This window comes from Streptomyces sp. NPDC050287, assembly GCF_044459385.1.
GTDB lineage: Bacteria > Actinomycetota > Actinomycetes > Streptomycetales > Streptomycetaceae > Streptomyces.
On sequence record NZ_JBITIY010000004.1, the window covers coordinates 57,672 to 147,380 of the forward strand.

At 70.0% G+C, this 89,709-nt stretch carries 66 protein-coding genes and 5 pseudogenes (1 of these 71 cut by a window edge); 29 read left to right on the forward strand and 42 right to left on the reverse strand.

Annotated features, from left to right (window positions below):
* From ACIBK3_RS15260 to ACIBK3_RS15275, 4 genes are all read right to left on the reverse strand, one after another.
* Positions 1–966, reverse strand: partial view of a glycoside hydrolase family 97 catalytic domain-containing protein gene (locus tag ACIBK3_RS15260; protein WP_399365691.1) — the beginning only. 1,008 nt of this gene lie to the left of the window's left edge; only the first 966 of its 1,974 coding nucleotides appear in the window; the start codon lies at positions 964–966; its stop codon lies off the left edge, out of view.
* A gap of 134 nt (positions 967–1,100) precedes the next feature.
* Positions 1,101–1,808, reverse strand: coding sequence for an ROK family protein (locus ACIBK3_RS15265; RefSeq protein ID WP_399366805.1), 708 nt, complete (start codon positions 1,806–1,808; stop codon positions 1,101–1,103).
* A 277-nt stretch (positions 1,809–2,085) separates the two neighbouring features.
* The gene (locus ACIBK3_RS15270; RefSeq protein WP_399365692.1) at positions 2,086–4,572 is read right to left on the reverse strand and encodes a ricin-type beta-trefoil lectin domain protein; all 2,487 of its coding nucleotides are present in this window, start codon (positions 4,570–4,572) and stop codon (positions 2,086–2,088) included.
* Positions 4,573–5,173: 601 nt separating this feature from the next.
* Complete coding sequence (locus ACIBK3_RS15275; protein ID WP_399365694.1) at positions 5,174–5,335, reverse strand: hypothetical protein; 162 nt, start codon at positions 5,333–5,335, stop codon at positions 5,174–5,176.
* Positions 5,336–5,405: 70 nt separating this feature from the next.
* Here ACIBK3_RS15275 and ACIBK3_RS15280 point away from each other — a divergent pair.
* From ACIBK3_RS15280 to ACIBK3_RS15290, 3 genes and pseudogenes are all read left to right on the forward strand, one after another.
* Positions 5,406–5,900 (forward strand): annotated as a pseudogene (locus tag ACIBK3_RS15280) (MBL fold metallo-hydrolase); the annotation flags it as partial.
* Positions 5,901–6,279: 379 nt separating this feature from the next.
* Entirely contained in the window at positions 6,280–6,474 is a 195-nt protein-coding gene (locus ACIBK3_RS15285) for a hypothetical protein (protein ID WP_399365696.1), read from the forward strand.
* 145 nt (positions 6,475–6,619) lie between these two features.
* Complete coding sequence (locus ACIBK3_RS15290) at positions 6,620–6,916, forward strand: hypothetical protein (RefSeq protein WP_399365698.1); 297 nt, start codon at positions 6,620–6,622, stop codon at positions 6,914–6,916.
* A 200-nt stretch (positions 6,917–7,116) separates the two neighbouring features.
* Here the strand turns inward: ACIBK3_RS15290 and ACIBK3_RS15295 are convergent, their stop codons facing one another.
* Together ACIBK3_RS15295 and ACIBK3_RS15300 are read right to left on the reverse strand one after the other, a co-directional pair.
* Positions 7,117–8,751 carry a GDSL-type esterase/lipase family protein gene (locus ACIBK3_RS15295; RefSeq protein ID WP_399365699.1) on the reverse strand — a complete coding sequence of 545 codons (1,635 nt, stop codon included), beginning with the start codon at positions 8,749–8,751 and terminating at the stop codon, positions 7,117–7,119.
* A 176-nt stretch (positions 8,752–8,927) separates the two neighbouring features.
* Positions 8,928–10,991, reverse strand: coding sequence for an alpha-L-fucosidase (locus tag ACIBK3_RS15300; protein ID WP_399365701.1), 2,064 nt, complete (start codon positions 10,989–10,991; stop codon positions 8,928–8,930).
* A gap of 213 nt (positions 10,992–11,204) precedes the next feature.
* Here ACIBK3_RS15300 and ACIBK3_RS15305 point away from each other — a divergent pair.
* Positions 11,205–11,748, forward strand: a pseudogene (locus ACIBK3_RS15305) (sugar ABC transporter ATP-binding protein); the annotation flags it as partial.
* A gap of 52 nt (positions 11,749–11,800) precedes the next feature.
* On the opposite strand, the gene ACIBK3_RS15310 reads toward ACIBK3_RS15305, so the two are convergent.
* Positions 11,801–12,058, reverse strand: a complete 258-nt coding sequence (locus tag ACIBK3_RS15310) for a hypothetical protein (RefSeq protein WP_399365704.1) — start codon at positions 12,056–12,058, stop codon at positions 11,801–11,803.
* 299 nt (positions 12,059–12,357) lie between these two features.
* On the opposite strand from ACIBK3_RS15310, the gene ACIBK3_RS15315 reads away from it, so the two are divergent.
* Positions 12,358–14,277 carry an alpha-L-fucosidase gene (locus ACIBK3_RS15315; protein WP_399365706.1) on the forward strand — a complete coding sequence of 640 codons (1,920 nt, stop codon included), beginning with the start codon at positions 12,358–12,360 and terminating at the stop codon, positions 14,275–14,277.
* Between the two features lie 207 nt (positions 14,278–14,484).
* Here ACIBK3_RS15315 and ACIBK3_RS15320 read toward each other — a convergent pair whose 3' ends face one another.
* The 17 genes and pseudogenes from ACIBK3_RS15320 to ACIBK3_RS15400 form a co-directional block, all read right to left on the reverse strand.
* Positions 14,485–15,510, reverse strand: a complete 1,026-nt coding sequence (locus tag ACIBK3_RS15320) for a LacI family DNA-binding transcriptional regulator (protein ID WP_399365708.1) — start codon at positions 15,508–15,510, stop codon at positions 14,485–14,487.
* Between the two features lie 480 nt (positions 15,511–15,990).
* Positions 15,991–16,554, reverse strand: a complete 564-nt coding sequence (locus ACIBK3_RS15325) for an MBL fold metallo-hydrolase (protein ID WP_399365710.1) — start codon at positions 16,552–16,554, stop codon at positions 15,991–15,993.
* Positions 16,555–17,015: 461 nt separating this feature from the next.
* Positions 17,016–18,275, reverse strand: coding sequence for a ferric reductase-like transmembrane domain-containing protein (locus ACIBK3_RS15330; RefSeq protein WP_399365712.1), 1,260 nt, complete (start codon positions 18,273–18,275; stop codon positions 17,016–17,018).
* A 369-nt stretch (positions 18,276–18,644) separates the two neighbouring features.
* Positions 18,645–18,953 (reverse strand): annotated as a pseudogene (locus ACIBK3_RS15335) (hypothetical protein); the annotation flags it as partial.
* A 162-nt stretch (positions 18,954–19,115) separates the two neighbouring features.
* Entirely contained in the window at positions 19,116–20,396 is a 1,281-nt protein-coding gene (larA, locus tag ACIBK3_RS15340) for a nickel-dependent lactate racemase (protein ID WP_399365713.1), read from the reverse strand.
* Positions 20,393–21,286, reverse strand: a complete 894-nt coding sequence (locus ACIBK3_RS15345; RefSeq protein ID WP_399365715.1) for an amidohydrolase family protein — start codon at positions 21,284–21,286, stop codon at positions 20,393–20,395. Before ACIBK3_RS15345 ends, larA begins: the two co-directional genes overlap by 4 nt.
* A 234-nt stretch (positions 21,287–21,520) precedes the next feature.
* Positions 21,521–22,243, reverse strand: coding sequence for a FadR/GntR family transcriptional regulator (locus tag ACIBK3_RS15350; RefSeq protein ID WP_399365717.1), 723 nt, complete (start codon positions 22,241–22,243; stop codon positions 21,521–21,523).
* Positions 22,234–22,542 (reverse strand): annotated as a pseudogene (locus ACIBK3_RS15355) (aldo/keto reductase); the annotation flags it as partial. The pseudogene ACIBK3_RS15355 and the gene ACIBK3_RS15350, both read right to left, overlap by 10 nt.
* Positions 22,543–22,675: 133 nt before the next feature.
* Positions 22,676–23,713, reverse strand: coding sequence for a sugar kinase (locus ACIBK3_RS15360; RefSeq protein ID WP_399365719.1), 1,038 nt, complete (start codon positions 23,711–23,713; stop codon positions 22,676–22,678).
* Entirely contained in the window at positions 23,710–23,850 is a 141-nt protein-coding gene (locus ACIBK3_RS15365) for a hypothetical protein (RefSeq protein WP_399365721.1), read from the reverse strand. Before ACIBK3_RS15365 ends, ACIBK3_RS15360 begins: the two co-directional genes overlap by 4 nt.
* Complete coding sequence (locus tag ACIBK3_RS15370; RefSeq protein WP_399365723.1) at positions 23,847–24,608, reverse strand: SDR family oxidoreductase; 762 nt, start codon at positions 24,606–24,608, stop codon at positions 23,847–23,849. Before ACIBK3_RS15370 ends, ACIBK3_RS15365 begins: the two co-directional genes overlap by 4 nt.
* Positions 24,605–25,666 (reverse strand): zinc-binding dehydrogenase, encoded by a 1,062-nt coding sequence (locus ACIBK3_RS15375; RefSeq protein WP_399365724.1) that lies wholly within the window; start codon positions 25,664–25,666, stop codon positions 24,605–24,607. The genes ACIBK3_RS15370 and ACIBK3_RS15375 overlap by 4 nt, the downstream gene beginning before the upstream one ends.
* Positions 25,663–26,100: an RbsD/FucU domain-containing protein gene (locus tag ACIBK3_RS15380; protein ID WP_399365726.1), complete on the reverse strand. Its 438-nt coding sequence runs from the start codon at positions 26,098–26,100 to the stop codon at positions 25,663–25,665. The genes ACIBK3_RS15375 and ACIBK3_RS15380 overlap by 4 nt, the downstream gene beginning before the upstream one ends.
* A 127-nt stretch (positions 26,101–26,227) precedes the next feature.
* The gene (locus ACIBK3_RS15385) at positions 26,228–27,562 is read right to left on the reverse strand and encodes an enolase C-terminal domain-like protein (protein ID WP_399365728.1); all 1,335 of its coding nucleotides are present in this window, start codon (positions 27,560–27,562) and stop codon (positions 26,228–26,230) included.
* Between the two features lie 93 nt (positions 27,563–27,655).
* Positions 27,656–28,696 (reverse strand): ABC transporter permease, encoded by a 1,041-nt coding sequence (locus tag ACIBK3_RS15390; protein ID WP_399366807.1) that lies wholly within the window; start codon positions 28,694–28,696, stop codon positions 27,656–27,658.
* 4 nt (positions 28,697–28,700) lie between these two features.
* A complete protein-coding gene (locus ACIBK3_RS15395; protein ID WP_399365730.1) occupies positions 28,701–30,263 on the reverse strand; it encodes a sugar ABC transporter ATP-binding protein in 1,563 nt (520 codons plus the stop codon).
* Positions 30,264–30,308: 45 nt separating this feature from the next.
* Positions 30,309–31,373, reverse strand: coding sequence for a sugar ABC transporter substrate-binding protein (locus tag ACIBK3_RS15400; RefSeq protein WP_399365732.1), 1,065 nt, complete (start codon positions 31,371–31,373; stop codon positions 30,309–30,311).
* 421 nt (positions 31,374–31,794) lie between these two features.
* Between ACIBK3_RS15400 and ACIBK3_RS15405 the strand changes: the two genes are divergently transcribed.
* Entirely contained in the window at positions 31,795–34,026 is a 2,232-nt protein-coding gene (locus tag ACIBK3_RS15405) for an alpha-L-fucosidase (protein WP_399365733.1), read from the forward strand.
* A 162-nt stretch (positions 34,027–34,188) separates the two neighbouring features.
* On the opposite strand, the gene ACIBK3_RS15410 is transcribed toward ACIBK3_RS15405, so the two are convergent.
* Genes ACIBK3_RS15410 through ACIBK3_RS15420 form a run of 3 tightly spaced genes read right to left on the reverse strand, consistent with a single transcriptional unit; the run spans position 34,189 to position 39,784 of the window.
* Positions 34,189–35,628 (reverse strand): NAD-dependent succinate-semialdehyde dehydrogenase, encoded by a 1,440-nt coding sequence (locus tag ACIBK3_RS15410; RefSeq protein WP_399365735.1) that lies wholly within the window; start codon positions 35,626–35,628, stop codon positions 34,189–34,191.
* Complete coding sequence (locus ACIBK3_RS15415) at positions 35,625–38,519, reverse strand: FAD-binding and (Fe-S)-binding domain-containing protein (protein ID WP_399365737.1); 2,895 nt, start codon at positions 38,517–38,519, stop codon at positions 35,625–35,627. Before ACIBK3_RS15415 ends, ACIBK3_RS15410 begins: the two co-directional genes overlap by 4 nt.
* On the reverse strand, positions 38,516–39,784 hold the full coding sequence (locus tag ACIBK3_RS15420) for an aspartate aminotransferase family protein (RefSeq protein WP_399365739.1): 1,269 nt from the start codon (positions 39,782–39,784) through the stop codon (positions 38,516–38,518). Before ACIBK3_RS15420 ends, ACIBK3_RS15415 begins: the two co-directional genes overlap by 4 nt.
* A 248-nt stretch (positions 39,785–40,032) precedes the next feature.
* On the opposite strand from ACIBK3_RS15420, the gene ACIBK3_RS15425 reads away from it, so the two are divergent.
* From ACIBK3_RS15425 to ACIBK3_RS15450, 6 genes are all read left to right on the forward strand, one after another.
* Positions 40,033–41,658, forward strand: a complete 1,626-nt coding sequence (locus ACIBK3_RS15425; RefSeq protein WP_399365741.1) for a PucR family transcriptional regulator — start codon at positions 40,033–40,035, stop codon at positions 41,656–41,658.
* A 454-nt stretch (positions 41,659–42,112) separates the two neighbouring features.
* The gene (locus ACIBK3_RS15430) at positions 42,113–43,219 is read left to right on the forward strand and encodes a ricin-type beta-trefoil lectin domain protein (protein WP_399365743.1); all 1,107 of its coding nucleotides are present in this window, start codon (positions 42,113–42,115) and stop codon (positions 43,217–43,219) included.
* A 532-nt stretch (positions 43,220–43,751) separates the two neighbouring features.
* Positions 43,752–45,737 carry a beta-galactosidase gene (locus tag ACIBK3_RS15435; RefSeq protein WP_399365745.1) on the forward strand — a complete coding sequence of 662 codons (1,986 nt, stop codon included), beginning with the start codon at positions 43,752–43,754 and terminating at the stop codon, positions 45,735–45,737.
* Between the two features lie 42 nt (positions 45,738–45,779).
* Entirely contained in the window at positions 45,780–47,921 is a 2,142-nt protein-coding gene (locus ACIBK3_RS15440) for an alpha-galactosidase (protein ID WP_399365746.1), read from the forward strand.
* A gap of 42 nt (positions 47,922–47,963) precedes the next feature.
* Positions 47,964–49,478: a glycoside hydrolase family 43 protein gene (locus ACIBK3_RS15445; RefSeq protein ID WP_399365748.1), complete on the forward strand. Its 1,515-nt coding sequence runs from the start codon at positions 47,964–47,966 to the stop codon at positions 49,476–49,478.
* A 240-nt stretch (positions 49,479–49,718) separates the two neighbouring features.
* On the forward strand, positions 49,719–51,485 hold the full coding sequence (locus ACIBK3_RS15450) for a cellulase family glycosylhydrolase (protein WP_399365750.1): 1,767 nt from the start codon (positions 49,719–49,721) through the stop codon (positions 51,483–51,485).
* Between the two features lie 111 nt (positions 51,486–51,596).
* Here ACIBK3_RS15450 and ACIBK3_RS15455 read toward each other — a convergent pair whose 3' ends face one another.
* Entirely contained in the window at positions 51,597–53,243 is a 1,647-nt protein-coding gene (locus ACIBK3_RS15455; protein ID WP_399365752.1) for a glycoside hydrolase family 27 protein, read from the reverse strand.
* A gap of 403 nt (positions 53,244–53,646) precedes the next feature.
* Between ACIBK3_RS15455 and ACIBK3_RS15460 the strand changes: the two genes are divergently transcribed.
* A complete protein-coding gene (locus ACIBK3_RS15460; RefSeq protein WP_399365754.1) occupies positions 53,647–54,591 on the forward strand; it encodes an expansin EXLX1 family cellulose-binding protein in 945 nt (314 codons plus the stop codon).
* A 69-nt stretch (positions 54,592–54,660) separates the two neighbouring features.
* On the opposite strand, the gene ACIBK3_RS15465 is transcribed toward ACIBK3_RS15460, so the two are convergent.
* The 3 genes and pseudogenes from ACIBK3_RS15465 to ACIBK3_RS15475 all read right to left on the reverse strand — a co-directional run bounded on the left by ACIBK3_RS15465 (position 54,661) and on the right by ACIBK3_RS15475 (position 57,609).
* Entirely contained in the window at positions 54,661–55,377 is a 717-nt protein-coding gene (locus ACIBK3_RS15465) for a hypothetical protein (RefSeq protein WP_399365756.1), read from the reverse strand.
* A gap of 87 nt (positions 55,378–55,464) precedes the next feature.
* Positions 55,465–55,668, reverse strand: a pseudogene (locus tag ACIBK3_RS15470) (Tat pathway signal sequence domain protein); the annotation flags it as partial.
* Positions 55,669–56,364: 696 nt separating this feature from the next.
* Entirely contained in the window at positions 56,365–57,609 is a 1,245-nt protein-coding gene (locus tag ACIBK3_RS15475; protein ID WP_399365758.1) for an MFS transporter, read from the reverse strand.
* 217 nt (positions 57,610–57,826) lie between these two features.
* Between ACIBK3_RS15475 and ACIBK3_RS15480 the strand changes: the two genes are divergently transcribed.
* A complete protein-coding gene (locus ACIBK3_RS15480) occupies positions 57,827–58,912 on the forward strand; it encodes an AraC family transcriptional regulator (RefSeq protein ID WP_399365760.1) in 1,086 nt (361 codons plus the stop codon).
* Between the two features lie 19 nt (positions 58,913–58,931).
* On the opposite strand, the gene ACIBK3_RS15485 is transcribed toward ACIBK3_RS15480, so the two are convergent.
* From ACIBK3_RS15485 to ACIBK3_RS15500, 4 genes are all read right to left on the reverse strand, one after another.
* Entirely contained in the window at positions 58,932–60,344 is a 1,413-nt protein-coding gene (locus tag ACIBK3_RS15485; protein ID WP_399365762.1) for an aldehyde dehydrogenase family protein, read from the reverse strand.
* Entirely contained in the window at positions 60,341–61,219 is an 879-nt protein-coding gene (locus ACIBK3_RS15490; RefSeq protein WP_399365764.1) for an SDR family NAD(P)-dependent oxidoreductase, read from the reverse strand. The genes ACIBK3_RS15485 and ACIBK3_RS15490 overlap by 4 nt, the downstream gene beginning before the upstream one ends.
* Complete coding sequence (locus tag ACIBK3_RS15495; RefSeq protein WP_399365766.1) at positions 61,216–62,562, reverse strand: flavin-containing monooxygenase; 1,347 nt, start codon at positions 62,560–62,562, stop codon at positions 61,216–61,218. The genes ACIBK3_RS15490 and ACIBK3_RS15495 overlap by 4 nt, the downstream gene beginning before the upstream one ends.
* 342 nt (positions 62,563–62,904) lie before the next feature.
* Positions 62,905–63,408, reverse strand: coding sequence for a CGNR zinc finger domain-containing protein (locus ACIBK3_RS15500; RefSeq protein WP_399365768.1), 504 nt, complete (start codon positions 63,406–63,408; stop codon positions 62,905–62,907).
* 107 nt (positions 63,409–63,515) lie between these two features.
* Here ACIBK3_RS15500 and ACIBK3_RS15505 point away from each other — a divergent pair, with 107 nt between their 5' ends.
* Together ACIBK3_RS15505 and ACIBK3_RS15510 are read left to right on the forward strand one after the other, a co-directional pair.
* Complete coding sequence (locus ACIBK3_RS15505; protein ID WP_399365770.1) at positions 63,516–64,397, forward strand: alpha/beta fold hydrolase; 882 nt, start codon at positions 63,516–63,518, stop codon at positions 64,395–64,397.
* A gap of 507 nt (positions 64,398–64,904) precedes the next feature.
* Positions 64,905–65,216, forward strand: coding sequence for a hypothetical protein (locus ACIBK3_RS15510; RefSeq protein WP_399365772.1), 312 nt, complete (start codon positions 64,905–64,907; stop codon positions 65,214–65,216).
* 10 nt (positions 65,217–65,226) lie between these two features.
* Here ACIBK3_RS15510 and ACIBK3_RS15515 read toward each other — a convergent pair whose 3' ends face one another.
* A complete protein-coding gene (locus ACIBK3_RS15515) occupies positions 65,227–65,706 on the reverse strand; it encodes an SRPBCC domain-containing protein (protein WP_399365774.1) in 480 nt (159 codons plus the stop codon).
* A 104-nt stretch (positions 65,707–65,810) separates the two neighbouring features.
* On the opposite strand from ACIBK3_RS15515, the gene ACIBK3_RS15520 reads away from it, so the two are divergent.
* On the forward strand, positions 65,811–66,569 hold the full coding sequence (locus tag ACIBK3_RS15520; RefSeq protein ID WP_399365775.1) for a TetR family transcriptional regulator: 759 nt from the start codon (positions 65,811–65,813) through the stop codon (positions 66,567–66,569).
* 138 nt (positions 66,570–66,707) lie between these two features.
* Here the strand turns inward: ACIBK3_RS15520 and ACIBK3_RS15525 are convergent, their stop codons facing one another.
* Positions 66,708–67,181, reverse strand: coding sequence for a winged helix-turn-helix transcriptional regulator (locus ACIBK3_RS15525; RefSeq protein ID WP_399366809.1), 474 nt, complete (start codon positions 67,179–67,181; stop codon positions 66,708–66,710).
* Between the two features lie 198 nt (positions 67,182–67,379).
* Between ACIBK3_RS15525 and ACIBK3_RS15530 the strand changes: the two genes are divergently transcribed.
* Together ACIBK3_RS15530 and ACIBK3_RS15535 are read left to right on the forward strand one after the other, a co-directional pair.
* The gene (locus ACIBK3_RS15530; RefSeq protein ID WP_399365777.1) at positions 67,380–68,393 is read left to right on the forward strand and encodes an NADP-dependent oxidoreductase; all 1,014 of its coding nucleotides are present in this window, start codon (positions 67,380–67,382) and stop codon (positions 68,391–68,393) included.
* 304 nt (positions 68,394–68,697) lie between these two features.
* Positions 68,698–70,587, forward strand: coding sequence for a propionyl-CoA synthetase (locus ACIBK3_RS15535; RefSeq protein WP_399365779.1), 1,890 nt, complete (start codon positions 68,698–68,700; stop codon positions 70,585–70,587).
* Between the two features lie 250 nt (positions 70,588–70,837).
* Here the strand turns inward: ACIBK3_RS15535 and ACIBK3_RS15540 are convergent, their stop codons facing one another.
* A complete protein-coding gene (locus tag ACIBK3_RS15540) occupies positions 70,838–71,338 on the reverse strand; it encodes a PaaI family thioesterase (RefSeq protein WP_399365781.1) in 501 nt (166 codons plus the stop codon).
* Between the two features lie 93 nt (positions 71,339–71,431).
* On the opposite strand from ACIBK3_RS15540, the gene ACIBK3_RS15545 reads away from it, so the two are divergent.
* A complete protein-coding gene (locus ACIBK3_RS15545) occupies positions 71,432–71,899 on the forward strand; it encodes a winged helix-turn-helix transcriptional regulator (protein ID WP_399365783.1) in 468 nt (155 codons plus the stop codon).
* A gap of 146 nt (positions 71,900–72,045) precedes the next feature.
* On the opposite strand, the gene ACIBK3_RS15550 is transcribed toward ACIBK3_RS15545, so the two are convergent.
* The gene (locus tag ACIBK3_RS15550; protein ID WP_399365785.1) at positions 72,046–72,912 is read right to left on the reverse strand and encodes an alpha/beta fold hydrolase; all 867 of its coding nucleotides are present in this window, start codon (positions 72,910–72,912) and stop codon (positions 72,046–72,048) included.
* 465 nt (positions 72,913–73,377) lie between these two features.
* Here ACIBK3_RS15550 and ACIBK3_RS15555 point away from each other — a divergent pair, with 465 nt between their 5' ends.
* Together ACIBK3_RS15555 and ACIBK3_RS15560 are read left to right on the forward strand one after the other, a co-directional pair.
* Positions 73,378–74,394 carry a hypothetical protein gene (locus ACIBK3_RS15555; protein ID WP_399365787.1) on the forward strand — a complete coding sequence of 339 codons (1,017 nt, stop codon included), beginning with the start codon at positions 73,378–73,380 and terminating at the stop codon, positions 74,392–74,394.
* A gap of 2 nt (positions 74,395–74,396) precedes the next feature.
* The gene (locus ACIBK3_RS15560) at positions 74,397–75,506 is read left to right on the forward strand and encodes a hypothetical protein (protein WP_399365789.1); all 1,110 of its coding nucleotides are present in this window, start codon (positions 74,397–74,399) and stop codon (positions 75,504–75,506) included.
* A 256-nt stretch (positions 75,507–75,762) separates the two neighbouring features.
* Here the strand turns inward: ACIBK3_RS15560 and ACIBK3_RS15565 are convergent, their stop codons facing one another.
* Genes ACIBK3_RS15565 through ACIBK3_RS15575 form a run of 3 tightly spaced genes read right to left on the reverse strand, consistent with a single transcriptional unit; the run spans position 75,763 to position 79,084 of the window.
* The gene (locus tag ACIBK3_RS15565; protein WP_399365791.1) at positions 75,763–76,785 is read right to left on the reverse strand and encodes a TolB-like translocation protein; all 1,023 of its coding nucleotides are present in this window, start codon (positions 76,783–76,785) and stop codon (positions 75,763–75,765) included.
* A 23-nt stretch (positions 76,786–76,808) separates the two neighbouring features.
* On the reverse strand, positions 76,809–78,209 hold the full coding sequence (locus ACIBK3_RS15570; RefSeq protein WP_399365793.1) for an MFS transporter: 1,401 nt from the start codon (positions 78,207–78,209) through the stop codon (positions 76,809–76,811).
* 26 nt (positions 78,210–78,235) lie between these two features.
* Positions 78,236–79,084 carry a glycosyltransferase gene (locus ACIBK3_RS15575; protein WP_399365795.1) on the reverse strand — a complete coding sequence of 283 codons (849 nt, stop codon included), beginning with the start codon at positions 79,082–79,084 and terminating at the stop codon, positions 78,236–78,238.
* Between the two features lie 342 nt (positions 79,085–79,426).
* Between ACIBK3_RS15575 and ACIBK3_RS15580 the strand changes: the two genes are divergently transcribed.
* The 7 genes from ACIBK3_RS15580 (at position 79,427) to ACIBK3_RS15610 (ending at position 89,576) form a co-directional block, all read left to right on the forward strand.
* The gene (locus tag ACIBK3_RS15580) at positions 79,427–80,866 is read left to right on the forward strand and encodes a sugar transferase (protein WP_399365797.1); all 1,440 of its coding nucleotides are present in this window, start codon (positions 79,427–79,429) and stop codon (positions 80,864–80,866) included.
* Positions 80,867–80,889: 23 nt separating this feature from the next.
* Positions 80,890–81,945 carry a Gfo/Idh/MocA family protein gene (locus tag ACIBK3_RS15585; protein WP_399365799.1) on the forward strand — a complete coding sequence of 352 codons (1,056 nt, stop codon included), beginning with the start codon at positions 80,890–80,892 and terminating at the stop codon, positions 81,943–81,945.
* A gap of 23 nt (positions 81,946–81,968) precedes the next feature.
* On the forward strand, positions 81,969–82,961 hold the full coding sequence (locus tag ACIBK3_RS15590; RefSeq protein ID WP_399365801.1) for an NAD-dependent epimerase/dehydratase family protein: 993 nt from the start codon (positions 81,969–81,971) through the stop codon (positions 82,959–82,961).
* Positions 82,958–84,097 (forward strand): DegT/DnrJ/EryC1/StrS family aminotransferase, encoded by a 1,140-nt coding sequence (locus ACIBK3_RS15595; RefSeq protein WP_399365803.1) that lies wholly within the window; start codon positions 82,958–82,960, stop codon positions 84,095–84,097. The genes ACIBK3_RS15590 and ACIBK3_RS15595 overlap by 4 nt, the downstream gene beginning before the upstream one ends.
* The gene (locus tag ACIBK3_RS15600; protein ID WP_399365805.1) at positions 84,094–84,783 is read left to right on the forward strand and encodes an acetyltransferase; all 690 of its coding nucleotides are present in this window, start codon (positions 84,094–84,096) and stop codon (positions 84,781–84,783) included. The genes ACIBK3_RS15595 and ACIBK3_RS15600 overlap by 4 nt, the downstream gene beginning before the upstream one ends.
* Complete coding sequence (locus ACIBK3_RS15605) at positions 84,780–85,898, forward strand: DegT/DnrJ/EryC1/StrS family aminotransferase (RefSeq protein WP_399365807.1); 1,119 nt, start codon at positions 84,780–84,782, stop codon at positions 85,896–85,898. The genes ACIBK3_RS15600 and ACIBK3_RS15605 overlap by 4 nt, the downstream gene beginning before the upstream one ends.
* 72 nt (positions 85,899–85,970) lie before the next feature.
* Positions 85,971–89,576: a DUF4082 domain-containing protein gene (locus tag ACIBK3_RS15610; RefSeq protein WP_399365809.1), complete on the forward strand. Its 3,606-nt coding sequence runs from the start codon at positions 85,971–85,973 to the stop codon at positions 89,574–89,576.
* Positions 89,577–89,709: the final 133 nt, after the last annotated feature.

The following is an 89,709-nucleotide window of genomic DNA, read 5'->3' on the forward strand; positions in this document are numbered from 1 at the left end:
CGAGGTGTCGGCCAACGCGTTCGCGGGGGCCAGGTTGAGCACCAGCTCGGCGTTGTCGACCAGTTCGGCGTGGGTGGAGCCGGTCACTATCGCCCGCCAGGGCGTGGCGAACGGCGTGGTGACCGTCGAGGTCGTCTGGACCGTGTCCGAACCGCGGGCGGTGTGCTCCATCAGGTAGGCGGCGAGGGTGCCCGGCTGCCCGGAGACGGAGCTGAGCATCAGCCGCGGGAAGTTGAGACGGGAGGATTCGCAGATGCAGGCGATCAGGCTGCCGCCGGCATAGGTGGCGGTCAGCGGCAGGTCGGTCAGCGGGCCGTTGTCCGTGGTCGAGGTGCCCGTGGAGGGGATCGAGCCGGGCGCGACCGGGTTGTAGGGGTCCTCGTCACGCGCGCTGTAGACCAGGGTGCTGTCGGGGAAGACGAACGTGCTCAGCTCGTCGGCGATGGTGGCGGTCCCCTTGTCGAGCAGCACGTACCGGAAGGCGACGCCCGTCGGGTAGGCGCGGATCTGGACGCTGAAGTTGATCAGCGAAGCGGTGTCCTGGAGGTTCCAGCGCATCTCCTGGTACCGGTCGCGGACGCTCGCGTTGCGGCCGTACACCGGAGTCCAGGTGTTGTCGATGGTCCAGTGCTGGTAGTTGGTGATCACAGTGCCGGCGGCGCCGAGCACCGTCCCGTCGCTCAGCTTGAGGCCGAGAGCCGAAGTGCCGGCCACCGGCGCGCCTCTTCGCTTCGCCGACCAGCTGAGCGCGCCCGAAGTCAGCGACATCGTGATGGTGTTGCTGCCGTCGGGGGCCGTCGCGGTGATCGAGCTGTCGGCCGCCGCGGCCGTCCCGGCGGCGCCGGCACCCAGCGCCGCGGCTCCCATGGTGACGGCGGCGCCCTTGAGGAGTCCACGCCGCGAGAGCCGTCCCGGGGCGCCGGTCGACGGCTGTTCAGGTGTGGCCTGGTTCGCTGGATCTGCCATGACTCGTACACCTCTCCATTGCATGCATTTCGATGGGAACTCAAACAAACAAGGCCCGACGTCCCTGGTCGCAGGCGCAGTTGGGCGGGCCCGGGGGTTCGGTCCTCAAGCTGGAGCCGCTCGCGGCAGGAGTGTCAGGACAGGAATCCCTCCAGGACGAGGGTCGCCGCGCCGAGGCTGACCGGGTTGCGGTCGATGGGGCAGAGACTGATCTCGGTGCCTTCCCAGGGTTCGGCGAGCGCGTAGCGGGCGGCGGTGGCGCGTACGTGCGGCAGCATGGCGTTTCCCAGACTGTCGGCGACCCAGCCGGTGAGCACGATGATCTGCGGGTTGCACAGGTTGATCAGGTTGGCGATGGCGATGCCGAGGTAGCGGCCGGTCGTGGCGATCACCTGTTGTGCGGCGGGGTCGCCGGCCGCGTGGGCGCTGTCGCGCCCGACGGCGGGCGCCAGGCGATGAGATGCTGCATCACTGCGAAACGGTTGGTCCGGCGAATGTCCTGGTACGTCCGGTTCAACGACGCCGTCCTGTACTCGATGCGGTTGGGGCGCCTGATCGTATCCACGGGGTGTGCGCCGTTGGAACTGCCGTGCACAGACTTTTTCTGGCTTGTTGACGAAGGGGTGTAGCGCGCATAACCTGCGTCTCGCTCTGCTCGCCGCTACCCCGTGGAAGACGGGACGCTCACCGTCTTCGCCGTCAACCGGGACACCGCGCGGCCGCTCGAACTCACCGCCGGCCTGCGGGCGTTCAGCCCGGTGGCCGGGCAGGTGACGCGTAGTGCTCTGGCCGACCCCAATTCGCGCCGCCTGGCAGCAGCAGACCGGGCAGGCCGGGCACAGTGCCTGCCGAGCACGTCGGCACCGTCATCGGCGGCGACCAGGCCGCCGCGCAGGCCGCCGTGCCGCGCCCGGAACTGACCGCAGCACAAGCGCGCCATCGCCGGTCCCGGCAGGCGACACGCCGTCCGCGGTATCGATCAGTGATCAGCCGTCACACGCAACAGGTTCACTCCCTCGGGGAGATCCACACCTGATTCATGACACACCCAGCTCACCGTTGTCTCAGGGACTGGGCGCGCGGCGCTGCGGCCCAGTCCCTGAGACCGGCGCTGCTCGGCTACGGCAGGGTCCATTTCTGGTTGGTGCCGTTGTTGCAGCTCCAGATGGTCAGCTGGGTGAGGTTGGCGGTGGTGCCGCCGGGGACGTCCAGGCAGCGTCCGGACTGCATGCTGCGCAGGCTGCCGTCAGCCTGCTGAGTCCACTTCTGGTTGTCTCCTCCGTTGCAGGTCCAGACGTCGACGAGGGCGCCGTTGGTCACGCCCTGCTTTACGACATCCAGGCATTTTCCGCCGATGGTCAGGGTGCCGTCGGTGTTGTAGGTCCAGGTCTGTGACCCTGGCTTCTGGTTGCAGTCGTAGAGCTGCACCGCGGTGCCGTTGGTGGTGTTGCCTGCGTTGAGGTCGAGGCACTTGCCGGAGATGCCGGAGGGAACGGCGCCGGAACGGGTGGGGGTCGGGTTGCTCCCCGGGGTGACGGAGAAGTTGTCGAACTGCTGCGTCTGGTATCCGCCCCCGTTCACGCTACCGGTGGAGTCCACGGTGCCCAGTCCGGCGCGGCCGTGGGTGTAGCTGTTGTCCGTGACACTGCCCAGAGCCGTGCCGTCGAGTGTGGCACTGATGGTCGGCCCTTGCATCGTCAGTGAGACGGTGTGCCACCGGTTGGTGCCCAGTGCCGTCGTTGAGCCGCTGGCGAGGGTCGTGAACGCCCATGTGTTGTTGCTGCTGACATCAGACTTGACGATCGACCACGCGCCGGTGCTGCTCACCCGCAGGTGGTACGCCTGCAGTCCGTTGTCGTTCCGACCTTGCATGCCGACGCGGCCCAGCAACTCCACAGCTCCGGACTGCTCCAGCATCGTGTCCGCCGTGACGGTGTAGTTGCCCCATGAGTCGTCGCCCATGAAGGTGTACGGGGCGTAGTAGTTCTCGTTGGTCCAGCGGACGGGAGCCGCTGGTGCCATCTGGCGGAGGCAGGTGCCGGTGCGCCCCGCGCCGCAGGCCACAGTCGTGAAGGCGCCGTTCATGTCGGTGAAGTACCGCGGGGACGTGGTGGTCGCCGGGGTCTCGAAGTTGTTGGAGTACGGCAGGCTCAGCGGGGCTGCCGAGGGCGAGGTGGCGGTTCCCTTGCCCTGCCCGGTCGTTGTGGTGACCGAGTACACGTAGCCGGGCTGCAGGGTCAGCGTGTAGCTGCCACCGGAGGGGGTGACGTCGGTGGTGTGCACGAAGTGGTCGCTGTCGTTGGGCGACTTGAGATTGGTGCCCCAGATGTGGACCTGTCCGGTGGACAGGCCGCCCGTGACGTGAACGGTCAGGGTCTGCGCGGCCGTGGCGTCCACCGTCTCGACGACGGTGCTGTAGTCACTGTGGTTCGGCGACTTCAGTGTCACGTAGCTGCCGTTGGCCTGAGCGCCGCCCAGGTAACCACTGGCCGAGTCCTGGTACTGCCAGCCGATCTGCGCGAACTGGGACGTGTGTGCGAGGACCCAGGCCGTCTGGGCGATGCTGTAGTGGCCCGACCAGGGCTGGTTGGCGACGGCCAGCCCGTTGAAGGCGAAGTAGGTGTTGGGATAGAGGGCGGCGACGAGCGGCCAGTTGTAGTAGGCCGTCATGCGGCCGTCGATGTAGTCCCGGTTGATGGCCCTTGCGACCGACGTCGCACCGGCCTCGGCGTCCTCTGACCCGTTCTCGCTCGCCCACAGCGGTTTGCCGAGGTTCTGCGCGGTGCTGTTGCTCGGGCAGTTCTTGAAGTCGGCCTTGTTGCCGATGGCCCCGCCGTTGCTGTAGCCGCAGGGGTAGTGGACGCCCACGATGTCCACCGCGTTCTTGAACGTTAGGTCGCCGGCCATCGCGTCGGCCACCGACCAGTTGTCGTCGGCCGCGACCAGCTTGGTGGCACCGTAGCCTTTGGAGACCAGGGCGGACTTGAGGTTCTCGTACCAAGTCGTGTTGTAGCCGCGCTCGTTCCAGCCGCCCAGGTAGTCGATGTTCAGCTTGTGCTGGGCTGCGCAGCCCAGCCAGTCCGTCAGGTAGTTGATCGCGTTGGGGCTGGTGAAGAAGGTGTTGCTGCCGCCGCCGACCCAGCCGGGCGCGCCCCAGGCGAGCCCGTAGAGTTTGATGTCGGGGTTGCGGGTCTTGGCCTGCTCCGCGAGCCACCACTCGTAGCCCTGGTTGCAGTCGACCACGCCCTGGGTGTGTTCGTGGCTGGCCTCGGCGCCGTCAGTGGTGTTGGTGTCGCCGCCAATTTCGATCTTGAGGGACTGGAGCGAGGCGCCGTAGCCGGGCTTGAACAGGTAGTCGAGGATCTGGCTGCGCTGCGGCTCTGGATAGTCGATCAGCAGCCGGGTGTTGCCGCCGCCGCCGGAGATCGCGCCCACACCGTCGAAGGTCCGGCCCGTGCCGGAGCCGTCGACGGTGATCGAGGTCGCGGTGGCCGCCTGTGCCGCCGGCGCCGACCAGTTCACCAGCGCGGCGGCGACGAGGAAGAGGACGGCCGGGAGTGATGTCCGTCTTGGAAGTCTCCGGGTGATCGGGGATCTGAGGTTCATGTCGCCTCCGAGGACGCTGGGTCATCAACTGAGAAAAGGTACGAACGGATCCAGCCGCGGAAGCCCGAACACCTCCTACGGACAGCGGCGTACGCCATTACGGCGCGAGTGCAGTACGCAGACTCCAGGCACTCCCGGTCGTGGGGCCATCACTCAGGCTGAGCCTTCGTAGGGCCTGCGACTTTTTGTTCGGCCTCGTTTAGTCGTGTTATTTCGCGTTGCAGAGTGTGTAGCCACTGGCGATTGCCGTCAAGGGTTTCGGGTGAGACTGCGCTCCCGGCCCGCGGCTGCCCCACGCGAGTGACCGCTCTCGCTGAGCAGGTGGCGGCCGTGATGAGCAAATGACGAAAGCTGACGCGCACTCAAGCACGTCACCCTCAGCCCCGGACGGCAGGGCAAGCCGATCAGCTCGGCGGCTGGTTGGACCGGGGTTCGCCGACTCTGCATGGGGCATGGGGCATCGACGCCGACCTCGTCGACTTCTGGTCCGTTCTGGTGCCGTTGAGGGTCTTCTGGACGGTCGGCCTGCAGCCCGGCCCTTGTCTTGCCGTCACGGCTTCAGCGCGGCGACGGTGTGCGGGCCCCGTGGCCGGTGACTCGGTCAGCGCACGTGGACGGTCCTGGCCGGCGTGGTGATATCCGCGTAGGGATGGCCGCCGTGCGGTCCGTCGACGCCGTAGAGGACGCCGCGGAACTGCAGGACGCCGCAGTGGCGGGCCTTGATCTTCACGTCCAGCGTGGCCTCATCGGCCGCGCCTTCCACGATCCGGCCGCAGGCGACGGTGTGCCACGCGCCGTGCGTCCCCGCGCGTTCTTGAGCGCAGAACTGTGGGCAGGGGTACACCCTCCAGCGCGGCGACGTGCAGGTCCGTGTCACCGCGCTGCCGGGCCGGCACGCCGGACACCCCGCGCTGCGCGGCCTGCTGCCCCCGGTGATGGGCAGCATGCTGGAGTTCGGTCCCGTGTCAGGACCGCCTCGTCTGCGGCTGTACGTCTCGGGCGACACGCTGGTGTACGACGGCCTGGACGAGATCGCCCGGCGTTTCCCGGCCGCCGATCTGGCCGTGCTGCACCTGGGCGGCACACGCCTGCCCGGCGGCTTCGTCGTGACCATGGACGGCGCCCAGGGGGCGGAACTCGCCCGGCGCCTCGACCCCCGGCTGATCCTCCCCGTCCACTACCACGATTACACGGTGATGCGCTCCCCGCTCGCCGCGTTCGTCGCCGAGATCGACGCCGCCGGGCTCGGCGAGCGCCTCGTCCACTGCCGTCATGGGCAGCGCGCGCGGATAGCCGCAGCGCCGGGTGCCGCTCCGAGGGTCTACTGAGCGGCGTCGTCCCCGCCCTACTGCGTGCCACGACGCGCAGACTGAGATCTCACAGGAGACCGGCGGGCCCTGATGGGGCTGATGACGCCGGTGCCCTGGCGCACGATGAAGGCAGGGACCTCGGCCGTTTCGCCCGGGTCGACCCTCCGGTGCGGTCGGTTCCACACCGACCAAGCACTGCCTGGTACGCGTCACCACCACGGTGGCGGTGGCTCGGAGTCCGGCGGCCGATCGGCTGACCCCTGGGAACCAGCCCGGCCGGACAGCGCCGCCCGCGCCCACCCTGCGCCACCGCATGACATGCGCACTACGCCATCCGGCCCCATCCTGAGAAGCGGCGCCATCGGCTCCACAGGCCGACCATCCCCCGGGAGGTCCTGTGACCCTGCTTGCTCTGCTCGTGCCCGCCCTGATGATGGCATTCCTCCTTGCCATGGACGCGCTGGAGGACCTCCTCTTCCCCCGCCCGAAAGCGGCAGACGACGAGAGAACTCAAGCCGACGGCGGGCAGCACGCACGTTCTCCTGACAGCGGCACGGCAGACCGGCTGAAGAACCGGGCTGGTGGTGCCTGACAGAGATCGAGGCCGCGGCCCAGCCAGGAGTGCCCGCGGACGGGCGCGTCGTTGTGACCGGCACGATGGGTACACGTGCCGGTCCGGGGTCGCGTCGGCGACGACGACGCCGGCCTCGTCGCCGGTCCACGGAAGGGAGCGGTTCATGCCGAGGACCATCACCATCGCGGAACAGACGGTCGAGGAACTGGGCGGCCGGCAGAGCATCCTGGCCAGGCAGCGCCGCGACCATGTCGCCATGGACCGGCTCATGGACGAGTACCGGGCCCTTGGCGACGGGAAGGACCGTGAGCGGGTTTTGAAGGAGATCGTCCTTCATCGGACCGTAGGCGCCGAGATGGATCAAGGGACGCCACCGCATCCCGACGGCGTTGGCCGGCGCGTCGACTTGGGTGGCCGTGGCGATGCGCCGCTCAGCCGCCCTTTCCTACCGGCACCTTGATGCGGCAAGGATTTGCGTGTGATCAGCTCGTCGTCCACGGCGGTCTCCATGACGGCCTTGAGGAGCCGGTATGCCGTGGCCGTCATCGTCGGCAGCAGCTGCCCGCAGGCGCACGGATGACACGGGCCGTTCCGTCCGGTGCCCCGTACGCGGAGAGGGGGCACCGAACGGAACTACGCCGTCCGTGAGGCGGGCACCGCTCAGGAGGTGAGCAGCGCGAGGTTCACCGTGTTGGCCATGGCCTGCATGCCCGCGCTGTTGGGGTGCAGATGGTCGCCGCTGTCGTAGGCGGGGAGCAGCTGCGCAGGGTTGGCCGGGTCCCGGAGCGCCGCGTCGAAGTCGATCACCGCGTCGAACGCGCCGCTGGTGCGGATCCAGTCGTTTACCTGGGCTCGGATGGCGGCCTTGGCTGCGGTCTGCGTGGAGTTCGGCAGGATCGTCCCACCGATGATTCGGACACCGGCCTGGTGGGCCTGGTTGATCATGGTCTGGTAGCCGGCGATGATCTGGTCGGCGGTGACGGTGGTGGTGTTGATGTCGTTGATGCCCTCCAGCAGGATGACGTCCTTCACGCCCGGCTGGGTCAGGACGTCGTGGGAGAACCGGGTCTTGGCCGCGATGCCCTGCGGCGCGGACGGGCTGTCGGTGACCACGCGGTTGCCGCCGATGCCCGCATCGGCCACGCCGAGGCGCTGACCGCCGGACTCGGCCTGCAGCCTTCGGGCGAGGTAGTCGGGCCAGCGCTGGTTGGCGTTGTCGGTGGCGCTGGAGCCGTCGGTGATGGAGTCGCCGATGGCCACGACGGTTCCCTTGGCCGTGGGTGACACGACGTCGAGTCCGGCGACGTAGAACCAGCGGGCCGTGGTGGTGGCGAAGTTCGTCGCGGCCTCCTCGGCGGCGTGGTTGCCGGTGCCCGCGGCGGACAGGTAGGAGGTCTGGTGGGCGTCGTTGTGGTAGGTGGAGGCGCCGGTGGTGCCCGGGAGGTAGACGCTCACCAGCAGGTTCTGCTCCGCGACGACCGGCATCGGGATGACGTCGCTGGTCAGTTCCTGCCCGGCGGGGATGGTCGGCGTGGCCGAACGGCCGAAGGTGACGGTACGCGTGGTGCCGGCGACCGCGGTGGCGCCGCTGGACTGGACCGCCACCGTGACGGCGCCGACCGAGAGGGCGGTCGTGCTGCGCAGGTTGGACAGCCGGATGCGCAGCCCCGCGCCGGATGTGTTGTTGTGGATGACCATCCGGATGGTCTGCGCGTTGAAGGTCTGGCCGCCGCTGACCATGCTCGGGCCCCAGGTCGCCGAGCGCGGGCGCTCGGTCAGGCTCCACTGCTGGTTGGTCGTGTTCTTGCAGGTCCACTGGATGATCGCGTGGTCCTCCGCGGTGGAGTTGTCGGAGACGTCCAGGCACAGGCCGCTGCGGGCGGAGACGATCGCCGAACCGTTGAAGGTCCAGTTCTGGTTGCTGGCGCCGGTGCAGGGCCACTGGATGATCGGGGCACCCGCGTTCACGGAGCCGCTCTGGACGTCCATGCACTTGCCGCTGTTGATGTTGACCAGCGAGAAGGTGCCGTCGCCGTGGTCGACCGCCTCCCACAGCTGGCCGGGGCCGCCGGAGGCGGTCTTCTGCACGACCGCCGCCGCGTTGGCCAGGGAGTCCGACAGCACGGCGGCGTTCTTGCCGCTGTGCGCCGCCGTCAGCGCGTAGACGTGGCCGCCCTGCGGCGCGCCCGCGGCCGAGGCGTCTCCCGCCGGGACGAGGGCGAGTCCGACGGCGGCCAGACAGGTGGCGGATGCCGTGGCCGTGAGTTTGGCGGCGAGTCTTCGGGAGGTGTGCATGTGCGGCCCTTCGTTGCTGGGTGGGGACGTGCGGCTCTTCCGCGTGGGGACGTGCGCGTCTTCTTCGTGGAGACGTGCGGGTCGGAGGGACCCCGGCCCACAGCGGCCACGCCGGGAGGCGCGTCGTGGCGCAGTGGCCCGAGAAGAGGTACGGGTGGCGCGGCCGTGACGGATGGTCAGGAGGTGGGCTGGAACGTCCACAGCAGGTTGTTGCTGGTCACCCAGGTCCACTGCTTGGTCACGGATCCGGACGGGACCTGTCCGCCGCCGTCGAGGACGAGTCCGGTGGTGCGGTTGGCGATCGAGTACTGGCCGTTGCCGCGGTCGGTTATCTTCCACTGCTGGTGGGGGCCGCCGTTCCAGGCCGCTTGCTGGGCTGGAGCGCCGTTGCTGGTCGAGCCCCAGCCGTCGGCGACCATGCCGTTGGCGCGGTTGACCAGCCTGTAGTAGCCGTCGCCAAGGTCTACGGCCTGCCACTGGAGGTTGGGGCTGTCGACCGGCGTCCACTGCTTGAGGTTCGAGCCGCTGGCGACGTTGCCGCCGCTGTCCAGGGCCAGACCGTCCGTGACGTTGATCAGACGGAAGTACGAGGCCGGATTGAAGGTGACCTTGAGCGAGACGATGGCGTCGTTGTTGCCGGTCACCCGCAGGTCGGGATTGTCCGCAGTGAACGTCCAGGCCGTGCCGGTGAAGTTGTCGCCGGAGTAGCCCGTCACCCGGTAGCCCTGGGGCACCCTCAGCGAGGAGATGGTCGCGGACCCCACCCCCGCGGCCGACAGCTGGGAGGAGGTGTAGCTGCCCAGCGTCAGGACGGCGCTCGCCGAGGAGTAACTGACGTCCTGGAACACGGTCACCCGGGCTCCGCCGGCGGCGGTGGGGACGCCGCTGACCTCGACGCAGACCACGGAGTCATTGGCGTCCGGGGCGGTAGCCGGCACGGTGACGCTGATCTGGCCGCCGCTGACGGTGTAGGTGAGCGAGGCCGAGGGGTTGTTCATCAGGTAGACGCGGCTGATGGTGTTGGTGATCGCCGGGATCTGCAGCACGCCGCCCGTGGGCCAGGTGAAGACGTGGGCGAACAGCTTGCCGTCCTTCTTGGTGGCCCTCCCCCAGGTGGGGTCGGTGGTGAAGGGACTTGCCGTGGCTCCGTGCACGCTGTCGCCGTACGTCGCCATCCAGGAGGCCAGGCCGCGCAGGATGGTCACGGATCCGGCGGTGACCGAGCCGTCGCCCTTGGGGCCGATGTTCAGCAGGAAGTTGCCGTCCCGCGAGACGCAGGTGACGAGCTCCTGAACGAAATCCCTGACGGGGCGGTAGGAGTTCTCTCGGCCCGCGTTGTAACCCCAGGCACCGTTCATGGTGTCGCATCTCTCCCACTGGCGGTCCAGCGGCGCGTCGGGGACACCGAACTCCGCGACCGCGTAGTCGCCCAGACCGAGGTCCCGCTTGACCCGTTCGTTGACGACGAGTCCGGGCTTGCGGGAGATCAACCAGTTGTAGAGGTCGACACCGTCCGACCGGAGCCACCAGTCCTGGAGGGTGGGGCTGGAGGGTTCGCCGAACCAGTCGCCGTCGAACCACAGGAGCGCCGGGTCGTAGCGGTCCAGCAGCTCCTGCAGTTGGGCTTTCATGTCCGCGATATAACCCGTGCGGGCGGCCTGCGATGCCATCGTGGTGACACCGCCGCTTCGGATGGTCTGGGAGGGGTGGTTCCAGTCCAGGATCGAGTAGTAGAGCCCGAACTTGACGCCTCGTGCCTCGCACTCCGTCTTGAGCGCCGCCAGCAGATCACCCTGGACACCGGCGTAGTCGTGCAGGTTGTACAGCTTCGTGCCGGTGGTGTCGGTGAAGCTGGGGACGTTGGAGTCCCACATGGCGAAGCCTTCATGGTGTTTGGCAGTGATGACCAGGTACTTCATGCCGGCGTCCGCCGCCAGTTGAGCGATGGTTGCCGCGTTGAACGCGGTGGGGTTGAAGTGCGCGGACACCTGGGTCTGGTAGTTGGCCTTGGACCAGCTCTCGGAGCTGAAGGCCCACTCGCCGTGGCCGAGGTAGGAGTAGGACCCGAAGTGGATGAACATCCCGAACCGGGCCTGGTACCACCAGTCCATCTTCGAGGGGACCGAGTACGCCTCGGCGGCGGTGGGCCACAGGGCCTGCGGCAGTCCGAAGGCCACGGTGCCGCCGGCGAGGGCGGCGGCCTTGATGAGGGAGCGCCTGCTGAGGGGAGCGGAGGTCATGTGCGACTCCAGAAGGGGTGAAGGACTCGGGGCGTGTCGACAGTGGTCTGTCCGTGACTCAGCCCGGACGGCGGGGAACGGCGGCTCGTCTCCGCTCAGGCCACATCTTCTCGGTCATCGGATGTATTAAGGGGCCCGCACTCACGTCTTGTCTAGAGCTAAGGACAGAAATGAGAAAGCTCCTCGTCACTGCCCCACGATCAGGTCAACAACGCAAAAATAGATAGGATCTATCAATGTCGATGCATGCTCCGCGACCTCCAAGGGCAGGGCGTGGCCTTCCTCTTCATCTCGCACCATCTCCAAGAGGTGTACGGCCTCTGCACCACCGTCACCGTCTACCGCGACGCGGCCCACATCCTGACCGCGCCCGTCACCGAACTCGGCCACCAGGCGCTGGTGGAGGCCATGACCGGCGAGTCGGCCCCCACGGTCACCGTCGAGCGTCCTTCGGCCTCGCTCTCCTCTTCCACGGAACTGCTGGCCATCGATGATCTGACACTGCCCGGCGTCTGTGAGGACATCTCCCTCTCGGTCAGATCCGGCGAGGTCGTCGGGCTCGCCGGCGTCACCGCCAGCGGCAGTGTGCAGATGGGTGAGACGATCGCCGGTCTCCACCGCACGAAGGACGGCCGGATCACCGGCGGCGGCAAGAGTGGGCGCACCGGCAGTGTGCCGTCCGCGCTCGCCACCGGAGTCGGTCTGATCCCCGAGGACCCGCCACCTTCAGGGGCTGGTGAACAACCGCAGCGTGGCGATGGTGAATCTGTGACGAAAGACCAGCCCGCCGAGGGCGCTCAGCATGCTGTCTACCAGGTTCGGCTTCCGGTGTCGAAGCGGACCTCGATATCGTCGGTGGCCTGATACGCCAGGAACGCAACCGACTGAACACCCGCTGGCGCAAGGTCAGTTCCGGCACCGAGGCCGTCATCGTGCTCGCCGCGCTCCGCCACGACCAGCGTCTTTCTGACATGGCCGGCGGCAACGCAGGTGTACGGCTGCAGCGCGGTCCCCCTCCAGTGGCTGGAGGCGTTGATGTCGAGGGCCTTGCCGCTGTTCCTGTTCACGACCTTGTGAGCTGCCCACTGACCTGGACGATGTTCCACTGCTGGTGACACCATCGGCCAAGGCAAAATACATCCTATGACCAATACTGGGGTGATCGAGACATGACTCCCATAGCCCGTGTCACTTAGAGATTCGCGTCCCACCTATGGACAGCGCCCCTCTCTGTCCCCACTAATACATCCCATGTTCTTGATGGTGTGACGACATGCGACTCACCGAAGCGGCGCCCTCCCTCTGCCTGCTCCCGCCCAGGCCGCAACACCGTCCGTGCTGTTCTGCGAACAGTCAGGAGACAACCTTGTCCGAACCACCCAGTCGCCGCACAGTGCTGACCGGCATAGCCGCCATGACGGTTGCCGCAGCCACCTCGCCGGCGCTGGCGACGACGGCGCACGCCGCGTCCTCCCCCCAGCCGCTGCCCCTTCTCCCGCTGCGGATCCCGAAGTTAAACCTGGGCATCGAGCAGCAGTCCGACGAGAAGATCCAGTGGCTGCAGGACGCAAAGCTCGGCATGTTCATCCACTGGGGCGTCTACTCCGGCCCGGCCAAGGGCGAGTGGTACATGGAGAACGCCGCCATCACGCCGGAGAACTACAGGAAGTACGTCACTGACGGCAGCAGCGAGCAGTTCACCGCCAGTGCGTACCGCCCTGCCGACTGGGCGCAGCTGGCCAAGGACATGGGAGCCAAGTACACGGTACTTACGGCCCGCCACCACGACGGGTTCGCGCTGTGGCCGTCCACGCACCCGAACGCCTGGCATGCCGGACAGGCACCCCTGCAGCGCGACTTCGTCAGCCAGTACGTCACCGCCGTGCGCGCCGCCGGGTTGAGGGTGGGCCTGTACTACTCGCCGCTGAGCTGGCGCTACCCCGGCTACTACGACGTCCGCGGCACCAACTGCCTTCCCAACAAGTGGGGTTACGTCACCGATCCCGCGCACAAGGAGAACGCGCGGATCATGAAGAACGAGGTGTACCAGCAGGTCAGGGAGTTGGTCACCCAGTACGGCAAGATCGACGACCTGTGGTGGGACGGCGGATGGCTCGGCCAGCAGGGCACCGACGCGGACGCCGCCTTCTTCTGGGAACCCGGCAAGTTCCGCGACCCCTCCAACGAGTGGCCGGTGGACTCCGCCTACAGCGAGTCCGACCCCGCCACCGGCAAGCCGTTGGGACTGACCGGCCTGGCGCGCAAGCACCAGCCAGACATCGTCTCCACGCTGCGCTCCGGCTGGATCGGCGATTTCACCAGCGAGGAAGGCGGTTCCGTGCCGAGCGGAGCGATCCGCACCGGCAAGCTGGCAGAGAAGTGCTTCACCATCGGCGGCACTTGGGGCTACAAGGCCGGCGCACCCGTGATGAGCTTCGGCAACATCATGAACATCCTGGTCAACGCCTGGGTGCGGAACATGACCTGCCTGCTCAACGTCGGCCCGGACCGTACGGGCGCGGTACCGGCCGACCAGGCAGCGGCGGTGCGCAGGGTCGGTTCCTTCCTGTCGACCTGCGGCCAGGCCGTGTACGGCACGCGCGGCGGACCGTGGGAACCGGTGGACGGCCAGTACGGCTTCACGTACAAGGACAACACCTTCTACGTCCACCTGCTGCCCGGCTACAGCGGGACCTCCTTCACCACCCCGTCCACCGGAGACGCGCACGTCACGCGCGTCTTCGACGTCGCCACGGGTACCGGCCTGCCGTACACCGTCGGTTCGGACGGCAGGGTGACGATCACGGGTGTCAACCGCACCCGCATCCCCGAGGACAGCGTCGTCGGCGTCACGCTGGACCGCTCCGTGCAACCGGCCGACATCGCCGCCGGCAAGACGGCCACGGCCAGCAGCGAAGAGACCTCCAAGGGCAACACCGCGGCCAGGGCCGTCGACGGCTCCACCGCCACCCGCTGGTGCGCGAACAACGGAAACACGGGACAGTGGCTGAAGGTGGACCTGGGGTCGCAGAAGTCGCTCACCGGCACGCGTATCGCCTGGGAGTCCGCAGGCACGAACTACCGGTACCGGATCGAGGGTTCCACCGACAACGCCGGGTGGACCACCCTGGCCGACCTGACCGCCACCACCGACACCAGTCAGGTGCGGGTGTCCGTTCTCAGCGCGCAGGCACGCTATGTGCGAGTGACCGTCACCGGTCTTCCCAGCGGCGCCTGGGCTTCGATCCGCAGCTTGGAGGTCTACGACCGGCCCTTCAGTGCTTGATGCCGTTGCCTTCCGGCCGGTGAACCGCTCAACCGGCAGGGTGACGGCTGGTGCGCCGACGTCAAGGACGCCTTCACCGCGGACGTATCGGCGTCATCCAGTGGCCCTCAACCGGCGGGGCCAACCAGGACTGGCGGATCCTCGCGCTGTGACGGCGCCAGGAGGGGGCGTGCCTCGTGACGGGGCGGCCCCGTAGCGCACCTCTCGTCAACGCCGCGTGGACCGGCGAGGGTTCAGCACCGGTTGCACGAGCCGACGCCGGTCCACGCCGCTGCGGGCGTTGATGACAGCGATCAGCAGGTCTACCGCTTCGGTACCCACCAGGTCCGGGCGGAGGCTGACCGTGGTGACGGGCGGGGCGGTCGTCGCATAGTCGGGATCCTCGCTGACGCACGCCACCAGCAGGTCCCGCGGCACCCGAAGACCATGATGGCGGGCGGCGGCGAGGATGTTGTGCCCGGAGTCGGAGTAGACGCCGATGACGGCGTCCGGTCTCGGATGCCGCTGGAGCAGCCGGCTGACCGCGTCCTGTTCCGCCGTGAAGTAGTCCGGCAGCGAGGCGTACTCCTCCACCAGGGCAAGCATGCGGTGGTCGTCGCACCAGGACCGGTAGGCGTGTGCGATCAGTCGCGGGGAGGCGTCGTCGTGAAGCGGCAGGGAGAGCCCGATCCGCCGGGCGCCGGACTCCGTCAGGTGGTCGAGCAGGAGGCGCAGACCCGATTCGTGATCGGATTCCACCCACGCGTCGCAGCGGTGCGGCGCGGGCGGCCGGCCTTGGCTGATCATCGGTATGCCGCGCTCCCGCAGAATGGAACGAACCGGGTCCTCGGCGCGCGGCGCGACGTGAATGACGCCGTCCATCGGCGTGGTGAGCCACATCCACGGGGACATCGAACTCGGCATCACCTGGAGCAGATAGCCGCGCTCGTGGGCCGCCGCCATGGCGCTCAGCGCCAGTTGCGCGTAGTACGGGATCACGGTGTACGGGACAGGAAGGTCGCCATAGGTGGTCATGGTCAGGCCGAGCACTCCGGTGCCCCCGCGAGCCAGGGCACGGGCGGTGCTGGCCGGGGCATACCCGAGTTCGCGTGCCGCGGCCAGCACGCGCTGCCTGGTCGCCTCGGACAGCCGTCCGGTGCCGTTGAGCGCGTTCGACACCGTGGCCGTGGACACCCCTGCCCAGGCGGCTACAGCGCCGAGCGTGGGACGACGCCAGGCACGAGAGCTTTCCATGCGCACCCCAACTGCCCTGTGACCGCTTGTGGGCAAGAACCTAACAGCCACCCGCCGCGCGAGTGCTCGGCGGCCTCGGCCGCGGTGCGCGTGAGCCGCTCGACACCGTCACCCGTGACCTTGGCGGAGTCGGCGCACAGGTCGTGGCGGGGGGGCGACAGGTCCCGCGGGTGCGCTCGGCGCTCCAGCCGGGCGGAGGTGTCGCCTTCGCCGGCTTCATGGACGACGCCGCGGTGGGTCAGGCCGCAGTGCGGTGGTGTCCGTGTTCCGTGGGCGCCTCGGATCATCGCCGCGACCCTGGTCGTCGACAGCATCAGCGTGCCGGCCGCCACCGAAGCCATGGCCAGGTGATGAGCCGGCTGATTCTCCTGTGCGCTCTCCTCCCTCTTGGCCCTCCCTTCGGGCGATACCACTACGGAAGGGGAGGGCGGGACGGTGTCGGCCGATGGTCCATGGCCCGCCGCCGAAGGTATGGGCGGGCTAGACGGGCGTCGACGCCGACGGCACGAAGGGCGCCCCGTGTCCCGGCACGATCAGTGCCGGGCCGAGGGCCAGGACCTTCTCCCTGGCCGCCCGCAGTTGCTCGTGGTCGGGCGCGAAGGGGTCGTCGGCGGGTCCCTCGGCGGTCCACCACAGATGGGTCAGGACCACCAGGCCCTCGGTGGCCGCGACCAGGGTGCTGACGTCCTCGGCGGTGTGGCCGGGGGTCGTCATGAGCGTGACCGACGGCGACAGCCGGTATCCGTCGGCAGCGCGGTCCTGCCAGATGTCGTTCTGGTAGATCGCCATGTGGTCGTGGAAGCGGGCTTGGGGGAACAGGGCCGCGTTCAGCGTGTGGTCCGGGTGGTGGTGGCTGAAGATCACGTCGGTGACGTCTTCGGGGTTCAGTCCGTGGTGCGCGAGCGGGTCCAGGATGAGTCGGCGGTCCGCGACCATGCCGGGATCGGCGACCACGACCGTCTCGCCGTCGACGAGCAGGGTCACGGTGCCGGCCACCCGCGTGTCGGCGTAGCCGGTGGTCAGAACGTGGAAGTCAGCGGTCATGCGGGGTTCCTCGGGTGATGAGTGTGAGCGAATGCGGCGGTGCTGACGGCAGGCGGCATGGTCGGCGCGATGCCGAAGACCCAGGCGACCCGTGCCCGGGTGGATGCGGCCCAGGAGGGCGGGGCGGCACCCTCGGCGGACATGGCACCTGAGACATCACTCAGGCTGCACGCAGGCGCTAGGCGCCGCGCATGCAGCCTGGGTGACCATGAGGAGATGCGAGCCCACGCTTCGTCGGTGGGCAGTGGGCAGTGGGCAGTGGGCAGTGGGCAGTGGGCAGTGGGCAGTGGGCAGTGGGCAGTGGGCATCAGCATGGTGACGAAGCGCCCGTTCGACAAGGGTGTACTCCAGCACGCCGTAGCCCAGCGGCCCGGATGCACCCTCCCCGAACGCGGGCTCTGCCTGGCCGCGGCCCTCCCCGCTCCCCTCGGTCACGAGCCGGATACCGCCGCGGGCGGGGCTCAGCCCAGGCCGAACCGCTCGGCGTGCACTTGCCCATGGGGAACTTTCAGCCCGCGCAGGGCGCTGAGCACGGCCGAGGTCATCCCGGGCGGGCCACAGACGTACACGTCGCGTTCGGTTATGTCGGGAACCAGGGCACGGAGACTGTCCGGCTCGAACGGCGGATTCTCCTCCCCCGTACGGCCGGTGAGCAGGTGCAGCTGCCCACCGCGGTCCGCGACCAGGGCCCGTACCTCGTCGACCAGCACGGCGTCGCTGACGCTGCGCACCCGGTAGAGCACGACGACGTCGCCGGCCGGTTCCTCCTCCAGCAGGGCTCGGACCGGCGTGATCCCTACTCCTCCGGCGATCAGGAGCGCACCGGGCCGCGTCCGGTGCAACGCGGTGAATGCCCCGTACGGACCCTCGACGAAGACGCGGCTCCCGACCGGGAGGTGCCGCAGGCCGGCGCTGGCGTTGCCGACCGCCTTGGCGGTCAGGCGCAACGTGCGGCCGTCGGGTGCCGCCGACAGCGAGAACGGATTCGCCAGCCACCAGTGGTTGTGCCCGGGGAACCGCCAGACGCAGAACTGTCCGGCCCGGGCCGGCAGCCTGTCGAGGTGGCGGCCGGTCACGTGCACCGACACCACGTCGTCCGACTCCGGCACCACCTCCGCGACCCGGAATCGGTGATAGGCGTTGCGCCACAGCGGCAGGCCGATCCGTCCCGTGACCAGGGCACCGAACGCGAACAGCCACAGAGCCCACCAGTAGATCTTCGCGGGCACGGAATAGCTGAAGGTCGTGGTCTCCTGCAGCTGGTGGACGAATGCCAGCCCCAACGCCAGGTACAGCAGCAGGTGCAGGCCGTGCCAGGTCTCGTACCGAAGCCGCCGTCTGATATTCCGGGCGGAGACCGCGGCGACCATGACGATGATCGCCGCGGCCCCCATCCCGAGCAGGGAGGCGGGGACTCCGGCCAGCGCGAAGAACGTCTTCGTCATCGACGCGTCATCGAGCCTCGCGAAGCCCAGCACCACCAGCATGGCGTGGGTGAGGACGGTCCACAGCAGGGTGAAGCCGACCCACCGGTGCCACACCGTCAACCTGTCCATGCCGATACGGCGGTCGAGCCACGGCAGCCGGGCCACCAGCAGCAGCTGGAACAGCATCAGCACGGCGGCGTGCAGGCCGAAGAACCTGGCGACCGTGAGCACTCCGTTCTGGCCTGTCCCGGCCGTGAGGAACAAGACCTCGACGATCACCAAGTTGGTGATCACAAACGTCCACAGCGCCCATCGCGCCGCAACGACCGGAGGTATGGTGCCTTGCCGCACCCGTGAAATCGTCGCCTCCACCGCTTCCCCTCTTGTCCGTTCTTGTCCATGTGAAGGACTCGCGTCCGGCACCCGCGAGGGCGCGAGGACCCCTGCGTTCTCACTTGATACGGCCCGGGCGCAGCGAAAATACGGAACTTGACCCGCAGGGTGAGCGGATCACACCCTGCCTCAGGGGGATCTCCGCTCCCGGTCGCCGTCGCCGTCGCCGTCGCCGTCGCCGTCGCGGGTACGCTGAGTGATTAAGGCCTTAACCACAAGCACTGGCCGGGTGGTTCGCGCACTGATCACCGGTGGTCGGTGGTGGTGGAAGGCCCGCAGCTCGGTCGAGACCGCGTCGGCGACCTGGCGCACCAGGTCCACGTCCCAGCCGGCGCCGGGGCCGACAGCCTGCGGGAAGACGGTCGCGGCCCCGAGCCAGGAGACGTCGTGCAGGGCCTCGCTGCCGGTGCGGAAGGGGGCGACGCCGAGGCGCGGCACGGCTGGTGCGTACTGATGCAGCATCGGGAGCCGTTCATCGAGCGCGAGCCGTGCGATCAGATCGTCGATGCGCTTCGACAGCGGCAGGGTGGGGTCACGGAATGAGGGCCGGTCGGTAGGGGACGGGAGAGCAGAACTCACAGGGCGACAACCTCGATGGGCTGAAGCCTCAAGGGGAAGCTGGTGAAGCGCACCGACGCTGCCACCGCTCATATCCTGCCGGGCCCGTGGACGACCTCGGGGAGTTCCCGGCGTGCCCGTCCGCCCGGGCCGGCCCGGCGAGCCCCAGGTCCAGCACACCTCTCAGGACTGGTCCCCTTTCAGGTACGGGATGGTCTGCGGGCCTTCGGTCAGGACGCACACTCGGGCGTCGGGTCCCGCGAAGGCAAGGGCCGTGGCGACGGTGGTGGAGATGTCGGCAGTCTGTGCGAGGTGGGCGGTGGCCAGTTCCGCGTCGCTCAGGTACTCGGTGTACATGACGACGCGGCAGCTCGACTGGATCCGCGCCTGGATCTGCGCCTGCCACTGGTCGGGCACGGTGTGGGTACGGGCGCTGAGGTCGGCGACCAGCGCCTGCGGGGAGGGAGCGGAGGCCAGTACCTCGCGGTAGGAGCCGTGGTCGGGGAAGCCGTCGCGACACTCGGCGGCACAGACGATCGTGCCGCCGGGACGGACGACCTGGTAGGCCGCGGACATGCCTTCGACGCACTGGTAGAGGTTCTGGTCCAGAGGGAAACCGGAGTTGGTCGTGACGACGACGTCGAACGGCCCCTCTACCGGGCGCATCGCCATCCGCCTGGCCACGGCGGTGGCGGCGGCGTGCATCGGCAGCAGATCGCCACCGAACGCGGTCACGATGTCCTTGTCACGGTTGAGCACCACGTCCAGCGCGAAGGTCACTCCGGTGGCCTGCGCGATCGCGCGTACGTCGTCGTGGACCGGGTTGCCGTGGGTGATGCCCCAGGTGGCGCGCGGGTCGCCGATGCGTGCCGCGTCGTGCAGCACGAGGACCGTCTCCAGCGCGGCGAGCCCGGGCGCGACGAGTTTCGGGCCGCCGGAGAAGCCGGCGAAGAAGTGCGGCTCGACGAAGCCGGTGGTGATCCGGACGTCCGCCTCGGCCCACTCGCGGTTCAGCCACACCGGCACGTCGTCGCCGTACGTGCCCATCCAGGTCAGCTGTCCGGAGTCGCGGGCGTCGTGGTTGACGATCCGCACGCCGTCCACGATTTCGTCGCCGAACATCCGGCGGAGCTCGGCCTCGCTGTTGCCGCGTTGGGTGCCGGTGGCGACCAGGATGACCACGTCCTCCAGGCGTACGATCCCGTCGAGCTCCTCGAGGACGGCCGGAATCATAAGATGGCGCGGCTGCGCACGGCTGCCGTCGCAGGCCGAGATGGCGACCGTCTGCCCCGGGCGTACGCGTTCGCGCAGCGGCGGACCGGCGACCGGGTCACGCAGCGCCGCGCGCAGTACGGCCATCTGGTCCGCGGCGGCCTCATGGCAGGCGGGCCGGAGGACGGTCGCCGCGCGCGCGTCCACGTTGATGTCGAGGCCCGACTGTCCGTAGGCCAGGCGGACTCTCACAGGTCTTCCTTCCCCAGCCGGTAGGCGCGGGCCGCCGTACCGCCGAAGACCTCGGAGCGCTCGGTTTCGGTGAGTGAGCCGGTCAACTCCTCGGCGACGGCCACGACGTCCTCGTACGAGGCGGCCAGCAGGCACACCGGCCAGTCAGAGCCGAACATCACCCGCTCCGGGCCGAAGGCGTCCAGCGCCACGTCGGCGTACGGGCGCAGGGCGGAGGCGCTCCAGTTGTTCCACTCGGCCTCCGTGACCATGCCGGACAGCTTGCAGAACACGTTGGGCTGCGCCGCCAGTTGACGGATCAGTGACGCCCACGGCTGGAGTTCGCCCCAGCGGATGGGGGGCTTGGACAAGTGATCGAGGACGAACGTGAGCTCGGGCAGGGCTCGGACGGTGGCGATCGCCGCGGGCAGTTGGCGCGGGAGGGTGAGCAGGTCGTAGGTGAGGCCCGCGGTCGCGACCGCATGCAGGCCCCGGTGTACGTCGGGCCGGTTCAGCCAGTCGGGGTCCGGCTCACTCTGCACCAAGTGCCGTACGCCGACGAGGAGTTCACCGCCGTACGCGGCCCGCAGGGCGGCCAGCGTGTCGGACAGGCGGTTCGAGGTGAGGTCGGCCCAGCCGACGACGCCTGCCACCAGGTCGGTCCCGGCGGCCAGGGCCAGGAATTCCGTGGTCTCGTCCATCTCGGGCAGGACCTGGACCAGGATCGTGCGGTCGATGGCCGCCGCGGCGGTCTCCCGCGCCAAGTCCTCCAGGGTGAAGTCCCGCCGTACGGGAGCCATCTCGGGCGCGTCGAGCCAGCGGTGTGGGCGGCGGCGGGGGCCTGGGCCCGCCGCCGGGTGCGAGGCGGCCACCGGCCGCCAGAGGTGATGGTGTGCGTCGATCCTGATCATCGCTACTTCCTGCTCAGCGCCGAGCGGCGGCAGCTAGCAACATCCAATGATTCAGGAAGACATGGAACCACAGCCTCGCCCTCGATTCACCGTCAAGGTTTCCGTTACCGCAGGTAAGCGCGCCGCCCGGTCAACTTTACGGTGCGAGATAGGAGCCTCATTCCCGATGCCCCCTATGCATTCATCCCATGTACCGACGGGATGCAGGGCAACGTGCCGGGCAACGCCCGCCCGTCACTTCCGCGCTGTCGTTCCGAAGGGGAGCGGTTCGCCGGAGCGCAGGTGTTCCCTCAGCCACTGCTCCGTGTTGTTCACGTGCAGCAGGGCGGCGGCCTGGCTGAGGGCGGCGTCACGGGTGGACAGCGCGTTGAAGATGGCCTCGTGCTCGGCGAGGGTGCGGCCCGCGGCCTGGGCGTCGACCAGACCGCGCCAGATGCGGGCGCGCAGGGTGCGGCCGGAGATGCCTTCGAGAAGGGTGAGGAGGGTCTCGTTGCCCGTGGCCGAGATGACGGCTCGGTGGAAGGCGGCGTCGTGGGCGTTGAGCTGTGCGACGTCGTCGCGGGCCTCGCGCATGGCGTCCAGGTGCCGCTTCACCTCGGCCAGTTGGGCGTCGGAGATCCGGGTGGCGGCAAGGGCCGTGGCGATCGGTTCCAGGAGCCGCCGTACCTCCATGAGGTCCTGCAGGGCGACCGAGTCGCCCTGCAGCAGCTCCACCGCGCCGCCGAGCCCCTCCAGGAGCAGGCTCGGCTGGAGGCTGGTCACATAGGTGCCGTCGCCCCGCCGGACCTCCAGGACCCGCGCGACCGCCAGCGCCTTGACCGCTTCGCGGGCAAGGTTGCGGGACAGGCCCAGCTGGGCGGCCAGGTCCGGCTCCGGTGGGAGCTTCGAGCCCGGAGGCAGGGCACCGGTCCGGATCAGCTCACGGATGTCCTCGATGGCCTTGTCCGTCAGAGACACCGCTCATCCCTCCCCCCACCGTGCCCCGTGAGCACGCCCGACCTGATCAGCCCCTGAGTGCGGAGATCGTCCCAGACGCCGTCCGGGACTTGCTGATCATGGAGTTCCACGTTTCGTCCGACCTGTTCCGGAGTCCGCAAGCCGAGGGTGACGTTGATGATACTGGGATGCGTGTGCGGGAAGGCGATCGCGGCGACCGGCAGGGTGGTCCCGTGCGCCGCGCAGACCTCGGCGACCGCCCGGGCCCGGGCGACCAGAGCCGGCGGGGCGTCCTGGTAGTCGTACTTCAGGCCTTCGGCGACCGGCGTGACGCGGTAGAGGTTGCCGATCACGGACGCCCCGAAGCCGAGCTCGGTGAGTGAGACCGACGTGCCCTGGATCTTCTGCTGGTGCAAGACGTGCTCCTGGCGATACGGGGTGAGGGGGCACCGGTCAGCGCCGGACGTGGGCCGAGTTGCCCGCGATGAGTGCTTCGACCTCGGTGAGTGTGGCCATGGAGACATCTCCGGGGGTGGTCATGACGAGGGCGCCGTGGGCGGTGCCGTAGGCGAGGGCGCGTTCCAGGGAGGTGCCGGTGAGCAGTCCGTGGATCAGTCCGGCGGCGAAGGCGTCGCCGGAGCCGATGCGGTCCAGGACGTGCAGGCCGGGCATCCGGGGGCCGCTGACGAAGCCGGTTCGGGGTGACCAGGCGGCGGAGGTCCAGTCGTTGACTCCGGCTGAGGGTACTGCGCGCAGGGTGGTCGCCAGTACGTGTGCGGTGGGCAGTCGGCTCGCGATCTCGGCGAGTGCGTCGGGGACTTCGTCGGCGGCGACGTGGTGTGTGCCCGGGTGTGGTCCGGTCAGGCCCAGGGCGCCGACGACGACGTCGGCGTGCCGGGCGAGGCGCAGGTCGGCCTCGCGGGCGGCGTCGGCGCCGCCTCGGCCGGCCCAGAGGCTGGGGCGGTAGTTGGGGTCGTAGGAGACGGTGACGCCGTGGCGGCGGGCGGCGGCCATGGCTTCGTCGGCGACGTCGAGGGTGGTGTCGGAGAGGCCGGCGAAGATGCCGCCGGTGTGGAACCAGCGCGGCCCGGTGGAGAAGACGGTGTCCCAGTCGATGTCGCCTTTGCGGATGTGGGAGATGGCGGTGTGGGCGCGGTCGCTGACGCCGAGGGCGCCGCGGATGCCGTAGCCGCGTTCGACGAAGTTGATGCCGTTGCGGGTGGTGCGGCCGATGCCGTCGCCGGGGACCCAGCGGATCAGCGAGGTGTCGACGCCGCCCTGGAGGATGAGGTCCTCGACGAGGCGGCCCACGGCGTTGTCGGCGAGGGCGGTGACGATGGCTGTGCGCAGGCCGAAGCAGCGGCGCAGTCCGCGTACGACGTTGTACTCGCCGCCGCCTTCCCAGACCTGGAAGGAGCGGGCGGTGCGGATCCGTCCCTCGCCCGGGTCGAAGCGGAGCATGACCTCGCCGAGGGCCACCACGTCGGTCATGGTGTGCTCCCGTCCACGGCCTCGGCGGTCAGCCGGCGGATGTCGTCGTGGTCGCCGCGCTCCCGGTGGGCGGGGGTCCACGGGCCGCCGAGCACCTGGGCGGGAAAAAGCACGGAGGCCAGGCCGGTGTCGTTCATCGGCCGAGCCATCCGCCGTCGACGGGCAGGATGACGCCGTGGACGTAGGCGGCGGCATCCGAGGCGAGGAACACCGTGGCGCCCGCCAGGTCGTCGGCGCTGCCCCAGCGCCCGGCCGGGATACGCTCCACGATGGCCGTGCTGCGCGCCGGGTCGTCCTGAAGGGCCTGGGTGTTGTCGGTGGCGATGTAGCCGGGCGCGATCGCGTTGACGTTCACGCCGTGGCCGGCCCACTCGTTGGCCAGGGCCTTGGTCAGTCCGGCGACGGCGTGCTTGGCGGCGGTGTAGCCGGGGACGGTGATGCCGCCCTGGAAACTGAGCAGCGACGCCGTGAAGATGACCTTCCCCCGGCCGCGGGCCACCATCGACGCGCCGACCGCACGCGTCAGCGCGAACTGCGCGCTCAGGTTGACCTGGAGCACCAACTCCCAGTCCGCGTCGCTGTGTTCGACGGCCGGAGTACGGCGGATCGTGCCCGCGTTGTTGACCAGGATGTCCACCGGACGTTCCCGCCCGGCGAGGTCCGCGCCCAGGGCCCGTACGGCCTCGGGGTCGGCGAAGTCGGTCCGGATCGCCTCGAACCTGCGCCCCGCGGCCCGCACGTCCTTCTCCACGCCGCTGCCGGACTCCTCCAGGTTCGCGCTGACGCCGATGATGTCCGCGCCGGCCTCGGCGAGTGCGCGGGCCATGGCCCGGCCGATACCGCGCCGGGCTCCCGTGACGACGGCGAGTTTTCCGGTGAGGTCGAAGGCGGTCATACGGATGCTCCCCGCGCGTCGTCGCTGTTGTGGGTATCGGTGGTGCAGTCCACGAGGATCTTCATCACGTCACCGCCGCCCTCCAGCGCCTCGAACGCCGAAGGCGCCTCGGTGAGCGGTACCACCTTGCTGATCAGCCGCTCGGCCGGAATCGTGCCGTCCGCCACCAGGGCCACCGCCTTCTCGAAGTCGCAGCGGTCGTACAACCGGGCGCCCACCAGGGTCAGTTCACGCCAGAAGAAGCGGTGCAGGTTCACCTCGCGGGGCCGGGGATGGATGGCGACGAGGCACAGCCGGCCCCGCACACCCAGCACCTCGACCGCGGTGTCCACGCCGCCCGCCGCACCGGACACCTCGAACGCGACGTCCGCCCCCGCCTCCCCCGTCCATTGCCCCACCAACGCCGGCACGTCGACGGCGGCCGGATCCCAGGCGGTCAGCCCCAACTCCTCGGCGAGCAGCCGACGGTGGGCGCTCAGCTCGACGACCCGGACGTCGGCGCCCTGGGCCCGCGCGACCAGAGCGATCAGGATGCCGACGGGTCCGCCGCCGACCACCACAGTCTTCTCGCCCTCACGCACGGCGGCCCGGCCCACGTCGTGCACGGCCACCGCGGTGGGCTCCACGAGCGCGGCCCGGTCCAAAGGAAGGGTGCCGGGCAGCCGGATGAGCGTCGAGGCGGGCACGATCCAGCGCTGCTGCATCGCTCCGGGCGAGTCGATGCCGATGAAGTCCAGGTGCTGGCAGATGTGTTGATGGCCCTTGAGACAGGCCGGGCAGGTGTCGTCCCACCGCAGCGGCATCACGGTCACCGCGTCGCCGGGCGACCAGCCCTCCACATCCACGCCGACCCGCACGACACGGCCGGACATCTCGTGCCCCAGGACGGCGGGCGCGGACACCCGGGCGTCCATGTCACCGTGGAAGATGTGCAGGTCGGTACCGCAGATACCGACATAAGCGGGCGCCAGCTCCACCTCACCCGGACCGGGCAAGCGGGTCTCGGCGGGGGCCGTGTCCAGGGTGCGGGCGGCCGTGTAACGGACGGCGAGTGTCATCGTGTAGTCAGGGTCCCTTCAGCGCGGACGCCGATGGTCAGCAACAGGTTGGCGTAAGTACGGGTGTCGGCGGTGACGATCGCCAGCGCCAGGTCGGGCGAGCGGGCGGCGTCATAGAACTCGAAGCGGCCGAGTGTGTCGACCGGGACGGGTGCCAGCATCGAGCGGTACTCGGCGATGGCCGGCGGCTCCGGTTCGCCCTCCGGCGGCACCATCACGTGGGCCGCCTCGACCGGCAGGGCGCGCAGCAGGACGTCGAGCACGGTGGTGACGTCCAACAGGCCGGGGGCCAGGTTGAGGTGGACGGTTCTGGCGCGCTCACCGGTGGCGGTGCCGGCCGGGTAGTGGCCGTCCGTGAGCAGGACGCGGGCGCCGTGACCGGCTCCGGCCAGGGATTCGAGGATGCCGGGATGCTGTAGTTCGGTCAGGAGCACGGGAGTGTCCTCTCCTTCTTGTCAGGCAGCCGGTGGAGGCACGCGCCTACGGTGGCGGACTGCTTGATTCGCGCTCTCGGGACAGCCGCCCGGCACCATTCCGACGGCGGCGGAGCGGTCCGGCACGTCAGACACGAGCGGTCCAGACGGGGCCGTCGGGGTAGGCGTACTCCTTGAGGGACTCGGCGTGCATCTGCGCGCTCAGTCCCGGGAGTGTCGGCGCCAGGTAGTGGCCGGCCGCGATGCGCACCGGGTCGACGAAGTGCTCGTGCAGGTGGTCGACGTACTCGATGACGCGGTCCTCGGTGGTGCCGGAGACGGCGACGTAGTCGAACATCGACAGGTGCTGGACCATCTCGCACAGGCCCACGCCGCCCGCGTGCGGGCAGACCGGCGCGCCGAACTTCGCGGCCAGCAGCAGGATCGCGATGTTCTCGTTGACGCCGCCGACCCGTGCGGAGTCGATCTGCACGATGTCCACCGCCCCGGCCTGGAGCAGCTGCTTGAAGACGACCCGGTTGGCGATGTGCTCGCCGGTGGCGACCTTGATGGGGCTGACGGCCTGGCGGACGGCGGCGTGGCCGAGGATGTCGTCGGGCGAGGTGGGCTCCTCGATCCAGTACGGGTCGTAGGGGGCCAGGGCGTGCATCCAGTCGATCGCGACCTGGACGTCCCATCTCTGGTTGGCGTCCACGGCGATGCGGATGCCGTCGCCGACCGTCTCGCGGGCGGTGCGCATGCGCCGTATGTCGTCGTCCAGGGACGCGCCGACCTTCAGCTTGATCTGGGTGAAGCCGTCGGCGACGGCCTCGCGGGCCAGGCGGGACAGCTTCTCGTCCGAGTAGCCGAGCCAGCCGGGAGTGGTGGTGTAGGCGGGGTAGCCCTGGTCGAGCAGGCGGCCGATGCGCTCTTGGCGGCCCGGCTCGGCGCGCTTCAGGATCTCGAGGGCCTCCTCGGGAGTGAGGGCGTCGGACAGCCAGCGGAAGTCGACCTGCGCGACCAGGTCCTCCGGCGACATCTCGCCGAGGAAGCGCCACACCGGCTTTCCCGCGCGCTTGGCGGCCAGGTCCCAGGCGGCGTTGACGACCGCGCCGGTGGCCATGTGGATGGCGCCCTTCTCCGGGCCGAGCCAGCGCAGTTGGGGGTCGTGGACGAGGGAGCGGGAGAACGCGCCGAGGTCGGAGCAGACTTGTTCGACCGGCAGGCCGACCACGTGCGGGGCGAGGGCCGCGATGGCGGCGGCCTGGACGTCGTTGCCGCGGCCTGTGGTGAAGGCCAGGGCGTGGCCCTCGAGTCCGTCGACGGCGTCGGTGCGCAGGACGACGTAGGCGGCGGAGTAGTCGGGTTCGGGGTTCATCGCGTCCGACCCGTCCAGGTGCTCGGACGTCGGGAAACGCACGTCCAGGACGTCGAGGGAGGTGATGCGGGCGGAGGCCGGGGAATCGGACAGGGCGGATGGCATGGCGGCAACTCCTGTGAGGGCAGGGGCGATACGGGCCCTTGCGACGAGATGTGGGCGGCGGAGGGTGTCGGGCGGCCCGGACGACCGCCCGGTTCACTCCTGGACCTTGCCGCCCGTGATGCGCGAGATGGTCAGCGCGACCAGGATGATCAGGCCGTTGAGGGCGCCGATCCACTGGGCGGGGACACCGGCCAGGGTGAGCACGTTCTGGATCATGAAGAGCAACAGGATGCCGCTGAAGGCCCCGAACATGGTGCCCTTGCCGCCGTTGAGGCTGATGCCGCCGATGACGGCGGCGGCGAAGACGGTGAAGATGTAACCGTTGCCCTGGGCCGAGGCGACCGAGGCGAGACGTCCGGAGAGCATCAGTCCGGCGAGGGCGGCGAGCAGGCTGCCGGTGACGATGACGATCGCCAGCACCCGGTCGGTGCGGATACCGGCCGCCTTCGCCGCGTCGACGTTGCCGCCGATGGCGTAGAGGGAGCGGCCGAAGCTGGTCCAGCCGAGGACGACGATGGCGACGGCGAACAGGACCAGGCAGACCCAGATGGAGGCCGGCATCCCGAACCATTCGGCGGTACCCAGGTAGAGCATCGACTCGGGCAGCTGGAAGAAGGTCTGGCCGCCGGAGATGCCCGTGAGGACACCGCGCAGCACGATCAGCATGCCCAGGGTGACGATGAAGCCGTTGAGACCGAAGCGGATGATCAGCAGGGCGTTGATCACGCCGACCAGCGCGCCCACGGCGAGCGTGACGGGAATCGCCCAGGCGCCGGGCAGCAGGCCGAGGCCATGGCCCGCGCCGGCCGGCACCACCAGCCAGGCCGCCACACCGGGCGCGAGGCCCATGGTGGACTCCAGCGACAGGTCCATCTTCTTGACGATCAGGATCATCGCCTGGGCGAGGACCAGCAGGGCCATCTCGGACATGGTCTGCAGGACGTTGATGAGGTTGTCGGCCTGCAGGAAGACCGGGTTGACGATCTGCCCGACGATCGCGATGACCACGATGGCGGGGACGAGCGCGAGGTCGCGCAGGCGCGCCAGGGGTATCCGGCCGCCGAGCAGCGCGGTCCGCTTCGCCTCGGGCCCGGCGGTCTCTGCCGCGGCGGGGTCCGCGAGCGTTTCGGGCATTACTTCAGGCATGCAGGTCCACTCCTTCCATCGCGGCCACGAGGTCGTGGTCGTGCCAGCCACGGGCGATCTCTGTCGTCACTCGGCCCTGGAACATCACCAGGACCCGGTCGCACATGCGCAGGTCGTCGAGTTCGTCGGAGGCGATGAGTACTCCGGTGCCGGTCTGCGCGGTCTCCTCGACCTTGGCGAGGAGGAACTCCTTGGAGCGCACGTCCACGCCGGCGGTCGGGTTGATCAGGACCAGCAGACGCGGGTCGTCGGCCAGGGCGCGGGCCATGACGACCTTCTGCTGGTTGCCTCCGGACAGGGCGAAGACGGGCAGGTCGGGACCGGGGGTCTTGATCGCCAGGTACTCGATCATGCCCTCGGCGAGCAGGTCCCGGCGGCCGCGGCTCAGGAACCCGTTCGAGCCGATCCGCTTCGGCACGGACAGCGTGGCGTTGTCCGCGATCGACATGCCGGGAACGAAACCCTGGTGGTGCCGGTCCTGCGGGACGAACCCGGCGCCGGCGGCGAGCGCCGCGGGCACGCTGCCCGGCCGGGGCCGCCGCCCGGCGATCTCCACCTCGCCGGCCGCCGGCGCCCGCAGCCCTACGACGGTCTCGGCGACCTCGGTACGTCCGCTGCCGGCGGCGCCCGCGAGGCCGACGATCTCGCCGGCACCGACCTGGAAGCCGACGTCGTCGTAAGCGTCGCCTCGCAGCGCACGGACGCTCAGTGCGGCCGTGGCGCCGGGGGTGAGGGTGCTCGCCCGTTCCCCTTGCCGGTCGGCCGCCGCCTCGCCGGTCATGGCGGCGACAAGGTCGGCGCGGGGCAGTTCGGCGACCGGCGCGGTGATGATGTGCCGGGCGTCGCGGAAGACCGTCACCATGTCGCAGATCTCGTAGATCTCCTGGAGGTGGTGGCTGATGAACAGGAACGTCACGCCCTGGCGTTGCAGGTCGCGGATGCGGTCGAAGAGCCGGTTGATCGCCGCCGCGTCGAGCTGCGCGGTCGGCTCGTCGAGGATGATGAACCGCGCCCCGAAGGACAGCGCCCGGGCGATCTCCACGAACTGCCGCTGCTCGACGCTCAGTTCACCGGCCGGGGTCTGCGGGTCGACGTCCACCGACCACGTCGACAGCAGGTCCCGTGCGCGGCGACGGGTGGCGTGCCAGCTGATGAGGCGGCTGGGCCCGTGGTCGTGCCGGTTCAGGAAGAGGTTCTCGGCGACGGTCAGTGTCGGGATGATCGTCGACTTCTGGTAGACGCAGGCCACCCGCCGTCGCCAGGCGTCGCGATCGCTGAGCCGGGGGGCCGGCTCGCCGCCGAAGACCACCGTTCCCTCGTCGGGTGCCTGAAGCCCGGTGAGCACCGACACCAGGGTCGACTTGCCGGCTCCGTTGCGGCCGACGAGTGCGTGGGTCTCACCGGGTCGGATGGTGATCCGGGCGCCGTTGAGGGCCACCGTCGGACCGAATCGTTTGACTATGCCCGTCGCCTCGACGACGGGCGGGTCCGGGGGGACCCGTCCGTCGTCCGCCGGGGCGGGCGCGGGGGTGACTGCTCGCTCCCCGTCGCTCATCTCAACCGCCTTGTTCTCGAGAGCCGTTGCATGCCGGAGGAGGGATCAGCCGAGGTTGTTGCCCCACAGCGACGTGTCGTCGCTCTTGACACTGGGCACGCCGCCGTAGGTGCCGCCGTCGGCGGTGACCAGCGGTGCGGAGAGCTGGTCCTCGAGCACGCCGTCGCGGACCTGGATGATGGTGCTGCCGTGATCGGTCTTGCCGGGCTTGAACGTCTTTCCGTCGATCGCGGCCTTGACGTAGTACAGGGCGTACTTGGCGTAGAGGTCGGCCGGCTGGGAGACCGTGGCGTCGATCTTCCCGGCGGCGATGGACTTGAGCTCCTCGGGGATGCCGTCGTTGGACACGACGAAGACGTGCTTCTTGTCCTTCGGGTCGACCAGAAGGCCCTTCTGCTTGAGGACCTGGAGCGTGCCGGACAGGGCGAAGCTGGCCTCCATGTAGACACCCTTGATGTCCGGGTGGGCGGTCAGGTCGGTCTGCAGCTTCTGTGCGGCGACGGCCCCGTCCCAGTTGGTGGCCTCGCCGAACACCTTGATGCCGGGGTAGTTCTTCTTCATGCAGTCGTTGAACGCCTCGGTGCGGTCACGGCCGTTGATGGAGTCGAGACCGCCCTCCAGCATGACGACCTTGCCCTTGCCGCCGAGCTTGGTGCCCAGGTACTGACACGCCTTCTCGCCGTAGGCCCGGTTGTCGGCGCGGACGACCATGTAGACCTTGCCGGTGTCGGGGCGGGTGTCCACGGTGACGACCGGTATCTTCTTCGCCTCCAGCTGGGCCAGGGTGGGCGCGATGGCGGCGGTGTCCTGCGGGGCCATCGCGATGCCCTTGACGCCCTGGCTGATGAACGTCTGCGCGTTGGCGGTGAGTTTGGCGACGTCGTTCTGCGAGTTGGTGGTCTTGAGCGAGAGGCCGAGCTTCTTGCCGTACTCCGGCGTGTACTTGATGTACGAGTTCCAGAAGTCGGTGTCGGAGCGCGGGTAGTCGACGCCGACCAGCGGCGCGTCGCCCGACGACGCCGACGTGGTGGAGCCGCTGCCGCACGCGCTGAGCAGCGCCAGTGCGGACAGGGCGGAGACGGCGGAACAGAGGGCGGTTCTGAGTCTCATCGGTGCTTCCTCGCGCCGGTCCCGTAGCGGGAGATGTTCGCTTCGGCGACATCCGTGCATCGCCGCGCTATAGAGATGGGATGTTTATAGAGCGACCTCCGGCAGCCTGTCCAGCCCTCTGCACAAATCACGGCTGAAGCCCAGTTCACACGCGTCAGCGACGAGGACTAGCACGCTCCAGCGAGATTATCCATCCCATCAATTTTCGCCACTTCCTGACTCTCACTGACCAGAAAGCACTGCGATACATGCCATGTCTGCGTGATCGCAATACGCACTGAATCAGAATCAATCAGGCAACTCGCCCGAAGCGGTGGTCACTTTCATCCCTGCACGCTGGTTGACATCCCATGGCGGCATGGCCGACCTTCATCCGTGGCGCTGCATTCCCCCTCTCCCCCACCGCATCAGGGATGTGTCCATGTCGAGCTCGATCAACAGACGCCAGTTCCTGGCCTCCGCGACCTGCGTGGCCACGGCGGCCGTTGCCGGAGGTGTCTTCAGTACCGGTGTCGCCGAGGCGGCGCCCAGCACGTACACGCCCGACTGGAGCTCGGTCGACCAGCACCCGCCGGCGCCGGAGTGGTTCCAGGACGCGAAGTTCGGGATCTACTTCCACTGGGGCGTCTTCAGCGTCCCCGCCTATGACAACGAGTGGTACCCGCGCAGCATGTACCAGGCGGGCAGCAACGCCAACCAGCACCACATCGCCACCTACGGCCAGCCCTCGGCGTGGCCCTACCACAACTTCATCAACGGAGCGAAGGACCTGGCGGGCAACACCGTCAAGTTCGCGCCGAAGCTGAAGTCGGCCGGCGGGAAGTTCGACCCGGACGAGTGGGTGCAGCTGTTCGTCGACGCCGGCGCCAGGTTCGCCGGGCCGGTCGCCGAGCACCACGACGGCTTCTCCATGTGGGACAGCCAGGTCAACGAGTGGAACTCGGTGAACAAGGGCCCTGGCCTCGACCTGCTGCGGCTGTTCTCCACGGCCATCCGCGCCAAGGGCCTGAAGCTGCTGGTGGCCATGCACCACGCGTACCACTTCAACGGCTTCTACGAGTACGTCCCCGCACAGACGGACCCCAGCCTGAAGAAGCTCTACGGGCAGCTGGGCCCGGCCGCGGAGAACCAGCTCTGGTACGACAAGCTCAAAGAGGTCATCGACCGCGCCCAGCCCGACATCCTGTGGCAGGACTTCAAGCTGGACGCCGTCGACGAGACAAAGCGCCTGAACTTCCTGGCGTACTACTACAACCAGGCAAACAGCTGGGGCCGTGAGGTCGTCGCCACCTACAAGGACGGCATGAACGGCAAGGGCGAGGTCTTCGACTACGAACGCGGCGGCCCGGCCGATCTCACCACCCCCTACTGGCTGACCGACGACAGCATCTCCAGCTCGAGCTGGTGCTACACCCAGGGCATCGGCTACTACACCACCCAGCAGATGCTGCACTCGTTCATCGACCGGGTCAGCAAGAACGGCAACGTGCTGCTGAACATCGCACCGATGGCCGACGGCACCATCCCCCAGGCGCAGAAGGACATCCTGCTCGGTATCGGCGACCACCTGAAGCGCTTCGGCGAGTCGGTGTACGCGACCCGCGCCTGGGTGGCGTACGGCGAGGGCCCGACGAAGATGGGCGGCGGCTCGTTCACCACCCCGCACGCCGGCACGCCCCAGGACATCCGCTTCACCCGCAACAAGGCCGGCAACGTCCTGTACGCCACCGTCCTGGGCTGGCCCGGCGGGTCGCTGACGATCAAGACCCTCAGCTCGGACCGGATCAACCTCTCCTCGCTGACCTCGGTGAAGCTCCTCGGCACCACCGCCGGCACCTACATCGACCTGCCCACGCCGGCCCAGAGCGCCTCCGGTCTCACCGTCACCCTGCCGTCCTCGGCGCCCTACAGCGCGGGCGCCTACGTCCTGAAGCTCACGTTCTCCGGCGCGATCCCCGGCCTGCGACCCCTGGCCGGCGCCATCGTCTTCACCGACGTCAACTACACCGGCGTCTCCGCCGTCCTCACCGTCGGCGACCACACCGCGGCCGACCTGACCGCGGCCGGTCCGGGCCCGCGTACTCTCTCCTCCCTCCGGCCGGCCCCCGGTTACCAGGTGATCGGCTACTCCGGAGACAACTTCACCGGCACCGCCTGGACCTTCACCTCCGACAACCCCGACCTCAGGGTCACCGGCAACAACGACCAGATCACCTCACTGAGGGTCCAGTTCAACCCGGCGACGTACTTCCGCATCACCAACGCCACCAACGGCCTCGCCCTGGACAGCGGCGGCAACGTCGCCTCCGGCTCCAACCTCAAGCAGTGGACCTGGGACGGCAGTTCCAACCTGCAGTGGCATGCGGAGGCTGTCGGAGACGGCTACTACAGGCTGGTCAACCGCACCAACGGCATGGTCGCCGACGGCTGGGGCGCCACCGCCGACGGCTCCGCCGCCCGGCAGGCCCCCTGGAACGGCGGCACCAACCAGCAGTGGACCATCACCCACCGGGGCGGCGACCGCTACTCGATCGCCAACCGCACCACCGGCCTGGTCCTCGACGGCGGCGGCAACGTCGACTCGGGCTCGATCACCAAGCAGTGGACCTACGGCAGCAGCACCAACCTGCTGTGGACCTTCACCGCGCTGTAGCCGACGGAGCGCGCTGCCGCTGACGTGGCGGCGCACATCCGTGCTCACCTCGTTCGTCGCCGGTCTGCCGACAGGCTGGTGACGGCACCGGTCACCACTGCTACCCGGCCCTGACCACCATCCCTGCCCGCACCGGGGCGAGGACGGGCAGAAAGACCGCCGTCAGCTCACGGGCACCGCGAGGTACTGGTACTCCAGGAACTCGTCGATTCCCACCCGACCGCCCTCGCGGCCCAGGCCGGACTGCTTGACCCCGCCGAAGGGTGCGGCCGGGTTGGAGACGAGACCCGTGTTCAGCCCCACCATTCCCACTTCCAGCCGCTCGCTCACCCGCAGGGCGCGGTCGAGGCCCTCGGTGAAGACGTAACCGACCAGACCCCAGGGGGTGTCGTTGGCCCGGCGGATAACCTCGTCCTCGTCGTCGAAGGTGAGGATCGCGGCCACCGGGCCGAAGATCTCCGTGTCCATCAGACGGCTGGCGGGGTCGACGTCGGCGAGCACGGTCGGCGGGTAGAAGCAGCCCGGGCCCTCCGGCGTACGGCCGCCGACGAGGACACGTGCACCACGCTCCACCGCGTCGGCTACCAGCTCCTCGACCTTGCCACGCCCCGTCCTGTCGATCAGCGGGCCGACATCGACGCCGTCCCGGGTGCCGGGGCCCACGACGAGCGCGCCCATGCGCTCGGCCAGGCGCCGCCCGAACTCCTCCGCCACCGACCGGTGCACGAAGAAGCGGTTGGCGGCCGTGCACGCCTCGCCCATGTTGCGCATCTTGGCGACCATCGCCCCGTCCACCGCCTTGTCCAGGTCGGCGTCGTCGAAGACGATGAACGGCGCGTTGCCGCCCAGCTCCATCGACGTCCGGACCACGGCCTGCGCGCTCTGGGCCAGCAACAACTGCCCGACGGCCGTGGAACCGGTGAAGGACAGCTTGCGTATCCGCCCGCCGCGCAGGAGCGGTTCGCACACCTCCCCCGCACGGGAGGTGGTGACGACGTTCAGCACGCCGTCCGGCAGCCCGGCCTCCTTGAGGATCGCGGCGAGAGCCAGGCTGGACAGAGGGGTCTGCGGGGCAGGCTTGAGGATCATCGTGCAGCCGGCCGCGATCGCCGGGCCGATCTTGCGGGTGCCCATGGCCAGCGGGAAGTTCCACGGGGTGATCAGCAGACAGGGGCCGACCGGACGGCGGGAGAGCAGCATCCGGTTGCGGCCGTCGGGAAGGATGCCGGCGCCGCCGTCGATGCGGACCGCCTCCTCGGAGAACCAGCGGAAGAACTCCGCCGCGTACGCCACCTCTCCCCTGGCCTCGGCGAGCGGTTTGCCCATCTCAGCGGTCATCAGGTGGGCGAGTTCGTCGGTGCGCTCCAGGATGATCTCGTAGGCGCGGCGCAGGATCTCGCTGCGCACCCGGGGCGCCGTACGAGCCCACTCCTCCTGTGCTCGCACGGCCGCTTCCTCGGCGAGCTTGGCGTCCTTGGGGCCGGCGTCGGCGACGTGGCAGAGGATCTCGCCGGTCGCGGGGTCGTCGACGGGCAGGGTGGCGCCGTCCGCGGCGTCCACCCAGGCGCCGCCGATGAACAACTGCGTGGGTGTGTCGGTCATGAGGTCTCTCCTGGTTGATCGGATCGATCGGCGGCGGGGTCGAGCAGTTCCGCCAGGTGCAGGGCGCGAACGCCCTGGTCTCCGGCGAGATGGTCGATCTGCGTCGCGCAGCTGAAGCCGTCGGCCACGACGACGGTCGGGGTGTCCTGGTCGATGCCGTCGAGGCAGGCTCTCAGGGCCAGGTCGGCGACAGCCATCGAGGTGTCGTAGTGCTGCGCCTCGAAGCCGAAGTTGCCGGCGAGTCCGCAGCAGCCCTCGGCCTCGTCGACCTTGCGTACGCCGAGGCGGCCGAGCAGGTCGCGGGGGTGGCGGCCCTTGAAGGTGGCGTACTCGTGGCAGTGGGTCTGCAGGACGACGCTCGCAGGCAGCGGGGGCGGGCGCCATCCGGGTGCGGCGAGATCGGTCAGGGCTCCGGTGAGGGTGTGGACGCGGGCCGCGACGCGCTGGGCGGCGTCGGTGCCGAGGAGTTCGGGCACATCCCGCTTGAGGGCTGCGGCGCAGCTGGGTTCGGCCACGACGATGGGCCGGTCGTCGCCGTTGTCCAGGCGGGCGACCGTACGGGCCATGATGCGGCGTGCGACGGACAGCTGGCCGGTGCTCACCCAGGTCAGGCCGCAGCACAGGTCGTCCTCCGCCGTGCAGGGAATGCCGGCGTCGGCGAGGACACGGCTCGCCGCCCCGGCCACCTCGGGGCGGAAGGCGCGGGTGAAGCTGTCCACGAACAGCAGCGTCTTCGCCCCTTCGCCGGTTCTCGCCGTGCGCAGGGCCCGGCGCAGTGCGCGGCGGGAGGCGAAGGCGGGGATCCGGCGTTCGGTGGTCACGCCGCCGAGACGTGCGAGCAGCTTCCCGACGGGTCCGCGCAGCAGCGCGTTCACCGGGCGGGCCGCGAGTCCGACGAGTCTGGACGTCAGCGGCAGCCAGCCCAGGGAGTAGTGGGAGCGGGGTCTGACGCGGCCCTTGTAGTGCTGGTGCAGGAACTCCGCCTTGTACGTGGCCATGTCGACGCCGACCGGGCAGTCGCTGGAGCAGGCCTTGCAGGACAGGCACAGGTCGAGGGCGTCCCGGACCTCCGTGGAGCGCCAGCCGTCCTGGACGGCTCCGCCCCGCACCATCTCCTGGAGCAGGCGGGCCCGGCCGCGGGTGGAGTCGTTCTCCTCCCCCGTGGCCCGGTAGCTGGGACACATCACGCCGCCCGCGTCGCTGCGGCAGCGGCCGACCCCGACGCAGCGGCGCACCGCGCCCGCGAAGCCGTCCTCGTCGTGCGGGAAGGAGAAGAGGGTCTCGACCGGCAGCACCTCGGACGGCGTGTGCAGCGCGAGGTCGGCGTCGAGACGGGCCGGGGCCACGATGACGCCGGGGTTGAGCAGCCCCCCGGGGTCGAAGATCTCCTTGAAGCCGGCGAACGCCCGGATCATCCGGTGGCTGTACATGACCTCCAGCAGCTCGCTCCGGGCCCGCCCGTCGCCGTGTTCGCCCGACAGGCTTCCGCCGTGCTCCACGACCAGAGCGGCGGCTTCCGACAGGAACCGGCGGGTGGCGGCCCGCCCCGCGTCCGTGGCGAGGTCGAAGTCGATGCGGACGTGGACGCATCCGGCGCCGAAGTGCCCGTACAGCACGCCGGTCAGGCCGTGCGCGGCCAGCAGCTTGCGGAAGCCGCGCAGGTAGGCGGCCAGGTTCTCGGGCGCGACCGCCGCGTCCTCCCAGCCGGGCCAGGACTCCCCGCCGTCGACGAGCCGCGCGGCGAGCCCCGCCCCGTCCTCCCGGACCCGCCACAGCGAACGCCGCTCGGCCGGGCGATGCACCACCCGCCCGCCGGTCAGCCGGCCGCCGGTCTTGAGTACGTCCAGCAGTTCGGCGGCGCGGGCGTCGACGGCCGCCTGGTCGTCGCCGTCGAGTTCGACGTACAGCCAGGCCCGCCCTTCGGGGAGGCCGGTGACGGAGTCGGGACCACGCCGGGCACGCATGGTGGCGACGATCGCCTCGTCCATGCCCTCCACCGCGGTGGGGTGCCGGCGCAGGATCTCGGGGACGTCCTCGGCGGCGTCGACCACGTCGTCGTAGCCGAGGGCGAGGAGGGTGGAAGCCTGTGCGGTCGCCACCAGGCGGACCGTCGCGGCGGTGACGACCGCACAGGAGCCCTCGGTGCCCACCAGGGCGCGGGCCATGTCGAAGCCGTGCTCGGGCAGCAGATGGTGCAACTGGTAACCGGAGACCTGGCGCGGTACCCGGCCCAGTTCGGTACGGATCGGCGCCAGGTTGTCCCCGATCAGGTGCCGCAGGTCCGCTTCGAGGCGGGCGACACGCCGGACCGCGTCCCTGTCGTCCGGGTCTGCGGCCCGCAGTCCGGTGCGGTCGGCGACGGCCCGCACGCCGTCCGCCGTCACGATCTCCAGCGCCTCGATGTGGCTGCTGGTGCGCCCGTGCCGCACCGACCGGTTGCCGCACGCATCGTTGCCGATCATGCCGCCGAGGGTGCAGCGGCTGTGCGACGAGGGGTCGGGGCCGAAGGCCAGCCCGTACCGGCTCGTCGCGCTCTGGAGAGCGTCGAGGACCACTCCCGCCTCGACCCGCGCGGTGCGGGCCACCGGATCGATGTCCAGGATCCGGTTCATGTACCGGGAGAAGTCCAGGACGACACCGGGTCCGACGGCGTTGCCCGCCATGCTCGTGCCGCCGCCGCGCGCGGTGACCGGAACGTCGGCCCGACGGCAGGCCCGCAGCACCGCGACCACGTCGTCAGCGCTGCGGGGAAAAGCCACCGCCCGTGGCGGGACTCGGTAGTTGGAGGCGTCGTACGCGTATGCGCCGGTCCCTCCCGCACCGGTCTCGATCCGCAGGCCGACAGCGGTACGGGCGAGCTCGTCGACCAGGCGCGGGAGGGAGTCCGTCATCGCCGCGACACCCCCGACGTGCCTGCCTCGACCGCGGCCGCCCACGCCTGGAGGCCCTCGTCCACCGCCGTCTCGTCGATCACCAGGGCGGGGATCATCCGCACGACCTGGTTCCAGGCCCCGCACAGCAGCAGAAGCAGGCCCTCGTCGACGGCGGCGCGCTGCACACGGGCGGCGGTCTCGGCGTCGGGGCCGCCGTCCTCGGTGACGAACTCGGTGGCCAGCATCAGCCCGAGCCCCCGCACGTCGCCGATGCCCGGCGTCCGGTCGGCCACCGCCTGCAGCCCTTGGCGCAGGCGCTCGCCCATCGCCTCGGCGTTCTCGACGAGCTTCTCGTCGCGTACGACGTCGAGGGTGGCGCAGGCCGCGGCGCAGGCAACGGCGTTGGCGCCGTACGTGCCACCCTGCGAGCCGGGCCACGCCTTGGTCATCAGCTCCTCGGAGGCGGCGATGCCGGACAGCGGGAAGCCGCTGGCAAGCCCCTTGGCGGTGACGAGGATGTCGGGCGTGACACCGAAGTGGTCGTGGCCCCAGAAGCGGCCGGTGCGGCCGACGCCCGTCTGCACCTCGTCCAGGATGAGGAGGAACCCGTGGCGGTCCGCCCGCTCCCGCAGGCCCTGGAGGAAGGCGCGGGTGGCCGGCACATAGCCGCCCTCGCCGAGCACCGGCTCGACGATGATCGCGGCCGTGTCGGCGGGCGAGGAGATCGTCTGGAGCGTGTAGTCGAGCTCTTTCAGGGCGAATCGGGTGGCGGTCTCCTCGTCCCAGCCGTACCGGTACGCCGACGGGAAGGGAGTGACGACCACCCCGCTCATCAGCGGCGAGAACCCGGAGCGGAAGCGGGTGCCGGAGGTCGTCATGGCGGCGGCGGCGACCGTACGACCGTGGAAGCCGCCGTGACACACGATGACGTTCGGCCGGCCGGTGGCCTGGCGGGCCAGGCGCAGCGCGGCCTCGACGGCCTCGCTGCCGGAGTTGGTGAAGAACAGGCTGTCCAGGCCGGTCGGCAGCACCTCGCCGAGCTTGTCGACGAGGCGGCGCAGGGGCTGGTGCATGACCGTCGTGTACTGGCCGTGGATCAGCGTGCCCACCTGCTCCTGCGCCGCCGCCACGACCTTGGGGTGGCAGTGCCCGGTGCTGGTGACGCCGATGCCGGCGGTGAAGTCGAGGTAGCGGCGGCCGTCCTGGTCGAAGAGGTGGACGCCCTCGCCCCGGGCCGCCACCACGGGCGTGGCCTGGCGAAGGTGCGGCGACAGTGCGGTCATGTTCGTCTCCCGGCCTCGGCGTTCGGTCTGCTGCGGAATCCCGAGCATCTCCGCGGAGCAGGGGTGCGCCAACGTGCGATCTGTCCGGCCGGGCCGCGACATCCGGACGTAGTGTCAGCCTCATCGCGGGCAGGCCGGTCGCCGATCGCTCACGGACCGCTCTTGCGCAGGTCAGCGACGCTTGTCACAGTGGCCGGGCACTCCCGGGCACGGAGCCGTGTCCGAGCAGGGGACCCCATGGAGACACCGTGAACGACAGCCACCCGGCCGGCCATGGGCCCACCCGCGCACTCACCGTCGCCGACGTCCTGGCCCTTCCGGTCCTGGCCGCCGGACAGCCCCAGGTCGTCACCGGTGTGCCCCACCTGGACCGGCCGGTCAGGTGGGTCCACATCACCGAACTGACCGATCCCGCGTCCTTCCTCAAGGGCGGCGAACTCGTCCTGACCACCGGAATGCCACTCCCGGAAGACGTGGCCGGCGTGCGCCGGTACGTCGACGAGCTCGCCGGCGTCGGGGCCGCGGCGCTGGTCATCGAACTCGTACGTCGCTATCACCGCCCGCCGGACGCACTCGTCGACGCCTGCCGCCTGCGTGGCCTTCCCCTCGTCACGCTCGCCAGGGACGTCAACTTCCTCGAGGTCACCCAGGTCGTGCACGCCCTCCTGCTCGGCAACCAGGCGGACGCGATGCGCCGCACCCAGCGCATCCACGAGGCGTTCACGGCCCTGACCCTGCGCGGTGCGGGCCCGGAGGACGTGGTGCGTGCGGCGGCGGAGATGTGCGGCCGCACGGTCGTCCTGGAGAACCTGGTGCACCAGGCACTGATCTGCGCGCCGTCCGGAGGCACGGTGGAGGAGGCGCTGACCGGTTGGGAACAGCGCTCCAGAGCCACCGGAGCCGACGACCACACGGCGACCTGCGGCCCGGCCGGCTGGCTCACCGCACCCGTCGAGTACCAGGGCGAGCGCTGGGGCCGTGTGGTCATGCTCCCGACCCGCACCGACGGCCCCGCCTTCGGGCCGGAGGACATCACCGTGCTGGAGAGGACCGCGATGGCACTGACCGTCGCCCGCCTCATCCATCCCACCCCGTGGGAACGCACCGCACACCGAAACGCCCTGCGCGACCTGGTCGACCAGCGCCACCGCTCCGCCGAGGACGCCCGCGCCCGTTGCGCCGCACTGGGCCTGCCGACCGACCGGAGCCGGTTCGTCGCGACCCTGGTGGACCTCCGCACAGTCAGAGGGGGAACCGAGCCCGAGACCCGCCTGTTCCAGGAGCTCCGGACGGCAGGCATCGCGGCCCTCGTCGGCGAGCTGGCCCCCGACCGCGTCGGCATCCTGCTGGCTCTGCGACCCTCCCAACCCTGGCGCCCCATCGTCGAGCGTCTGTGCAGCACCGCACTGAGTCTGGCCCCGCAAGCAGTGGTGAGTGTCGGCTCGGAGATCACGGACCTCTCCGACACCGCCCGCTCGTTCCGCGAGGCGGCCCGCGTCGCCGAGGCCACTCCACCCGGCCAGCCCCTCCCCCGGGACCGGTCCTTCCACGAGCTGTCCGACATCGGCCTGCACCGCCTGCTCTACGCCCTCCGCGAGGACACCCGGATCCAGGAGTACGCCGAACATCAGCTCGGGCGACTCATCGATCACGACACCCAGCACGGCACCGACCTGCTGACGACCCTGCGCCACTATCTCGAAGCGGCCGGCAACAAGACCACCGCCGCACGCCGGGGCGGCCTCTCCCGCGAAACCATGTACCAACGCCTGCGCACCATCGAGCGTCTCCTCCACCGCGACCTGGAGTCCGGCGAACAGCGCACCGAACTCCACGTGGCTCTCACGGCACTCGACGCGCTTCGGGCCCACTGACGTGGAACGAGCCGCAGCCTCGGCGGCGCCACCCGGATCGCCGCCAGAGATGGGATGTTACTGGTCAGTGTCGGAGAGCGAAGGATCGGCGGAGCATCCCTCGTAGCAGTGCCAACGGGACGAAACGACGCAGAACTCACCCCTGTGCCACCCCTCCCCAAATTCTGGCATCCATGGGATGTCCAGGCAGGGATCTGCGTGATATCTGTACGAGTGCGCTCGAGGAGCCGGTCGGGGCCGAACCCGCTCGGCACAGAAGGGCTGGAGCAGACGGGACGCCGGATGACTCGGTGTTGTCAACGCTCACAGTGCAACAGGGCTCCAGCCACGCCGTTCTGACGGAACGTCAGGCGGACGTCTACGCCAACGGGACGGTGCGACGGCCGAGTTCAGGATCGAACGGCGCTTCGGCTCCGCTGATTTCAGCACTCACTCGTCATGAGAGGACGCCTGCATGAGAAAGTCCTGGACTCTGTCACTCATCACTCTCGTCACTGCCGCGCTCGGGGTGACGGCGGCTGGTGTGGCCCCTGCCTCCGCCGCCTCGACCACGCCGTTACGGGTCATGCCGTTGGGCGACTCGATCACCTGGGGTGTGGGCAGCAGCACGGGCAACGGCTACCGGGGGCCGATGTGGAACCAGCTTGCCGCCGACGGCCATCCGCTGGACTTCGTCGGCACACTGCGGGGCGGTTCGATGTCCGACTCGGACAACGAAGGCCACTCCGGATACCGCATCGACCAGATCGCCGCACTCGCCGACGCCGCGCTGACCCGCTACCGGCCCAACGTCGTGACGCTGGAGATCGGCACCAACGACCTCAACGGCAACTACCAGCCCTCCACCGCCGCGGACCGGCTGAAGTCGCTGGTCAACCAGATAACCGCCGCCGTCCCCGACGCGACCGTCCTGGTGGCCTCCCTGGTCGTGTCCACCAGCGGCTCGGAGGAGCAGTACCGTCCCGCGTACAACCAGGCCGTCCCGCAGATCGTGCGCGACGCACAGGCCGCCGGCAAGCACGTCGCGTACGTGGACATGAGCAGCCTCACCACGGCCGACCTGGCCGACGCCCTGCATCCCAACGACACGGGCTACCAGAAGATGGCGGATGCCTTCCACCGCGGCATCCAGGCCGCGGACAGCGCCGGGTGGCTGAGGAACCCCGCCCCCGCCGCCGCACGCGTGGAGTCCGGCATCGCCGGCAAGTGCCTGGATGTCAACGGCGCCAACACGGCCGACGGCACCGCTGTCCAGATCTGGGGCTGCGGCGGCAACGCGAACCAGCTCTGGTCCGCCTACACCGACGGCACCCTGCGCTCCATGGGCAAGTGCCTCGACGCCGCCGGCGGGGGCACGGCCAACGGCACCAAGGTGCAGACCTGGGCCTGCAACGGCGGCTCCAACCAGAAGTGGCAGCCCTACAACGGCGGCTACCGCAACCCCACCTCCGGCCGCTGCCTCGACATTCCTGGCTTCTCCACGGCTGACGGCACGCAACTCCAGCTGTGGGACTGCAACGGCGGCTCCAACCAGAAGTGGACCACTCTGACCGCCGGATGACCCCGCCCCCGGGGCCCGAGCCCGTTCCGGGCTCAGGTCCCGGGAAACATCGACCCCTGGACACATCGACCCCGGGAAGACATCAGTGGCGGGCACCGCCGGGCACGGGGCCCGCCGTGGCCGGGGTCAGTACACCGGTCGACTGAGGGCGACACCCTGTGTGGGTCGCGGAAGGAAAGCCGGTCAGCGGCGGAAAGAACGCCGAGCCCACGGCGCGCGCACCCCTCGAAAACCGAGTGTGGAGCTGGCTCTGGCGCAGGTGTCGAAGCGCTTCGACGATGCCATTCTCCCCGACGGGTGTCAATGAACCCGGCAAAGGAAAGTGTCTCGCGGTAGAGGCCCTTGTTTCCCGCGAAACTTGTCCGCTAACTTGCGCTGGGAAGTGAAGCGCTTCGACGGCGCAGGAAGGCTGCCGCCATGAGTCACGAATTGAACCGCGGAAGGTTCGTCAGTGCAGCGGCTTCGGTCATGTGTCACCGGCCCTGACGAACCGTCAGAGCACGACTGGACTCTCCGTACCCGAGGAACCGTCATGACGACTCGCAGCATCACCGACCGCCTGGGCGGCCTGGCCTTCGGCGGGGACTACAACCCGGAGCAGTGGGACGAGCCGGTCTGGAAGGAGGACGACGAGCTGATGCGCAGGGCCAGGGTCAACCTGGCCACCGTCGGCGTCTTCTCCTGGGCGCTGCTGGAACCGGAGGAGGGCCGCTACGACTTCGCCTGGCTGGACGCCCACCTGGAACGCCTGCACGCGAACGGTGTGGCCGTCGACCTGGCCACCCCCACCGCCTCCCCGCCGCCCTGGTTCACCCTGGCCCACCCGGACGCGCTGATGGTCCGGCCCGACGGCACCCGACTCGTCCACGGCAGCCGGGACACGTACTGTCTCACCGCGCCCGCGTACCGGAACGCGGCCCGCCGTATCGCCGCGGTGCTCGCGGAACGCTACGGCGACCATCCCGCCCTCGCGCTGTGGCACGTACACAACGAGTACGCCACCCTGTGCTACTGCGACCACACCGCTGCCTCCTTCCGGGTGTGGCTGCGTGCCCGCCACGGATCGCTGGACGTCCTCAACGAGGCCTGGGGAACGGCCTTCTGGAGTCAGCACTACACCTCCTGGGAACAGGTGCTGCCGCCGCGCGCGACGAACTGGCACCAGAACCCGGGCCAGGAGCTGGACTTCCGCCGCTTCTGGGCCGACGAGGTCACCGCCGCCTACCGCGAGCAGCGTGACGCGATCCGCGCGCACAGCGACCGGCCGGTGACGACCAACCTGATGCTGCCCGCGTACCAGAACATCGACGTATGGGCCCTCGCCCGGGAACTCGACGTGGTCACCTGCGACCAGTACCCGAGCGCGCCCGGCCTGGACGCCGCCGCCGACGTCGCCTTCCACGCGGACCGCGCCCGCTCCCTGGGCGGCGGCCGTCCCTGGCTGCTGATGGAGCAGGGCACCAGTACCGTCTACGACGGCGACCGGGTCCTCGCCAAGGACCCCGGTGACATCCTGCGCCACACCCTCGGCCACATCGCCCGCGGCTCGGAGGGCGCCCTCTTCTTCCAGTGGCGGCAGTCCCGGGCCGGCGCCGAGACCTGGCACTCGGGGATGGTCCCGCACGCGGGCCCCGACAGCCGGATCTTCCGCGAGGTCACGCAGACCGGGGAGGCGGTCGCCCGGCTCGGCGAGCTGGCGGGATCGACGGTGTCCGCGCCCGTGGCGGTCCTGCACGACCCGGACGCCTGGTGGGCACTGGGCGTGGACGGACTGCCCACCGCGGAGCTCGACTACCACACGGCACTCGCCCGGACGCACCGCACGCTGTGGGACGCCGGCGTCACGGTCGACTTCGCCCACCCCGAACACGAGTTGAGCCGCTACCCGCTCGTCGTCGCACCGGCCCTGTTCCTCCTCTCCGACGGGGCCGGCGAGAATCTGCGCCGTTATGTCACCGGAGGCGGGACGCTCCTCGTCCAGCACGCGAGCGGCTACGTCGACGAGCGCCTCCACGCCCGTCTCGGCGGTTACCCGGCCGCTCCCCTGCGCGAGGCGCTGGGCATCCGCGTCGAGGAGTACCGCCCGCTGCGGCGCGGCGAGCGGATCACCCTGTCGGACGGAACCCAGGGCACCGCCTGGAGCGAGTCCCTGCGTACCGAGGGCGCCGAGACACTCGTCGCCTACACCCACGGGATGCTCACCGGCAGTCCGGCGCTGACCCGTCACCGCTTCGGCACCGGGCAGGGGTGGTATCTCTCCACCCACCTCACCGACGCCGCCTACGGCGCCCTGGTCGCCCGGCTGCTCGACGAGGCCGGCGTGAGCCCTGAGTCGCCGGGCCTGCCCCCGCAGGTCGAGGCCGTCACCCGACGCGCCCCGGACGGGCGCCGCTGGCGTTTCCTGATCAACCACCGCACCGAACCCGTGCCGCTGCCCGAGCCCGCGCACGACCTGCTCACAGGCGGCACGGTGTCCCAACTGCCCGTCGGCGGCTGCGCCGTACTCCGTATCGCCTGAGCCCGGACCACAGTCCCCCTCTGCCCCGCCGGAAAGGCAGCCATGACCAGCGCACCGCAGATCCTCCGCTGGGGCCACCAGGCCCTTGAGGTCGAGGTCGGCGCCGGCGAAGACGGCACCGCCCGCCTCACGCATATCGGCCTCCCCGGCGAGACACGTCCCGAACCGCGCTCCAGGCCCGCGCTGCCCCTGGTGGAGGTGACGGCCGCGGGCCACGGCCGCGCCTGGTCGGGCGGGCGCCTCATCGACACGTCCCTCGGCGGACGGCTGCGGTACCGCGCTCACCGAGTGACCCGCGACGGCGACTGGTACGTGCTCACCGTCGCACTCCACGACCCGGAGACCGGGCTGGTCGCGGAGGTGACCTACCGATCACCGGACGGCATCCCCGTGCTCCGCGGCGAGGTGACCCTGCGCAACGAAGGGCAGACCACGCTGCACCTGGAGTCGGTCAGCTCGCTCGCGATGGGCGGCCTCACCGCCCAGGCCCCGGCGGCCGTGGACGCCGCGGACCTGTTGTGGGCGGAGAACGACTGGCTCGCCGAATGCCGCTGGCAGCGACAGCCGATGCGCCTGACCACACCGTCCCTGAGCGGACGCGTGAGCTACGGGCACGGCAAAGCCGGCTTCGCCCTGAACGGACAGGGCACCTGGTCCAGTTGCGGACGCCTCCCCATGGGCGGCCTGACGGACCGGATCACCGGCCGCACCTGGGTGTGGCAGATCGAGCACAACGGCGGAGGCTGGCGGTGGGAGTGCGGCGAGCGGGACAACGCGGCCTACGCGGCGCTGTTCGGCCCCACCGACACCCACCACGGCTGGCGGCACTCCCTTGAACCCGGCGCCGTCTTCCGCACCGTACCCGCCGCCTTGTCCTTCAGCGCCGACGGCGGCCCTGACGCCGCGTTCGCCGCGCTCACCCGCTACCGCCGCGCCCAGCGCCGCCCGCACGCCGACCACCGGCGCCTGCCCGTCATCTTCAACGACTACATGAACTGCCTGATGGGCGACCCCACCACGGAGAAGCTGCTGCCACTGATCGACACGGCGGCCGCCGCGGGCGCCGAGTACTTCGTGATCGACGCCGGCTGGTACGACGGCGACGACGGCGGCTGGTGGGACAGCGTCGGCGCCTGGGAGCCCGCCGCCTCCCGGTTCCCCGGGGAGCGCGGGATCCATGAGGTGCTGGACCGGATCCGGGAGCGCCGTATGGTTCCCGGCCTGTGGCTGGAGCCGGAGGTGATCGGCGTACGCAGCCCCATGGCCAGGTCCCTGCCCGACGAGGCGTTCTTCCGCCGCGACGGCGCCCGTGTCACGGAGGCCGGCCGGCACCACCTGGACCTGCGCCACCCTGCCGCCCGTGCCCACCTGGACCAGGTCGTGGACCGCCTGGTCGGCGAGTGGGGCGTCGGCTACCTCAAACTCGACCACAACATCGACCCCGGCTCAGGCACCAGCGCCCACCCCGGCGAGACCCCGGGCGCCGGCCTGCTCGGCCACAACCGGGCGCACCTCGCCTGGCTCGACGGCGTCCTGGGCCGTCACCCGGACCTGGTGGTGGAGAACTGCTCCTCCGGCGGCATGCGCTGGGACCACGCCCTGCTGTCCCGGATGCAGTTGCAGTCCACGAGCGATCAGCAGAACCTCCACCTCTACGCGCCCATCGCGGCCTCCGCGCCCACCGCCGTCACCCCCGAACAGGGCGCCGTCTGGGCGTACCCCCAGCCGGAGGACTCGCTCGACGAGGTGGCCTTCACCATGGCCAACGCGCTCCTCGGCCGGATCCATCTCTCCGGCCGCATCGCCGAACTCCAGCCCGAGGCCCGCGCCTTGGTCCACGAGGCGGTAGCGGCGTACAAGACCATCCGCGCCGACCTGCCGCACGCCGTGCCGTCCTGGCCGCTGGGCCTTCCTGCCTGGGACGACCCCTGGATCGCCCTGGCCCTGCGCACTCCCGTCACCACCTACCTCACCGCCTGGCGCCGCCTTGGAACCGACGCCACGGCGACGCTTCACCTGCCCCACCTGCGGGACACCTCCGCGCGTGTCGACCTGCTCTACCCCTCGGTCAGTCGGGTCGTTTCCGCGTGGACGCCAGACACGGCCGGGCTGAGCCTGACCCTGCCCACCGCACCGTCCGCCGTCCTGCTCCGCATCACCCCCACGGACCCCGGCGCTCTCTGAACCACCCACGCCCGCATCACGAATCGACGAGAGGACCTATCGGTGCCCCCTCTGCGCCGGCCGGACGGACGCTCCACCAACCCCGTGATCCCCGGCTTCCACCCCGACCCCAGCGTCTGCCGCGTCGGCGACGACTACTACCTGGCCTGCTCCAGCTTCGAGTACTTCCCCGGGGTGCCCCTCTTCCACAGCCGTGACCTGGTGCACTGGACGCAGATCGGCAACGCCCTGGACCGGCCGGACCAACTGCGTCTGCCCGCCTCCATGCCGTCCTCCGGCGGGATCTACGCCCCCACCCTGCGCCACCACGGCGGCCGTTTCTGGCTGATCGTCACCAACTGCAGCGAGGGTGGCGGCAACCTGATCGTCACGGCCACCGACCCCGCCGGCCCGTGGTCGGATCCCATCTGGGCACCGGGTGTCCCCGGCATCGATCCCGACCTGGTCTGGGACGAGGACGGCACCTGCTGGTGCACGGTCGCCGGGGTCTCGCAGGTCCGTGTCGACCCGTCCACCGGGCAGACGTACGGAACACCGCACAGGCTCTGGTCCGGCGGGCCCGGCGCCAAGGCCCCGGAGGCGCCGCACCTGTACCGGATCGGCGAGTACTGGTACCTGCTCATCGCCGAGGGCGGCACCGAGCGCGGCCACGGTGTCTCGATCGCCCGCGGCCGTACGCCCGCCGGCCCGTTCGAGCCGTGCCCGGCCAACCCGGTCCTCACCCATCGCGGCACGGACCACCCCGTCCAGAACACCGGACACGCCGACCTGGTCCAAGGCCCCGACGGTTCCTGGTGGATGGTGCTGCTCGGCGTCCGGCCGGGCGGCGGCACGCCGGGCTGGCACGTGCTCGGCCGGGAGACCTTCCTGGCCCCCGTGACGTGGGTGGACGACTGGCCGGTCGTCGGCGAGGTCGCCCTGGACCTGCCCGAGCTCCCGTGGCCGCTCTCCCCCGGCCCTGTCGAGGAGCACCGGGACGACTTCGAGCTCGCCGAACTGCGACCGTCCTGGATCTCCGTGCGCGACCGACCCGCCGAACACTGCACCACCAAGGAGCGCCCCGGATGGCTGACGCTCCGCGCGCGGGGCGGCTCCCTGGACGAACCCGACGTGGTGTTCACCGGCCGGCGCCAGCAGCATCTGTCGTGCCGGGCGCGGACTCTGGTCGACGCCGCGGAGGGCGGCGGCGGTCTCGCCGTGCGGCTCGACGAGCGGCACCACTACGCGATCGAGGTGTCCGGCACCCGGGTGCGGGTGGTCGCGCGCGTCGGCTCCCTGCGCACGGTCGTGGCCGCACAGTCCGTAGCCGCCGGACCGGTGGTCCTGACGGTCACGATCACGCAGCCGCCGTCTCCGCACGGTCCGTGCACGGGACCCGACGTCGTCTCCCTCGGCGTCGAGCAGCCCGACGGCACGTTCACGGAGCTCGCGAGCCTCGACGGCCGCTACCTGTCGACCGAGGTCGCCGGCGGCTTCACCGGTCGGGTCATCGGCATGTACGCCGCGGCGGGCACCGTCCACTTCGACTGGTTCGACTACGAGTCCCTCGACGGCTGAACCAGGGCCCCTTTCCGCTGCCTCCCTCGCCTGACAGGGACACAGGACGCTCCGCCATGTGGCGACGAGGGGCGGCTGACACGTCCTCACCGCCCGGCTCAGCGGTCCGGCCCTGCATCGCGAGAACGACACGCGACACATCGCCCGCCGAACCCGTCGCGGCACACGCGGCGGGCGGTGGCGCCTGTCGCTGCCCGACCACGGATCCGTCACCGTACGAGCGACCGAAAGGCATGAGACATGAAGGACATACAAAGACCCGCACACCACCGCGGTCGCGGCCCCGGACGCCTGGCCGGCCTATTGATGGCGCTGCTCGTCATCCTGGGACTGTCCGCCGGCGCCGTGCTCGCCGCGCCCGGCGGCACGGCACAGCAGGCAAGCTCCACGCTCACAGTTCCGGCCCGCGCCATGGACGCCGTAGCGGCGATGCAGCCGAGCTGGAACCTGGGCAACACCCTGGACGCGATCCCGGACGAGACGTCCTGGGGCAACCCCAAAGCAACCAGGGACCTGTTCGCAACCATCCGGGCGCAGGGCTTCCGCAGCGTCCGTATCCCGGTGACCTGGAGCGCGCACCAGTCCACCACCGCGCCCTACACCGTCGACGCCCCGTACATGAGCCGCGTCAAGCAGGTGGTCGACTGGGCGCTCGCCGAGAACCTCTACGTCGTGCTCAACGTCCACCACGACTCATGGCAGTGGATCTCGAAGATCTCCACCGACCACGACGACGTGCTCGCCCGCTACGACGCCCTGTGGACCCAGATCTCCGCCGCGTTCCGGAACGAGTCGCGCACCCTGCTCTTCGAGAGCGTCAACGAACCGGGCTTCGGCGACGCCACGGCCGCACAGAAGACCCAGCTCATGAACGAGCTGAACACCTCGTTCCACAAGATCGTCCGTGCTTCGGGCGGCGGGAACAAGAGCCGCCTGCTCGTCCTGACCACACAGGGCGGCACCCCCTCCCAGGACCTCATGGACGACCTGTACACCACCATCAGGGCGCTGCACGACAGCAGCCTGGTCGCCACCGTGCACTACTACAGCTGGTACCCGTTCAGCGTGAACATCGCGGGCGGCACCCGGTACGACGACGCCGCCCAGAACGACCTCAACGACGCCTTCGCCCGCATGCGCGACACCTTCGTCGCCAGGGGCATCCCTGTCTACGTCGGTGAGGTCGGACTGCTCGGCTACCCCGACCACAACCATCCCTCCCGTGTCGAGCGGGGCGAGGCGCTGAAGTACTACGAGCACCTCGGATACGCGGCGCGCCTCGTCGGTGTCACCACCGCGCTGTGGGACCCCGGAACGTGGGCCTACCTGAACCGGGAGACCCTGAAGTGGTCGGACCCCGCCCTGTTCGCCTGGATCAAATCCAGCTGGACCACCCGTTCGGCAACGGCCTCCTTCGACAAGGTCTTCTTGGAGAAGAAGGAGCCGATCACGGCCAAGGGGGTCACCCTGAATCTGAACGGGACCAAGTTCCGGGGCCTGTGGCACGGCGAGACCGAGCTCGTCGAGGGACGGGACTACACCCTCTTCGACACGACGCGGCTCATCCTCACGGCCGGCGCGCTGACCCGGCTGTCGGGCGACCGCGCCTACGGCGTGAACGCCACGCTCCAGGCCCGGTTCTCCCGCGGGCTGCCCTGGCAGATCGAGGTGGTCACCTACGACGAGGCGGTGCTGTCCGACGCCACGGGCAAGACCGACGGGTTCACCATCCCCACGCAGTACAAGGGTGACGTGCTGGCAGCCATGGAGGCCAGGTACGGCGACGGCAGCTACGCCGGCCCGCAGAACTGGACTCCGTACCAGGAGTTCAACGTGAGCTTCTCGCCGGACTACCCGAACGGCACGATCATCCTGAAGCCCGAGTTCCTGAACTCGCTGCGCGACGGCGAACTGGTGACACTGACCTTCAACTTCTACAGCGGCAAAAAGGTCATGTATCACGTCAAGAAGTCCGGAGACTCGGTCACCGGCACTCACGTCTCCTGACCGCAGGTTCCGGTCGCGGCCGCTGACCAGGCAGGTCAGTGCGCCGGCCGCCCGGTTCGTCGAGGAGGGCACCGGCGGGCGGCTGAGCTGCCCGCCGGTGCGCGACGTCCCTCACACGCGGGTCCACTTCTGGCCCGCCTGGCCGTTGCAGGTCCACAGGACCAGCGGGGTTCCGTTGGCGGTGCCGGCCCGGTCGGCGTCGAGGCACAGCCCGGCGTGGACGTTGCGGACCGACCCGTCGGAGCCGACGGTCCACTTCTGGTTGTCCTGGCCGTTGCAGGGCCACGTGATGACCCGGGTGCCGTTGGCGGTGCCCTGGTCGTAGGCGTCCAGGCACTTGTCGCCGAAGACACGGATCTCGCCACCGGCCCACGTGGTCCACAGCTGGTTGGCGGCCGTGTGACAGTCCCAGATCAGTACTGTGGCCCCGGCCGCGGTGGAGGCGTTGTCCACGTCCAGGCAGCGGCCGGACGCGTTCTGGCGCAGCCGCGAGGTGGTGGCGGCCAGCGGGCTGCCCCCGCTCACCCGGAACACGGCCACGCCGTGCGCGGGGACACTCGCCGAGATCTGCCCGGACGTGCTCGAGGTGCCACCGGTCCACAGGTCGGTGAGGGTGAACTGCCCTCCCGACAGACCGACTTGTGCGGCCGAGGTGGTGACCGTCGTCGTGTCGCCGCCACGGTTGAACAGGCCCACCGCGACCGAACCGTCCGACAGCGGCTTGGCGAACACCTCGGTGCCGCCGTCGTCGCGCACCCGGCGCCCACCGGCGCCCAGCGAATCCTGGTTCACCGCCAGCAGACGGGGGTTGCGCAGGATCGCACTCACGTCGGCGGACATGGTGCGGATGTCGTTGCCGGCCATGAGCGGTGCGCCCAGCAGCGCCCACAGGGCGAAGTGCGAGCGGGACTCGGTCAGTGACAGTCCGGGGCGGCCGACGACCAGCATGTCGGGGTCGTTCCAGTGCCCAGGGCCCGACTGCGCCGCCAGCGGCGCGGTGACGTCCAGGACGTTGCCGACGCCCATCGGATAACTGTTGGTGTTGCCGTTCTGCCAGATGTCGAGCAAGTCCTCGGTCGTCCGCCACAGGTCGGCGACCTCGCCCCAGTTGTACGTGGCGCCGGTGATGGCGTGGAAACTGTTGGGGTTGATGCTGTAGACGATCGGCCGCCCGGTGGCGCGCAGGGCGTCGCGCATGAGCGTGAAACGCGTGACCTGCTCGTCACGGGTACCGCTGGAGGAACACCAGTCGTACTTCAGGTAGTCGACGCCCCACGAGGCGAACGTGGCGGCGTCCTGGGCCTCGTGACCCCTGCTGCCCGTCGACCCGGGATAGGCGCCGCTGGTCTGCGCGCAGGTGCGTTCGCCCGGCACCTGGTAGATGCCGAACTTGAGGCCCTTGCTGTGGATGTAGTCCCCGAGGGCCTTCATCCCGCTCGGGAACTTGGTCGGATTGGCCCGTAGGTTGCCCGCCCCGTCGCGCTGCGGGTCGAACCAGCAGTCGTCGACCACCACGTACCGGTAGCCGGCCTCCCGCATGCCCGAGGACACCATCGCGTCGGCGGCCTGACGGACCTGCGCCTCGGTGACCCCGCACCCGAAGCTGTTCCAGCTGTTCCAGCCCAACGGTGGAGTGAGCGCCGGGCTGCCGGGCGCGGCCGAAGCGGTGGAGTGAGCGGAGGCCGTCACGGACGCGGTGACCGCCAACGCGGCCGCCGCGACGAGACGGAGCAGTCGTCTGCCTGATTTTCTGGGCACCAGGGGCTCCTTTCGGGGGTGGGCACCGACACCAGACAGCGGATGACTGCTGCACTACTGCCGGACTATGTCACGTACATGACAGTTTGAATTGTTCGACATTTCGGTCTGCTTTCGGACCACCGACGCCACGGATATTAGGGAGGTTCCCTTGCTTGTCAACTGCTTCGGCCGTTCTGCGTCCCCTCTCCGCCACCCCCGCGGGCGTACAGCAATGCGAATATTTCGGTTCTCCTGGCGAATCATGCGAGACGGAATTGAGAGGAGCTCTCATCCGAGGCGCTCGTCCGGCAGGTCACCGTTGATCGGACGACACCTCTCTTGAGAAGTCGTCGGCAACCTTTGTGCTTCCGGCGGTCACTCAGCAGTGCACCATCGGCTCGATCTTGCGAACGGACAGGAAATGAACACACCGAGGCAGGCCGCGCGGCAGCGCAGACACAGACGCAGGCTCATGGTGGGCGCCACATCGGCGCTGATCGCCGCGGGCGTTCTCGCCTACCTGGTCATGGCGTTGCTCCCCGACCGCGACGCCGATGCGGAGCCTGCCGCAGCCACGCCCCTCGCCTCCACCCGGGTGAAGGCCACCGCTGCCGGCGCGACAGCCACCCCGACCGTGACGGCGAGCCGGACCGGCTCCCCCACGCCGACAGTTGCCGCGACCACCAGGTCAGCACGGCCGTCGCCCACTCACACCCCGCGGCCCCAGCGAAAGCCCACGACGACCTCGCAGGCAGGACGGCTTCAGCCGCACACGACCTACCAGGGCGTCGCCACCGCCTACGAGGCCGGTGACGGAAACGGCGCCTGTCTGTTCGGCCCCAGCCCCGACCTCATGATCGCGGCCATGAACACCACCGACTACGAGACGTCCAAGGCGTGCGGCGCCTACGTGCTCGTCCGCGCGGCCAACGGCAGATCCATCACCGTACGGATCACCAACGAATGCCCCCTGCCCTGCGCACCCGGGCAACTCGACCTCAGCCAACAGGCATTCGCCAAACTCGCCGACCTCAAGGTCGGCCGGATACCCATCAGCTGGAGCCTGGTGAGCCCCAGCACCTCCGGCACGATCTCCATGCGGTACAAGACCGGCTCCAGCCCGTACTGGTGCGCCATCCAGGCGATCGGCCACCGCAACCCGGTCGCCAGGCTGGACATCCACACCACCGGCGGCTGGCGGCAACTGCCCCGCACCGGCTACAACTACTTCATCTCCGCGGACGGCCGCGGGTGCGGCAGCGCTGTCAGACTCACCGACATCTACGGCGAACAGCTGACCATCACCGGAATCGCCGTGCGGCCGGACGTCGTGCAACCCACCCAGGTCCAGTTCGCCCGGCACTGATCGCTGCGGGCCGAGGTCGACCGCGCCTGAGGAAGGACGCGGACCACCGACCTCGGCCCTGATGTCGAGTCAGCCGCCGCTGACGGTCAGGTTGTTGGTGATGAAGTCGAGTCCGCCGGACGACGAGGTGATCTCATAGCCGAACTGCACGTCACCGATGATCTCGTTGCCGGGCATCCAGCCCTTGGTGTAGGCGATCCAGTTGAGGACCGGCTTGACGTCCACGGTGCCGGAGTTGGAGTCGGAGGTCCGCAGGAACGAGAACACCTGGTTGGACCCGTTGGTGCCCTTGTAGACGTTCCAATTGTGGCCGCCGAGCGTGACATTGGCCTGATAGGAGCCGATCGGGCCGACGGCCCCGTTGTAGTTGACCCAGAGCATGATCTCGTACTGGTGGTCGTTGTCCCAGATGTCGTACGACGTGTTGTACGCGCCGGACGACGGGACGCTGACGTTGTAGTTGCTGGTGAGCCAGCCGAGCGAGTCGATCGTCTTGTTGATCGCTTTCGTTGAGTTGGGGTAGGACTTGATGCCGCCGGTGTTGGGGTGGTTGGCCCAGACACCCCAGCTGGTCCCGGAGTTGGCCCAGACGCACTGGCTGCCGGCGCCGGATCCCCAGATGTTGTTGTAGAGCTTGTAGCCGTCCAGGCTGGTGCCGCCGTACTGGTCGCAGGTGTTCCAGACTGCTGCCGAAGCGGGGGCGGAGGCGAGGCCGACGGTGGCACCGAGAGCCATCGCCGGCGCCAGCACTGCCATGCTGACCTTGCGTATCGCGCTTTTTGCCATGGTGTCCCTTCCACGGGTGGGGGGAATTGTGGGGGTACTACTGGGGGTGCTGCCACGCCCCCTGGCTGAGGACGGAAGGTCCGGCTAGGCGACCGTGCCGGCGACGTACGTGGGGAGCAGTTTGTCGGCGGCCTTGCCCGAGATGGTGCCCTCGCGTGACCCGCTGTCCGACCCGCCACAGGCGGTGAGCAGCGGCATCCCGCCGGCCACCGCTGCGCTGGCTACCGCAGCGGGGGCGAGGAAGCATCCCCGGCTGGGTCCAGAGGAGGTGGAGGCAACGTTCGGCGTCATTGCGTCAACCCTTCATGGCGCGCCAGGACACCCGGCGGTGGGCCGTCGGCTGCGGTGTCGTGACGGGAACTGGCTGAGCTGAATCGGACATTCACTGCGACGCGTTCGCAGTCGAAGCGCTTCGATGTTGCTGTGAGGTTAAGTGAACACCCATAGGCGCACAAGGGTCGCTGCCAAGATTCCCCGGAGGCGCAAGATGGGGTCCTTCAGGGGCCCCGCTTGATATAGCGACGTGGATCTGTCGCCTCTCATCAATGTCTCCAGCGAGTATCGAAGCGCTTCGAAGTTCCCCCGCTGACACATCTCACGAGATCCCACCTGTCCGCACACAGGCCGTACACACCACCACTTTTCCGCGATCCGCAGCCGCCTTTCGCGAAGCGCATCGACGACCTTCCGCCGCGGCTCACCCTCGACGAGAAGATCGGATTCCTGCACCGGCTCGCGCCCGCCGCGGTGCGGCTGAACACTGCCGCCTCACAGGCGAACACTGCCCGTGTCAGTGCTCGGCCGCCGACTCCGGTGCCAGGCCCGGGCGTTCGCCGCAGGAGTCGTGCAACTGACGGGCGTGCGGGATCCCGTACCTGGCGCCCCGCCTCGAACGCGCCCCGGTACGCCGAACTGTCGCGATTGTGGGGCCGCGACGGGCGGGCCTACCCGGGTTCCAGATCCGGAAGTACCCAGGACGGCAAACGCTCAGTCGCGTGGTCGGGGAGCCGCCCGATCGACGGAAGGGACGTACTCCGTACGGGCGGGGCTTGCGGGCTGGGTGAAGTGGCGCGCGGCCGCCAGGAGAAGAACCGCCAGGACCGCCGGTGCCGCGTAGGCGAGACGGAACTGGCCGGTGGATCCGAGGAGGCCGCTGACGGCGCCGCCGGTGACGACGCCGAAGTAGTTGAAGAGGTTCAGGCGCGCCAGGACCGCCTCCGAGGCAGCCGGGAACAGCCGTGCGGCGGAAGCCAGGCACAGCGGAGCCAGGACGGACGTTCCCAGCCCCACCGCCCCGGCCGCAAGAGCGGCGAACGGCCAGCTCGGCGCGGCGGCCATGCCGGCCAGGCCGCCCGCGACCAGCAGGCTCGCGGTGCGGATGACGGCGGCCACTCCGAACCTCTGCACGAGCCGGTCGGTGGAGGCGCGGCCGGTGACGGTGCCGGCCTGATAGACGGCGTACGCCAGCGGCGCGACGGTGAGGGACGCGGCGAGGGTCTGCCGCAAGTACACCGCCGACCAGGCCGAGACGGTGGAGTCGACGACGTAGACGACGAGGAGGACCAGACCGAACGGGAGGAGCCGGACCCACAGGCGCCGCACCGGCGGCGGCTGGACAAGAGTGTCCGGCGGCGCCTCGGAGGCGGGGAGGTCGTGCGTGCGTATGCAGGCGGCCAGGAGCAGGACGATGCCTGCCTGGATCGTCAGTCCGTCGCCCACGGACCACTCCAGCCGGGCCACCCCGGCGGTGAGCAGGGCCGCGATCACACCACCCACGCTCCACGCCATGTAGAAGGAGCCGAAGATGCTGCGTCCGCAGGCGCGTTCGATCGCCGCGGCCCGGGTGTTGACCCCGACGTCGAGAGCGCCGACGGCGAGCCCGAAGAGAAGGTACGCGCAGATGACGGTTGCCTCGTCCGGGGCCCACCCGATCAGCAGCAGCGCGGCGACGGCCGTCAGTATGGCCCCGCGCATCGTGGCGGCCGGACCGGCGCGGCGGATCGCGGCCAGCCCCAGGAAGCTGCCACCCCCCGCCATCAGTGCCACCGCGACCATCACCGTGGTCGTCAGGAGCGCCGCCAGTCCGAGGTGTTCGGTGACGGCGGGGACGGTGGTGTACACGGCGGCGACGGACACACCTTGAGCGGCGAACGCGAGGAGCGCGGCCCTTCGGGCGCCGGTCCTGGAGTCCGGGCGCCGGGCGTTCGCCCGGCCTGGAACGGTAACGGACATGAGTGCTTTCGCGCCTTCATTCGGGTACGCCAGGAGGGCCGGCTCCGCTGTGGGCCGGGGGCCGGTGGGTCGGATGTGCTGCGGGTTTCCAAGACCGTAGCCAGGGGCGGACGGCGAGCGCAGGACGCCAGAGGCCGTACAGGGGACTTCGGGGGCCAGGGTCTCTGCCGGTTCTGCCAGTCCGCTTACGGTGGTCTCCCAGGAGAAGGTGAGTGCGATGTCCCTTGCCCCCGGCCAGGCGGATCCTTCCGGGACCAGCCGCAGTACGTCGGCGACGATCCAGCCGAACATCCTCCGCTATCTCGTCATGGTCGCCGACAGGCGCGGCATCGATCTGCGTCCCTTTCTCAAGCAGGTCGGACTGGACGAGTCGGTCATGCGCTCGGCCGCGCTGCGGGTGTCGTACCGGCAGGGCAGTGCGGTGATCCGCCGTGCGGTGGAACTCACCGGGGACGAGCACCTGGGACTGAAGGTCGGCTCGGCGCAGCACCTGACCGCGTGGGGGCTGCTCGGGTTCGCCCTGATGGCCGACGACACGCTGCGGCACGCCATCGAGACCGGGGTGAAGTACCAGAACCTGTCCGGGGCGATGGTGGTGTGGTCAGCCGGTGTGGGCGAGCAGGACGACGCCTTCGTCCTGCGGGCCGACCTCCCCGATCCCGCGATCGAACCGGCCGTGGCCTCATTCCTCGTCGAGGAGGGGTTCGCCTCCGTGGTCACGCTGTCCCGGCTGGCCATCGGCCGGGACTTCGCGCCCAGAGGCGTGGAGCTCGCCCGTCGGTCACCTCGCCGCAGCCAACCGTACGACGCACTGTTCGGCTGTCCGGTCCGCTTCGGCGCCCCGGCCAACCGGCTCGTGATCGCTCCGGCATGGGCCGGCGCCCGGATGCCCGGCCGGGATCCCGTGACCTACGCGTCGACGCTGGAGATGCTCGACGCGCAGATGGCTTCCGGCCGCGGCCGGCAGGACCTGCTGGAGGTGCTGGAGATCTCCGTCGCGCAGAGCCTCCCGGTGGTCCTTTCCTTCAGTGATCAGGCACGACGGCATGCGACGAGCGAGCGGACACTTCGCCGCCGTCTGGCCGACTGCGGCACGACGTACGAGGCACTCGTCGAGGGGGTACGCCGCGAACGCGTCGAGCACCTGCTCCTGCGGCCGGAACTGACGCTGCGCGACATCGCCCGCCGCGCGGGATTCTCCGACGAACGGGCGCTGCGCCGCGCGGTACGCCGCTGGCACGGCACCTCCCCCGTCCACCTGCGCGAGCAACTGCTCCGGGACGCGAGGCCGGCCGCACGATGACATGTCGGCGCCTGCTCGGTCAGCGGGTGCGGATCCAGACCGTCTTCTCGCGGGTCCACTGGTGGAAGGCGTTGGTCGACTTCTCCGCTCCACCGAATCCGGACTGCTTCCAGCCGCCGAAGGGAGTGGTGATGTCACCCTCGCTGTAGGCGTTGACGGAGACGACACCGGCCTCGATGCCGCGTGCCAGCCGCAGCGCGGTGTCCAGTTCACGGGTCCAGACCGAGGCCGCCAGTCCGTACTCGGTGTCGTTCGCCCTGCGTACCGCCTCGTCCTCCGAGGTGAAGGTCTGGACGGTGACCACGGGGCCGAACAGTTCCCGGGCGAGGACGTCGCTGCCGTCGGGGGCGCGGGTGATCACAGTGGGCGGGTAGTAGGCGCCTCGGGGAGGCAGCCCGTGGGGCAGTCCCCCGGTATGGATCCGGGCGCCGCCGGCCCGTGCGGTCTCCACGGCTCCGGCGACCCGGTCGAATGCGGCGTGGTTGATGAGCGGCCCCAACTGGGTGCGCGGGTCGGCCGGATCACCGATGACGAGTTTCTCCGCCGCCGACGTGAACCGCTCGAGGACCTCCCCGGCGATGCTGTGGTGGACCAGGACCCGGGAGCCCGCCGTGCAGTTCTGCCCCATGGTCAGGAACGCGGCCTCGATCATGTTGTCGATCAGCTCGTCGCCGTAGGAGAGCGCGTCGGCCATCAGTATCTGCGGGCTCTTGCCCCCCATCTCCAGCGAGACGCGCTTGAAGTTGCTGTCGGCGGCGTCCTTGAGGACGCGACGGCCGGTCTCGGTGGAACCCGTGAAGGAGAGCGCCCCCACGAGGGGGTCATGCGCGAGGGCCGCGCCGGCTTCCTGCCCGTACCCGGGCAGCACCGTGAGCACCCCGTCGGGCAGGCCGGCCTCCGCGGCGAGTGCGGCCAGGTGCAGCGCCGAGCGCGGGGTCGCCTCGGCCGGCTTGACCAGCAGGCAGTTGCCCGACGCCAGGGCCGGTCCGACCTTCCATGCGGTCATGGCCAGCGGGTAGTTCCACGGCAGGATCGCCGCGACCACCCCGACCGGTTCACGGCTCATGAGACCGAGACCGTCGGGCCCGCTCGGCGCGAGGCGGCCGAAAACCTTGTCGGCCGCCTCGGCGAACCAGCGGATCGACTCGATCGCGCCCGGTACGTCGCCCGTACGGCACTCCGTGATCGGCTTGCCCGCGTCCTCGCTGTCCAGCCGGGCGAGGATCTCGGCGTCGCGCTCCATCAGATCGGCCAGCCGCAGCAGTACCGCGCTCCGTTCGCGGATCGGCAGCCGAGACCACACCCCTGCCTCGTGGACTTGCCGGGCGCGCTCGGCGGCCTTGGCCACGTCGTCGGCGCTCGCGGCGGGCAGGGTGGTGATCGGCTCCCCGGTGGCGGGGTTGACGACGTGCAGCACCTCATTCCTGGTCATGCTTCCTCCACCAGTTCCCAGCGCCCGTCGGTCCGGCGGGCCAGTCCGCGTCGGCGGAGGTCCTCCAGATAGCGCGCCATGCCACGGTCACCGCGCTTGCGGAACAGCGGGAAGATGCTGGGCAGCAGGTTCGGCATGAGCATCGCGAAGCGCACCAGGCGGGCCTCACCGGGCCGGGGGTAGGCCTCCAGACGGGGCTTGTCCAGCAGGCTCACCGCGGCCGCGACGACGTCGGCGGGCTGCTGCGGCGGGTCCTGGAACTGCATGGAGTTCCCGCCGTCCACGGCTTCCTGTCGCAGCATCCGGGTATCCGTCGCTGACGGCAGCACCGAGCCGGCCAGGATGCCCTTGCTCCTGAGATCGAGCCCGATGGCGAGCATCGCGCCCCGGAGCCCGAACTTGGACGCCGTGTAGATCGGGGTCTCGCCCAGCGGGAAGATCCCGCCGAGGGAGACGGTGGTGACCACCCGGGGATCCCCCGAGGCCTTCAGCAGGGGGATCGCGAGCCGGGTGGCGACCAGCGGGGAGGTCAGGTTGAGAGTGATCTCCCGCTCGATGCTCTCCACGCTGCGGACGTCGAAGCGTTCGGCGCTGGTCATACCGACGTTGTTGACGAGCACGTCGAGACGGCCGTAGGCGTCCGCGACCCGCTCGAACAACCGCTCCACCTGGGCACGGTCCATCAGGTCACAGCCGATGCCCGTGTGCCCGGCGCCGGGCAGCTCCGCGGCCACGTTCTTGGCACGGGTCTCATCGATGTCGACGACGACGCAGCGGGCGCCGCCGGAGCCGAAGCGACGGCACAGCGCACTGCCGATGCCACCCGCGCCGCCGGTCACCAGCATGACCCTGTCGGTGAAGTCGAACACGCTCATGCCGTCGCCTCCGCGGGTCGCAGGGACCGTGCCCGCGGCGGCCGGCCCTCGGTGCGCCAGCCCATCTCGCCGGCGACTTTGCCCAGGTACTTCACGAAGGCGCCGCTGTCGACGTATCCGGTGTGGCGAGGCGAGTCGACGAACTTCAGCCCACCGGACAGATCCGGGCGGTCGGCGCGGATCATGCGGGCGAACCGCTCCGCGCTGGGCAGCCGGTGCCGGGCGTCGTGGAGGTACCCGGCGATCAGCTGCGCCTGGGAGTCGAAGAGCTGGTACGCACCGGAGTTGGTCTCCACGAAGCCGACGCCGAACAGTCCCTCGTGCTCGCGCGAGAACGACGAGAGGTACAGATCCGGGTGCTGCTCGTCGCCGAAGTACCGCTGGGCGACCGGCACTTTGTGGACGTAACCCGTGGCCAGCAGAATGAGATCGAAGTCGTCGCTCGTGCCGTCGGTGAAGTGCACGGTCCTGCCCTCGGCCCGGGCGATGCCGGGCCTGGCGGTGATGTCGCCGTGCTGAAGGTGATGGATCAGCATCGAGTTGATGGCCGGGTGGGTCTCGAACAGCTTGTGGTCCGGCTTCGGGAGCCCAAGCCGTGTCGGATCACCGTTGATGATCCTGAGGAGGCCACCGAAGACCCGCTGTGCCAGCCACATCGGCAGGTGCGGCCCACTGTTGGCGATGGTGTCCACCGGCCGGCCGAACAGATGCTTGGGGATGAACCAGTACCCGCGCCGCATGCTGATCACCGCGTGGTCCGCGGTCCGGGCCGCGTCGCAGGCGATGTCGCAGCCGGAGTTCCCCGCACCCACGACCAGGACCCGCTTGCCGCGCAACTCCTCCACGCCGCGGTAGCCGACGGTGTGCCGGATCTCTCCGGTGAACTCCCCTGGAAGCCGGGGGATGTTGGGGTGCCACTGCGAGCCCGTACACACGACGACCTGACCGTGCGCGCTTTGCCGCCCGTCGGCCCGCGTGACCGTCCAGGTGCCGTCCGCGTTCTTCTCGACGCCGTCGACCTCGACGCCGCACTCGATCCGGTCCGTCAACCCGTAGGCGTCGGCGAAGGACCTCAGGTACGACAGGATCTGCCGGTGCGGCGGGTAGTCGGCGAAGTGCTCGGGCATCGGGAAACCGCCGAAACCCGACAGGGTCCTGCTGGAGATGAAATGGGCCGACTCGTACATCGGGCTGCCGGGATTGTCGATGTCCCAGATACCGCCGGGGCCGGTGTGCCGCTCAAGATGCGTGTAGGGCAGATTCCGCTCCGCCAGGGCCCTGGCGACCGCCAGCCCGGCGGGTCCCGCCCCGATCACGCACGTGTCGAACTGGCTTTCCTCCACGGGCCTGTCTCCTCATCATCTCGCTCCGGGGTGTGCAAGGAAACGTATTCACCCGCTGTTCGGCGAAGAATGACCTGCGCGGCCACGGACCGGACCCCGGCGGCCAGATCCGACGGTCTTGTCCAACCGGCGGCGGGCGCAGTCCGCCGCCGAGGTCGTCCGTCAGCAGGCGACATCCCGGTGGGTGCACCGGCAGGGCCCGCACCCGGGCGGGTCTCCCAGCCGGGTGCGGTACGGAGCTTGGCCGGAGCGTGCCCGTCTGGCACCCGGGCGGTGCCCAGCTGGGTACGGTACAGAGCTTGGCCCGGACCGCGCCCGTCTGAAGCTGATCACGCGCACCCGTCAGGGCGTCGGAGCCTGACGGGCGCGCTCCTGGTGGCGGCGGGCCTTCAGGCGGTTGCCGCAGGTTTTCATCGAGCACCAGCGGGCGGTGTTGGCACGGCTGCGGTCGAGGAGGAAGAGGCGGCACTCGTCGTTGCCGCAGGGGCGCAGTCGACCGGGCCTGCGTTCCCGCACGTCGTACCAGGCGAGCACCAGCTCCACCGCGAGCGTCCGCTCGGACGGCACTTGGAGTCGCCACCGTAGGCCCGTCTCACCGACCTCGGGGAGCCGGCAGACGCCGGCAAGTATCCGTTGCAGCTCCGCCTCGGGCACGGGGCCGTGCGTGGCGGTCTGGAGCAGGTCCCTCGCCGTCCGCAGCCAGCCGATCGCCCGCGCGTCACCGGAGCCGCCATGCTCCTGAGCCCACCGCCGCAGCTCGGCGTCATCGGCCCACAGATCCTGCGACCGTCCGTCCACCACCGGGGTGCTGTTCAGCGCCTCGAGCAACGCGCGTTCATCGATCATGTCCGCCCACCTGGCCACCTAACCCCATCCGTCAATTTGACAGGTTACTCGACATCCGGTCCACTGAGGGCACGGGTAACCACCACAGAATCTTTAGGAGGTTAGACATGACTGAAATCCGCCATCAGTACGCCACCGTGCGCGGACACCGCGTCTTCTACCGGGAGGCCGGACCGCGCGACGCGCCGGCTCTGGTGCTCCTGCACGGATTCCCCACCAGCTCACGCATGTTCCGCCGACTGATCCCGGAACTCGCCGACCGGTTCCGCGTCATCGCCCCCGACCACCTCGGCTTCGGCCACTCCGACTGCCCGCCCGCCGACACGTTCCCGTACACGTTCGACGCGCTCACGGACATCACGGAGGCACTCCTGGCCGGGCTCGGTGTCACCCGCTACGCCATTTACGTACAGGACTACGGCGCGCCCATCGGGTGGCGGCTCGCGCTGCGCGACCCGGACGCAATCACAGCGGTGATCACCCAGAACGGCAACGCCTACGAGGACGGCTTCGTCCCTGAGTTCTGGGCGCCCGTGTGGGCCTACGCGAAGGACCCGGGGCCCGGGACGGAACCGGCGGTCCGCACCGCGCTCGACCTGGACGCCGTCCGCTGGCAGTACCTCCACGGCGTGGACCGCCCCGAACTGGTCGACCCCGACACCTGGACGGCCGACCACCGCGACATCAGCCGCCCCGGCAACGACCTCGTGCAGCTGGCCCTCTTCCGTGACTACGCCACCAACCCGCCCCTCTACCCGCGGGTGCACGCGTACTTCCGGGAGAGCCGCGTCCCGCTCCTGGCGGTATGGGGAGCCGAGGACCTGATCTTCGGCCCCGACGGCGCGCATGCCTTCGCGCGGGACCTGCCGGACGCCGAGATCCATCTGGTGCCCGGAGGCGGCCACTTCCTGCTCGAGAGTCATCTGGACAGCGCGGTCGGCCACATCCGCGACTTCCTGACCCGTACGTTGTCGGCGGCTCGGGTATGAAAGGCAGAGCCGGCGGCCGGACGGATACGCCGAGGACCGCCCCACGCACCCCCGCCCGGACGGCAGGGATCCAGGACGTCGCGGGGACAGCCCAGTGCTGTGACCGGGTGGATTCGCCGAGTCGGTGAACGAGGAGCGGACCGGGGCGGGCGCCGAGAGGCGGACGATCAGTGACAGCCACCTGACGGTGATTGCCACCGATCCGTACTGGCAGCCCAGCAGGGATGCGGCGGATCGCGTTGAGGCCGTGCTGTTTGGCATGTTCTCCGACGACGACGCCCGCCGTGGTCCGCAAGCCAAGTGGCACGACGGCGTTGAGGTGGTCGCCTGCGGCTCCGACCCGGAGAGGGGCTCCTGCCCGCAAGAGCATGTTGCATCATCGGCCTCCTGGTGCGCATCGGTGCGCAGCCGGTCACGTACCCCCCGTCGGCGAGTCGGGCGACCGCCTTTCCCGCACGCGCCGACTGGCGCGGTTGGCCGGCGGTCAGCCGGAGAGCCGCCACGTCGGTGGGTGACTCGGCGGCGTCCACGGGGCCGGCCCTCTTCTTCCGCACAGGTGGCTCCTGCTGGTCGACGAGGGAGCGGCTGCCCAGGCAACGCGGTCCGCCGGCGCGCGAGGCCGTCGTACGGTCACGGCCCGCAGCGGCGGGCGGCGGGCAGACGCGGGCTCAGGACAGCGCGGGCGATGACGGCACGGTCGTGGCGCAGCCGGTCGCGGGTCCGCTCGGTCACGACCGCGCCGAACCTCAGGTTGCCGTCGCCGTCGACGGCGGTGACGTACTCGTGTTCCAGCTCCGCGCGGCGGGCTTCGCCCTGTGATCGGCAGTCGTCAGATCTTGCGCTTGGGACTGCTGCCCGGGTGGAGCCTGCCGGCCTCATCGAGGTCGTCGAGTACCGCGGACAAGCCGACGCGCAGCATCTTGCGCCGGACGTGGCCCAGGATCTGGGCCATGAAGAAACCGCCCGTTCCCGTGAAGCCCGTGTGGTCGTAGGTGAAGCGTGTTCCTGCGGCGTGAGGCTCGATCCGGTAGGCGACCTCGGTGGTTTCGCCGCCGCCGTGGTCGGTCCACGAGTAACGCAGCAGTCGCGGCTCGTCCACCTCCAGCACGACGCAGTCGACGATGCCGCTCCAGCCTGGCTTCGGCTTCGCGATGAACTGGAACTCGGTGCCGACGGTGGTGGCAAATCCTTCCGGTCGCGCCCCGGCGCCGGTCGCCGTCCACAGGGGGATGAGCGCCGGGTCGGTGACGGCGCGCCAGACCTTCGTGAAGGAGTGCGGGTAGTCGTGGACGATGCGGATGGCGCTCATGGGGGCTCCCAGGGCAGTGCGGACGACTCGCCGGAGACAAAGTTTCAGTAACTGAAAATATACAGTAGCAGCAATATTCTCCTCGCTGGACTACGCTGTCAGGCGTGAGCACGGTGGACTGGACGGTATGGGGCAGACAGGCCGGGGAGCCTCCGGCCGAGGGATTGCGAGAGCGGAAGAAGCGTCTGACGCGGCAACGACTGTCGGACACCGCGACCGAGATGTTCCTGGAGCACGGCTTCGACGGCGTTCGTGTAGCGGAGATCGCCCAGGCGTGCGGAGTCTCGGAGAAGACGGTTTTCAACTACTTCCCCTCCAAGGAATCCCTCATCCTGGACCTCGACGAGACCACGATGACCACCCTGCGCACCGGCCTCGCCGTCCCCGACCGCCACCCGATCGACGCGGTACTGCGGGTCCTGTCCGACGAGTTGCACGGCATGACGTCCTGGATCGCCGCACAGGACGACCCGGTCCAGGCCGCCGCCAGGATCAGACGCTTCCGCGAGCTGATCCGGTCCACGCCCTCACTGCGGGCCTATCACCGCGACATGACCGACCGGCTCATCGACGTCGCGGCCGAGGCGCTGGCCCAGCGCACCGGGATGAGCCCCGATGATCCAGAGCCGCAGATCGCGGCAACGGCCCTGCTCGGGCTGTGGCCCATCCAGTTCCGGAGCCTGGGAAGGCACTTGGAGAGCGTTCGCACACCGGAGCAGGTGCACGAGGCGGTGACCGCCGACGTCCGCCGTGCGGCCAGACTTGTCGAGACAGGCCTGGCCTCGTTCAAGGCTCTTGGACAACCGCCGATGCCCATGCCCGCAACGCACTCCGAGCAAGAGCAAGGCCTGCCGACTCGTTGACACGCTCAGCCACGTCCCCACCCGGGAGGGTGGAGAGCGAACAGTGGTACGCCCCTGCAGCGAGGGGCTGAAGATATTCCGGGCCGTCCACCCCGGCAGACTGAGCCCACCACGGGCTCCTGGCGCAACCCGATCAGCTCAGTCGGCGGGCCTCATACGAAATGCGGGGCCGGGGACGCTCTCGATGTCTTCCGCCTGCACGGCGTGGCCCCGTTCGCAGACGATCCGGGCGTCGACGTGCGCGCCGCATCCGCGGTGTCGCGCCACTACGGCCGGGCCCTCCGGATCGGCGCGGTATCGGTCACCCCACTGCAGGAGCCCCATCACGGCCGGGACCAGATCCATGCCCTTGGACGTGATCACGTACTTCGGCCGGCTCCGCGAACCCGGTTCCTTGTACGTCTCGGTAGCCAGGATCCCTTCCTCCACGAGCATCCGAAGCCGGGCCGCGAGGAGGTTGCGAGGACAGCCGAGGACGCGTTCGAAGTCACTGAACCGGGACAAGCCGTACCAGACCTCGCGCAGGATCAGGATCGTCCACTTCTCACCCACGACCTCAAGGGTCCGGGCAATCGAGCAGTTAGACATGTCCCGGTCGAGACGGGGGTCCATGCCGGCGTCCTGTCGGGCTTCGGTCCTCGCATCCATGCGGGTGATCCTAACCGCTCCTGAGTTTACTTTCCAATACTCAGCACGTACCGTCGTGGCCGGCACATCAAGCCGGCCGCACGCGAGAAGCGGGCACGGCAGGGGACCTGCCCGAACCCATCACATCGACCACCGGAACACCCACGCAGAAAGGCGGCCGGCATGAAGGCATTCGTCGTCGAGAAGTACGGCAAGGACGGCGCGCGCGCCGCAGAGGTACCCGAGCCCAGCGTCGGAGACCGCGACGTCCTGGTCAGAGTGAGCGCCGCCAGTATCAACCCGCTGGACAAGATGGTCCGCGACGGGGAGTTCAAGCAGCTCCTGAAGTACAAGCATCCGTTCGTGCTCGGCCACGACGTGGCCGGCGTCGTGACGCGGGTCGGTTCCGCCGTACACGGCCTCGAAGTCGGCGACGAGGTCTACGCCCGTCCACGCGACCTGCGGATCGGAGGCTTCGCGGAGTTCATCGCGATCGACGTGGACGATGTCGCGCCCAAGCCGGCCTCGCTCACCCTCCAGGAGGCGGCCGCGGTGCCGCTGGTGGCCTTGGCCTCCTGGCAGATTCTCGTCGACCGGGCCCATGTGAAGCCGGGTCAGAAGGTGCTCATCCACGGCGGTGCCGGCGGCCTCGGCTCGACGGCCGTCCAGCTCGCCAAGCACCTCGGCGCCACAGTGGCGACGACCACGAACACCAAGACCGAGAAGCTGGTGGGGAGCCTCGGCGCGGACGTCGTCGTCGACTACACCAAGGATGACTTCTCCAAGGTACTGTCCGGCTACGACCTGGTGGTGGACTCCCTGGGCGGGGCGAACCTCGAGAAGTCACTGACCGTGTTGAAGCCCGGCGGCCTGGCCATCAGCGTCGTCGGCCCGCCGGACGCCGGCTTCGCCAAGCAGCTCGGTGCCCCCTCCTTCCTGGGCCTGATCATGAACACGCTCAGTCGCAAGATCCGCAAGCAGGCCAAGGCGCTGGGTGTGCGCTACCAGTTCTTCTTCATGCAGGCCAGCGGCTCCCAGTTGCGCAAGCTCGGTGCCCTCTATGACAGCGGGAAACTCCGCCCGGTCATCGACAGCACGTTCCCTTTCGACCAGACGCTCGAGGCGCTGGCGCACGTCGAGCAGGGCCGCACCAAGGCCGGCAAGGTCGTGGTCTCGATGGTGCGCGACAACGGCTGAGGCCAGGCCGGTCACAGACCCTGCGACCGGCACCGGCACCGGAGGGGGCGACGACGACGCCGGCGGTCCCATGGTGACTGGCGGTCTGCCGCCGGGAGGCCCCGCGCAGGATCAGGATCGCCCACGTCTCACCCACGACCGAGGGGGCTCGGGCGATCGAGCCGTTCGACGTGTGCTGCCGCCGACACGTTCCCCGGCCTCCGGAATTCTGCTCGACCATGCCGGCCGGTATGCGGTACTTGTGTCCGACACCGTTCCGCACGCAGCCCCACCACTGTCCCTCGATGCCACAAAGGAGTGCGCGATGGGAACGTACGAGGATGTCTTCCGCGCCAGTACCGAGGACCCGGAGAGCTTCTGGCTGAAGGCGGCAGAGGGCATCGACTGGGAGGTCGCTCCGCGACGCGCTCTGGACTCCTCGGGCGCACCCTTCCACCGCTGGTTCCCCGACGGGCGGCTCAACGTCTGTTTCAACGCGCTGGACCGGCATGTCGAAGCCGGCCGCGGCGAACAAGCCGCGCTCATCTACGACTCACCCGTGACCGGCACCCGCCGCACATACACCTACGCACAGCTGAGAAGCGAGGCAGCGGCCTTCGGCGGAGCACTCGCGCAGCTCGGCGTGGGGCACGGCGACCGGGTGGTGATCTACATGCCGATGGTCCCCGAGGCCGCGATCGCCATGCTGGCCTGCGCACGGATCGGCGCGGTCCACTCGGTCGTCTTCGGCGGGTTCGCCCCTCGCGAGCTGGCCCTCCGTATCGATGACGCGGCCCCCAAGGTGGTCGTCTCCGCCTCCTGTGGCATCGAGGGCAAGCGTGTCATCGCGTACAAGCCCCTGCTCGACCGCGCGATCGAACTCGCCGCCCATCGGCCGGAGAAGTGCGTGATCCTGCAACGCCCCCAGGAAACCGCCGAGTTGGGGCCCACCGATGTGGACTGGGGCGACCTGGTGGCTGCCGCGCCGCCGGCCGACTGCGTTCCCGTCGCCGCCACCGATCCGCTCTACATCCTCTACACGTCCGGAACGACCGGAAAACCCAAGGGAGTCGTGCGTGACTGCGGCGGCTACGCGGTCGCCCTCCAGTGGTCGATGGGTGCCGTCTACGACGTGGGCCCGGGCGAGACGATGTTCACGGGCTCCGACGTCGGCTGGGTCGTCGGGCACTCGTACATCGTCTACGGTCCCTTGCTGGCAGGCGCCACGACGGTCCTCTATGAAGGCAAGCCGGTCGGCACTCCGGACGCGGGCCAGTTCTGGCGCGTCGCCGCCGAGTACCGGGCCAAGACGATGTTCACGGCGCCCACCGCCTTCCGGGCCATCCGCAAGGAGGACCCCACGGGAACGCTCACCACCGGCTACGACCTCTCCCACCTGCGCTATCTCTTCCTGGCCGGCGAACGCCTGGACCCCGAGACCTATCACTGGGCGAGCAAGCTTCTGGGCATCCCGGTGATCGACCACTGGTGGCAGACCGAGACCGGCTGGCCCATCGTCGCCAACCCCGTGGGCATCGAGGCCGCTCCCGTCAAGCCCGGGTCCCCCACCCGCCCGCTGCCGGGCTGGGACGTGCGCGTGCTCGACGCTTCGGGAGAGCCGGCGCCCGCGGGCGTCGACGGCGCGATCGTCGTGAAGCTCCCCCTGCCCCCCGGCGCGCTCCCCACCCTGTGGAACGACGACGACCGCTACGTCGCCTCCTACCTCTCCGCCTACGACGGCTACTACCTCACCGGCGACAGCGGCCACATCGACGACGACGGCTACGTCTTCGTCATGGGCCGCACCGACGACGTCATCAACGTCGCCGGACACCGGCTGTCCACCGGCAGCATGGAAGAGGCCCTGGCCGCCCATCCCGATGTCGCGGAATGCGCCGTCATCGGCGTCGCCGACGCCCTCAAGGGACAGGTACCGCGCGGCTTCGTCGTCCTGAAAGCCGGCATCGACCGGGAACCGAGCGAGGTCGAGGCCGAACTCGTCCGGCTCGTACGCGAGCGCATCGGCGCCGTCGCCTCCCTCAAGGAGGTCACGGTCGTGGCCGCCCTGCCCAAGACCCGGTCGGGAAAGATCCTGCGCAAGACGATGCGCGGCATCGCCGACGGCCGCGACGAACCCATTCCCTCCACGGTGGACGATCCCAGCGTCATCGAGGTCCTGCGCCCTGTTCTGCGCCGCACCGGTCACACCCCGTGATCGACCACCCCCATGGCCGACGGGGGGCGAGCGCGTCCATCGGACTCCGCGCGGCACGACCCCTCGGCCAGGGCGGGGGTACCTGCTCACCATGGGAACCGACGCCCATGTCTTCCTCAGCGATCTCGCTCGGGGCCTCACACTCCGCGCGGATCAACTGGGTCGACGTGGTGCCGCGACATCTGCGCGGCGGGCTTCCCGAGACGTCGATACGCGCGGGGCAGGGCGATTCATCCGTCGCCGCGGAGGGTCATGGCTGAAGGGGAGGCACCGGGAAGAGCAGGCAGCTACTGGTGGCGTGGGCGAGCAGACGGTCTTTCGCGTCGACCAACTGCGCTTGCGCCAGGGCGGTTTGACGGCTTTTGTTGACAACAGTGCCGATGGCGCGGACCGTGCCCGTGTCCACAGTGATCCGCCGGAGGAACTTCACCGTCAGGTCGAGCGAGGTGTACGCCATGCCTTGCGGGAGGGTGGACTGGACAGCACAGCCCGCCGCGGAGTCGAGCAGGGTGGCGAAGATGCCGCCGTGCACACTGCCGATCGGGTTGTAGTGCTCCTCCCCCGGCGTCAGCGAGAAGACCGCCCTGCCGGGCTCCACCTCGTCCAGGGTGAAGTCGATGGAGTAGTTGATGGGCGGTCCCGGCAGCTGCCCCGAACTCAATGCGCGCAGGAAGTCGATGCCGGCCATGCGTCCGGCGGCTTCCGCCAGGATCGCGGGATCTTCCCATTGATACGTACGTGTTCGTCCCACGACCGAGCGCCTTCCCCTCTGGCTTTTAGGAGTGAAGCTAGCTTCTGGCTCACCTGACTGTCAATGAAGAAGCCAGGACCTTACGATGAGGGGATGGAGTGGCTTGAGGCGAGCACGGAGAACTGCCCCGTCCAGCGCACGCTCGACGTGGTCGGAGAGAAATGGACGTTGCTGATCCTGCGTGACGCCGTCAACGGAGTCCGCCGCTTCGACGACTTCCACCGCCACATCGGCCTGTCGGAGGCCGTCCTCAGCGACCGCCTCCGCAAACTGACCGCCGCGGGCATCCTGAGGACCGTCCCCTATCAGGAGCCGGGCAGCCGGCCCCGCAACGAGTACCGCCTGACCCGTAAAGGCTGGGACCTGTGGCCCGTCCTGATGGCGCTCAGCCAGTGGGGCGAGGCGTACGCCCTCGATTCCGACGGCCCCGTGCTGGATGTTCGCCACACCGACTGCGGCGCTCCGCTCCGCGTCGTCGTCGAGTGCTCCGCGGAGCACTCCGCGCTCACCCCTGGAGACGTCACCGCCCGGCCGGGACCCAGTGCCCGCCTCCGGACGTGAATCATCGGCCCCGCAGTCGCGGACCGGACGGCCGTGGAACATCGGCTCTCCGAGCAACCCGTGGCGAGTCGAGCCGCCCGCCCGGAAGGGCGCGACGGCCCTGACGTCACGTCCTCGGGCCAAGCGACGACCGCACTTCACGCCCACTACCGTTCGAGGAACTCGAGAGCCGTCGCCACGAACTGCTGGTGGAACTGGAAGATGCCGCCATGGCCGGCGTCGGGATAGATCACCAACTCGGCGTTCGGCAGTCGGCGCTCCAGATCGTACGAGTTCTTCGTCGGCACCATCCTGTCGCTCTCGCCGTTCGCGACGAGCACGGACTGGCGGACGACGGACAGATCGTGCGGCCGCTCCAGGCCCCAGCGGTGAATCGCCTTGAGCTGATTGCTGTACGAGAGGAGGGAGATGGCCTTGTCCCGGTTGACGGTGCGCTCCTTCAGTCGGGCCAGGAACGCGTGGCCGGCTCGGCGCCCGTTGGCGGTGCGGGTGAAGAAGAGGAACTGCTTCGGGTCCTGGAGGGTGAACAGGGCTCGGACCGTGTCGAGATGGGACAGCATCGTCACGTTCTTGATGCCCTCGCCACCCGCGGGACCTGTGCCGCTGAGGATGAGCTTGCGGACGAGTTGCGGTTCGGTCTGCACGATCACCTGGGCGATCATGCCGCCCATCGAGAAGCCGTGGACATCGACGTGCTCGAGCCCCAGCGCCCGGATGAAGGTGACGGCGTCCTTCGCCATCTGCTGGATGGTGCGCGGCGTCGAGCCGGTGGAAGCGCCGACGCCCCGGTTGTCGAAGGTGATGACCCGACGCTGGGCGGCGATGCCGTCGACGACCCGGGGGTCCCAGTTGTCGAGGACCGCGGCGAGGTGCGTGATGAAGACCACCGGCGTGGCGGACCTGGGACCGAGGTCGCGGTAGGCGAAGGTCACCCCTCCGGCGGTGATGGTGCGGGTCGGTGCGTCCTTGTACGACGTCACCGCGTCGCCTCGTACGTCCTGTGAGTCGCTCACGGTCGTGCCCTTCCAGGTGGTTCCTGCGAGCGCGTACCGACTCCTCACTTCCGGAGGGAACGGCGCGGCGCAGACATGTGGGTCTCTCGACTGCGGCTGCAGTCTGTGGCGTCGACGATCGGAGGCAGGAGGAGCGGGAAACCTGTGCGGTCGAGCCCCTCGGCATCACGTCAACTTTTACATTATGACCATAATTTCATATGGGCGCAAGACAGTGCGAAGGCGACCCCGGCGCGATGGGCCACTGACCCCCAGGATCACCGGCGCGCCACGGACCGGGCTCGTGGTTCCAGGAGTCCCACGCCACGGTGAGGCCTCCGGAAGGGTCCGCGATCGGCCGAATGCTGTCTGTTCACGGCTGGGTGAACGCCCCTAGCCTGTGCGGCCTTCGCGTTCTGGGGGGGTCTCGTGAACGGTCTTCGTGCGGTCATTCGTGCGGTCATTCGTGCGGTCATTGTCTGTCTTGTGATCGCGTGCGCCGCGGTGGTGTCGCCGGCCGCGGCTGTGACGCCGAGCTGGTCGGCGCTGCCGGTGCCGGCGGCGGCCCCGCCGGTGTTCGTGTCCGATCTCGCCGCTCGCGGGCCGGACGAGGCGTGGGCGACCGGATTCGAGCAGGCCGCCGACGGGGTGCGGCCGGTGCTGTACCGGTGGAACGGTACGGCGTGGAGCAGGGACACGACCTTCCCCGGCGCCGGTGAGCTGGGCCGGCTCGGCAAGGTGCAGTTCGTCGGCGAGGAGGCGTGGATTTTCCACAACCGCGCGGGGGTGGGGGAGATCCTGCGCCGGTCGGCGGGAGGGTGGAGTGCCGTCCCGCTGCCGCAGACCCTGCGGACCTACCAGGACTTCACCGCGGTACCGGGTGGGGCGTGGGTGGTCGGTGAGGACGACACCGGACTGAAGGTGCTGCACTACGACGGTTCCGGGTGGACCACACAGTCCACCCCGGACGGTGTGCTGTACCTGATGGGGATCACCGCGCGTACGGCCACCGACGTCTGGGCTTGGGCGGACACCGGCACCGGGACCACCGTCCTGCGCTGGGACGGCACGGTGTGGCGGGACGCGAAGGTGTCGCTGCCGCCGGACAGCAACGTGCACACGATCCTGCTCGAACCGTCCGGCCGGGTCACGGTCGGCGGCAGCCAGTACACCGACGGCGTGGCCCGCACTTATCTGATGACCTTCAGCGGGCACGTCTGGCGCACCACCTACCCACCGCTGGGCGACACCTACACCGAGGCGATGGTGCGCGGCCCGGACGGCGCCCTGTGGCTGCCGGTGCGAAGCGACCGAGCGTTCCAGTCGAAGTACGCGCGGGTGGACGGCCCCCGCACCACCTTCTCCTACGGCCCGGAGCGCACGAACGCGATCGACGTCGCACCGCGTGCGCTGGCGAGGGCCGGGCTCTCACTGCTGTCCTTCGGCACCGTCGAGATCTACGGCTCGAAACCGAACCTGATGAGCGAGCGGCTGGGAGGCTGACCATGGCACGCAGACTTCTCGTCGCGGTCCTCGCCGCCGTCATGACCATCATGGCCGTCTTGACCCCGGCCGCGGCGGACACCCCGTCCTGGCAACACGTTCCGGTCCCGGCACAGGTTCGCCCACAGGCCGGGCTGAACGAGGCCGTGGCGTTCGGGCCGGACCGGGCGTGGGCCGTGGGTGCCGACGCCGTCGGTCGCCAGGCGCCGGGGTTCCCGCTGGTGCTGCGCTGGGACGGTACCGCGTGGCAGCGCCAGAGCCTGCCCGGGATCGGCTGGCAAGGAGAGCTGCTGTCCATCGCCGCGACCTCACCGACCGCGGTGTGGGCGGTCGGCCGCGACTCGGCGGGCGGCGCCCGCCTGCTCCGCTCCGACGGCATCGCCTGGTACGAGAGCCGGCCGCCGCGCGGTGTCGTGCTGACCAGAGCCGTCGCCGGCGGCGGTGAGACCTGGCTGATCGGTTCGCGGGACGGCGCGCAGGTGTTGCTGCGCTGGGACGGGCACGGCTGGCGGGACGTACCGGTGCCGCCGGGATCCGTGTTCGGCCTGCACATCCTGGCGGCCGACGATGTCTGGGCCGCGGGCGCCGCCGACTCGGGTGCGGCCGTGTCGCACTGGAACGGGCAGGCGTGGCAGCAGACGATCGTGGACGGGTCCCCGCGGTCGGCCGTGGGCAGTGTGCTTGCTGTCTCGCCGACGGAGGTGTGGGCGGGGGGCACGGCCGGGTTCATCGGTGGCCCTGCGGGCCGGCCGATTCCGCCCCTGCTGGTCCGCTGGGACGGGCAGGCGTGGAGCCGGGTGACCGTGCCCACCGACTTCGGCTCGATCAGCTCACTGGCGCCGACCACGTCCGGCGCCCTGGCCTGGGTCGCGGTGGCCCGCTCGCAGAAGTGGGGCCCGCCGGGCAGCACTCCGCCGCTTGTCCCCGGGCCTGATTTCCTTGCCTGGGACGGACAGTCGTTCACCCAGTACAGCGAACCGGCGGTGGCCGGGGAGGGTGACTCCTCGGTGCTGCGGCCGGCGCCGGTACCGGGCACGGCGACGGTGTGGTCGGTCGGCCGCGCGGACGGCCCCGAGGGCACCTTCGCCCCGCGCATCCTGCGGTTCGGCTGAGATGACGAACGGGGCTCCGTCCGATGTGGACAAAGCCCCGTTTCACACGTGGAATCTCAGCCCGGCGGCACCTAGTGCAGCGGTGCGGGGCGGCCGCTGACCGGCCCCTTCTCCGACCCGGCCGGCGAACGATCTCACCGGCCTCGCGGGAGTGGCCGTACAGCGCCCGCCGCGGGCTGTCGGGGGCAGCCGGTTCTCCAGCCGTGAACCGCGGCGGCTTCGGCAACAACGCGGTTCGGCGCATCACGGTGCTCTTCTACAGCGGCGCCGGGGACGAAGCACCGGCGATCAGCAGGCGGGGGGTGCCCGTGCCGTCCGCGGGCACGGTCCACAGGTCGCTGCTGCCCACCTTGCCATCGGTGGGGAGCGCGTAGGCGAGGGTGTTGTTGTCGAGCCAGGCGGCCTGGTCGTCGACGCTGTGGCGTTCGGCGAGCGCCGTCTCGTGCAGGGTGCTCAGGTCGAGGACGTACTCGTGCCAGAGGTCGGTACGGGACAGGACCCGCTTCTTGAAGGCCACCCGGGTCCCGTCGGGGGAGAGCGAGGGGCATTCCACGTTCTGGGTGAGGGTGGTGACCGTGCGCCGGGAGAGGGAACCGCGGATCAGGTAGGTGTGGTCGGCGGTGTTGAGGGTGGCGTAGAAGGTGTCGTCGTCGGAGGCGAAGGTGACGCCCCAGAAGTTGATGTCCGAGGCGCGGTAGGGCTTGCCGTCCAGGGTGACGGCGAACGTCTCCAGGCTGGGAGTCAGCCGCATGGTGCGGGTGTCCAGGATCGAGGTCCGGGTGGAGAAGAAGGCGGACGAGTAGGACTCGCCGGAGACGAAGACGGTCCAGGCGACGAAGCGGCCGCTGGGCGAGACCCGGGCCCGGCTGGGGGTGCCCGCGAGCGGGAAGGTGCGCAGGGTGCGCAGGCTCGCGTCCAGGAGCAGGGCACGGTTGCTGTTCTTGAGGACGCCGGGGCGGGACTGGAGGCAGATGCCCGTACCGGCCGCCGCGTAGAAGCGCGCGCACTTCAGAGCTGAGGCGATCCGCCCGCTCCTGGGGTCGGTGGACGGGACCGAGGCGACGGCGGTGCGGTGCGGGCCGGCGGCCCCGTTGACGAACGTCAGGCGGTTTTTCTGGTCGAGCGTCAACTTGCCCGCGCTGACAGCGGGACCGCCTGACTGCGGCTGGTTCGCCCGGTCCGCGCGGGAGGCGGCGTGCAGGACCATGCCCGTTCCCAGGCCCGCGAGGAGCAGCACCGCCGTGACGAGGATGAGCAGGCGGCGGCGGAGCGATGTCATCTGGATCCTTGTGGCTGTGGTGGTCATCGGGTCCCGCCGGCCGGCCGTAGCGCGATGCCCGCGACGGTCGCGCAGCACAACAGGCCGATCGCCGATCCGGCCAGCGCCGGACCGTCTCCCCACACGGTCCAGGCGGCGCCGAAGGCCAGTGAGCAGCAGAACCGGGCCAGCGCCTGGCTGGTGCCGACGATGGCGAGGCCGGTGGCGCGCAGCTGCTCGGGCACGATGTCGGCGATGGTGGCCGGGAGCACGCCGTCGGTGGCCGCGTAGAACGTGCCGTGCAGGGCGAGTACGAGGAAGGGCAGGGCCGGTGTGGCCGGGGCCCACAGCAGCAGGGCGTAGGCGGTGAGCAGACCCAGGTGCCCGGTGAGGAACACGGTGCGCCGCCCGACCCGGTCGGACAGCGCGCCGACGGGCACGGCCAGCAGCAGGAACACGAGGGCGGTGCCCAGCGGCAGCAGCGTGAACCACTGCTCGCCGATGCCCGCGCGCCGTTGCAGGAGCAGATAGACGAAGGCGTCGCTGACGGTGGTCAGGCCGAGCAGCGCGGCACAGCCGGCGAGAGCCCGCAGACGCGGCAGGCGCAGCAGCGCCAGCGCTTCGCGCAGGTCGACGGGCCGCTTGCCGCCCGCCGCACCCGCTGCGTCCCTCGGTCCGCGTTGCCGCACGAGCTGGACGCGCACGGGCCGCTCGCCGGCCGCCCCGCCTGGTTCACCGGTCGGCTCCCCCGGCCCGTCCGTCGGCCCGCCTCCCGCGTCCGTCGCCGCGCCTGCCGCCGACTGCGCGCCCTGCTGCCTGCCGGGTACGAACAGCACCAGAACGACCACGCCGAGGGCGGCGACACACGTGCTCACGCCGAACACGGCGTCGTAGCCGTCGACCGCCATGCGCAGGATCACAAACGCGGCCAGTGGGCCGAGCATCGCGCCGGTGGTGTCCATCGCCCGGTGTACGCCGAAGGCCCGGCCCTGGTTCTCGGGCGGCGTGGACAGGGAGATCATCGCGTCGCGCGGGGCGGTGCGCAGGCCCTTGCCGGTCCGTTCGAGGGCGAGGACCGTGCCGAGCGTGCCGAGGCTGCCCGCGAGCAGGAGCAGCGGCTTGCACAGCGCGGACAGGCCGTAGCCGAGCCCGGCCATCAGCTTGTGGTTGCGCACCCGGTCGGCGAGGTGCCCGCCGGCGAGCTGGACCAGCGCGCTGAAGCCGTTGTAGACGCCGTCGAGGGCGCCGAATCCCAGGGGACTGAAGCCGAGCGTGGTGACGAGGTACAGCGGCAGGACCGCGGTGACCATCTCCGAGGAGATGTCGGTGATCAGGCTGACCGCGCCCAGCACGAGCACGACGGGCGCGACCGTGGGCCGCGGGCCGCGTCTTCGGCCCTGCTCGGTGTCCGCCCCTGGAGGCGTGGAGCGGTCGGTGAGATACATGATCAAGGACTCCAGGTGCGGTGCGCTCAGCTCTGCCGACTGCTCTCGTCCCGTAGCCAGGTGCCGAAGTCCTGTGCCCGGATTGCCTTTCTGGCCCCCCGCCGGGCGACAACCGCCGCGGCGACGAAGACTACGACACCGGCGAACAGTTTCGGCTCCCCGCGCAGGACGGCCTTCAGATCTGCCGTGCTCGTGCGCGCCGAAGCGTCGTTCGGACTGCGCTGCCGCTCGACCTGAGCCGTGGACACCGCGGCCCGGATCCGCCGCTTGATCAGGTCCGGCCAGGTGCGCGGCGGGTGGACCACGACGCGGGCCTGGCTGACCACGAGCCGCTCCTCGGGGGCGAACGCCAGGGACGCGGCCAGGTCGTCCGCCATCAGCGGCGGCAGTGCCGCGATCCGGGCGTGCCCGGCCTTGGAGACCGCGATGACGCCTCGGCCGAACAGCCCCTCGCGTACGGCGGGGAGTCGCTGCCACACCTGGTAGTAGGCACGCACCCGCCGGCCGCAGCCGGCCAGCGGGATGTGCCGTTCCGGGGCGGTGGCGAGGATGCCCGAGGTGTCGTCGTTCAGGGGCCCGGTCAGCGCCCGTACGTCGGCGTCCGCGATCACGACGTCGGCGTCCACGTAGACGCGGGGGAAGCCGCGCGCGTGGTCGTCCCCGGCCCGCAGGGCGGCGTGCTTGGACGGGACGGGTATCTCGACCACCCGGACCCGCGGGCCGCGGGCGGCCGCGATCCGCGCGGTGTCATCCGTACAGCCGTTGCATACGACCACGATGTCGGTCTCGTCCTCGGAGGAATCGGCCAGCAGCGAATCGAGGAGCCGGCCGATGACTCGCGCTTCGTTGTGGGCCGGGATCACGATGCTTGTCACGTGGGGCAGTATGCGGCCCGTGTCACTATTGCGAAGTGTGTTTCGTCCAACTGTTCCCGTGACTGCCTCCGGTGGTCTAGATTGATGGCCGCCGCACCGGTTTGGGTGGGGAACTCGTTCTTGACTGCAGGTCACGGGTGCGGCGTTCACGCAACGCACCTGAAACAGGCAGTCAGCAAAACGCAGGGTGCATGAGGCGGTTGGGGAACCGCTGAAGCTCTCTTGCTTTCCAGGGCCGCCGTGCGCCAGCACGTCGGTGCCGATCCAGCCCGGGCCACGGACTCACGTCCGTACGCCCGGTCTTGTTCGGTCAGGGGTAACCGCGCACGTGGTGGGGGGCGCATGACCATTGAGGTCACGCATGGGCTGCTGGTCGTGGAAGACAGACGTCCACCAGCTCGTCGAAGACGCTGGGAACAGAAGTACCGGATAGTCCTGCTGGTCGCGGACAGCTTCGCCGCTGTCGCCGCGGCCATCGTGATCCACGCGGCGTACGACCGCTGGGCGGTGGCCCTGGTGCTGCCTCCGACGTGGGTCGTCACCATGCTCGCCCACCGTTCCTACGACCGCAGCACACTGGGTCTGGGGACCGAGGAGTTCCGGCGGGTGCTCCGCGGCGCGGCCGTACTGCCGGCTCTGGCCGCGGGCGCGTACTGGCTGTTCACGCACGACTTGGGACTCCTTCATGACATGACCATGGCTTCCGCTCCGGTCGCCGTGATCGCCCTGCCGGTCCGGTACGCACTCCGCCGCCGGCTGCACCGGCGATGGGCACGGGGCCGGGACCGGAGCGCGACGCTCCTGGTCGGGCCGGCACGCGGCGTCGCGGACCTGGTCGGCGTGCTGCGGCGCGGCGGCGTACAGGAACTGCAGGTCGCCGGAGTGTGCCTGACCGATCCGGAGAACGCGGCGGAGATCCGCGCGTCGGGGCTGCCCGTCCTCGGCGGGGTCGGCGACATGAACGACGTCGTCCGGGCCCTGGCCGTCGGCACCGTGGTGGCGCTGCCGGCGCCCGAGTTGGACGCCTCCGTGCTGCGGCGGATGTCCTGGACGGCGGCCGTGCAGGACATCGACTTCCTGCTGGCTCCCACGCTGGCCGACGTGTCCGCCTCCCGGCTGGCGGTACGGCCCACCCAGGGGGTGCCGCTGGTACGGATACACGCGCCGACCCTCTCCCCGGTCTCCCGGCTGCCCAAGGAACTGCTGGACCGGTCGCTCGCGGCGGCGCTTCTGGCGGTCCTCGCGCTGCCCATGCTGCTGATCGCCCTGATCGTGCGGCTCGACAGTTCCGGGCCCGCCCTGTTCAGACAACAGCGAGTGGGCCGGTACGGCGACCACTTCACCATGCTGAAGTTCCGCACGATGCGGCCGGACTCGGAGGCTCACCGGGCGGAACTGGCGCACCTCAACGAGAACAGCGACGGCCTCCTCTTCAAGGTGAAGCAGGACCCGCGGGTCACCCGGGTCGGCTCCGTGCTGCGCCGCACCTCGCTCGACGAACTGCCGCAGCTGCTCAACGTGGTCAAAGGCCACATGTCGCTCGTCGGCCCCCGCCCGCCGCTGCCCGAAGAGGTGGAGGAGTACACGCCGGAGGTCAAGCGCCGGTTGCTCGTGAAGCCCGGCCTCACCGGACTGTGGCAGGTGAGCGGCCGCTCCGACCTGCCCTGGGAGGAGGCGGTCCGGCTCGATCTCGGATACGTCGACAACTGGTCGATGGGCCTCGACCTGTCGATCCTCGCGCGCACCGGGTCCGCCGTGGTGCGGGGAACGGGGGCCTACTGATGGACCGAAAGAAGAGGAACCAAGTGACGCAGACCACGGAGCCGTTGGGGGTCGCCGTAGTCGGCGCCGGCTACTGGGGCCCCAACCTCGTACGGAACTTCCAGGCCAGCGAGCGGTTCCGGCTGCGCTGGCTGTGCGACCTCGACGTGGACCGGGCCCAGCGGGTCCTCGGCGGCTACTCGACGGTCCAGGCCACCTCGGACTACGCGGCCGTCCTCGCCGACCCGTCCGTGGCCGCCGTCGCCGTGGCCACGCCCGCCGGAACCCACCTCGACATCGCCCTGGCCGCCCTGCGCGCCGGCAAGCACGTCCTGGTGGAGAAGCCGCTCGCGGCCACCTACGCCGACGGGATGCGCCTGGTGACCGAGGCGGAAGAGCGCGGGCTCACCCTGATGTGCGACCACACCTACTGCTACACGCCCGCCGTGGGCCGCATCCGCGAGCTCGTCCGCTCCGGCGAACTGGGCGAGGTCCACTTCGTCGACTCGGTCCGCATCAACCTCGGACTCGTCCAGAAGGACATCGACGTCCTGTGGGACCTGGCCCCGCACGATCTGTCGATCCTGGACTTCATCCTCCCCGACAACGTGGAGCCGGTCGCCGTCGCCGCCCACGGGGCCGACCCGATCGGCGCGGGACAGGCCTGCGTGGCCTATCTGACCCTCCAGCTCAACACCGGCGCCATCGCCCACGTGCACGTCAACTGGCTGTCCCCGACCAAGGTCCGGACCACCATGGTGGGCGGCTCGAAGCGCACTCTGATCTGGGACGACCTCAACCCCGCCCAGCGCGTGGCGGTCTTCGACCGGGGCGTGGACCTGGCCGCGCCCCAGGAGATCGGCGTGGACGAGCGCCGGGACATGCTCGTCTCGTACCGCTCCGGAGACATGGTCGCGCCCGCCCTCGTCGAGAAGGAAGCGCTGCGCAGCATGGTCGACGAGTTCGCCGACGCGATCAGAGGGCACCGGGCGCCCCTGACCGACGGCCGGGCCGGCCTGCGGGTGCTCGACATTCTTGAGGCGGCTTCCCGGAGTCTGGAATTCCGGGGCGCGGTCGTCGGCCTGCGAGCCGGGCGTTGACGGTTCATTTCACTGAGAGGGACGTGCAGTTGAGCAGCGTACGAGGCAAGAAGATCCTGGTCACCGGAGGAGCCGGCACCATCGGCTCCAACCTGGTCGACCTCCTGGCCGAGGGCGGCGCCCGCGAGATCGTGGTGCTCGACAACTTCGTGCGCGGCCGGATGGCCAACCTCGCCCGCGCCCTGCCCAGCGGTGTCGTGGACGTCGTCGAGGGCGACATCCGGGACGCCGCCACCGTACGCAAGGTCACCGAGGGCGCCGACCTGGTGTTCCACCTCGCCGCGATCCGCATCACCCAGTGCGCGCAGGAGCCCCGGCTGGCCAACGAGGTCATGGTCGACGGCACCTTCAACGTCCTGGAGGCGGCGGCCGAGGCCCAGGTGGGCAAGGTGATCGCCTCGTCCTCGGCATCCGTCTACGGGATGGCCGAGACCTTCCCGACGACCGAGCGCCATCACGCGTACAACAACGACACCTTCTACGGCGCGGCGAAGGCCTTCAACGAGGGCATGCTGCGCAGCTTCCACGCCATGTACGGCCTGGACTACGTGGCGCTGCGCTACTTCAACGTCTACGGCCCCCGGATGGACATCCACGGCCTCTACACCGAGGTGCTCATCCGCTGGATGGAGCGCATCGAGGCGGGCGAGCCGCCGCTGATCCTCGGCGACGGCACACAGACCATGGACTTCGTCGACGTCAGGGACATCGCCAGAGCGAATGTGCTGGCGGCCGAGTCGGATCTCACCGACGAGGTGTTCAACGTCGCCAGCGGTACGGAGACCTCGCTGCGCGAACTCGCCGACGGTCTGCTGGAGGCGATGGGCGCGTCGGGCCTGGAGCCGGAGCACGGACCCGCCCGCGCGGTGAACGGGGTGGTCCGACGGCTCGCGGACACCACCCAGGCCGCCGAGCGGCTCGGCTTCACCGCGCGGATCGACCTGCGTACGGGGCTGCGGGACCTCGTGGAGTGGTGGCGTGCGGAGCGCGCCGCCGCCGGGGAGGCAGCCAAGTGAGCACCGACCGCATCCCCGTGATGATCCCCTGGCTCGGCGAGGCGGAGGCCAAGGCGGCCTCCGACGCGGTGCTGTCCGGGTGGGTGGCCCAGGGGCCCCGGGTCGCCGCCTTCGAGCGGGCCTTCGCGGAGCGGGTGGGCGCCGAGCACGGCATCGCGGTCAGCTCGTGCACCACCGCCCTGCACCTGTCGCTGGTCGCGCTCGGAGTGGGTCCCGGCGACGAGGTCGTGGTGCCGTCGCTGTCGTTCATCGCCACTGCCAACGCCGTGCGTTACGTCGGGGCGGAGCCCGTGTTCGCCGACGTCGAGGCCGCCACCGGCAACCTGACCACGGCCACCGTGGACGCGGCCCGGACCGCCCGTACCAAGGCCGTCCTCATCGTCCACCAGGGCGGTGTACCGGCCGATGTGCACACCCTGCGCGCGGCCTGCGCCGACTGGGACCTTCCACTGGTGGAGGACGCGGCGTGCGCCATCGGCTCGACCGTCGGGGGCAAGCCCGTGGGACACGGCGCGCTGGTCGCCGCCTGGTCCTTCCACCCCCGCAAGGTCGTCACCACGGGCGAGGGCGGCATGATCACCACCGACGACGCCCAGTGGGCGGCACGCCTGCGCCGGCTGCGCGAGCACGGGATGAACGCGTCGGCGGCAGAGCGCCATGCGAGCAGCAAGCCGGTCCTGGAGAGCTACCTCGAGGTCGGCTACAACTACCGGATGACGGACGTCCAGGCCGCGATCGGCCTGGTCCAGCTGGAGAAGCTCGACGCGATGATCGTCCGCCGCCGCGAGCTGGCGGCCCGTTACGACGAGCTGCTGCACGACGTCGCCGGCCTCACGCCCGTACGCGACCCCGCGCACGGGCAGAGCAACTTCCAGTCCTACTGGGTGCTTCTGGACGAGGACTTCCCCCTCGGCCGGGACGACCTGCTCGCCGCGCTCGCCGAGGCCGGCGTCTCCGCCCGGCGCGGGATCATGGCCTCGCACCTCGAACCCGCCTACCGGGGCCACCCGTGCGGGCCGCTGCCGGTCACCGAACGACTCAGCCGCGACTCGCTGATCCTGCCGCTGTTCCACACGATGACCGAGGCCCAGCAGGACCGCGTCGTGGCGGCACTGCGCGAACAGGCCCGAAGATGAGCGCGCTCCTGATCATCGGCGCGGGCGGCTTCGCCCGGGAGACCGCGCAGGCCGTACGCGACGCGGGCGACGTCGAGTTGCTCGGACACCTCGACGACAACGCCGCCCTGCACGGCACCGAGGTGGACGGCGTGCCCGTCCTCGGTGGCTGCGACCTGGTACACGACCTGCCGGAAGCCCGGGCGGTGATCTGCGTGGGCAACCCCGGGGACTACGCGGCCCGCGCCCGGCTGGTCCGCAGGCTGGGCCTGCCCGCGGACCGCTACGCCACCGTGATCCACCCGACGGCGGCGGTGTCGGCGACCTCTCAGGTCGGCCCCGGCTCGGTCCTGCTCGCGCACTGCGTCCTGACCGCCGCCGTGCGGCTGGGCGCGCATGTCGCGGTGATGCCGCAGGTCGTCCTCACCCATGACGACGTGGTCGAGGACTGCGCCACGCTCGCGTCCGGAGCCCGCCTGGGCGGGGGCGTACGGCTTGAGCGGGGTGCCTATGTGGGCTCCGGGGCCCTGGTCAGGGAGGGCACGACGGTGGGCGCCTGGTCGCTGATCGGGATGGGGAGCACCGTACTCGGCGATGTGCCGCCGGGCGAGGTCTGGGCGGGCAGCCCGGCCCGACGGCTGCGTGCGGCGGACGCGCCCGCGCTTGACGAACTTGTGACGCGAACAGTGGGGGGACCGCTGACATGAACCAGATTCCGCTTGTGGACCTCAAGGCGGCTCACGCCGAAGTCGCCGACGAAGTACGGGCCGGATTCGAACGGGTCCTGGCCGACACCGCGTTCATCGGGGGCGACGAGGTCCGCCGGTTCGAGCGCGAGTACGCGGACTTCGGCGGTGTCGCGCACTGCGTGGGTGTCGCCAACGGCACCGACGCCCTGGAACTCGCCCTGCGCGCCGGCGGGGTCGGGGCGGGCGACGAGGTCGTGATACCCGCCAACACCTTCATCGCCACCGCGGGCGCGGTGGCGAGGACCGGTGCGCGGCCGGTCCTGGCGGACTGCCTGCCCGACAGCTACCTGCTCGACCCCCAGTCCGCGCTGGACGCGGTCGGCCCGGCCACCCGCGCGGTGGTGCCCGTGCACCTGTACGGGCAGATGGCCGAGGTGACGGCGTTGGCCGGCGGGCTTCCCGACCGCGTTCGGGTCGTCGAGGACGCCGCGCAGTGCCAGGGCGCGACCCGCGACGGCCGCTCGCCGGGCAGCGGCGGAATCGCGGCCACCAGCTTCTACCCGGGGAAGAACCTGGGCGCCTACGGCGACGCGGGCGCGGTGCTGACCGACGACGAGGAGCTGGCCGGCCTGGTGCGCGCGATCGCGAACCACGGCGGTGTCGCCAAGTACCGCCACGACGTGCCCGGGTTCAACAGCCGTCTGGACGGGCTGCAGGCCGTCGTCCTGCGGGCGAAACTGGCGCGGCTGGCGGACGGCAACGCGGCCCGGCGGGCGGCCGCGGCCCGTTACGACGCGCTGCTCGCCGACCTGGCGGCCGCCGGGCGCGTCGTGCTCCCGACGACGGCCGCCGGCAATGTCCACGTATGGCACCTGTACGTCGTCCAGGTCGCCGGTGTGGACCGCGACGACCTCGTGGGCAAGCTCAACGCCGAGGGCATCGGCGCGGGCGTGCACTATCCCACGCCGGTCCACCTCACGCCGGCCTACCGCCATCTCGGCCACGCCCGCGGCGACTTCCCGAACGCGGAGAAGGCGGCGGACCGGATCCTGTCGCTCCCGCTCCACCCACAGATCACCCACGCCCAGCAGCATCGGGTCGTGGATGCGCTTGCCGACGCGCTCCGAGGCTGATCGGTCCCCACTTCAGGCCTCCTCACCCCGACTTCACGGGTCGGTTATGCACAGCACCGCTGAGAGGTACACATGAACAGATGGATCAGACGGATCCGGGGCGCCCGCCTCGCCGTCGCAGCAGCATTGATATGGGCGGTGCTCCCGCAGGCCACGGCCGCCCAGGCGGCATCTGATCCATGCGGATCGGGCTCGAACGCCATCGTGTGTGAGAACTCCAAGCCGGGCAGCCCCAAGTCCGACTGGTTCACGCCCAACGCCTACGGCGACATCAAGGGGTTCTCCACCAAGGAGAGCGTCCAGGCCGGTGACACCGTCCAGTTCAAGGTCCAGTCGCCGGTCTCGTACCACGTCGAGATCTACCGCCTGGGCTGGTACGGCGGCAACGGCGCACGCGAGATTTCGACCCCGGCCCAGGCGGCGGTGACCTACCCGGGCAACTACGCCACCAAGCCGGCCGCCTGCACCACCAAGAGCAGCACCGGCCTGGTCGACTGCGGCAACTGGCCCGTGACCGTGAACTGGACGGTACCCAGCGACGCCGTGTCCGGCTTGTACATCGCGAACCTGACGCAGACGGACGGCGACGGCCTGATGCCGTTCCCGTTCGTCGTCCGCAAGGACTCCAGCACCTCCGACGTCGTCGTGCAGACCAGCGACGAGACCTGGCAGGCGTACAACGACTACGGCGGCCAGGACCTCTACGGCGGCACCGGGCCCGCCCCGGACGGCCGCGCCTACGAGGTCAGCTACAACCGGCCGCTGGACATCGGCGGCGACAACGGCATCTACGGCTCCGAGTTCATGATGCTGTCCTGGCTGGAGCGCAACGGCTACGACGTCAGCTATCTGTCCGGCGTGGACGTGTCGGCCAACGGCGCCACCCTGCTGAAGAACCACAAGGTGTACCTGTCCTCGGGCCATGACGAGTACTGGACGCAAAGTCAGTACTCCAACGTCCTGGCGGCCAGGAAGGCCGGTGTCAAGCAGGCCTTCTTCAGCGGCAACGAGGTCTTCTGGAAGACTCGGCTCGCCCCGAGCAACGACGGCACCAGCACGGCGAACCGGACCCTGGTCTGCTACAAGATGACCAAGATGGCGCAGAACAACGGCATAGCCGACCCGAGCGGGATCTGGACCGGCACCTGGATGGACCCGACGAGCACCTCGTACGGCCAGACCTACCAGCCGCCGAACATCCTCACCGGCTCCATGTTCCAGGTGAACGGCTCCCGCAGCGACGCGATCACGGTGCCCGGCTCGTACGGCAAGAACCGGCTGTGGCGCAACACCTCCGTCGCCAACCTCACGTCGAGCCAGACGGCCACCTTCCCGGCCGGCACACTCGGTTACGAGTGGGACAGCGACCTCGAGAACAGCACCAGACCCACCGGGGCGATCGACGTGTCGTCCACGACCGTGGACATCACCGACGGCAAGTACCGCCTCGACTGGGGCAACATGTACGGCAACGGCACCGCGAAGCACAATCTCGTCGAGTTCCGCGACCAGGACTCCGGTGCCCTGGTGTTCGGGTCGGGGACCGTGCAGTGGTCGTGGGGTCTGACCAACATCCCGACTTACAACCCCGCTGACACGGTGGTCACCGAGGACACCCGCATGCAGCAGGCGACCGTGAACCTCCTCGCCGACATGGGCGTCCAGCCGCTGTCCCGGCAGAGCAACCTCACCGCCGCCACGGCCTCCACCGACACCACCGGCCCGGCCGTCACGGTGACGAGCCCAGCCTCCGCGGCCACCGTCCCGGCGCTGAAGCCCGTCACCGTCAAGGGCACCGCCACCGACTCCGGCGGCGGTGTGGTGGCCCGTGTGGAGGTGTCCACGGACGGCGGAACGACCTGGAACGCCGCCACCGGCCTGACGTCCTGGAGCTACAGCTGGACGCCGACGACCCCGGGCTCGGCGTCCATCAAGGTCCGCGCGGTGGACGACAGCGTCAACATCGGAGCGGTCACCACCCTCCCGGTGACCGTCGGACCCCAGGCCTGTCCCTGCACCATCTGGCCGGCCTCGGCCGTTCCCGGCGCCGTCAACGGGGGCGACGGCAGCTCGCTGGAGCTCGGCGTCAAGATCCGTACCACGGTGGCCGGTTCGATCACCGGCGTGCGCTTCTACAAGTCGCCCGCCAACACCGGAACCCACACCGGAAGCCTGTGGAGCGCCTCCGGCACCCGCCTGGCCACCGGCACCTTCAGCAACGAGACGGCCTCCGGCTGGCAGCAGCTGAACTTCGCCACCCCGGTGACCGTCAAGGCCAACACCACCTACGTCGCCTCGTACTTCGCCCCCAACGGCGGATACTCCTACGACGGCGGCTACTTCTCGGGCAGCGCCGCCGGCCTGGCCCCGCTCACGGCGCTGCAGTCCGGCACCGACGGCGGCAACGGCGTCTACCACTACGGCTCGACGAGCGGCTTCCCGTCCTCGGCGTCCTCCGGCAGCAACTACTGGGTCGACGCGGTGCTGGACACCTCGACGGCCAGCACGACCCCGCCCACCGTCACCTCGACCTCCCCGACGTCCGGGGCGACCGGCGTGTCGATCACCGCAACGGTGTCGGCCGTCTTCAGCTCGGCCGTCGACTCCGACAGCCTGACGTTCACCGTGAAGGACCCGGACGGCAACACCGTGCCAGGGACCTGGACGCTTCCGGCGTCGAACAAGGCAACCTTCACACCGTCGACGGAACTGGCGCTGGACACCACGTACACGGCGTCCGTCCAGGCCTCCGACCTGTGGGGCAACGCCATGGCGGACCCGGTGACGTGGACCTTCCACACCAGTTCCACCCCGCCCGCGGTCACCTGCCCCTGCAAGCTGTGGAGCTCCGCCGCCGTTCCGGCCACCGCCGCGGTCACCGGCGACGCCAACTCCCTCGAACTGGGCACCCGGTTCGAGTCCTCGGCGAGCGGCTGGGTCACCGGCGTCACCTTCTACAAGGGCGCCACCAACACCGGCATCCACACCGGCAGCCTCTGGTCCGCCGACGGCACGCTCCTCGCCTCCGGCACCTTCACCGGCGAGACGGCCACCGGCTGGCAGACGCTGGCGTTCGCCGCCCCGGTGGCGATCAGCGCCGACACCGCGTACGTCGTCTCCTACCACGCGCCGAACGGCAACTACGCGGTGGACGGCGGCTACTTCGCGGCAGCCCACCAGTCCTATCCGCTGACCGCCCCGGCCGACACCAGCGCGCAGCACAACGGGCTGTACCGGTACGGCACCGACGTGGCCTTCCCGAACGGCTCCTACGGTTCCGCCAACTACTGGGTCGGCCCCGTCTTCACCGCCGACAACCCGAGCGCGTCCCTGAAGACGGCCACCGCCTCCGAGGTGTCCCCGTCCTCGGTGACGCACACCGCCGACGCGAGCAACGCCCTCGTCATGACGCTGCCCGCCACCACCAAGCTGTCGTCCGTCAAGGCGACCGTGACCATCCTGCCGGGCGCCAAGGCGGCCGCCGCCAGGAAGCTCCACGTCACCGCCGTCACCTCCTACGACCGGGCCACCCACAAGGTGTCCGTCCACCTGTCCGCCCCGCTGCCGGACGGCACACGGTTCAAGGTCACCGTCACGGCTCGGGACAAGCACCACGACACGGTGAAGTCCCAGAGCTGGACCCTGACCAGCAAGACCGTCCGCAAGAAGAAGAACTGACCGACCAGAACCCACCGGGGGGGGGGGGGGGGGGGGGGGGGGGGGGGGGGGGGGGCGGCCGGGCGGGGGGGGGGGGGGTGGGGGGGGGGGGGGGTGTTTGTGTGTGGGGTGCAGGAGGGGCGCCGGGGCGGCG

Coding starts and splice junctions, on each gene's coding strand:
- ACIBK3_RS15535 (WP_399365779.1), top strand. CDS start 68,698: ATGGGAACGTACGAGGATGTCTTCCGCGCCAGTACCGAGGACCCGGAG.
- ACIBK3_RS15565 (WP_399365791.1), bottom strand. CDS start 76,785: ATGACATCGCTCCGCCGCCGCCTGCTCATCCTCGTCACGGCGGTGCTG.
- ACIBK3_RS15300 (WP_399365701.1), bottom strand. CDS start 10,991: ATGACCTCCGCTCCCCTCAGCAGGCGCTCCCTCATCAAGGCCGCCGCC.
- ACIBK3_RS15580 (WP_399365797.1), top strand. CDS start 79,427: ATGACCATTGAGGTCACGCATGGGCTGCTGGTCGTGGAAGACAGACGT.
- ACIBK3_RS15440 (WP_399365746.1), top strand. CDS start 45,780: ATGACCAGCGCACCGCAGATCCTCCGCTGGGGCCACCAGGCCCTTGAG.
- ACIBK3_RS15490 (WP_399365764.1), bottom strand. CDS start 61,219: ATGAGCGTGTTCGACTTCACCGACAGGGTCATGCTGGTGACCGGCGGC.
- ACIBK3_RS15395 (WP_399365730.1), bottom strand. CDS start 30,263: ATGAGCGACGGGGAGCGAGCAGTCACCCCCGCGCCCGCCCCGGCGGAC.
- ACIBK3_RS15345 (WP_399365715.1), bottom strand. CDS start 21,286: ATGATCAGGATCGACGCACACCATCACCTCTGGCGGCCGGTGGCCGCC.
- ACIBK3_RS15450 (WP_399365750.1), top strand. CDS start 49,719: ATGAAGGACATACAAAGACCCGCACACCACCGCGGTCGCGGCCCCGGA.
- ACIBK3_RS15560 (WP_399365789.1), top strand. CDS start 74,397: ATGGCACGCAGACTTCTCGTCGCGGTCCTCGCCGCCGTCATGACCATC.
- ACIBK3_RS15435 (WP_399365745.1), top strand. CDS start 43,752: ATGACGACTCGCAGCATCACCGACCGCCTGGGCGGCCTGGCCTTCGGC.
- ACIBK3_RS15405 (WP_399365733.1), top strand. CDS start 31,795: ATGTCGAGCTCGATCAACAGACGCCAGTTCCTGGCCTCCGCGACCTGC.
- ACIBK3_RS15365 (WP_399365721.1), bottom strand. CDS start 23,850: ATGAACGACACCGGCCTGGCCTCCGTGCTTTTTCCCGCCCAGGTGCTC.
- ACIBK3_RS15610 (WP_399365809.1), top strand. CDS start 85,971: ATGAACAGATGGATCAGACGGATCCGGGGCGCCCGCCTCGCCGTCGCA.
- ACIBK3_RS15530 (WP_399365777.1), top strand. CDS start 67,380: ATGAAGGCATTCGTCGTCGAGAAGTACGGCAAGGACGGCGCGCGCGCC.
- ACIBK3_RS15410 (WP_399365735.1), bottom strand. CDS start 35,628: ATGACCGACACACCCACGCAGTTGTTCATCGGCGGCGCCTGGGTGGAC.
- ACIBK3_RS15570 (WP_399365793.1), bottom strand. CDS start 78,209: ATGTATCTCACCGACCGCTCCACGCCTCCAGGGGCGGACACCGAGCAG.
- ACIBK3_RS15360 (WP_399365719.1), bottom strand. CDS start 23,713: ATGACCGACGTGGTGGCCCTCGGCGAGGTCATGCTCCGCTTCGACCCG.
- ACIBK3_RS15430 (WP_399365743.1), top strand. CDS start 42,113: ATGAGAAAGTCCTGGACTCTGTCACTCATCACTCTCGTCACTGCCGCG.
- ACIBK3_RS15385 (WP_399365728.1), bottom strand. CDS start 27,562: ATGCCATCCGCCCTGTCCGATTCCCCGGCCTCCGCCCGCATCACCTCC.
- ACIBK3_RS15505 (WP_399365770.1), top strand. CDS start 63,516: ATGACTGAAATCCGCCATCAGTACGCCACCGTGCGCGGACACCGCGTC.
- ACIBK3_RS15475 (WP_399365758.1), bottom strand. CDS start 57,609: ATGTCCGTTACCGTTCCAGGCCGGGCGAACGCCCGGCGCCCGGACTCC.
- ACIBK3_RS15415 (WP_399365737.1), bottom strand. CDS start 38,519: ATGACGGACTCCCTCCCGCGCCTGGTCGACGAGCTCGCCCGTACCGCT.
- ACIBK3_RS15545 (WP_399365783.1), top strand. CDS start 71,432: ATGGAGTGGCTTGAGGCGAGCACGGAGAACTGCCCCGTCCAGCGCACG.
- ACIBK3_RS15270 (WP_399365692.1), bottom strand. CDS start 4,572: ATGAACCTCAGATCCCCGATCACCCGGAGACTTCCAAGACGGACATCA.
- ACIBK3_RS15605 (WP_399365807.1), top strand. CDS start 84,780: ATGAACCAGATTCCGCTTGTGGACCTCAAGGCGGCTCACGCCGAAGTC.
- ACIBK3_RS15515 (WP_399365774.1), bottom strand. CDS start 65,706: ATGAGCGCCATCCGCATCGTCCACGACTACCCGCACTCCTTCACGAAG.
- ACIBK3_RS15370 (WP_399365723.1), bottom strand. CDS start 24,608: ATGACCGCCTTCGACCTCACCGGAAAACTCGCCGTCGTCACGGGAGCC.
- ACIBK3_RS15295 (WP_399365699.1), bottom strand. CDS start 8,751: ATGCACACCTCCCGAAGACTCGCCGCCAAACTCACGGCCACGGCATCC.
- ACIBK3_RS15400 (WP_399365732.1), bottom strand. CDS start 31,373: ATGAGACTCAGAACCGCCCTCTGTTCCGCCGTCTCCGCCCTGTCCGCA.
- ACIBK3_RS15375 (WP_399365724.1), bottom strand. CDS start 25,666: ATGACACTCGCCGTCCGTTACACGGCCGCCCGCACCCTGGACACGGCC.
- ACIBK3_RS15320 (WP_399365708.1), bottom strand. CDS start 15,510: ATGGAAAGCTCTCGTGCCTGGCGTCGTCCCACGCTCGGCGCTGTAGCC.
- ACIBK3_RS15500 (WP_399365768.1), bottom strand. CDS start 63,408: ATGATCGATGAACGCGCGTTGCTCGAGGCGCTGAACAGCACCCCGGTG.
- ACIBK3_RS15325 (WP_399365710.1), bottom strand. CDS start 16,554: ATGACCGCTGACTTCCACGTTCTGACCACCGGCTACGCCGACACGCGG.
- ACIBK3_RS15465 (WP_399365756.1), bottom strand. CDS start 55,377: ATGGCAAAAAGCGCGATACGCAAGGTCAGCATGGCAGTGCTGGCGCCG.
- ACIBK3_RS15600 (WP_399365805.1), top strand. CDS start 84,094: ATGAGCGCGCTCCTGATCATCGGCGCGGGCGGCTTCGCCCGGGAGACC.
- ACIBK3_RS15390 (WP_399366807.1), bottom strand. CDS start 28,696: ATGCCCGAAACGCTCGCGGACCCCGCCGCGGCAGAGACCGCCGGGCCC.
- ACIBK3_RS15485 (WP_399365762.1), bottom strand. CDS start 60,344: ATGACCAGGAATGAGGTGCTGCACGTCGTCAACCCCGCCACCGGGGAG.
- ACIBK3_RS15460 (WP_399365754.1), top strand. CDS start 53,647: ATGAACACACCGAGGCAGGCCGCGCGGCAGCGCAGACACAGACGCAGG.
- ACIBK3_RS15525 (WP_399366809.1), bottom strand. CDS start 67,181: ATGGACCCCCGTCTCGACCGGGACATGTCTAACTGCTCGATTGCCCGG.
- ACIBK3_RS15290 (WP_399365698.1), top strand. CDS start 6,620: ATGCCGAGGACCATCACCATCGCGGAACAGACGGTCGAGGAACTGGGC.
- ACIBK3_RS15420 (WP_399365739.1), bottom strand. CDS start 39,784: ATGACCGCACTGTCGCCGCACCTTCGCCAGGCCACGCCCGTGGTGGCG.
- ACIBK3_RS15480 (WP_399365760.1), top strand. CDS start 57,827: ATGTCCCTTGCCCCCGGCCAGGCGGATCCTTCCGGGACCAGCCGCAGT.